Origin of the sequence: Pseudomonas sp. IzPS59 (assembly GCF_014863505.1) — a bacterium.
Taxonomy (GTDB): Bacteria; Pseudomonadota; Gammaproteobacteria; order Pseudomonadales; family Pseudomonadaceae; genus Aquipseudomonas; species Aquipseudomonas kribbensis.
Window position 1 is genome coordinate 1,271,250 of the sequence record NZ_CP062251.1, and the last position, 113,317, is coordinate 1,384,566.

General features: G+C 60.4%; 110 protein-coding genes (2 of these 110 only partly in view). 85 read left to right on the top strand and 25 right to left on the bottom strand.

What is annotated here, in order from left to right; all coding sequences use genetic code 11:
- The 11 genes from IF189_RS05535 to IF189_RS05585 all read left to right on the top strand — a co-directional run.
- On the top strand, positions 1-528 hold the 3' portion of the coding sequence (locus tag IF189_RS05535; RefSeq protein WP_192552955.1) for a chemotaxis protein CheW. Its footprint begins 156 nt before the window's first position; only the last 528 of its 684 coding nucleotides appear in the window; the start codon falls outside the window, past its left edge; it ends in the stop codon at positions 526-528.
- Complete coding sequence (locus IF189_RS05540; protein WP_192552956.1) at positions 525-2,819, top strand: hybrid sensor histidine kinase/response regulator; 2,295 nt, start codon at positions 525-527, stop codon at positions 2,817-2,819. The genes IF189_RS05535 and IF189_RS05540 overlap by 4 nt, the downstream gene beginning before the upstream one ends.
- Positions 2,816-3,826, top strand: coding sequence for a chemotaxis response regulator protein-glutamate methylesterase (locus IF189_RS05545; RefSeq protein WP_114881546.1), 1,011 nt, complete (start codon positions 2,816-2,818; stop codon positions 3,824-3,826). Before IF189_RS05540 ends, IF189_RS05545 begins: the two co-directional genes overlap by 4 nt.
- Before the next feature lie 48 nt (positions 3,827-3,874).
- Positions 3,875-4,876 carry a response regulator gene (locus IF189_RS05550; RefSeq protein WP_085712805.1) on the top strand — a complete coding sequence of 334 codons (1,002 nt, stop codon included), beginning with the start codon at positions 3,875-3,877 and terminating at the stop codon, positions 4,874-4,876.
- 106 nt (positions 4,877-4,982) lie between these two features.
- Positions 4,983-6,078, top strand: a protein-coding gene (gene prfB, locus IF189_RS05555; protein ID WP_114881547.1) for a peptide chain release factor 2 whose coding sequence is annotated in 2 segments (ribosomal slippage) — positions 4,983-5,054 and positions 5,056-6,078 — 1,095 coding nt in all. Because the reading frame shifts where the segments join, the coding sequence is not laid out codon by codon here.
- 69 nt (positions 6,079-6,147) lie between these two features.
- On the top strand, positions 6,148-7,650 hold the full coding sequence (lysS, locus tag IF189_RS05560; RefSeq protein ID WP_192552957.1) for a lysine--tRNA ligase: 1,503 nt from the start codon (positions 6,148-6,150) through the stop codon (positions 7,648-7,650).
- Between the two features lie 118 nt (positions 7,651-7,768).
- Positions 7,769-8,473 carry a TetR/AcrR family transcriptional regulator gene (locus tag IF189_RS05565; RefSeq protein WP_011332647.1) on the top strand — a complete coding sequence of 235 codons (705 nt, stop codon included), beginning with the start codon at positions 7,769-7,771 and terminating at the stop codon, positions 8,471-8,473.
- Positions 8,474-8,609: 136 nt separating this feature from the next.
- A complete protein-coding gene (locus tag IF189_RS05570) occupies positions 8,610-9,164 on the top strand; it encodes a hypothetical protein (protein ID WP_134825619.1) in 555 nt (184 codons plus the stop codon).
- 33 nt (positions 9,165-9,197) lie between these two features.
- Positions 9,198-10,475 (top strand): flavohemoglobin expression-modulating QEGLA motif protein, encoded by a 1,278-nt coding sequence (locus tag IF189_RS05575; RefSeq protein WP_085712808.1) that lies wholly within the window; start codon positions 9,198-9,200, stop codon positions 10,473-10,475.
- A gap of 58 nt (positions 10,476-10,533) precedes the next feature.
- The gene (locus tag IF189_RS05580; protein WP_134825620.1) at positions 10,534-11,439 is read left to right on the top strand and encodes an alpha/beta hydrolase; all 906 of its coding nucleotides are present in this window, start codon (positions 10,534-10,536) and stop codon (positions 11,437-11,439) included.
- Entirely contained in the window at positions 11,436-11,765 is a 330-nt protein-coding gene (locus IF189_RS05585) for a hypothetical protein (RefSeq protein ID WP_119427141.1), read from the top strand. Before IF189_RS05580 ends, IF189_RS05585 begins: the two co-directional genes overlap by 4 nt.
- 65 nt (positions 11,766-11,830) lie before the next feature.
- Here IF189_RS05585 and IF189_RS05590 read toward each other — a convergent pair whose 3' ends face one another.
- The 3 genes from IF189_RS05590 to IF189_RS05600 form a co-directional block, all read right to left on the bottom strand.
- Entirely contained in the window at positions 11,831-12,619 is a 789-nt protein-coding gene (locus IF189_RS05590; RefSeq protein ID WP_085712811.1) for an OmpA family protein, read from the bottom strand.
- Positions 12,620-12,674: 55 nt separating this feature from the next.
- Complete coding sequence (locus IF189_RS05595; RefSeq protein WP_085697302.1) at positions 12,675-13,079, bottom strand: DUF4398 domain-containing protein; 405 nt, start codon at positions 13,077-13,079, stop codon at positions 12,675-12,677.
- A gap of 365 nt (positions 13,080-13,444) precedes the next feature.
- The gene (locus tag IF189_RS05600; protein WP_085729780.1) at positions 13,445-13,789 is read right to left on the bottom strand and encodes a pilin assembly protein; all 345 of its coding nucleotides are present in this window, start codon (positions 13,787-13,789) and stop codon (positions 13,445-13,447) included.
- 214 nt (positions 13,790-14,003) lie between these two features.
- Here IF189_RS05600 and ppc point away from each other — a divergent pair, with 214 nt between their 5' ends.
- The 6 genes from ppc (at position 14,004) to IF189_RS05630 (ending at position 20,559) form a co-directional block, all read left to right on the top strand.
- Positions 14,004-16,634, top strand: coding sequence for a phosphoenolpyruvate carboxylase (ppc, locus tag IF189_RS05605; protein ID WP_192552958.1), 2,631 nt, complete (start codon positions 14,004-14,006; stop codon positions 16,632-16,634).
- A 300-nt stretch (positions 16,635-16,934) separates the two neighbouring features.
- Positions 16,935-17,582, top strand: a complete 648-nt coding sequence (gene adk / locus IF189_RS05610) for an adenylate kinase (RefSeq protein WP_085712812.1) — start codon at positions 16,935-16,937, stop codon at positions 17,580-17,582.
- A 93-nt stretch (positions 17,583-17,675) separates the two neighbouring features.
- The gene (tsaB, locus tag IF189_RS05615) at positions 17,676-18,350 is read left to right on the top strand and encodes a tRNA (adenosine(37)-N6)-threonylcarbamoyltransferase complex dimerization subunit type 1 TsaB (protein ID WP_192552959.1); all 675 of its coding nucleotides are present in this window, start codon (positions 17,676-17,678) and stop codon (positions 18,348-18,350) included.
- Positions 18,351-18,523: 173 nt separating this feature from the next.
- Positions 18,524-18,832: a hypothetical protein gene (locus IF189_RS05620; RefSeq protein ID WP_192552960.1), complete on the top strand. Its 309-nt coding sequence runs from the start codon at positions 18,524-18,526 to the stop codon at positions 18,830-18,832.
- A complete protein-coding gene (locus IF189_RS05625) occupies positions 18,832-19,692 on the top strand; it encodes a DUF72 domain-containing protein (RefSeq protein WP_192552961.1) in 861 nt (286 codons plus the stop codon). The genes IF189_RS05620 and IF189_RS05625 overlap by 1 nt, the downstream gene beginning before the upstream one ends.
- Before the next feature lie 30 nt (positions 19,693-19,722).
- Positions 19,723-20,559: an isocitrate lyase/PEP mutase family protein gene (locus IF189_RS05630; RefSeq protein WP_134825624.1), complete on the top strand. Its 837-nt coding sequence runs from the start codon at positions 19,723-19,725 to the stop codon at positions 20,557-20,559.
- Between the two features lie 12 nt (positions 20,560-20,571).
- Here IF189_RS05630 and IF189_RS05635 read toward each other — a convergent pair whose 3' ends face one another.
- The gene (locus IF189_RS05635; protein WP_134825625.1) at positions 20,572-21,186 is read right to left on the bottom strand and encodes an energy transducer TonB; all 615 of its coding nucleotides are present in this window, start codon (positions 21,184-21,186) and stop codon (positions 20,572-20,574) included.
- 93 nt (positions 21,187-21,279) lie between these two features.
- Here IF189_RS05635 and IF189_RS05640 point away from each other — a divergent pair, with 93 nt between their 5' ends.
- On the top strand, positions 21,280-22,062 hold the full coding sequence (locus IF189_RS05640) for a class I SAM-dependent methyltransferase (protein ID WP_413038519.1): 783 nt from the start codon (positions 21,280-21,282) through the stop codon (positions 22,060-22,062).
- Between the two features lie 45 nt (positions 22,063-22,107).
- On the opposite strand, the gene IF189_RS05645 is transcribed toward IF189_RS05640, so the two are convergent.
- Complete coding sequence (locus tag IF189_RS05645; protein WP_114881558.1) at positions 22,108-22,743, bottom strand: TetR/AcrR family transcriptional regulator; 636 nt, start codon at positions 22,741-22,743, stop codon at positions 22,108-22,110.
- 94 nt (positions 22,744-22,837) lie between these two features.
- Between IF189_RS05645 and IF189_RS05650 the strand changes: the two genes are divergently transcribed.
- The 4 genes from IF189_RS05650 to IF189_RS05665 all read left to right on the top strand — a co-directional run bounded on the left by IF189_RS05650 (position 22,838) and on the right by IF189_RS05665 (position 30,333).
- A complete protein-coding gene (locus IF189_RS05650) occupies positions 22,838-23,938 on the top strand; it encodes an efflux RND transporter periplasmic adaptor subunit (RefSeq protein ID WP_114881559.1) in 1,101 nt (366 codons plus the stop codon).
- 6 nt (positions 23,939-23,944) lie between these two features.
- Positions 23,945-27,013 carry an efflux RND transporter permease subunit gene (locus IF189_RS05655; RefSeq protein ID WP_134825626.1) on the top strand — a complete coding sequence of 1,023 codons (3,069 nt, stop codon included), beginning with the start codon at positions 23,945-23,947 and terminating at the stop codon, positions 27,011-27,013.
- A gap of 215 nt (positions 27,014-27,228) precedes the next feature.
- Entirely contained in the window at positions 27,229-28,530 is a 1,302-nt protein-coding gene (locus tag IF189_RS05660) for an IS4 family transposase (RefSeq protein ID WP_134828704.1), read from the top strand.
- Between the two features lie 411 nt (positions 28,531-28,941).
- On the top strand, positions 28,942-30,333 hold the full coding sequence (locus tag IF189_RS05665) for a Fic family protein (protein ID WP_192552962.1): 1,392 nt from the start codon (positions 28,942-28,944) through the stop codon (positions 30,331-30,333).
- On the opposite strand, the gene IF189_RS05670 is transcribed toward IF189_RS05665, so the two are convergent.
- The 4 genes from IF189_RS05670 to plsB all read right to left on the bottom strand — a co-directional run bounded on the left by IF189_RS05670 (position 30,330) and on the right by plsB (position 34,763).
- On the bottom strand, positions 30,330-31,019 hold the full coding sequence (locus IF189_RS05670) for a DUF4197 domain-containing protein (RefSeq protein ID WP_085712823.1): 690 nt from the start codon (positions 31,017-31,019) through the stop codon (positions 30,330-30,332). The two genes, IF189_RS05665 and IF189_RS05670, sit on opposite strands and share 4 nt — an antisense overlap.
- Before the next feature lie 22 nt (positions 31,020-31,041).
- Positions 31,042-31,440, bottom strand: coding sequence for a YbaY family lipoprotein (locus tag IF189_RS05675; protein ID WP_085697316.1), 399 nt, complete (start codon positions 31,438-31,440; stop codon positions 31,042-31,044).
- A gap of 96 nt (positions 31,441-31,536) precedes the next feature.
- Entirely contained in the window at positions 31,537-32,172 is a 636-nt protein-coding gene (locus IF189_RS05680) for a hypothetical protein (protein WP_134825629.1), read from the bottom strand.
- Between the two features lie 92 nt (positions 32,173-32,264).
- A complete protein-coding gene (gene plsB / locus IF189_RS05685) occupies positions 32,265-34,763 on the bottom strand; it encodes a glycerol-3-phosphate 1-O-acyltransferase PlsB (protein WP_134825630.1) in 2,499 nt (832 codons plus the stop codon).
- 237 nt (positions 34,764-35,000) lie between these two features.
- Here plsB and IF189_RS05690 point away from each other — a divergent pair, with 237 nt between their 5' ends.
- The gene (locus tag IF189_RS05690; RefSeq protein WP_007954750.1) at positions 35,001-35,210 is read left to right on the top strand and encodes a cold shock domain-containing protein; all 210 of its coding nucleotides are present in this window, start codon (positions 35,001-35,003) and stop codon (positions 35,208-35,210) included.
- A 153-nt stretch (positions 35,211-35,363) separates the two neighbouring features.
- Here IF189_RS05690 and IF189_RS05695 read toward each other — a convergent pair whose 3' ends face one another.
- The 4 genes from IF189_RS05695 to IF189_RS05710 all read right to left on the bottom strand — a co-directional run bounded on the left by IF189_RS05695 (position 35,364) and on the right by IF189_RS05710 (position 40,582).
- Positions 35,364-35,741 carry a hypothetical protein gene (locus IF189_RS05695; protein WP_085729795.1) on the bottom strand — a complete coding sequence of 126 codons (378 nt, stop codon included), beginning with the start codon at positions 35,739-35,741 and terminating at the stop codon, positions 35,364-35,366.
- A gap of 76 nt (positions 35,742-35,817) precedes the next feature.
- Positions 35,818-36,627 carry a putative RNA methyltransferase gene (locus IF189_RS05700; protein ID WP_134825631.1) on the bottom strand — a complete coding sequence of 270 codons (810 nt, stop codon included), beginning with the start codon at positions 36,625-36,627 and terminating at the stop codon, positions 35,818-35,820.
- Positions 36,627-37,778, bottom strand: coding sequence for a succinyl-diaminopimelate desuccinylase (gene dapE / locus IF189_RS05705; protein ID WP_134825632.1), 1,152 nt, complete (start codon positions 37,776-37,778; stop codon positions 36,627-36,629). The genes IF189_RS05700 and dapE overlap by 1 nt, the downstream gene beginning before the upstream one ends.
- A 212-nt stretch (positions 37,779-37,990) precedes the next feature.
- Positions 37,991-40,582, bottom strand: a complete 2,592-nt coding sequence (locus tag IF189_RS05710; protein ID WP_134825633.1) for a glycosyltransferase — start codon at positions 40,580-40,582, stop codon at positions 37,991-37,993.
- Between the two features lie 273 nt (positions 40,583-40,855).
- Here IF189_RS05710 and tcdA point away from each other — a divergent pair, with 273 nt between their 5' ends.
- Positions 40,856-41,674: a tRNA cyclic N6-threonylcarbamoyladenosine(37) synthase TcdA gene (gene tcdA / locus IF189_RS05715; RefSeq protein ID WP_192552963.1), complete on the top strand. Its 819-nt coding sequence runs from the start codon at positions 40,856-40,858 to the stop codon at positions 41,672-41,674.
- Positions 41,675-41,698: 24 nt separating this feature from the next.
- Here tcdA and IF189_RS05720 read toward each other — a convergent pair whose 3' ends face one another.
- The 4 genes from IF189_RS05720 to IF189_RS05735 form a co-directional block, all read right to left on the bottom strand.
- Complete coding sequence (locus tag IF189_RS05720) at positions 41,699-42,103, bottom strand: SufE family protein (RefSeq protein WP_192552964.1); 405 nt, start codon at positions 42,101-42,103, stop codon at positions 41,699-41,701.
- A complete protein-coding gene (locus IF189_RS05725; RefSeq protein WP_192552965.1) occupies positions 42,100-43,305 on the bottom strand; it encodes an aminotransferase class V-fold PLP-dependent enzyme in 1,206 nt (401 codons plus the stop codon). The genes IF189_RS05720 and IF189_RS05725 overlap by 4 nt, the downstream gene beginning before the upstream one ends.
- 125 nt (positions 43,306-43,430) lie before the next feature.
- Positions 43,431-44,465: a 2,3,4,5-tetrahydropyridine-2,6-dicarboxylate N-succinyltransferase gene (gene dapD / locus IF189_RS05730; protein WP_119427163.1), complete on the bottom strand. Its 1,035-nt coding sequence runs from the start codon at positions 44,463-44,465 to the stop codon at positions 43,431-43,433.
- 31 nt (positions 44,466-44,496) lie between these two features.
- Positions 44,497-44,805 (bottom strand): arsenate reductase, encoded by a 309-nt coding sequence (locus IF189_RS05735; RefSeq protein WP_042607053.1) that lies wholly within the window; start codon positions 44,803-44,805, stop codon positions 44,497-44,499.
- 260 nt (positions 44,806-45,065) lie between these two features.
- Between IF189_RS05735 and IF189_RS05740 the strand changes: the two genes are divergently transcribed.
- On the top strand, positions 45,066-46,697 hold the full coding sequence (locus IF189_RS05740; protein ID WP_192552966.1) for a Na+/H+ antiporter: 1,632 nt from the start codon (positions 45,066-45,068) through the stop codon (positions 46,695-46,697).
- Between the two features lie 8 nt (positions 46,698-46,705).
- On the opposite strand, the gene IF189_RS05745 is transcribed toward IF189_RS05740, so the two are convergent.
- The 4 genes from IF189_RS05745 to map form a co-directional block, all read right to left on the bottom strand.
- Positions 46,706-47,434, bottom strand: a complete 729-nt coding sequence (locus tag IF189_RS05745; RefSeq protein WP_192552967.1) for a M12 family metallopeptidase — start codon at positions 47,432-47,434, stop codon at positions 46,706-46,708.
- A 167-nt stretch (positions 47,435-47,601) separates the two neighbouring features.
- The gene (gene dapC / locus IF189_RS05750) at positions 47,602-48,801 is read right to left on the bottom strand and encodes a succinyldiaminopimelate transaminase (RefSeq protein ID WP_192552968.1); all 1,200 of its coding nucleotides are present in this window, start codon (positions 48,799-48,801) and stop codon (positions 47,602-47,604) included.
- Between the two features lie 43 nt (positions 48,802-48,844).
- Positions 48,845-51,547, bottom strand: coding sequence for a [protein-PII] uridylyltransferase (locus IF189_RS05755; RefSeq protein WP_085712837.1), 2,703 nt, complete (start codon positions 51,545-51,547; stop codon positions 48,845-48,847).
- A 39-nt stretch (positions 51,548-51,586) separates the two neighbouring features.
- Entirely contained in the window at positions 51,587-52,369 is a 783-nt protein-coding gene (gene map, locus IF189_RS05760) for a type I methionyl aminopeptidase (RefSeq protein WP_085729805.1), read from the bottom strand.
- Between the two features lie 373 nt (positions 52,370-52,742).
- Between map and rpsB the strand changes: the two genes are divergently transcribed.
- The 23 genes from rpsB to ispD all read left to right on the top strand — a co-directional run bounded on the left by rpsB (position 52,743) and on the right by ispD (position 78,901).
- Positions 52,743-53,480, top strand: coding sequence for a 30S ribosomal protein S2 (gene rpsB / locus IF189_RS05765; RefSeq protein ID WP_003222119.1), 738 nt, complete (start codon positions 52,743-52,745; stop codon positions 53,478-53,480).
- A gap of 203 nt (positions 53,481-53,683) precedes the next feature.
- Positions 53,684-54,547: a translation elongation factor Ts gene (gene tsf, locus IF189_RS05770; protein ID WP_134825640.1), complete on the top strand. Its 864-nt coding sequence runs from the start codon at positions 53,684-53,686 to the stop codon at positions 54,545-54,547.
- A gap of 209 nt (positions 54,548-54,756) precedes the next feature.
- The gene (pyrH, locus tag IF189_RS05775; protein WP_011332683.1) at positions 54,757-55,500 is read left to right on the top strand and encodes a UMP kinase; all 744 of its coding nucleotides are present in this window, start codon (positions 54,757-54,759) and stop codon (positions 55,498-55,500) included.
- Positions 55,497-56,054, top strand: a complete 558-nt coding sequence (gene frr, locus IF189_RS05780) for a ribosome recycling factor (protein WP_085688727.1) — start codon at positions 55,497-55,499, stop codon at positions 56,052-56,054. Before pyrH ends, frr begins: the two co-directional genes overlap by 4 nt.
- 14 nt (positions 56,055-56,068) lie before the next feature.
- Positions 56,069-56,824 (top strand): polyprenyl diphosphate synthase, encoded by a 756-nt coding sequence (gene uppS / locus IF189_RS05785; RefSeq protein WP_085712839.1) that lies wholly within the window; start codon positions 56,069-56,071, stop codon positions 56,822-56,824.
- Positions 56,824-57,630, top strand: a complete 807-nt coding sequence (locus IF189_RS05790; protein ID WP_085712840.1) for a phosphatidate cytidylyltransferase — start codon at positions 56,824-56,826, stop codon at positions 57,628-57,630. The genes uppS and IF189_RS05790 overlap by 1 nt, the downstream gene beginning before the upstream one ends.
- A complete protein-coding gene (gene ispC / locus IF189_RS05795; protein ID WP_134825641.1) occupies positions 57,627-58,817 on the top strand; it encodes a 1-deoxy-D-xylulose-5-phosphate reductoisomerase in 1,191 nt (396 codons plus the stop codon). Before IF189_RS05790 ends, ispC begins: the two co-directional genes overlap by 4 nt.
- Before the next feature lie 53 nt (positions 58,818-58,870).
- Positions 58,871-60,223 carry a sigma E protease regulator RseP gene (gene rseP, locus IF189_RS05800; protein WP_085729810.1) on the top strand — a complete coding sequence of 451 codons (1,353 nt, stop codon included), beginning with the start codon at positions 58,871-58,873 and terminating at the stop codon, positions 60,221-60,223.
- A gap of 74 nt (positions 60,224-60,297) precedes the next feature.
- Positions 60,298-62,685, top strand: coding sequence for an outer membrane protein assembly factor BamA (gene bamA, locus IF189_RS05805; RefSeq protein WP_114881640.1), 2,388 nt, complete (start codon positions 60,298-60,300; stop codon positions 62,683-62,685).
- A gap of 45 nt (positions 62,686-62,730) precedes the next feature.
- Entirely contained in the window at positions 62,731-63,234 is a 504-nt protein-coding gene (locus IF189_RS05810) for an OmpH family outer membrane protein (RefSeq protein ID WP_003222140.1), read from the top strand.
- Between the two features lie 3 nt (positions 63,235-63,237).
- Positions 63,238-64,293, top strand: a complete 1,056-nt coding sequence (lpxD, locus tag IF189_RS05815) for a UDP-3-O-(3-hydroxymyristoyl)glucosamine N-acyltransferase (protein WP_192552969.1) — start codon at positions 63,238-63,240, stop codon at positions 64,291-64,293.
- A 106-nt stretch (positions 64,294-64,399) separates the two neighbouring features.
- Complete coding sequence (gene fabZ / locus IF189_RS05820; RefSeq protein ID WP_003222142.1) at positions 64,400-64,840, top strand: 3-hydroxyacyl-ACP dehydratase FabZ; 441 nt, start codon at positions 64,400-64,402, stop codon at positions 64,838-64,840.
- On the top strand, positions 64,837-65,613 hold the full coding sequence (lpxA, locus tag IF189_RS05825) for an acyl-ACP--UDP-N-acetylglucosamine O-acyltransferase (protein WP_134825643.1): 777 nt from the start codon (positions 64,837-64,839) through the stop codon (positions 65,611-65,613). Before fabZ ends, lpxA begins: the two co-directional genes overlap by 4 nt.
- 2 nt (positions 65,614-65,615) lie before the next feature.
- Complete coding sequence (lpxB, locus tag IF189_RS05830; RefSeq protein ID WP_134825644.1) at positions 65,616-66,746, top strand: lipid-A-disaccharide synthase; 1,131 nt, start codon at positions 65,616-65,618, stop codon at positions 66,744-66,746.
- Between the two features lie 11 nt (positions 66,747-66,757).
- Positions 66,758-67,384, top strand: a complete 627-nt coding sequence (rnhB, locus tag IF189_RS05835; protein WP_085712847.1) for a ribonuclease HII — start codon at positions 66,758-66,760, stop codon at positions 67,382-67,384.
- A 76-nt stretch (positions 67,385-67,460) separates the two neighbouring features.
- Positions 67,461-70,982 carry a DNA polymerase III subunit alpha gene (gene dnaE, locus IF189_RS05840; RefSeq protein WP_134825645.1) on the top strand — a complete coding sequence of 1,174 codons (3,522 nt, stop codon included), beginning with the start codon at positions 67,461-67,463 and terminating at the stop codon, positions 70,980-70,982.
- Positions 70,983-71,122: 140 nt separating this feature from the next.
- Positions 71,123-72,070, top strand: coding sequence for an acetyl-CoA carboxylase carboxyltransferase subunit alpha (locus tag IF189_RS05845; protein ID WP_085712849.1), 948 nt, complete (start codon positions 71,123-71,125; stop codon positions 72,068-72,070).
- 146 nt (positions 72,071-72,216) lie between these two features.
- Positions 72,217-73,545 (top strand): tRNA lysidine(34) synthetase TilS, encoded by a 1,329-nt coding sequence (tilS, locus tag IF189_RS05850; protein ID WP_192552970.1) that lies wholly within the window; start codon positions 72,217-72,219, stop codon positions 73,543-73,545.
- Between the two features lie 274 nt (positions 73,546-73,819).
- Positions 73,820-75,451: a CTP synthase gene (locus IF189_RS05855; protein ID WP_011332696.1), complete on the top strand. Its 1,632-nt coding sequence runs from the start codon at positions 73,820-73,822 to the stop codon at positions 75,449-75,451.
- A gap of 4 nt (positions 75,452-75,455) precedes the next feature.
- Positions 75,456-76,301, top strand: a complete 846-nt coding sequence (gene kdsA, locus IF189_RS05860; RefSeq protein ID WP_007954807.1) for a 3-deoxy-8-phosphooctulonate synthase — start codon at positions 75,456-75,458, stop codon at positions 76,299-76,301.
- A 156-nt stretch (positions 76,302-76,457) separates the two neighbouring features.
- Complete coding sequence (eno, locus tag IF189_RS05865; RefSeq protein ID WP_007954808.1) at positions 76,458-77,747, top strand: phosphopyruvate hydratase; 1,290 nt, start codon at positions 76,458-76,460, stop codon at positions 77,745-77,747.
- A gap of 171 nt (positions 77,748-77,918) precedes the next feature.
- Positions 77,919-78,197: a cell division protein FtsB gene (ftsB, locus tag IF189_RS05870; protein WP_003222158.1), complete on the top strand. Its 279-nt coding sequence runs from the start codon at positions 77,919-77,921 to the stop codon at positions 78,195-78,197.
- A complete protein-coding gene (ispD, locus tag IF189_RS05875; RefSeq protein ID WP_134825647.1) occupies positions 78,194-78,901 on the top strand; it encodes a 2-C-methyl-D-erythritol 4-phosphate cytidylyltransferase in 708 nt (235 codons plus the stop codon). Before ftsB ends, ispD begins: the two co-directional genes overlap by 4 nt.
- On the opposite strand, the gene IF189_RS05880 is transcribed toward ispD, so the two are convergent.
- Positions 78,898-79,794: a LysR substrate-binding domain-containing protein gene (locus IF189_RS05880; RefSeq protein ID WP_085712852.1), complete on the bottom strand. Its 897-nt coding sequence runs from the start codon at positions 79,792-79,794 to the stop codon at positions 78,898-78,900. The two genes, ispD and IF189_RS05880, sit on opposite strands and share 4 nt — an antisense overlap.
- A gap of 116 nt (positions 79,795-79,910) precedes the next feature.
- On the opposite strand from IF189_RS05880, the gene IF189_RS05885 reads away from it, so the two are divergent.
- From IF189_RS05885 to rpoS, 8 genes are all read left to right on the top strand, one after another.
- A complete protein-coding gene (locus IF189_RS05885) occupies positions 79,911-81,023 on the top strand; it encodes an S-(hydroxymethyl)glutathione dehydrogenase/class III alcohol dehydrogenase (RefSeq protein ID WP_007954819.1) in 1,113 nt (370 codons plus the stop codon).
- Between the two features lie 55 nt (positions 81,024-81,078).
- On the top strand, positions 81,079-81,924 hold the full coding sequence (gene fghA, locus IF189_RS05890; RefSeq protein WP_192552971.1) for an S-formylglutathione hydrolase: 846 nt from the start codon (positions 81,079-81,081) through the stop codon (positions 81,922-81,924).
- A 43-nt stretch (positions 81,925-81,967) separates the two neighbouring features.
- Positions 81,968-82,441, top strand: coding sequence for a 2-C-methyl-D-erythritol 2,4-cyclodiphosphate synthase (gene ispF, locus IF189_RS05895; RefSeq protein WP_007954821.1), 474 nt, complete (start codon positions 81,968-81,970; stop codon positions 82,439-82,441).
- Positions 82,438-83,496 (top strand): tRNA pseudouridine(13) synthase TruD, encoded by a 1,059-nt coding sequence (gene truD / locus IF189_RS05900; RefSeq protein WP_134825650.1) that lies wholly within the window; start codon positions 82,438-82,440, stop codon positions 83,494-83,496. The genes ispF and truD overlap by 4 nt, the downstream gene beginning before the upstream one ends.
- The gene (gene surE, locus IF189_RS05905; protein WP_134825651.1) at positions 83,484-84,233 is read left to right on the top strand and encodes a 5'/3'-nucleotidase SurE; all 750 of its coding nucleotides are present in this window, start codon (positions 83,484-83,486) and stop codon (positions 84,231-84,233) included. The genes truD and surE overlap by 13 nt, the downstream gene beginning before the upstream one ends.
- Positions 84,234-84,274: 41 nt before the next feature.
- On the top strand, positions 84,275-84,910 hold the full coding sequence (locus tag IF189_RS05910; RefSeq protein ID WP_169432601.1) for a protein-L-isoaspartate(D-aspartate) O-methyltransferase: 636 nt from the start codon (positions 84,275-84,277) through the stop codon (positions 84,908-84,910).
- A gap of 211 nt (positions 84,911-85,121) precedes the next feature.
- On the top strand, positions 85,122-86,003 hold the full coding sequence (locus IF189_RS05915) for a peptidoglycan DD-metalloendopeptidase family protein (protein ID WP_134825652.1): 882 nt from the start codon (positions 85,122-85,124) through the stop codon (positions 86,001-86,003).
- A gap of 106 nt (positions 86,004-86,109) precedes the next feature.
- Positions 86,110-87,117: an RNA polymerase sigma factor RpoS gene (gene rpoS, locus IF189_RS05920; protein WP_007954831.1), complete on the top strand. Its 1,008-nt coding sequence runs from the start codon at positions 86,110-86,112 to the stop codon at positions 87,115-87,117.
- Between the two features lie 512 nt (positions 87,118-87,629).
- Here the strand turns inward: rpoS and fdxA are convergent.
- Together fdxA and mutS are read right to left on the bottom strand one after the other, a co-directional pair.
- Complete coding sequence (gene fdxA, locus IF189_RS05925) at positions 87,630-87,953, bottom strand: ferredoxin FdxA (RefSeq protein WP_007908827.1); 324 nt, start codon at positions 87,951-87,953, stop codon at positions 87,630-87,632.
- A gap of 163 nt (positions 87,954-88,116) precedes the next feature.
- Positions 88,117-90,699, bottom strand: a complete 2,583-nt coding sequence (gene mutS, locus IF189_RS05930) for a DNA mismatch repair protein MutS (protein WP_134825653.1) — start codon at positions 90,697-90,699, stop codon at positions 88,117-88,119.
- A gap of 210 nt (positions 90,700-90,909) precedes the next feature.
- Between mutS and IF189_RS05935 the strand changes: the two genes are divergently transcribed.
- The 4 genes from IF189_RS05935 to IF189_RS05950 all read left to right on the top strand — a co-directional run bounded on the left by IF189_RS05935 (position 90,910) and on the right by IF189_RS05950 (position 93,132).
- Entirely contained in the window at positions 90,910-91,644 is a 735-nt protein-coding gene (locus IF189_RS05935; RefSeq protein ID WP_085712860.1) for a helix-turn-helix transcriptional regulator, read from the top strand.
- A 149-nt stretch (positions 91,645-91,793) separates the two neighbouring features.
- Complete coding sequence (locus IF189_RS05940; protein WP_134825654.1) at positions 91,794-91,982, top strand: hypothetical protein; 189 nt, start codon at positions 91,794-91,796, stop codon at positions 91,980-91,982.
- 178 nt (positions 91,983-92,160) lie between these two features.
- Complete coding sequence (locus IF189_RS05945; RefSeq protein ID WP_134825655.1) at positions 92,161-92,577, top strand: tail fiber assembly protein; 417 nt, start codon at positions 92,161-92,163, stop codon at positions 92,575-92,577.
- A 126-nt stretch (positions 92,578-92,703) separates the two neighbouring features.
- Positions 92,704-93,132, top strand: a complete 429-nt coding sequence (locus IF189_RS05950) for a tail fiber assembly protein (RefSeq protein WP_167748726.1) — start codon at positions 92,704-92,706, stop codon at positions 93,130-93,132.
- Between the two features lie 46 nt (positions 93,133-93,178).
- Here the strand turns inward: IF189_RS05950 and IF189_RS28820 are convergent, their stop codons facing one another.
- Positions 93,179-93,382 (bottom strand): hypothetical protein, encoded by a 204-nt coding sequence (locus tag IF189_RS28820; protein WP_225739987.1) that lies wholly within the window; start codon positions 93,380-93,382, stop codon positions 93,179-93,181.
- On the opposite strand from IF189_RS28820, the gene IF189_RS05955 reads away from it, so the two are divergent.
- The 25 genes from IF189_RS05955 to IF189_RS06075 form a co-directional block, all read left to right on the top strand.
- On the top strand, positions 93,326-93,469 hold the full coding sequence (locus IF189_RS05955; protein WP_240789119.1) for a Com family DNA-binding transcriptional regulator: 144 nt from the start codon (positions 93,326-93,328) through the stop codon (positions 93,467-93,469). The genes IF189_RS28820 and IF189_RS05955 overlap by 57 nt on opposite strands.
- Before the next feature lie 4 nt (positions 93,470-93,473).
- Complete coding sequence (locus IF189_RS05960) at positions 93,474-94,052, top strand: DUF642 domain-containing protein (protein ID WP_192552972.1); 579 nt, start codon at positions 93,474-93,476, stop codon at positions 94,050-94,052.
- Between the two features lie 108 nt (positions 94,053-94,160).
- Positions 94,161-94,502 (top strand): phage holin family protein, encoded by a 342-nt coding sequence (locus IF189_RS05965; protein ID WP_134825658.1) that lies wholly within the window; start codon positions 94,161-94,163, stop codon positions 94,500-94,502.
- A 72-nt stretch (positions 94,503-94,574) separates the two neighbouring features.
- A complete protein-coding gene (locus IF189_RS05970) occupies positions 94,575-95,096 on the top strand; it encodes a hypothetical protein (protein ID WP_192552973.1) in 522 nt (173 codons plus the stop codon).
- A 3-nt stretch (positions 95,097-95,099) separates the two neighbouring features.
- Positions 95,100-95,708 carry a phage baseplate assembly protein V gene (locus IF189_RS05975; protein WP_192552974.1) on the top strand — a complete coding sequence of 203 codons (609 nt, stop codon included), beginning with the start codon at positions 95,100-95,102 and terminating at the stop codon, positions 95,706-95,708.
- A gap of 14 nt (positions 95,709-95,722) precedes the next feature.
- Positions 95,723-96,055 (top strand): phage baseplate protein, encoded by a 333-nt coding sequence (locus IF189_RS05980; RefSeq protein ID WP_085712866.1) that lies wholly within the window; start codon positions 95,723-95,725, stop codon positions 96,053-96,055.
- Positions 96,052-97,047: a baseplate J/gp47 family protein gene (locus tag IF189_RS05985; RefSeq protein ID WP_192552975.1), complete on the top strand. Its 996-nt coding sequence runs from the start codon at positions 96,052-96,054 to the stop codon at positions 97,045-97,047. The genes IF189_RS05980 and IF189_RS05985 overlap by 4 nt, the downstream gene beginning before the upstream one ends.
- Positions 97,044-97,679, top strand: coding sequence for a phage tail protein I (locus IF189_RS05990; protein ID WP_134825662.1), 636 nt, complete (start codon positions 97,044-97,046; stop codon positions 97,677-97,679). Before IF189_RS05985 ends, IF189_RS05990 begins: the two co-directional genes overlap by 4 nt.
- A complete protein-coding gene (locus tag IF189_RS28825; RefSeq protein ID WP_225739948.1) occupies positions 97,680-101,066 on the top strand; it encodes a phage tail protein in 3,387 nt (1,128 codons plus the stop codon).
- A gap of 9 nt (positions 101,067-101,075) precedes the next feature.
- A complete protein-coding gene (locus tag IF189_RS06000) occupies positions 101,076-101,591 on the top strand; it encodes a DUF4376 domain-containing protein (protein ID WP_134825663.1) in 516 nt (171 codons plus the stop codon).
- Positions 101,592-101,690: 99 nt separating this feature from the next.
- Positions 101,691-101,876, top strand: coding sequence for a hypothetical protein (locus IF189_RS06005; protein ID WP_039771239.1), 186 nt, complete (start codon positions 101,691-101,693; stop codon positions 101,874-101,876).
- 2 nt (positions 101,877-101,878) lie between these two features.
- Positions 101,879-103,045 (top strand): phage tail protein, encoded by a 1,167-nt coding sequence (locus IF189_RS06010; RefSeq protein WP_134825664.1) that lies wholly within the window; start codon positions 101,879-101,881, stop codon positions 103,043-103,045.
- Entirely contained in the window at positions 103,045-103,551 is a 507-nt protein-coding gene (locus IF189_RS06015) for a phage major tail tube protein (protein ID WP_192552976.1), read from the top strand. The genes IF189_RS06010 and IF189_RS06015 overlap by 1 nt, the downstream gene beginning before the upstream one ends.
- 99 nt (positions 103,552-103,650) lie before the next feature.
- The gene (locus IF189_RS06020; protein WP_192552977.1) at positions 103,651-104,232 is read left to right on the top strand and encodes a phage tail assembly protein; all 582 of its coding nucleotides are present in this window, start codon (positions 103,651-103,653) and stop codon (positions 104,230-104,232) included.
- Positions 104,233-104,360: 128 nt separating this feature from the next.
- Positions 104,361-106,652 (top strand): phage tail tape measure protein, encoded by a 2,292-nt coding sequence (locus IF189_RS06025; RefSeq protein WP_192552978.1) that lies wholly within the window; start codon positions 104,361-104,363, stop codon positions 106,650-106,652.
- Positions 106,652-107,035, top strand: a complete 384-nt coding sequence (locus IF189_RS06030) for a phage tail protein (protein WP_134825668.1) — start codon at positions 106,652-106,654, stop codon at positions 107,033-107,035. The genes IF189_RS06025 and IF189_RS06030 overlap by 1 nt, the downstream gene beginning before the upstream one ends.
- Complete coding sequence (locus tag IF189_RS06035; RefSeq protein WP_134825669.1) at positions 107,028-107,240, top strand: tail protein X; 213 nt, start codon at positions 107,028-107,030, stop codon at positions 107,238-107,240. Before IF189_RS06030 ends, IF189_RS06035 begins: the two co-directional genes overlap by 8 nt.
- 9 nt (positions 107,241-107,249) lie before the next feature.
- Positions 107,250-108,278, top strand: a complete 1,029-nt coding sequence (locus tag IF189_RS06040) for a phage late control D family protein (RefSeq protein ID WP_192552979.1) — start codon at positions 107,250-107,252, stop codon at positions 108,276-108,278.
- Between the two features lie 56 nt (positions 108,279-108,334).
- Positions 108,335-108,919 (top strand): hypothetical protein, encoded by a 585-nt coding sequence (locus IF189_RS06045; protein ID WP_102621403.1) that lies wholly within the window; start codon positions 108,335-108,337, stop codon positions 108,917-108,919.
- A complete protein-coding gene (locus tag IF189_RS06050) occupies positions 108,916-109,095 on the top strand; it encodes a DUF2635 domain-containing protein (protein ID WP_085729845.1) in 180 nt (59 codons plus the stop codon). The genes IF189_RS06045 and IF189_RS06050 overlap by 4 nt, the downstream gene beginning before the upstream one ends.
- Positions 109,095-110,591 (top strand): phage tail sheath subtilisin-like domain-containing protein, encoded by a 1,497-nt coding sequence (locus tag IF189_RS06055; protein ID WP_192552980.1) that lies wholly within the window; start codon positions 109,095-109,097, stop codon positions 110,589-110,591. Before IF189_RS06050 ends, IF189_RS06055 begins: the two co-directional genes overlap by 1 nt.
- 67 nt (positions 110,592-110,658) lie before the next feature.
- Positions 110,659-111,006 (top strand): phage tail tube protein, encoded by a 348-nt coding sequence (locus tag IF189_RS06060; RefSeq protein ID WP_007908779.1) that lies wholly within the window; start codon positions 110,659-110,661, stop codon positions 111,004-111,006.
- The gene (locus tag IF189_RS06065) at positions 111,003-111,299 is read left to right on the top strand and encodes a phage tail assembly protein (RefSeq protein WP_134825672.1); all 297 of its coding nucleotides are present in this window, start codon (positions 111,003-111,005) and stop codon (positions 111,297-111,299) included. Before IF189_RS06060 ends, IF189_RS06065 begins: the two co-directional genes overlap by 4 nt.
- 130 nt (positions 111,300-111,429) lie before the next feature.
- On the top strand, positions 111,430-113,001 hold the full coding sequence (locus IF189_RS06070; RefSeq protein ID WP_192552981.1) for a phage tail protein: 1,572 nt from the start codon (positions 111,430-111,432) through the stop codon (positions 112,999-113,001).
- Positions 112,988-113,317 carry the 5' portion of a DNA circularization protein gene (locus tag IF189_RS06075; protein ID WP_134825674.1) on the top strand. It continues 906 nt past the right edge of the window, so the window shows 330 of its 1,236 coding nt (coding positions 1-330); the start codon lies at positions 112,988-112,990; its stop codon lies off the right edge, out of view. Before IF189_RS06070 ends, IF189_RS06075 begins: the two co-directional genes overlap by 14 nt.

A 113,317-nucleotide genomic window follows, 5' to 3' on the forward strand; every position in this document is an offset into this window, starting at 1 on the left:
CGCCTGCTCGACCGTTATGCGTTGCAGCAGGACGAGCGCGACCCGGTGGCGACCCAGGCCGAAGCCGAGCTGAAAACCCGTTCGCTGCTGATGTTCCGTCTTGGCGAAGAATGGCTCGGACTGGCCACCCGCAGTCTGGTGGAGGTCGCACCGCTGCAGGCGATTCACTCCCTGCCGCACCAGCGCTCCCGGGCCTTGCTCGGTGTAGCGAACGTGCGCGGAGCGCTGGTGGCGTGCCTGTCGCTGGTCGAACTGCTCGATCTCGACGGTAACGCCGCCCCGGCGACCGGCGCACGGATCATGCCGCGCATGCTGATCATCGCGGCCAAGGGCGGGCCGGTGGTGGTGCCGGTGGACGAAGTCGACGGGATTCACGCCATCGACGAACGAATCCTCGATGCCGCGTCGCGTTCCGGGGCGCAGGCCAGTGCCAAATACACCCGAGGCGTGTTGCCTTTCAAAGGTCGCAGCCTGCGTTGGCTGGATGAAGAACAGCTGTTGTCCGCCGTCTCCCGGAGCCTCACATGACCCCCGAGCAAATGCGCGACGCCTCCCTGCTGGAGCTGTTCAGCCTTGAAGCCGAAGCCCAGACCCAGGTCCTGAGTGCCGGGCTGCTGGCGCTGGAACGCAACCCGACCCAGGCCGATCAGCTCGAATCGTGCATGCGTGCGGCGCACTCGCTGAAAGGCGCGGCGCGGATTGTCGGCATCGACAGCGGCGTCAGCGTTGCTCACGTAATGGAAGATTGTCTGGTCAGTGCGCAGGAAGGGCGGCTGTTCCTGCGCCCCGAGCATATCGACGCGTTGTTGCAGGGCACCGATTTGCTGATGCGCATCGCCACCCCGGCCAATGGCCCGCAACCCGCGGACATCGAGGCTTACGTGGCGTTGATGGGTGGTTTGCTCGACCCGGCGGCTCCGCCCGTGGTGCCCGCTGCGCCGAGCGCGCCACCGATGGCCGAGTTGCAGCTTCAGCCACCGTCAGTGGTTGAACCGGCGCCCGTTGAGATCTCCGTCGAGGTGGCCGAGCCAGAGCCTGCGCCACGCAAGAGCAAACGCACCACCGAAGGTGGCGAGCGGGTGCTGCGGGTCACTGCCGAACGCCTGAACAGCCTGCTCGATCTGTCCAGCAAATCCCTGGTGGAAACCCAGCGCCTCAAACCGCACCTGGCCACCATGCAGCGCCTCAAACGAATGCAGAACAACGGCCTGCGGGCGCTGGAAAGTCTCAACGTGCATCTCAAGGAGCATGCCCTGAGCCTCGAAGCTCAAGAGGCGCTGGAGGATGCGCGGCGACTGCTCGCTGAATCCCAACAATTGCTGGCGGAGAAAAACGCCGAACTCGACGAGTTTGCCTGGCAAGCGAGTCAGCGCGCGCAGGTGCTCTATGACACCGCGCTGGCCTGCCGCATGCGGCCGTTCGCCGATGTGCTGTCCGGCCAGGTGCGGATGGTGCGCGATCTGGGCCGCAGCCTCGGCAAGCAGGTGCGACTGGAGATCGAGGGCGAGAAAACCCAGGTTGACCGCGATGTGTTGGAAAAACTCGAAGCACCGCTGACGCACCTGCTGCGTAACGCGGTCGATCATGGTATCGAAACACCGGAAGAACGCCTGCTCAAAGGTAAGCCCGAGGAAGGGCTGATCCGACTGCGTGCCTCGCACCAGGCCGGGCTGCTGGTGCTGGAGTTGAGCGATGACGGCAACGGTGTGGACCTGGAAAAGGTCCGCCGCAGCATCGTCGAGCGTCAGTTGTCGCCGGCGGAAACTGCCGCTCAGCTGAGCGAAGAAGAACTGCTGACTTTCCTGTTCCTGCCGGGCTTCAGTCTGCGGGACAAAGTTACCGAGGTGTCTGGTCGGGGCGTCGGCCTCGATGCCGTTCAGCACATGGTCCGCCAGTTGCGCGGTGCGGTAGTGCTGGAGCAGACGGCAGGCGAGGGCAGCCGCTTCCATCTCGAAGTGCCGCTGACCCTGTCGGTGGTGCGCAGTCTGGTGGTGGAAGTCGGCGACGAGGCCTACGCGTTCCCGCTGGCGCACATCGAGCGCATGTGCGATCTGGCGCCGGACGACATCGTGCAGGTCGAGGGCCGCCAGCACTTCTGGCACGAGGGCCGGCATGTGGGGCTGGTCGCGGCCAGTCAGTTATTGCAGCGTCCAGCCAGTCAGAACAGCGGCGACACGCTCAAGGTCGTGGTGATCCGCGAGCGCGATGCGATCTATGGCGTAGCGGTCGAACGTTTCATTGGCGAGCGCACGCTGGTGGTGCTGCCGCTGGACGAGCGGCTGGGCAAGGTGCAGGACATTTCCGCCGGGGCTTTGCTCGACGACGGCTCGGTGGTGTTGATCGTCGACGTCGAAGACATGCTGCGCTCGGTGGACAAGTTGCTGAACACCGGGCGTCTGGAGCGTATCGCTCGCCATGGCAATCAGGCCGCAGAAGCCGCGCGCAAACGGATTCTGGTGGTCGACGACTCGCTCACCGTGCGCGAGCTGCAACGCAAGTTGCTGCTCAATCGCGGCTACGACGTGGCCGTCGCGGTGGACGGCATGGACGGCTGGAATGCGTTGCGCTCCGAGGATTTCGATCTGCTGATCACCGACATCGACATGCCACGCATGGACGGCATTGAACTGGTGACGCTTCTGCGCCGCGACAATCGCCTGCAATCGCTGCCGGTGATGGTGGTGTCCTACAAGGATCGCGAAGAAGACCGGCGCCGTGGACTGGATGCCGGGGCGGACTATTATCTGGCCAAGGCCAGTTTTCATGACGATGCCCTGCTGGACGCAGTGGTTGAGCTCATCGGAGGAGCGCGGGCATGAAGATCGCAATCGTCAACGACATGCCCCTGGCAGTGGAGGCCCTGCGCCGGGCGCTGGCCTTCGAGCCGGCGCATCAGGTGGTGTGGGTCGCCAACAACGGCGCCGAAGCGGTGCGCCTGTGCGCGGAGAACACACCGGACCTGATCCTGATGGACCTGATCATGCCGGTGATGGATGGCGTCGAGGCCACCCGCCGCATCATGGCCGAAAGCCCCTGCGCCATCGTCATTGTCACGGTCGACCGCCAGCAGAACGTGCACCGGGTGTTCGAAGCCATGGGCCACGGTGCGCTGGACGTGGTCGACACCCCGGCCCTTGGCGCCGGGAATGCCCAGCAGGCGGCCGCGCCACTGTTGCGCAAGATTCTGAATATCGGCTGGCTGATCGGCGAGAAAACCGCTCGCGCGCGCCCGGCCCAGACAACGCCGCGCAGTTCGGCGTCGTGCCAGCGGCTGGTGGCGATCGGCTCGTCAGCGGGTGGGCCGGCGGCGCTGGAGGTTTTGCTCAAAGGCCTGCCACGCAACTTTTCTGCGGCCATCGTGCTGGTGCAGCATGTCGATCAGGTGTTCGCCGCCGGCATGGCCGAATGGCTGGCCAGCGCCAGTGGCCTCGATGTGCGGCTGGCCCGGGAGGGTGAGCCGCCGCAGGCCGGCGCGGTGTTGCTGGCCGGCACCAATCATCACATCCGGCTACTCAAGAACGGCACGCTGGCCTACACCGCCGAGCCGGTCAACGAGATCTACCGCCCCTCGATCGACGTGTTTTTCGAAAGCGTCGCCAATTACTGGAACGGTGACGCAGTAGGGGTTTTATTGACCGGGATGGGACGCGACGGGGCTCAAGGGCTTAAGCTCATGCGCCAACAGGGTTACCTGACCATCGCGCAGGATCAGCAAAGCAGTGCGGTGTACGGCATGCCCAAGGCCGCCGCGGCCATCGATGCAGCCGTAGAAATCCGTCCACTGGAAAAGATAGCGCCACGATTGCTGGAGATTTTCCCCAAATGAACGCATTACTCCGCAATCCAGGCCCCCGCAGCACTCAGGTGACCGCCCATGAATGACTTACAGATCGATGACATCAAAACCGACGAGAACGCCGCCATGGTGTTGTTGGTGGACGATCAGGCGATGATCGGCGAAGCCGTGCGCCGCGGGCTGTCGAATGAAGAGAACATCGACTTTCACTTCTGCTCCGACCCGCATCAGGCCGTGGCCCACGCCGTGCGGATCAAACCGACCGTAATCCTGCAGGATCTGGTGATGCCGGGCCTCGACGGCCTGAGCCTGGTGCGCGAATACCGCAATCACCCGGCGACCAAGGACATTCCGATCATCGTCCTGTCGACCAAGGAAGATCCGCTGATCAAGAGCGCGGCGTTCTCCGCCGGAGCCAACGATTACCTGGTGAAACTGCCGGACAACATCGAACTGGTGGCGCGCATCCGTTATCACTCGCGCTCCTACATGACCCTGCTGCAACGGGACGCGGCCTATCGCGCGTTGCGGGTCAGCCAGCAGCAATTGCTCGACACCAACCTCGTCCTGCAGCGGCTGATGAACTCCGATGGCTTGACCGGGCTGTCCAACCGCCGGCATTTCGACGAGTACCTGGAGCTGGAATGGCGCCGCTCGCTGCGTGACCAGAGCCAGTTGTCGTTGCTGATGATCGACGTCGATTACTTCAAGTCCTACAACGACACCTTCGGCCACGTCGAAGGTGACGAGGCCCTGCGCAAGGTCGCTACGGCGATCCGCGAGGCCAGCGCCCGGCCGTCCGACCTGCCGGCGCGTTATGGCGGCGAAGAGTTTGCGCTGGTGCTGCCCAACACCTCGCCGGGCGGGGCGCGGCTGGTGGCGGAGAAGCTGCGCCAGACCGTGGCGGCGCTGAAGATTCCGCACAATGCGCCGGCCGAAGGGGCGAGCCTGACCATCAGCATCGGCCTGGCGACCATGGTGCCGGAGGCGGGCAGCGACTGCCGGTTGCTGATCTCGGCGGCGGACCGTGGCCTGTATCTGGCGAAGAACAACGGGCGCAACCAGGTGGGGATCGAGTGAACCATCGGGTTCATTCGCCTCAAGAGCCGCCAGACGGGCTGCCGTGACAGCTTGATTACGTTATACTCGCCGGCTTTCAAAAGTTCGCCAACGAGTGCTGCCCGTCATGGAAATCAACCCGATCCTGAACACCATCAAGGACCTGTCCGAGCGCTCCGAATCTATTCGGGGGTATCTTTGACTACGATCAAAAGCATGAGCGTCTGATCGAAGTCAATCGCGAGCTTGAAGATCCTGCAGTCTGGAACAAACCTGAATACGCCCAGGAACTGGGCCGCGAGCGCTCGGCGCTGGCGCAGATCGTCGACACTCTGGACGAGCTGGCCACCGGCCTGGCCGATTCCCGCGAGCTGCTCGACATGGCCGTCGAAGAGAACGACGAAGGCGCCGTGAACGACGTCGTCGAAGTCCTTCAAGGTCTCGAAGAGTCCCTGGCCAAGCTGGAATTCCGTCGCATGTTCAGCGGCGAGATGGACCCGAACAACGCCTACCTGGACATCCAGGCCGGTTCCGGCGGCACCGAAGCCCAGGACTGGGCCAACATCCTGCTGCGCATGTACCTGCGCTGGGCCGACAAACGCGGTTTCGATGCGACCATCATGGAGCTGTCGGCCGGTGAAGTCGCCGGGATCAAGGGTGCCACCGTGCACATCAAGGGCGAATACGCCTTCGGCTGGCTGCGCACCGAGATCGGCGTGCACCGTCTGGTGCGCAAGAGCCCGTTCGACTCCGGCAACCGTCGCCACACCTCGTTCTCTGCCGTTTTCGTCTCGCCAGAGATCGACGACAAGGTGGAAATCGAAATCAACCCGGCAGACCTGCGGATCGACACCTATCGTTCCTCTGGTGCCGGTGGTCAGCACGTAAACACCACCGACTCGGCCGTACGTATCACCCACGTACCGACCAACACTGTGGTCAGCTGCCAGAACGAACGTTCCCAGCACGCCAACAAAGACACCGCCATGAAAATGCTGCGGGCCAAGTTGTACGAGCAGGAAATGCAGAAGCGCAACGCGGCGTCCCAGGCGCTGGAAGACACCAAGTCGGACATCGGCTGGGGTCACCAGATCCGTTCGTACGTGCTCGATGCCTCGCGGATCAAGGATCTGCGTACCAACATCGAACGCAGCGACTGCGACAAGGTGCTCGACGGCGACATCGACGAATACCTGGAAGCCAGCCTGAAATCGGGGCTGTAAGCTTTCACCCGACCTCAAGTCCCCCGTCATCGGCGGGGGCAACGAACCTGTGATGGAATATTTAAAGACATGAGCGACCAACAACTCGACCCGCAAGCCCTGCAACAGGAAGAAAACTCCCTGATCGCCCTGCGCAAGGAAAAGCTTGCTGCCGAGCGCGCCAAGGGCAATGCCTTCCCGAACGACTTCCGCCGCGACAACTACTGCGAAGCACTGCAGAAACAGTACGCGGACAAGACCAAGGAAGAGCTGGCAGAGGCTGCGATCCCGGTCAAGGTTGCAGGTCGCATCATGCTCAACCGTGGCTCGTTCATGGTGATCCAGGACATGACCGGTCGCATCCAGGTCTACGTCAACCGCAAGACCCTGTCCGAAGAAACCCTGGCTGCGGTGAAAACCTGGGACATGGGCGACATCATCGCCGCCGAAGGCACCCTGGCCCGTTCCGGCAAGGGTGACCTGTACGTCGAGATGACCAGCGTGCGCCTGCTGACCAAATCCCTGCGCCCGCTGCCGGACAAGCACCACGGCCTGACCGACACCGAACAGCGCTACCGTCAGCGTTACGTTGACCTGATCGTCAACGAAGACGTGCGCCAGACCTTCCGCGTGCGTTCGCAAGTGATCGCTCACATCCGCAGCTTCCTGATGAAGCGCGACTTCCTCGAAGTCGAAACGCCGATGCTGCAGACCATTCCTGGCGGTGCCGCGGCCAAGCCGTTCGAAACCCACCACAACGCGCTGGACATGGAAATGTTCCTGCGTATCGCGCCAGAGCTGTACCTGAAGCGTCTGGTGGTTGGCGGCTTCGAAAAAGTGTTCGAGATCAACCGCAACTTCCGTAACGAAGGCGTTTCGACTCGTCACAACCCTGAATTCACCATGTTGGAGTTCTACCAGGCTTACGCCGACTACGAAGACAACATGGACCTGACCGAAGAACTGTTCCGTGAACTGGCGCAGCTGGTTCTGGGCAGCACCGACGTGCCGTACGGCGACAAGGTGTTCCACTTCGGCGAGCCGTTCGTGCGCTTGTCGGTGTTCGACTCGATCCTCAAGTACAACCCTGAGCTGACTGCCGATGACCTGAACGACATCGACAAGGCGCGCGCCATCGCCAAGAAGGCCGGCGCCAAGGTGCTGGGCTTCGAAGGTCTGGGCAAGCTGCAGGTGATGATTTTCGAAGAGCTGGTCGAGCACAAGCTGGAACAGCCGCACTTCATTACCCAGTACCCGTTCGAAGTGTCGCCGCTGGCCCGTCGCAACGACGACAACCCGAACGTCACCGACCGCTTCGAGCTGTTCATCGGCGGCCGTGAAATCGCCAACGCCTACTCCGAGCTGAACGACGCGGAAGACCAGGCCGAGCGCTTCATGGCGCAGGTGGCCGACAAGGACGCCGGCGACGACGAAGCCATGCACTACGACGCCGACTTCGTTCGCGCGCTGGAGTACGGCATGCCGCCGACGGCCGGTGAAGGTATCGGTATCGATCGTCTGGTGATGTTGCTGACCAACTCGCCGTCGATCCGCGACGTGATCCTGTTCCCGCACATGCGGCCGCAAGCGTAAGTGTTTCAATAAAAAAGCCGCCTGAAATGGGCGGCTTTTTATTGCCTGTCTGGTACAAACGTATCAAATGGTTACTTTTGAAAAAAACAACAGAGGAAGTCCTGTCGTGATCGGTGCAATGGCTCAAGAGGGTGCAGCGGGTATCGCCACTGCGGTCGCTGAAAGTGTTCAGTACCAGGGCCGCAAGGCCAGCCGACAGGGCAGCGAGCAGCGTCGGCAGGACATTCTCGATGCGGCGATGCGCATTGTCGTGCGCGATGGCGTGCGGGCTGTGCGTCACCGTGCGGTGGCGGCCGAGGCCGGTGTGCCGTTGTCGGCCACCACCTATTACTTCAAGGACATCGATGACCTGCTCACCGATACCTTCGCCCAGTATGTCGAACGCAGCGCGGCCTACATGGCCAAGCTGTGGATCAACAACGAAGGCCTGCTGCGGGAGATGGTTGTCAGCGGCGACGGCAGCCCTGAATCGCGCTCGCAACTGGCTGACGATATCGCCCGGTTGATGGCCGACTACGTGCACCGGCAACTGGTCAATCGCCGCGAGCATTTGATGGCCGAACAGGCCTTCCGTCAGGAAGCGCTGCTCAACCCGCGTCTGGCGGAACTGGTGCGTTCCCATCAGCAGATTCTGTTGCAGGGCACCTGCCAGTTGTTCCAGGTGCTGGGCTCCCGCGAGCCGCAGCAGGATGCCAAGGTGTTGACGGCGATTATCGGACGGATGGAATATCAGGGCCTGCTCAACGACGCCGAGCCTTTGGCCGAAGAGGACATGCTCGGCATTCTGACGCGCTATATGCATCTGGTGCTTGCGTCGGTGTAACGCAATCCCCTGTGGGAGCGAGCTTGCTCGCGATTACGATCTGTCATTCAAAATCTTCATTGGCTGACACTCCGCCATCGCGAGCAAGCTCGCTCCCACAGGTTCGCTGGTGAGTTCGGTTCATAGGGAGTGTTGAATGAAAGCCTGGCGTGGCGCGTTGATCGCGCTGTCGTTCCTGCTGCTCAGCGGTTGTCTGGTGACCTTCAAGGATCCGCTGCCTGCCCGTGAGCTGGCGCCCAAGGGCCTGCTCGGCGAATGGGCGAGCACCAATGCCTGGGGCGAGCCGATGAACCTGGAACTCACGCGCCTGGGTAATGACCGCTATCAGGCGGTCACCTGGTTCAAGGCCCGTCCCCATGAGCGGGAAGCTTATCCGTTCACTGTGTCGCGTCATGGCAACCGCTGGTACCTGTCGGCGAAGGTGCCGGCGCAGTATGGCGGGCAATTCACCATCGCCGGTTTCGAGATCACCGACAAACATGAACTGGTGATTTACAACCTCGATCTCGATCAGATCAACCAGGCCATCGCCCAGAAAACCCTCGACGGCCAGGGCTTCCCGACCGATGACGGTCAGGGTGTGCAGGTCGACAGTCCGCTGGATAAGGTCTTTGCTTACCTCGACGACCCAGCCAACTCAGACGTTTTCGTCGAAGCGGCGCGCTACCAGCATCAGGCCAAGGCCAAATAATTCAGTTCGTCACGTTTTCTACAGGAGTTTCGGGTGGACGATTACCAGCAGACGATACGCACGCTGTCCGATCGCATTGTGCTGGCGCAGACGCCGATTCGCGTGCTCGATGCGGTCAAGTGGGACGAGAACATCCGCAAGGGGTTCCTCAAGGCCAAGGGCAAGGAATTGCCGGCGGTGGATCGCGACTACTACCTCAACCGGCCGCTGTCCTTCGATTCGAGCAAGGTCAAGCTGGAATTCCAGAACATCGAACGGGACATCACCCGCCAGCTCGGCCAGTTCAACCCGGTCGGCCAGATCATGCGGCGCATGTGCAAGGAATACCGGATGGTGGTGCGCATGCTCGAAGCGCGCGGCACCGAGGATTTCGGCCTGATTTCTCAGGAACTGTACGGCGCCGCGTCCGACGCGTTTCACGCCGGTGACCCGACGCTGGCCGACCTCGGTTTGATGATGTCGGACTACCTGAACAACATCGACGGCCGTGGCGACCTGAAGGACGAACCGAAGATCCTCACCGCCAAGGATGCCGTTCACCTGCTGCAAACCCGCCTGAACAAAGTGTTTGGCGAGGCCGAGGAAACCATCCGCGTGTTCGAGTCCGACGGCATCGTCGCCGACGCGGCGGCAGGCGCCGACTACATCAAGATCCGCACCGACGCGATGTTCAACGACCGCGACGTGCGCGCGCTGGAAGTCCACGAAGGCCTGGTGCACGTCGGCACCACGCTCAACGGCTTGAACCAGCCAATCTGCACCTTCCTGTCCAAGGGCCCGCCCTCGTCGACGGTGACTCAGGAAGGTCTGGCGATCCTGATGGAAATCATCACCTTCGCCTCCTACCCGAGCCGCCTGCGCAAACTGACCAACCGCACCCGCGCCATTCATATGGTGGAGGAGGGCGCGGACTTTCTGCAGATTTTCGAGTTCTTCCGCGAGCAGGGCTTCGAGATGGCGGAAAGCTACGGCAACGCCAGTCGGGTTTTCCGTGGATCGACGCCGACCGGTCTGCCATTCACCAAAGACTTGTCCTACCTCAAGGGCTTCATCATGGTTTACAACTACATTCAGTTGGCCGTGCGCAAGGGCAAGCTCGAGCAGGTTCCGCTGTTGTTCTGCGGCAAGACCACGCTGGAGGACATGCGAACCCTGCGGCAACTGGTGGATGAAGGCCTGGTGGTGCCGCCGAAGTATCTGCCGGATCAGTTCCGCGACATGAACGCGTTGTCGGCGTGGATGTGCTTCTCCAACTTCCTCAATCACTTGAGCCTGGACCGGATCGAGGCCGATTACTCCAACATCCTGTAGGCCCATTGATCATTCCCGCGCTGAGCGCGGGAATCCGAACCTTGCGAGGTTTCACCGGATGAGAATCCTCGGCATCTTCTGCCTGCTCCTGACCCTCGGCGGTTGCAGCTCTTTGCTGTTCTACCCCGAGCCGGGCCAGATATTCACCCCGGAAAAGGCCAAACTTGAATACCGCACCGTCACCCTGACCACCGCCGACGGCCTCAGGCTGAACGCCTGGTGGCTGCCGGCCAAACCCGGCGTCGAGGTCAAGGGCACGGTGCTGCACCTGCACGGCAACGGCGGCAATCTGCCGATGCACCTGGGCGGCAGCTGGTGGTTGCCGAAAAACGGCTATCAGGTGCTGTTGGTGGACTATCGCGGTTACGGCCTGTCCGAAGGCAAGCCTAGCCTGCCGGCGATCTATCAGGACATCGACGCCGCATTTGCCTGGCTGGACAAAGCGCCGGAGGTCAAAGGCAAGCCGTTGATCCTGCTCGGCCAGAGCCTCGGCGGTTCGATGGCGGTGCATTGGCTGGTGCAGCATCCGGAACGACAAAAACAGCTCAAGGCCTTCGTGCTCGACGGGGTTCCGGCCAGTTACCGCAGCGTTGGCCAATATGCCCTGAGCACCTCGTGGATGACCTGGCCATTCCAGGTGCCGCTGTCGTGGCTGGTGCCGGACAGCGACAGTGCGATCAACTCGATGCCGCAGCTCAAAGGCGTGCCGAAATTGATCTTCCACAGCATCGACGATCCGCTGGTGCCACTTTCCAATGGCATCCGTCTGTATCAAGCTGCGCCGCCACCGCGCGTGCTGCAACTGACTCGCGGTGGCCATGTGCAGACCTTTGGCGATCCGGTGTGGCGCCAGGTCATGCTGCGTTACCTCGACGATCCCGAGCATTTCAACGGCCTGCGCCGCCTCGGCGAAGTCCCGAATTACCCGCAACCTCCGAATTCTGAAAACGAGAGTCCGCAATGAGTGAAGAACGCAACGCCATCCCGCTGATCATCACCGGTATCTGCAGCATCCTCGGCACCGTCGGCGCCCTGTGGTACTACGGCTACCTGCACTTCGCCAAACCCGAGGATGCGCTGCTGCTCAACGAATTCACCATGCTCAAGACCATTCCCGGCGAAGACTACAAGGTCTCCCTGGACCCGGCGCCGCAGGTGGCGCAGTGCATCGATGGCGTGCTGGTGCTGTTCGACACCGAACAGAAAGGTTTGACCGGGGTGCTGATCAACGCGCAGAAAAAGGCTGTGCGCTGCATGGGGCAGGAGACGCCGCAGAAGTTGGAAGAGTAAACCCGCGACAAACAAAAGCCCCGCCTGATCAAATCAGGCGGGGCTTTTTTGTTAACGCGTGACGCTTAGTTCGAGCTGACTGCCGAGCGCGGCATCACCGGCTGGTTGTCGTTGGAAATGGTCACTTCCACCCGACGGTTCATCGCACGGCCCGAGACGCTGCCGTTATCCGCGACCGGGTATTCCTTGCCGTAGCCCTGTACCACGATGCGCGACGGATCGACACCCATCTTGATCAGTGCAACCTGCACCGAGGTCGCACGACGCTCAGACAGCGACTGGTTGTACGAAGCGGCGCCGGTGCTGTCGGTGTAGCCCTCGACGATCACCTTGCGATCCGGGTTTTCCTGGAGGAATTGCGCCAGTTTGTTGATGTTCACCAGACCGCTGGATTTCAGGTCGGCCTTGTTGGTGGCGAACAGCACGTCACCGAAGGTCACCAGCGTACCGCGATCGGTCTGCTTGGCGTTGAGGCTGTCCTGCAGCTGTTTGATCTGTTGATCGCGGGCATCCAGACGGGCCTGGGCACGTTGGGCGGCGGCGTTCTTCAGGTTATTTTCAGCGGTGCGCAGGGCAATGGTCTGCTTGGCCACTTCCACGCGCTGGTTGGTCAGGTAGGCCAGTTGGTCGACCTTGGCTGCGTTTTCCTTGTCCAGATAGGCCTTGTCAGCCTTGTCCAGGTAATCGCTGGCGTCCTTGGTTTCCAATGCTGCAACCTTGCTCGCCTGCGGGTTGGCCTGCAGGCCGGCGTAGTTGGTGCGCGCCTGTTCCAGGTTCGGGTTCGGCGGCGTCGAGCAGGCAGCCAGGGCAACGCTTGCGGCCAGGAGAGCGGGGATCATCAGTTGTTTACGCATAATCGTTCGTCCTTTCTATCGATAAGAGATTCAGCCTTGCGGTCGGGATGCGCGCTTACTGCACGGTGCGCTGACTTTCCTGACGCAGTTCCTGAACACCTTTCTGGGAATCCTTCACAGCCTGTTCGGCTTTCATCGCCTGAGCCTTGCGTTCGGCAACGCGGGCATCCCACTCGGCTTGCTCGGCGAGCGTGCGAGCCTCGTCATATTTCTTGTCGTGCATGGCGATTTCGGCTTGTTTGAGCTTGTCCTGCGCCTGCTTCATTTCCACGGCGGCGAACTCGGTACCGCCGGCGCTGACCGCGCTGTTGACGGCCGATTGAGTCACCGCGTATTGCTCGGTCGGTGGATTGCCGGCACAACCGGCCAGCACGAAGCTGGTGCCGATGGCCAGGGCGGCCAGTTTCAGACCGCGCAGGTGGGAGAACGAGGTTTGGGTCTTCATGGTCTTCAACTCCATTGGTTAACTCCTTGGAAGCTTCGAAATCCATCCTGGTAGCGGAGCCGCAACCGTCATGTGCAAGTGCGTTTTGAAACGCTCGTTCCAGGCGTGGTTACCTGTTCCGACCGAAGGCTTTTTTTAAAAGTTCAGAAAAGATGGCTCATCGCCAAAAAATATTCTGACCAAGTGGACAAGGCTCTAAACCGGGAACTTTGGCGGGGGAGAGTGGTACGCGCGGGTGAAAAATGGTGCAAAAGCGGAGGGGGAACAAAGTCCCTGTGGGAGCTGGCTTGCCAGCGATGAGGTCATCAAATTCAACACATTTGCGGCTGAACTGACGCCATCGAGGGCAGCCATTTCCCACAGTTTTGAAGTGTCAGAGATCAGTGTTTTTGCTTGCCGGCAGCCGTCGACAGGTCCTGCAGATGCCGACGCGACAACGCGAGAAAACGCGGCGTCGGGCCAACGTCCTCATACAGCGGATCACCTTCTTCATCGGTGGCAACCACGGTCGAGCCTTTCACATACGGCAGGCTCGCCTCGAACTCTTCAAGCGCCGCGCCGATCAGTTCGCCAAGCAGTTCTTCGGCATGGCGTTTGGGGTACATCTCGGCAATCGCCGCCAGGCGCGCGGCGGCCTCCACATCCAGATGAATCGTGTAGCCGGTGTCGGTCAGGCGACCCTTGGCGGTTTCTTCCCAATGCTGGGCGAGTTCACGGATTTTCATGATGACCTCATGTCGTACCTGCTCGTGGCAGGTCTGGGTGAGTGTCCGCCGTCAGGCGGCGGCAAGCCGTTGTGGGGCTTACTGTTGAGACTAGCTTCAGGGCGCAAGGTTTAAAGTCCCTTCGTCGTTTGCTTGTAAGAAGCGTTGCAGAGCGGCACTCTCTGTTCATCCACTCACTTGCGATCCGTCACCGATTACTGCTGGAGAGATGCTGATGACCGATATTGATGCACGCTTGCGCGAAGACGTTCACCTGCTCGGTGAGCTGTTGGGCAACACCATCCGTGACCAGTACGGCGAGGCGTTTCTCGACAAGATCGAGCAGATTCGCAAGGGCGCCAAGGCCGACCGACGCGGCTCGATGGATGCCGAACTCAGCGCCAGCCTCAATCAGTTGAGCGAAGACGAATTGCTCCCGGTGGCGCGGGCGTTCAACCAGTTTCTCAACCTGGCGAACATCGCCGAGCAGTACCAGCTCATCCATCGCCGCGAAGAGTCGCAAGCCGCACCTTTCGAGTCCCGGGTGCTGCCGGAATTGCTCGCCCGTTTGCGCGAGGAAGGGCACAGCGCCGACTCCCTCACCCGGCAGTTATCGCGACTGGAAATCGAACTGGTACTGACCGCGCATCCGACCGAAGTGGCCCGGCGCACGCTGATCCAGAAGTACGACGCGATCGCCGCGCAACTGGCGGCCCAGGATCACCGAGACCTGACCACGGCCGAGCGCGAGCAGATCCACAACACCCTGCAACGCTTGATCGCCGAAGCCTGGCACACCGAAGAAATCCGTCGCACCCGCCCGACCCCGGTGGACGAAGCCAAGTGGGGTTTTGCGGTGATCGAGCACTCGCTGTGGCAGGCGATTCCCAACCATATGCGCAAGGCCGATCAGGCACTGTTTGCGGCCACGGGCCTGCGATTGCCGCTGGAAGCCGCACCGATCCGCTTCGCATCGTGGATGGGCGGCGACCGCGACGGCAACCCGAACGTCACCGCTGCGGTGACCCGCGAAGTACTGCTGCTGGCGCGCTGGATGGCGGCGGATCTGTACCTGCGGGATGTCGATCACCTGGCCGCCGAACTGTCGATGCAGCAGGCCAGCGACGCGCTCAAGGCCAAGGCCGGTGACAGCGCCGAACCCTATCGCGCGGTGCTCAAGCAGTTGCGCGAGCGCCTGCGCGCCACGCGCAACTGGGCTCATGCATCGCTGACCGCAACCACCCCGGCACCGGCCGATGTGCTGCACAACAATCGCGATCTGCTTGATCCGCTGGAGCTGTGTTACCACTCGCTGCACGAATGCGGCATAGGCGTGATCGCCGACGGGCCGTTGCTCGATTGCCTGCGCCGGGCCGTGACCTTCGGCCTGTTCCTGGTGCGCCTCGATGTGCGTCAGGACTCGTCGCGACACACCGCCGCCATGACCGAAATCACCGATTACCTCGGCCTCGGTCGCTATGAAGACTGGGACGAAGAACAGCGCATCAGCTTCCTGACCCGCGAACTGCAAAACCGCCGGCCGTTGCTGCCGGCGCATTTCAAACCTTCGGCGGACACCGCCGAAGTGCTCGCCACCTGCAAGGAAATCGCCGCCGCACCGGGGGCTTCGCTGGGTTCCTATGTGATCTCCATGGCCGGTGCCGCCTCCGATGTCCTCGCGGTGCAACTGCTGTTGAAGGACTCTGGTGTGCTGCGGCCGATGCGCGTAGTGCCGCTGTTCGAAACCCTGGCCGACCTCGACAACGCCGGGCCGGTGATCGAGCGCCTGTTGCTGCTGCCGGGTTACCGCGCACGGCTGCAAAGCCCGCAGGAAGTGATGATCGGTTATTCCGACTCGGCCAAGGACGCCGGCACCACCGCAGCGGCCTGGGCGCAGTACCGGGCGCAGGAGCGGCTGGTGGAAATCTGCCGCGAGCAGCAAGTCGAACTGCTGCTGTTCCACGGTCGCGGTGGCACCGTGGGCCGTGGCGGCGGCCCGGCTCACGCGGCGATTCTGTCGCAGCCGCCGGGTTCGGTGGCCGGGCGTTTCCGCACCACCGAGCAGGGGGAAATGATTCGATTCAAATTCGGTCTGCCGGACATCGCCGAACAGAACCTCAATCTGTATCTGGCCGCCGTGCTCGAAGCGACCTTGCTGCCACCGCCGCCACCGACGCCCGAATGGCGGCATTTGATGGATGAACTGGCTGCTGACGGTGTGGCGGCCTACCGCGCCGTGGTGCGGGTAAATCCGCAGTTCGTCGAGTATTTCCGCCAGTCGACACCCGAGCAGGAGCTGGGGCGTTTGCCGTTGGGCAGCCGTCCGGCCAAGCGTCGCGCCGGTGGCATCGAAAGCCTGCGGGCGATTCCGTGGATCTTTGGCTGGACCCAGACGCGTTTGATGCTGCCAGCGTGGCTCGGCTGGGAAAACGCGCTGAGCAAGGCGCTGGAGCGCGGCGAAGGCGAGCTGCTGGGGCAGATGCGCGAGCAGTGGCCGTTCTTCCGCACCCGCATCGACATGCTGGAAATGGTCCTGGCCAAGGCCGACGCCGACATTGCGCTGTCCTACGACGAGCGACTGGTTGAGTCGGACTTGTTACCTTTGGGTGTGCACTTACGCGACCTATTGTCGCAGGCATGTTCCGTGGTGCTCGGCCTGACCGGTCAGTCGCAACTGCTGGCACATAGCCCGGACACCCTGGAATTCATCCGCCTGCGCAACACCTATCTCGACCCGCTGCATCTATTGCAGGCCGAACTGCTGGCGCGTTCGCGACAGCCGAACGTCGAGCAGGACAGCCCGGTAGAACAGGCGTTGCTGGTGTCTGTGGCGGGGATTGCCGCCGGTTTGCGAAATACCGGCTAAGGTTTTCTGCGTGGGGCGGGGCACCCGGGGCAAACGTCGGGTGCCGTTTACCGAGCGTGGGAAAAATGCGGGCAAGCGACAGTTAATGATGGGGTTGCGACTTGGGGAACCGCGTCGCAAGGTCGCGGCAGGCGCCGGTTTCTCCGACTTTTGGCGTCTTGTGTGGGCGCAGCCTGCTGTGTATCTTGGTCAGCCTCTGGCCGTTTGGGCGGTCACGACCCTATTTCCAGGATTTCGCCCCATGAGGCGAATCCGTTGTTTTGCAAAAGCTTTTTATAAAAAAATTGAGGAGCACATCTAATGCGCGTCATTCTGCTGGGAGCTCCCGGGGCCGGTAAAGGTACTCAGGCTAAGTTCATCACCGAGAAATTCGGCATTCCGCAAATCTCCACCGGCGACATGCTGCGTGCTGCGGTCAAGGCCGGCACCGAACTGGGCATCAAGGCCAAGAGCATCATGGATGCCGGCGGCCTGGTGTCGGATGACCTCATCATCGCACTGGTAAAAGACCGCATCGCTCAGGCTGACTGCGCCAACGGTTTCCTGTTCGACGGTTTCCCGCGCACCATTCCTCAGGCTGAAGCGCTGGTGACTGCCGGTGTCGAGCTGGATGCCGTGGTTGAAATCGCCGTTGAAGACGAAGAAATCGTTCAGCGTATCGCCGGCCGTCGCGTTCACGAGGCCAGCGGCCGCGTGTACCACATCGTCTACAACCCGCCGAAGATTGCCGGTAAAGACGACATCACCGGTGAAGAGCTGGTGCAGCGCAAGGACGACACCGAAGAAACCGTGCGTCATCGCCTGTCGGTCTACCACTCGCAGACCAAGCCGCTGGTGGATTTCTACCAGAAGCTGTCGGCCGCCAACGGCAAGCCGAAGTACAGCCACATCCCGGGTGTCGGTTCGGTTGAAGCGATCACCGCCAAGGTTCTTGAAGCGCTGAGCTGAAAAACCTGATCCGCTGCATCATCCACGGCCCGCTTGCGGGCCGTAGTTGTTTATACTGGCGCACTTTTCCCCACCTGATTTACGGACACATCGATGAGCACCTTGCTGGCCCTGGACACCGCGACTGAAGCTTGCTCCGTTGCCTTGCTGCATGACGGCAAGGTCACGAGCCATTACGAGGTGATCCCGCGCCTGCACGCGCAGAAACTGCTGCCGATGATCCAGCAATTGCTGGCCGACGCCGGCACCACGCTGCAAGCGGTGGACGCGATTGCCTTCGGTCGCGGCCCGGGCGCATTCACCGGTGTGCGCATCGCCATCGGCGTGGTGCAAGGCCTGGCGTTCGCGCTGGATCGTCCGGTGTTGCCGGTGTCGAACCTGGCGGTACTGGCGCAACGTGCTTATCGCGAACACGGCGTCAGCCAGGTCGCGGCAGCCATCGATGCGCGGATGGATGAGGTGTATTGGGGCTGCTACCGCGAGACGGCCGGGGAGATGCGTCTGGTCGGCACCGAAGCGGTGCTGCCGCCGGAAGTCGCCGCGCTGCCGGACGATGCGGCTGGCGACTGGTTCGGTGCCGGCACCGGTTGGGGCTATGGCGAGCGCATCGCTGTCAACCTGAGCGGTTCCGACGCGGGCATGTTGCCCCATGCCGAAGATCTGCTGACGCTGGCGCGATTCGCCTGGGAGCGTGGCGAGTCGATTCCGGCCGACGATGCCCAGCCAGTTTACCTGCGCGATAAAGTCGCCACGCCGAAAGCCCGCTGATGATTTCGACCCTGTGGCATTCGCCGCAGGGTCATGCCAATGCCTGCCAATCGTCCGTTTCCAACCCCGCGCTTTAAACCTTTTGTCTTTTATGTGTTCTAGTTATCACTCGGCGATTTGCTAAGTCGGTCAGGTGCCGCTAAATTGCCATCATCGATACCGAGCATGACTTTATGCGTATAGACGGCGTTTCCTCTCATTCCTATCCCATCAAGCGCAAGCCTCGCAAAGGCAATCCGGCGCTGGATGAATCCGTCGAGGATATTGAAGGCGAGCTGGAATTCCCCACCGAAGCGCAACTGGCTGCCCGCGCCGCCAAGGCCTCTGCGCAACGCCTGAGCAATCTGCCCGCCCGCCAACAAGACATGATTTATCACCGTGCGATGAAGAAAAGCGTGGCCATGGCCCTGGCCAGCTACCTGAGCACCGCCGGTTTTGTCGATTGGGACGCAGACGTGCTGGGCCTCGACCTGTACATCTGATGGATCTGCCTTACTACCTCGGCTGCCCGTCCTGGAGTGAAAACGCCTGGCGCGAGTATCTGTATCCGGTAGACGCCAAGACCTCCGATTTCCTCGGTCTCTATTCTCAAGTGTTCAACGCCGTGGAAGGCAACACCACCTTCTACGCCAGCCCGTCGCCGGCCACCGTGCAGCGTTGGGCCGAGGTCATGCCCGAACACTTTCGCTTCACCGCCAAATTCCCCGGTGACATCAGCCACGGCGGTGACATGCGTGATCAACTGACCGCCGCCGAAACCTTCATCCAGTTGCTCAGCCCGCTCGGCGAACGCGTATCGCCACTGTGGCTGCAACTGTCGAAAAGCTTCACTCCGCAACGCTTGCCGGAGCTCGCAGCCTTCATCGACGCGTTTGATCGACCGCTGGCGGTGGAAGTGCGCCATGAGCAGTTCTTCGCCAAGGGGGAGAGTGAACGCCTGCTCAATCGCCTGCTGCTGGATCGCGGCGTGGAGCGCATCTGCCTCGATCCGCGTGCGTTGTTCAGTTGCCTGTCCACCGAGTCTTCGGTGATCCACGCCCAATCGAAAAAGCCTCGCGTGCCGACCCGTCCGGCAGCGTTTACCCAGTTCCCGCAGGTGCGCTTCATCGGCCATCCCGAGCTTGAGGCCAACGATCCGTTTCTGGTGCCCTGGGTGGCGAAGATTGCCGAGTGGATCGAAGAGGGCCGCACGCCGTACATCTTCCTGCACACCGCCGATAACATCCTGGCGGCCAAACTCGCGCAGCGTTTTCACGCACAGCTGATGCAACGTTTGCCTGGCCTGCCATCGCTGCCTGAGCTATACAGAGAACCCGCCGCCGAGCAACTTGGCCTGCTCTGAGGCGGTTTTTTTCTGCCCAGGAGCCTGCCGATGGACGCCCAAACCCGCAAAGAACAAGTCCGTAAAGCCGAAGCCTTCAAAGCCCTGCATGAGCGTCCCGGGATTTTCGTGATTCCCAATCCGTGGGATGCCGGTTCCGCGAAGATGCTTGCCAGCCTGGGTTATCAGGCGCTGGCGACCACCAGTGCCGGTTATGCGTTTTCCCAGGGCAAGCCCGATGGCGCGCTTGGTCTCGAAGAAACCCTGAACAATGTTCGGGCAATTGCTGCAGCCACGGACTTGCCGGTGGCGGTGGATCTGGAAAACGGTTTTGCCGACGCTCCGGCCGAGTCGGCGCAAAGCCTGCTGCGCGCCGCGGAAGCGGGCGCCGTGGGTGGCTCGATCGAAGATGCCACTGGCCGTCCGGATGCGCCGATCTACTGTTTCGAACACGCCGTGGCGCGGATCGAAGCTGCGGTTGCCGCTGTTCGAACCTTACCGTTTCCCTTCACCCTGACGGCCCGCGCGGAAAACTACCTGCACGGCAATCCGGATATCAACGACACCATTCGCCGCCTGCAGGCGTTCGCCGAAGCGGGCGCGGATGTGCTCTATGCTCCGGGTCTGAGGACGGCTGAAGAAGTGTTGGCGGTGGTGCGAGCGGTGGCGCCGAAACCGGTCAACGTGTTGATGTCCGGTGGCCTGAAACTGACCGTGCAGCAACTGGAAGAAATGGGTGTGAAGCGCATCAGTACCGGCTCGGCGCTGGCGCTGGCGGCGTTTGGCGAGTTCTTCCGGGCTGCCGAGGAAATCCAGCAATCGGGCACGTTCGACTTCACTTCGCGTTCAATGCCGTACGCGAAGGCCAATCAGTTTTTCAAGGGCTGAAGCAGGGCGGAATCAGGCGGCGATGCGCAGGTTCTGCTGAACGATCGGGCGTACCCAGCCGTTATCGAAGTCCAGGGCTTTCTGCTGTTCGACGATCTCTTCCGGCGGGAACGGCGGGTAAGGTTGCAGCAGATCCAGATCGAACTCGGCAATCGGCAAGTACAGCGGTTTTTTCTGCGGGGCAGGGCCCGGTTCCGGAATCGGCTGGCCATTGTTGATCACGACCGGACGAACCCAGCTGCTGTCGAAATCCTGCTGCTTTTGCTGAGTCTTGATGTCTTCCGGCGGGAACGGAGGGTACGGCTCGGCCAGTGTCATATCGATTTCGGCAATCGGCAGGAACAGCGGCTCGGGTGGGCGTACCTGGGTTTCCACTACATCGCATTCGCGCTGGTCGATGATGTGGGCGTGCAGTTCGCTGCCGATAGTCGGCTCTTCAGGGCTTTCCAGATCGACCGGTGGGAAAGTGCCACAGGCCGGCACCACATCACTCGATTGTTCGGCCAGTGCCTGGGCAAAGAAATCCTGCCACAGGTGGCTGACGCCGCCCAATGCTTGAGTGTTATGACGGCTGAAATCGCCTGTGGGCGAAAGGTAGCCAATCGATGTGGGAAGAATGCCTGACATTTTTTTCGGTCGACGCTCAGCTCTGGCAAAATGCGCGTTGATTGGGTTATCGGCGGTTTTTGCCGATCCTTAACTTTTTTGAGCGTGTTTTCCATGATTGAGCAACCTGCGGCCTGCCGCATCCATGTCGAAGCCCTCGGCCCGACGTTCGAAGCGCAGGCCGAGCAGTGGGCGCAGCGCCTGAATCTGCCGTTGCAGGTGGCCGACGGCGAGTTTGCCTTGCAGGTCGGCGAGCAGGGCTTGCAGCTGCAACAGCTGGGGCCGGATGCGCCGGGGCCGGTGCGGGTCGACTTCGTCGAGGGCGGTGCGGCCCATCGTCGGTTGTACGGTGGTGGCAGCGGACAGATGATCGCCAAGGCTGTCGGTATTGCCCAGGGCGTGCGCCCACGGGTGCTGGATGCCACGGCGGGGCTCGGGAAAGATGCGTTCGTGCTGGCGAGCCTGGGCTGCGAGATGAGCCTGATCGAGCGTCAGCCATTGATTGGCGCGTTGCTGGAGGATGGTCTGGCCCGCGCGGCGGAAGATTTCGACGTGGCGCCGATCGTGGCGCGGATGGCCCTGCTCAAGGGCAACTCCATCGACGTGATGCGCAACTGGGAAGGCGAGCCGCCGCAGGTGATCTACCTCGACCCGATGTTCCCGCACCGTGAGAAAACCGCGCTGGTGAAGAAGGAAATGCGCCTGTTCCGTCCGCTGGTGGGCGATGATCCGGATGCGCCGGCCTTGCTGGAAGCGGCGCTGGCGCTGGCCACTCACCGGGTGGTGGTCAAGCGCCCGCGCAAGGCGCCTTGCATCGAAGGGCCGAAGCCGAGCCATGCGCTGGATGGAAAATCCAGCCGCTACGACATCTACCCGAAGAAAGCGCTCAAGGCCTGAACCGTCCCAAAAGAAAATCCCACGCATGGCGTGGGATTTTTGTTTTCAGGGGCGATAGGCGCGCATGAACAACTCGACCACTTCCTGCACATGGCTTTCCGCCGCCTCGCCGGTCAGTGGTTCACCGCAGCCATACAACAACCGGAAATTCCCCGCGCCCTTGATCAGGCAGAAGAAATGCTCGGCGGCGTTGTGCGGGTTGTCGATGCGCAGCGCGCCAGTCTCATCGATCCGCCGCAGAAGGCGCTCCATGCCTTGCACCATGCGCTGCGGGCCGGCCTCGAAGAAGATCAGCGACAGCTTCGGATCCTGACTGCCCAGCGCCATGATCAGGCGATGCAGGTTCACCGATTCATCACTGTTGATCAGGTGATGAAAGCCTCTGGCAATGTTCAGCAACACATTTTCCACCGCGATGCCGTCCGGCAATTCGAAGAACAGCGGCGGCAATTGCTCCTCGCATTTGGCGACGACAGCGGCGGAGAACAGCGTTTCCTTGTCATTGAAATGGCTGTAGACCGTCAGCTTCGACACGCCAGCCTCGGCGGCCACTGCGTCCATGCTGGTGTTGGCATAGCCGTGACTCAGGAACAGGATTTTTGCCGCTTCGAGAATCGCCTGGCGCTTGGCCGGATCCTTCGGGCGGCCGGGGCCGTTTGGAGCTGAAAGATTGTTCGACATTCTTCGCTTTTAATACTGGACTGGTGAGTTTGCTATTAATAACATACCGGCCAGTATAAATATTCCAAGCCTCCTTAGCGAAAGGTCCTTCACCATGTTCCGCCATGCGTTGTCCTTTGCGGTGCCAGTCACTCTGGCGTTTTTATTGTCGGCATGTGGCAAGGAAGAGGTGACGCCAGTCAGCGTGCGACCGGCCATGGTGGTGCAGCCAGAGCCTTCGGCGCAGGCGATGGAAAGTTATCCGGGCGAGGTTCGCGCCCGCTACGAACCGGATCTGGCGTTCCGCATCGGCGGCAAAGTCAGCCGACGACTGGTCGAGGAAGGCCAGCGCGTGAAGGCCGATCAACCCCTGGCAGAACTCGATCCGCAGGACGTACGCCTGCAACTGGAAGCCACCCGCGCCCAGGTCACCGCCGCCGAAGCCAATCTGAATCTGGTGCGCGCCGAGCGCGACCGCTACAAGACCCTGATGGAACGGCAGATGGTCAGCCGCTCGGCCTACGACAATGCCGAAAACCTCTACCGCTCCGGTGAGGCGCGCCTCAAGCAGATCAAAGCCGAATTCAACGTCTCGACCAACCAGGCCAGTTACGCTGTGTTGCGCGCGCCTCAGGACGGTGTAGTGGCCAAGCGCTCGGTGGAAGTCGGGCAAGTGGTCGCCGCCGGGCAGACCGTATTCACCCTCGCCACCGATGGCGAACGCGAAGTGTCGATCAGCCTGCCGGAGCAGAGTTTCGGCCGGTTCAAGGTCGGCCAGCCTGTTTCCGTGGAGCTGTGGACGCAACCGAACCAGCGCTTCGCCGGCAAAATCCGTGAACTGTCGCCAGCGGCCGATCCGAAATCCCGGACCTTCGCCGCCCGCATCGCCTTCACCGCCGGCAACGTGCCGGTCGAACTCGGCCAGAGCGCACGAGTCTTCGTGCAGACCGCCGACGTGATCCCGCTGTCGGTGCCGCTCTCGGCCCTGACCGCCGAAAACGGCGCGACCTACGTCTGGGTCGTCAGCGCCAACAACACCTTGAAGAAAACCCCTGTGCGCGTCGGCCCGTTCGGCGAGAAAACCGTGCCGGTGCTCGAAGGCCTCAACGCCAGTGACTGGGTCGTGGCCGCCGGCGTGCATGTGTTGCTGGAAGGGCAGCAGGTGCGTCCCGTGGATCGCTCCAACCGTGTGGTCAATCTGGCGGACAAGGAGTAAGTCCCGATGCGCTTCAACCTTTCCGAATGGGCGCTGCGTAATCGCCAGATCGTACTGTTCCTGATGCTTTTGCTGGCCATCGTCGGCGCCTTGTCCTACACCAAGCTCGGGCAAAGTGAAGACCCGCCGTTCACCTTCAAGGCCATGGTCATCCAGACCCGCTGGCCCGGCGCCACGGCGCAGGAAGTATCGCGTCAGGTCACCGAGCGCATCGAAAAGAAGCTGATGGAAACCGGTGAGTACGAACGCATCGTTTCGTTCTCCCGTCCCGGTGAATCACAGGTCACCTTCATCGCCCGCGACTCGATGCATTCGGTGGAGATCCCGGACCTCTGGTATCAGGTGCGCAAGAAGGTCGGCGATATCCGCCAGACCCTGCCGCCGGGCATTCAGGGCCCATTCTTCAACGATGAATTCGGCACCACGTTCGGCAATATCTACGCCCTGACTGGCGACGGTTTCGACTACGCCGTGCTCAAGGATTACGCCGACCGCATCCAGATCCAGCTGCAACGGGTCAAGGACGTGGGCAAGGTCGACTTGCTCGGGCTGCAGGACGAGAAGATCTGGGTCGAGCTGTCCAACGTCAAACTCGCCACCCTCGGCTTGCCGCTGGCGGCAGTCCAGCAGGCGCTGGAAGAGCAGAACGCGGTGTCCACCGCCGGCTTCTTCGAAACCGGCAGTGAGCGATTGCAGCTACGGGTCTCGGGGAATTTTCAGACAGTCGACGAGATCAGAAACTTCCCGATCCGGGTCGGTGATCGTACGTTCCGCATCTCCGATGTCGCCGATGTGCGACGCGGTTTCAACGATCCGCCGGCGCCGCGCATGCGCTTCATGGGCGAAGACGCGATCGGACTTGCGGTGGCGATGAAGGACGGCGGCGACATTCTGGTGCTGGGCAAGGCCCTGGAAGTCGAATTCTCTCGCCTCCAGAAAAACCTGCCGGCCGGCATGCAACTGCGCAAGGTCTCCGATCAGCCGGCGGCGGTGAAAAGCGGTGTCGGCGAGTTCGTCCAGGTGTTGGTCGAAGCGCTGGCCATCGTGTTGCTGGTGAGCTTCTTCTCCCTTGGCGTGCGCACCGGCATGGTGGTGGCGCTGACCATTCCACTGGTGCTGGCGATGACCTTCGCCTGCATGTATTACCTCGGTATCGGCCTGCACAAGATTTCCCTCGGCGCGCTGGTGCTGGCGCTGGGCTTGCTGGTGGATGACGCGATCATCGCCGTGGAAATGATGGCGATCAAAATGGAGCAGGGCTTCGACCGGATCAAGGCGGCCAGTTACGCCTGGACCAGCACTGCGTTCCCGATGCTCACCGGTACGCTGATCACCGCTGCGGGTTTCCTGCCGATTGCCACCGCGCAGTCCGGCACCGGTGAATACACCCGCTCGATTTTCCAGGTCGTCACCATCGCGTTGCTCGCTTCGTGGGTGGCGGCGGTGATGTTTGTGCCGTACCTCGGGGAAAAACTCCTGCCGGATCTGGCGAAAATTCACGCGGCCAAACACGGCAGTGGTGACGGCCAGCCGGACCCTTATGCCACACCGTTTTACCAGCGGGTTCGACGTCTGGTGGAGTGGTGCGTGCGTCGGCGTAAAACGGTGATCGTGCTGACGGTGGGGCTGTTTGTCGCATCGGTGATGTTGTTCAAGTTCGTCCCGCAGCAGTTCTTCCCGGCCTCCAACCGGCTGGAACTGATGGTTGACCTGAAACTGGCGGAAGGCGCGTCGCTGGCCAACACCACCGCCGAGGTCAAACGACTGGAGGCGATGCTCAAGGATCACGCCGGCATCGACAATTACGTGGCCTACGTCGGCACCGGCTCGCCGCGTTTCTATCTGCCGCTGGATCAACAACTGCCGGCGGCGAGCTTTGCCCAGTTCGTGGTATTGGCGAAAACCATCGAGGAACGGGAAGCCCTGCGCACCTGGCTGATCGATACCCTCAACGAACAATTCCCGGCCCTGCGCTCGCGGGTCACGCGACTGGAGAACGGCCCGCCGGTCGGCTATCCGGTGCAGTTCCGCGTCACCGGTGAACACATCGAAGAAGTCCGCGCATTGGCACGCAAAGTCGCGGCCAAGGTGCGCGAGAATCCGCATGTGGTGAACGTGCATCTGGACTGGGAAGAACCGAGCAAGGTCGTGTACCTGAACATCGATCAGGACCGTGCCCGGGCGCTGGGGGTGAGCACGGCGAACCTGGCGAAATTCCTCCAGAGTTCGCTGACCGGTTCCAGTGTCAGCCAGTATCGCGAAGACAACGAACTGATCGAAATCCTCCTGCGCGGTACCGTGCATGAGCGTACCGAACTGTCGCTGCTGCCGAGTCTGGCGGTGCCGACCGATAACGGTCGCAGCGTCGCGCTGTCGCAGATCGCTACGCTGGAATATGGCTTCGAGGAAGGCATCATCTGGCATCGCAACCGACTGCCGACCGTGACGGTGCGGGCCGATATCTATGGCAAGGAGCAACCGGCGACGCTGGTGAAGCAGATTCAGCCGACCCTCGATCCGATCCGTGCCGAATTGCCTGACGGTTATCTGCTGGACGTCGGCGGTACTGTTGAGGATTCGGAGCGCGGGCAGAAGTCGGTGAATGCCGGTGTGCCGATGTTCATTGTCGTGGTGTTGACCTTGCTGATGGTGCAGCTGCGCAGTTTCTCGCGTACGGCGATGGTGTTTCTGACGGCGCCGCTGGGGTTGATCGGGGTGACGCTGTTTCTGCTGGTGTTCCGTCAGCCGTTCGGGTTTGTGGCGATGCTGGGGACGATTGCGCTGTCGGGGATGATCATGCGCAACTCGGTGATTCTGGTGGATCAGATCGAGCAGGATATCGCGGCGGGGCTCAAGCCCTGGCAAGCGATCATCGAGGCCACGGTGCGCCGGTTCCGGCCGATTGTATTGACGGCGCTGGCGGCGGTGCTGGCGATGATTCCGCTTTCACGCAGTGTGTTTTTCGGGCCGATGGCGGTGGCGATCATGGGCGGGTTGATTGTGGCGACGGCGCTGACGCTTTTGTTTTTGCCGGCATTGTATGCGGCCTGGTTCCGGGTTCGTCGGGACGGTTGATTTGCTTTGTTGAGCGTGACGGCCTTTGGGCCGGCCAGGCTCTGGGTGTTCTTTGTGAATATCCGTTGCTTCGGGTGTTGCCGCTGGCGGTTCCGCTCTTACAGCCATCCCTTTCAAGGTCTTTGGTTAAAATGCCCCAAAAATTCAGTCAGGACGACGAAGCGATGTGGGCAGAGGTTTTAGCGAGGTTCGAGAAAAAAGCACCTGCCAGCGTTATGGCCAAATTGGCACTGGAGCACGCTATTGCCCCTGAGTGGGTTGATCAGGTCTTCGAAGAACATCGGCAACGGCAGTATTCTCGTGAGCTGTTGTTCTCGACCATTATCAAGCTGATGTCCCTTGTTTCATTGGGCTTGAAGCCTTCCCTGCACGCCGCCGCGCGGCAACTGGAAGATCTTCCTGTCAGTCTGGCGGCGCTCTACGACAAGATCAGTCGTACCGAGCCAGCTCTGTTGCGCGCACTGGTCACGGGCTGTGCGCAGCGCCTGGCTCCAACCATCAAGGAGTTGGGTTGCACGCAGATGCTGCCGGAGTGGCAGGTCCGGGTGGTAGACGGTAATCACTTGGCATCCACCGAGAAACGACTGGGGGCTTTACGCCACGAGCGTGGTGCCGCTCGACCCGGTTTCTCGGTGGTTGTCTACGACCCCGACCTGGACCAGGTCATCGACCTGCAGGCGTGCGAGGATGCCTACGCAAGCGAGCGTGTTTGCGTGTTGCCTCTCTTGGCCGATGCCGAGCCGGGCCAGGTGTGGCTGGCCGATCGACTCTATTGCACGCTCCCGGTCATGGAGGCTTGCGAGCAGGTCAAAACCTCCTTTGTCATTCGTCAACAAGCCAAGCATCCACGCCTGATTCAAGAGGGGCATTGGCAAGAACCAGTGCCTGTAAACACGGGCACTGTGCGTGAGCAGATTATTCAGGTCAGAGGCGGTTACCAGTGTCGGCGTGTTGAACTGACGCTTCACTCGCCAACGGACTCGGGTGACAGCAGCTTGATGTTCTGGAGCAACCTGCCTGAAAGCATCAGCGCACAGCAGATCGCGGAACTCTATCGCCGTCGCTGGAGCATAGAAGGCATGTTCCAGCGACTGGAAGCAATCCTGGAAAGCGAAATCGAAACCCTTGGTAGTCCAAAGGCTGCATTGCTCGGGTTCGCTACCGCGGTATTGGCCTACAACGTCCTGGCCGTACTCAAGCGAAGCGTCGAGCAAGCCCATCAGGATACTCAGCCTGACGGCTGGGAAGCCTCAACCTATCACTTGGCGGTTCAGGTCCGGAGTGGTTATGAAGGCCTGCAAATCGCGCTGCCCCTGGAATATTTTCCCGTCATACCTCTGGAAAAACTGGCCCAGCGCTTGTTGGAACTGGCCAGAAACATCCAACCCAAACAAGTTGCGAAAAGTCCACGGGGCCCCAAGGTGCCTAAACCCAAAACATGGGTGCAAGGCACTGCGGTGCATGCACATGTTTCAACGGACCGGGTAATCAAGGCCGCTAAAACGAAAAGACCTTGAAAGGGATGGCTCTTACAGCGGCTCACTTTTCCAAACGCCGGAATGCCGGCCCAGCGAAAAGTAAGCAAAAGGCTTGGCCCCGGCGTACGGCACCTCGCTTTGGCTCGGTGTTCCTTCGTTACGGGATTCATCCGGGGGCATCGCCTCCGGTTTGCTTCGCTGCACCTCCTCTCGATGTGTTCGACTTCGTCGAACGGCGCTTCGCGCCTACCCCCGGATAAATCCCTCCACTCAGCCTGCCGATGGGGCCGGCACGTCAAAAGCTTTACTCGAGCTAACGCTCATCGTGTTTGAGTGGCTATGGGCTGCGGTGTCTCTTACAGCTTTTTCAGAATTTTCTGATATTGAGGCCGTCTGGTCTGGGGTGTTGTACTCGGTTCTCTGTTGTTATGAGTGGTCGAGAGGTTTTTCATGAAGAAGCCGCCAGTGTTGAAAGGACGGTCCGATCCGGTGTTCGACTTGTTGGCGCGGGCGCCGCACAAGCAGTATCTGGTGGATTATCTGGCGCTGCTCAAGCCTCTCGATGATCGGGGGCGTTATTTGCCTTTCGAGGATTTGCGCTATCGCTGGGCGCCGGGGCTGGACGCTCGTTTGTGTTGGGCGCTGGTGAAGAGGGCGAGGGCTGCGCAGTACATCAATCTCCTGCCATTGGGTGAGCCGCCGCAGTGGGGCAAGTATTTGCTGACACCCTCGGCACGGAAAACCCTTTCGGCCGTCGATCTGCAGACGACTTCCGCTTCGCTGGAATGCATGACCGGGCAGATTGGCGAACGGTCGCATTTCAGTTATTTGCTCAATGATCTGATCGAATACGAAGTGATCGCCAGCAGCCAGTTGGAAGGTGCGGCAACGACCACGCGAGTTGCCAAGGACATGCTCAAGTATCAACGGCAGCCGCGCACGCCGGATGAGCGTATGGTCATGGGCAATTACAGGATGATGAATTTCGCCTGGGAAAACCGTTACCAACCCTTGAGCGTCGACTTGATCGCGGCAATGCATCGGGTGGGCGTCGAGGGGATCGATGACGCGCAATACAGTCCCGGTTTTTTCAGGACGAACGATGAAGTGGTGGTACAGGATGGCGAGGGCAACACGGTGCATACACCGCCGCCCGCTGTCGGGCTGGTGATGCGTTTGCAGAGGCTCGTACGCTGGATCAATCAGCCACTTGGTTCACCTCAAGAAAAGGACTACCTGCACCCGTTGATCAAGGCGATCACACTGCATTTTTCTCTGGGCTACGAACATCCGTTTCGCGATGGCAATGGACGGGTTGCGAGGGCGTTGTTCTACTGGTTCATGTTCAAGCACGAGTTTTCGGCATTTCGCTACATTGCGATCAGTCCTTTGCTGCGCAATGCGCCGGTGAAGTACGGGCGGTCGTATTTGCATAGCGAGGCCGATGAGCTGGATCTGACGTATTTCATCGAGTTCCAGTGTTCGGTGATTCAGCGTGCGGTCAGTCGCTTCACGGATGTCTACCGCAAAAGCCTGACGTACGCGGAAGACTTTGAGCGCTGGCTGATGGCGTCGGGTTTTTTCGAGCGGCTGACGCCAAGGCAGCTGGCGCTGTATCAGGTGGCCAAGAGCGGAGTGGCGAAGGAGTTTACGGCGAGCAACGTGAGGGAACACTTGGGTTGTTCTTGCAGCACCGCGATGTCAGCCCTGAATGGACTGGTCGAGTTGCAGGTCTTCGAGAAAAGGAAAATGGGCAGCGAGTGGGTGTTCTTTTTACGCAGTCCAGCCAGTGTATTGAAGGACGGGAGCGAATTGTCTCGCTCCCGTGCAGCGTCGGCCTAGAGGCTGCCAAACACCTTCTTCGCCAGACTCGTCGCCGCAGCGGCCGGGTTCTTGCGGATGGTTTCTTCCTGTTTGCCGATCATCTCGAACAGGCCGTTCAGCGCTTGTTCGGTGACGTAGCTTTCGATGTTCGCGCTCTTCGCGTCGACCACGCCCAGCGTAGCAGCCTGGCCGGCGAACGAGTTGTACTTCTGTGCTACGCCTACCTTGTCGGTCGCCTGTTTGACGATCGGCAGGAACTTGGCGCGGATCTGTTCGCGGCTGGATTTGTCCAGGTATTGGGTGGCGGAGTCGTTGCCGCCGCTGAGGATGCCTTTGGCGTCGGCCACGCTCATTTTCTTCACGGCGTCGACCAGGATCGGCTGGGCCTGGGTCACGGCGGTTTCCGCGGCCTTGTTCATGGCGGTTTCCAGCTCATCGACCTGGGCGCCCATGCCGAACGCTTTCATCTTGCCGGCGACTTTGCCGAGTTTGCCCGGCAATTCGATTTTTACGTCCGGGTTATTGCTGAAACCACCCGGCGTGCCGAGTTGTTTGACGGCCAGTTGCGCACCCTGGGTCAGGGCATCCTTGAGGCCACCGGTGGCATCGCCTTGCGACAGGTCGCTGAGGGACAGGGCCATGGCGCTGGCGGAGATCATCAAGCCCGCGCACAGGCCGGCGAAGCGAAGGGTAGGGCGGAGCATGAAAGCTTCCTTGTTCAAAGAATTAGCGGGCGGCGTCGACGCGGATCTTCAGCGGCTGGGGATCCTTGCCATCAAGCTGCACGGCATGGTTTTCGGTGGTGATGAACATCAGTTCGCCGTTGACCTCGATGCGTGCGCTGACCGAGTAGCGGTGGCCGGGTTTGACCTGGGCCGGATCGTAGCTCAAATGGAACGGCAGCGGCACTTGTCCCTTGATCGGGCCTTTCTGTTCATCGAGCACGACGGCCGGCGCATCGGCCAGCGAAACGTCCTGCAGGCTCACACTCAAGGTCGCGCTTGGTGGCAGGGCGATGCGTTGCAGGTAAAACACTTCGCCGTCCAGGCTCGCTTTACCGCTCGGAGTGGTGGACTGGCAAGCGCTCAACAAGGTGGCGGCGGCGAGAAGAGAAAGTTTTTTCATGGGGACCTCAAAAGACTTGGGCGCCAGAGGGGCGCCCAAGGAAATCTAGCGGATTTTGGTAAGTGAGTCAGTGAACAAACGTAACGGTTCATTCAGCTACTGATCGATTACCTGCAACGGTCTCGACCGGGCCGGACGTGTCGCTGGTACAAGTTCGATAGCTTCAGGGAATACAGAAAGCCGTTGGTGGTATCTGTTTTCTATGCCGGTAAGTGCATAGCGTTTGCCCGGCACCACATGCTCCGGATCATATTCAAGATAAAACGAAGTGGCCGTTTCCTCATCGTGAGAAACGCGCGCCAGTTCGATATCGGGACTTTCGTTTTCATGCAGGCTGATGGTAATTGCCTGTTCGGGGGGAATCATTTCGGGTTCCTGCACTTCAACGTACAAGTAACCGATCGTACTCAGATGCAGCGTCTGGCGATGGGGCGCCTGATGAACAATGACGAAATGTTCCTGCTCCAGCAGCAAGGGTTGTCCATTGTGAAACAACTGGATGGTGACGCGGTATTTGACGCTGACTTCACTGTGTCGGTGCGGGAACCGGAAGTTCCACTGGCCGTCGACGATGGAGGGATATCGCCAGTGTTTGACGCTTGTCGTTTGCAGGGTACTGATCAGTTGAACATCGACGACGGTTTCATTGTTTCCGTCGAGAGGGGCGTTGAAGTCAGGTGGAAGGCTGAAGGTTACATTGATGGTCTGGGGTGATTCATTCAACAGGCTCATATCGAATTCCTTATCGATTAAAAAGAGCCCATTAATTCATAAAACAACTAACCGGAAAACGATCCGGTCTGCCGGTTAGTTGTCCTCAAGTTTCAGGAAGCCGGCGAGGTTGCAGTTTCCGCTGCATCCTCACTGCGATGTAGCGCCACCTGACGAATCGACAAACGAATCTCCGCCGGCAACACCCGTTTGGCTGCGCCTTCGGCCAGTTCTCCAAGCAGTTCGTGATAACTCAACTTGCCTGCTTCGTCGCGACGCAGCACGTCGAGATCGAGCATTGTCTGGATGAAGTGGCGGAACAGGCTCTTGTCGAAGAACTCCGGTGCGTTCAGGCCATGCAGGATCGACAGGCGCTGGGCCATGACCGTGCACAGGTCTTCCAGTTCTTCGGCGCTGATGGTGTTCTGGCCGGCGTTGAGCAACAACGACACGGTCATGTAGAAGCGTTGCAGGGTCTGGGCGATGCTCTTCGACAGCAGGGTCAGCAGCACGAAATGCCGCGAGCTCGGTGCCGGGCGCAGGTACACGTCTTTCTCGAAACGCAGCAGGCCTTGTTCGACGAACGCCTCCAGCCACTGGTCGATAACCGCATCCAGTTCGTCCAGGCTCCAGCGGATGAACAGCTCCGCCTGCAGATACGGATACAGCGCACGGGTGTAGCGCAGGATCTGCTCGCGGCTCATGCGCGAAGTGCTCTGGAAGAAACTCGCGAGCAACGCCGGCAGGGCGAAGATGTGCAGCACGTTGTTGCGGTAATAGGTCATCAGGACGGCGTTCTGTTCGTCCAGATAGAGAATCTTGCCTAGCGCATCGTTCTGCTCGGACAGCAGATCCATGTCTTTGACGTGTTCGATCAACGCCCGGCCATCACCCTCCGGCAACGTGGTGTGCGGCGAGTACGGAACCTTGCGCAACAGCGCCAGATACAGATCCAGCACCCGCGCCATGGCCCGATCGTCCAGTGCCAGACGAGTGGTCGACAGCAGCGCCAGCGCCACCAGGTTGACCGGGTTGATCGCCGCCGCTTCGTTCAGGTGCTGCGCGACTTTTTCGCCGAGGCGATTGGTGGTTTCGTTGAGCCACGCCGGTTTGAACTGCGGGCCCAGCTCCTGCTGGCGCCAGCCCGGCTGCTCACTGTCGAGGAACTCCGCGAGTTTGATCGGTTCGCCGAAGTTCACCGCCACCTGGCCGAAACGCTGCTTGAGCGCGCCGATGACTTTGAAGATGTCGAAAATCGATTCTTTCTTCTTGCTCGCGCCGCGCAGTTCGCCGAGGTAAGTCCGCCCTTCAAGCACGCGCTCGTAGCCGATGTACACCGGCACGAACACGATCGGCATCCGCGAGGACCGCAGGAAGCTGCGCATGGTGATCGCCAGCATCCCGGTTTTCGGTTGCAGCATGCGCCCGGTACGCGAGCGGCCGCCCTCGACGAAGTACTCGACCGGGAAGCCCTTGGTGAACAGGGTGTGCAGGTATTCGTTGAACACCGAGGTGTACAGCGGATTGCCCTTGAACGTGCGGCGCATGAAGAACGCACCGCCACGACGCAGCAGACTGCCGATCACCGGCATGTTGAGGTTGATCCCGGCGGCAATGTGCGGCGGGGTCAGGCCGTTACGAAACAGCAAGTACGACAGCAAGAGATAGTCGATGTGACTGCGGTGGCACGGCACGTAGATCACTTCGTGACCTTGGGCAACCTTCTGCACGCCTTCGATGTGGTTGACCTTGATCCCGTCGTAGATCTTGTTCCAGAACCAGCTCAGCACCACTTCCAGAAAGCGGATCGCGGTGTAGGTGTAGTCCGAGGCGATCTCGTTGCCGTAGCGCAGGGCCTGGGCCTTGGCTTTTTCCGGGGAGATGTTTTCGCGCTCGGCTTCATCGAGGATCGCTTGCCTGACCAGCGGCTGGTTGAGCAGACCTTTGACGAGGTTACGGCGGTGGGAAATGTCCGGGCCGATCACCGCAGCCTTGAGATTGCGGAAGTGCACCCGCAGGATTCGCTGAGCCATGCGCACGGTGCGCTCGTGGCCCTTGTTGTGTTCGATCAGTTCGCGCAGGTGGATCGGCGCGGAGAATTGCACGCGGGTCTTGCGCCCCAGAATCATGATGCTCAGCAGCCGACGCAGGCGCCCGGTGACGGCCCAGCTGTCGGCGAACAGCAGTTTCCACGGGCTGTTTTCGCTATCCGGCGACTGGCCCCAGAACACGCTGACCGGAATGATCTGCGCATCTTCGGCGGCATTCTGACTGAGGGCGCTGACCAGTCGGGTCAGGGTCGGCGGTGCGCCGCGCTTGTCCTGGCGGCCGAGCCAGTCCGGGTCCGGCGTCAGGTAGAAGAACGCCGCCGGTTCGATCAGCGAACCCACGGACACCGGCAACACCGGGCGCGGCAGACCGGCCTTGGTGCACTCGGTGTCGACCACCGCCAGATCGGTGAGCGATGGGTTTTGCAGGACGTAGAACACCGGACGACTGCGGTCGAGGTTGAGGGTGAACGACGACTGGTTGATCGTCTCGGAGCGAACCCAGAGATACAACAGTCGGCGCAAGGTGCCAAACACAAGACGGCGGAACGGGGAACGGGTCATACGGCTTCTGCGTGAGTGGATAAACCGAGCGTTTGCTCGGGAGGGCGACAGTTTGCCGGATTACTCGAAAATCGGCAAAAAAGCGGCGAAGTAATCTCCTGTTGAGAGTTTTGCCGCCTGTCATATACTCGGCGGTCTGTCGCCGGGGCCCTTTTATGGACGTCGGACGCAGGCTGACGTTCCGCAAAGGCTTTCCTGCGAAAAGCCTGTTCAATAATAAAAAAGGAGTATGAACAGATGGCAACACGTGAAACCGGCAACGTGAAGTGGTTCAACGACGCCAAGGGCTACGGCTTCATTCAGCGCGAAGACGGGGTGGACGTGTTCGTGCACTACCGCGCGATCCGCGGTGAAGGCCACCGTTCGCTGACCGAAGGTCAGCAGGTTGAATACGCGGTGGTGGAAGGGCAGAAGGGGTTGCAGGCTGAAGACGTGGTCGGGTTGTAAACCGCACTCTTCGGATCCCCGGAAAACACTGTGGGAGCGGGCTTGCCCGCGAAAGCGGTTTGTCAGCCACCTCCATTTTTGGATGTGCCGCCGCCTTCGCGGGCAAGTCGAAGCGTCGAACCGCCGCTCCCACAGGTTCTGTGTACAGCTCCGTTATGCCGTTTTCCAGGTGATTTCTTCTTCACCGTCTTCGCTGATCCGGATCCAGCGGTCCGCCGTTTCCTCACCTTCTTCCTCGACCCAGGTCCCCGGCGCGCAGCGCACTTCGACGTTCAGCGCGGCAAAGGCTGCGCGGGCGCAGGCGATGTCGTCGTCCCATGGGGTCTGGTCGCTTTCCAGGTACAGGCTGTTCCACTTGCCCACGGCTTTCGGCAGCCAGGTCACCGGGATGTTGCCGGCCTTGCATTTGTAGGTCTGACCTTTCTGTACCCAGTCGCTGCAAGGGCCGAGGGCTGCGCCCAGCCAGGCGGAAATGGCCTTGTGGTCGACGTCGGCGTCTTTCAGGTAAATCTCGATGTCCGGTTGGCGCATGGATATCCTCACTGCGGGTCTGAAAAATCCATTCGCGGATTTAGCCGGCCCCGGGCTGCTTGCCCGAGTCCAAAAGTTATTGAAGAACGAAATAATCGTAGCGCATCGACACGGTGGTCACGAACGGCTCGGCCTGCTCGATCACCGCCGCACGGCGCTCGGCACTGGCGCGCCAGCCGTGAGGCGTCATCGCCAGCAGGTTGGCGCGATCCTCGGGCTTGTCCAGCGTCAGCTTGAATTCCAGGGTTTCACTGTGCGCCAGCGCCATGCCTTCCGGCACCAATGCCAGATGCTTGTCGTCGGTGTACTCACGCACTTCGTCGTACAGGCGTTCGCGCAGTTCCATCAGATGGCCACTGGTCGGGCCGACTTTCATCAGGCCGCCGCCAACGCTGAGCAGGCGCTTGGCCTCTTCCCAGTCCAGCGGGCTGAAGACACTGGCCAGAAACTGGCAGCTGCCGGAAGCCAATGGCACACGGGCCATGCTCGCAATCAACCACGTCAGCGAAGGATTGCGTTTGCAGGCGCGCTTGACCGCTTCCTTCGAGATATCCAGCGCGTAACCGTCAGCATCCGGCAAGGCCTCGGCGATCTGCGCGGTGTAGTAGCCCTCGCCACAACCGATATCGACCCAGCGGGCCGGCGCATAACTGGCCGCAAGTTCCGCCAGACGCTTGGCCACCGGCGCGTAATGCCCGGCGTTCAGAAAGTCGCGGCGGGCCTCGACCATCGCCTGATTGTCGCCGGGATCGCGGCTGTTCTTGTGCTGCACCGGCAGCAGGTTCAGGTAACCCTGACGCGCACGGTCGAAGCGGTGGCCGGCGGGGCAGACCACGCCGTTGTCCACCGCGTTCAGCGGTTCACTGCAGATCGGACACGCAAGCATCAGGCGAGCAACTTGATCAGGGTCTGGTAGTAGATCTCGGTCAGCACGTCGAGATCGGCCGCCAGTACGCGCTCGTTGACCTGGTGGATGGTCGCGTTGACCGGGCCCAGTTCAACAACCTGGGTACCCATGGTTGCGATGAAACGGCCATCGGAGGTGCCACCGCTGGTGGACGCCTTGGTCTCGCGACCGGTGATCTGCTTGATGCTCGACGACACCGCGTCGAGCAGCGCGCCCGGCTCGGTGAGGAACGGCAGACCGGACAGCGCCCAGTCGATGTGCCAGTCCAGACCGTGCTTGTCGAGGATGTCGGCGACGCGCTTCTGCAGGCCTTCGACGGTCGATTCGGTGGAGAAACGGAAGTTGAACAACGCCACCAGATCGCCCGGAATCACGTTGGTGGCGCCGGTGCCGGAATTGACGTTGGAAATCTGGAAACTGGTCGGCGGGAAGAAGTCGTTGCCGTGATCCCAGTGCTCGGCGGCCAGTTCGGCCAGGGCCGGAGCAGCGAGGTGGATCGGGTTCTTCGCCAGGTGCGGATAGGCCACGTGGCCCTGCACGCCGCGCACGGTCAGTTTGGCGCCGAGGGAGCCACGACGACCGTTTTTCACCACATCGCCCACCAGCGAGGTGCTCGACGGTTCGCCGACGATGCACCAGTCCAGACGCTCGTTACGCGCTGCCAGACGCTCGACCACAGCCTTGGTGCCGTGATGCGCCGGGCCTTCTTCGTCGCTGGTGATCAGGAACGCGACCTTGCCCTTGTGATCCGGGTAGTCGGCGACGAAGCGCTCGGCGGCAACGGTCATCGATGCCAGGCTGCCTTTCATGTCCGCCGCGCCACGGCCGCAAAGCATGCCGTGTTCGTCGATCACCGCGTTGAACGGGTCGATCTGCCAGGCGGTCACCGGACCGGTCGGCACCACGTCGGTGTGGCCGGCGAAGCACAGCACCGGGCCGTCGTTCTTGCCGTGAGTCGCCCAGAAGTTATCCACATCTTCGATGCGCATCGGCTCGAGGGTGAAGCCGGCATCGCCCAGGCGCTGCATCATCTGCTTCTGGCAATCGGCGTCGACCGGCGTCACGGACGGACGGCGGATCAGGTCGATGGCGAGTTGGAGGGTCGGCGAAAGGTCGGCGTGGGCCGTCATGGAAAACTCCGGATGCTGTAAATGTGGGAGCGAGCTTGCTCGCGATGACGATGTCCTGTTCAACATAAGTGTTGAATGTGACGGACTCATCGCGAGCAAGCTCGCTCCCACAGGTCTAGTGGCAGGCCATCGGGGCCTTGGCCCTGCAAAATGGCGGTTATCTTAAAGCAAAACGGCGACCATTGGCCGCCGTTTAGTGCTTCGTCGAGGAATTAGACGACAGGTGCCGGTTCAGGCGCCGCCGAAGGTTTCGGCAGCGACGACAGGAACGCCATGATCAGCGCTGCCACGTACGGCAGCGACTGCACCAGCAGCATTGCCACCCAGAAGCGCATGTCGTTGCTCGGAATGCCCTGCACAAGGAAGATCCCCAGCGCCGCGCCCCACAACAGCAACATGATGAACAGCTCTTCCCGGGCCTCGGAAATCGCCACCCAGAAGCCATGGTTGTCGGCGTTTTTCGGGGTGCGGAAGAACGGAATGCTGCTGGTGAAGAAGCCGTATAGCACCGCCTTGGCGATAGTGTGCGACAACGCCAGGCCGGCCAGTGCCGCGCAGAACGCATCCTTCAGGTTCACGCCCACGGCGCGACGGTACAGGAAGATGATCTTGCCGACCTTGAACACGAACAGCGCCAGCGGCGGGATTGCGAAAATCAGCAACGGCGGGTCGACCCGTTGCGGCACGATGATCATCGCCGCCGACCACAGCAACGCGCCGACAGTGAAGAAGATGTTCATGCCGTCCGCCACCCACGGCAGCCAGCCCGCGAGGAAGTGGTAACGCTGGCCGCGAGTCAGCTCGGTGTCCTTGCCGCGCAGCAGGCTGCGGGTGTGACGCTTGATGATCTGGATCGCACCGTAGGCCCAGCGGAAACGCTGCTTCTTGAAGTCGATGAAGGTGTCCGGCATCAGACCCTTGCCATAACTGTCGTGGTAATACGCCGCCGACAGGCCTTTCTCGAACACCCGCAGACCAAGCTCGGCGTCTTCACAGATGCACCAGTCAGCCCAGCCCAGTTCTTCCAGAACCGAGCGACGGGTCATGGTCATGGTGCCGTGCTGGATGATCGCGTCGCGGTCGTTGCGGGTCACCATACCAATGTGGAAGAAGCCTTTGTATTCGGCGTAGCAGAGCTTCTTGAATGTGCTTTCGTTCTGGTCGCGGTAGTCCTGCGGCGACTGCACCACGGCGATTTTCGGGTCGGCGAAGTGCGGCACCATGTGCTTGAGCCAGTTCGGGTGCACGCAGTAGTCGGAGTCGATGACTGCGATGACTTCGGCGTCCTTGGCGGTGTGCGGGATCAGGTAATTCAGCGCGCCGCCCTTGAAGCCGGCCAGGGGCGAAACGTGGAAGAACTTGAAGCGCGGGCCGAGGGTTTCGCAGTAGTCGCGAACCGGTTCCCAGACCGCCGGGTCCTTGGTGTTGTTGTCGATGATCAGGACTTCGAAGTCCGGATAGTCGAGGTTGGCCAGGGCGTTGAGGGTCTGTTTGACCATCTCCGGCGGCTCGTTGTAGCAAGGCACGTGGATCGAGACTTTCGGGCGGTAGTCCGAATCGCCGACCACCGGCAGGAATTCACGGCGACGCTTGTGAATCCACACCGCCTCCGCCAGTTCGTGGGCTTCGGTCAACAGCACGATGAACACCCCGAGCGCACCGAGCGCCAGCAGGAAGCCCACTGTCAGGCTGAACCACGTGCTGTATTGCTGGCTGTAGTCGTAGCCGATCCACACCAGTACCGAACCGCACAGGAACGCGATAAAGGTCAGGAAGGTACGGCCGCGCTGGCGCAGGGCCGAACCGTCGATCATCAGCAGGGTCAGCGACAACAGCGCCAGCACCACCGAACCGATGGCCAGCACGCGCCATTGCGGGATCGCCACCACCGGGCCTTCGAAGTTGAATTTCTGCTGGCGCGCGGCGTTGAACACGCCCCAGTAAGCGCCGACCGAACCTTCGTCGCTGGCCTTCCACGGCTGGTCAAATGCTTCGATCACGAAGTAGTTGAAGCCCTGGCGGTTGAGTTTGTTGACCAGCGTGCGCAGGTAGATTGCCTGATCCGCCGGCGACGCATCGGCGCCACCGCGCATGCGGCCGTTGCTCGGCCAGCCCACTTCAGACAGCAGCAGCGGCTTTTTCGGGAACATCTTTTTCAGGTCGCGGGCGCGGTCGAAAACGAACTGCCCGGCCTTGTCCACCGGAATGAATTCCCAGTAAGGCAGAACGTGCGCGGCGATCAGGTCGACGTGCTTGGCCAGTTCCGGGTGTTCTTCCCAGACGTGCCACTGTTCGGAGGTGGTCACCGGCACTTTCACGGCCGCGCGCACGCGGTCGAGCAGTACGCTGAGTTCCTGGGCGGTGATTTCCTTGCGGAAGATCGCTTCGTTGCCGACCACCACGCGAACCACGCTGCGTGAGGTGTTCGCCAGTTCGATGGCGCGGGTGATTTCCCGTTCGTTGCGTTCCTGGTCGGGGCTGATCCAGATCCCCAGGGTCACGCGCAGGCCGAACTCTTCAGCCAGTTTCGGGATGTCTTGCAGGGAACCGTCGACCGAGTAGATGCGGATGTTGTCCGTCAGCTTGCTCATGATCTCCAGGTCGCGGCGCATTTCGTCGTCAGTCGGATACTGATCCTTCTGCGGGAACTGTCCTTGCTGGAACGGTGAATAGGAGAAACCGGAGATCTGCTCCGGCCAGTTCGGCGCGGAGACGGGGCGGTTGATCAGTGCCCAGAAACCGGTGAACAGGGCGGCGATTGCCAGAACCACCACCAGGTTGAGTCCAAATTTACGCGATGACATAGCTGTGTCGGGTTCCAAGGTCTGTGGAACGAAGGGTCGGCTGGTTGACGCCTGAGGGCGCGCATCCTACACCGGCAGTTCGCCGAGTCCTACAACAGACAGGGAAATGCCGGACATTGGGCAATCCAACCCGACTTAAGTTCTTTCGTTTCAGCATGTAAGGCAAATCTTTGTTACGTGCAGCTTTAATTAAAGCAGGCAGGTTCGCCGTTCATAGCGCAAAGGTGCTCTTGGCCGCCGACGGCCCTATAATGCGCGCCGGTTTTTGGGGTAATGGTCATGAGTACAGAAGATCCGCGGTTTGCAGGCATCGCCCGTTTGTATGGCATTGACGGGATGGAGCGTCTGCGCGCCGCCCACGTGGCGATTGTCGGCGTTGGCGGCGTCGGTTCCTGGGCGGCGGAAGCCATGGCCCGTTGCGGGGTGGGCGAGATTTCCCTGTTCGACCTCGACGATGTCTGCGTCAGCAACGCCAACCGGCAGCTGCATGCGCTGGACAGCACGGTCGGCAAACCCAAGGTCGAGGTGATGGCCGAGCGTCTGCGCGGGATCAACCCGGACTGCAAGGTGCACGCCGTGGCGGACTTCGTTACCCGCGACACCATGGCCGAATACATCACGCCGAACATCGACTGCGTGATTGACTGCATCGACGCCGTTAACGCCAAGGCCGCGCTGATTGCTTGGTGCAAACGCCGCAAGATCCAGATCATCACCACCGGCGGTGCCGGCGGGCAGATCGATCCGACGCTGATTCAGGTCTGCGATCTCAACCGCACGTTCAACGATCCACTGGCTTCGAAAGTGCGCTCCACGTTGCGTCGCGACTACGGCTTCTCGCGCACCGTGACCCGTCACTACAGCGTGCCGTGCGTGTTCTCCACCGAACAGCTGCGCTATCCGAAACCGGACGGCAGCATCTGCCTGCAGAAGAGTTTTGTCGGGGACGGCGTGAAACTGGACTGCGCCGGCGGGTTTGGCGCGGTGATGATGGTGACGGCGACGTTCGGCATGGTCGCGGCGACCAAGGCGGTGGACAAGATTGTCGCGGGCGTCCGGCGGCCGGCGGATCGGGTCAAGCCTCAGGCTTGAAGCAGAGGGCTGCTGCGCAGCCCTTTACTGCGCCAGCTCGTTCATCCGTTGCAACACGGTATTCAGGCCATTGCTGCGCGACGGCGACAACTGCCGCGACAGCCCCAACTGATTGAACCAGTCCGGCAGATCGACCTGCTGCAATTCTTCGGCATTCAAGCCGTTGACCCGCAACAGCAACAACGCCACCAATCCGCGAATCATCCGCGCATCGCTGCTCGCTGCGAATTGCCAGTGGCCGTCGCGCAGCTCGCCGACCAGCCACACCTGACTTTCGCAGCCATGCACCCGATTTGCATCGCACTTGTCCGCATCGCTCAACGGCGGCAGGCGATCACCAAACTGCATCAAAAGCCGCGCCCGCTGTTCCCAACCGGCCGCATTCTGAAACGTTTGCAGCGCTTCGGCGGCCTCTACCGGCAGGCTCATCGCAACAACTCCAGCGCCTGATCCAGCGCTTCAAAGAAGCGCTCCAGATCTTCGGAATCGTTGTACAGGGCCAGGGATACACGGATCGCCCCGGCCAGTTCAAAGCGCTTGAGCAGCGGCATCGCGCAGTGGTGCCCGGCACGCACGGCGATGCCTTGTTCGGTCAGCAAGTGCGCCAGATCAGCGTTGTGCACACCTTCGACGACAAAACTGGCCAGCGCCAGTTGTGGCTTGCCCAGCAGGCGAATGCCATTGCGAGCGGCGAGGCCACGCAACAGGTAATCGTGCAGCGCGGCTTCGTGGGTGGACACGGCGTCCAGATCCAGACCGGCGAGGTAGTCGAGGGTTGCGCCAAGGCCGATCACGCTGGCAATCGGCGGCGTTCCGGCTTCGAAACCCAGCGGAGCAGGGCGGAAACGGGATTCGTGATAATTGGCTTCCAGCACCATTTCGCCGCCGAACTGCCACGGCCGCAGTTGCTCGAGCGCTTCGTTGCGCCCGAACAGCACGCCGAGGCCATCGGGGCCGTACAGCTTGTGGCTGGAAAACACATAAAAATCGCACCCCAGGTCCTGCACGTCATGGCGGCCGTGGACCACGCCTTGAGCGCCATCAACCACCGTCAGCGCGTTTTGCGCCCTGGCCATCGCCAGCAGGGCCGGCAACGGTTGCCAGGCGCCGAGCACATTGGACAACTGGCTGACCGCCAGCAGACGGGTGCGCGGACCGATCAGGTGAACGGCGGCGGCGAGGTCGATCACACCGTCATCGTCCAGCGGCAGGATCACCAGTTTGAGGTCGCGACGTTGTGCCAGTTGCTGCCACGGCAGCAGGTTGGCGTGATGCTCCAGGGCGCTGATGACAATTTCATCGCCCGGATGGAAAAGATGTTCCAGGCCATAAGCCAGGAGATTCAGCGCGCTGGTGGCGCCGTGGGTGAAGATGATCTGCCCGCTGTCACCGGCATTCAGCCACTGGGCGACCTTCAGGCGACTGTCCTCGAACGCCTGCGTGGCGTGGGCGCCGGGCAAGTGCTGGGCACGGTGCACATTGGCCGCGCCATTGGCGTAGTAGTGCGCCAGCGCGTCGAGCAGAGCCTGGGGTTTTTGCGTGGTGGCGGCGTTGTCCAGATAGGTCTGGTCTTGCCGTTGCAGGGCGGCGATGGCCGGGAAGTCGGCGCGCCAGGGGGAGGGAATCATCATGCTTTCGAGCCCTGGTGAACTTGGGCGGGTTAACGCCGAACCCTGAGGGAGCGGGCTTGCCCGCGAAGGCGATCTTTCGAACGCCATCGCAAGCAGGTCGGCTCCCTCAGGTGAGCTTCTGGCGCTTAGTTGTGAGCGTGCAGCGCTTCGTTCAGTTCGATTGCCGATTTGTGGGTCTTGCATTCCACGGCACCGGTTTCCGAATTGCGGCGGAACAGCAGGTCGGTCTGTCCGGCCAGTTCACGGGCCTTGACCACTTTGACCAGGTTGTTGTTTTCGTCCAGCAGCGCCACCTTGGTGCCAGCGGTCACGTACAGACCCGACTCGACGGTGTTGCGATCGCCCAACGGAATACCGATACCGGCGTTGGCGCCGATCAGGCAGCCTTCGCCGACCTTGATCACGATGTTGCCGCCGCCCGACAGGGTGCCCATGGTCGAGCAGCCGCCGCCCAGGTCCGAACCCTTGCCGACGAATACGCCAGCGGAGACGCGGCCTTCGATCATGCCCGGGCCTTCGGTGCCGGCGTTGAAGTTGATGAAGCCTTCGTGCATTACGGTGGTGCCTTCACCCACGTAGGCGCCGAGACGCAGACGTGCAGCGTCAGCGATACGCACGCCGGCCGGTACCACGTAGTCGGTCATTTTAGGGAACTTGTCCACCGAGAACACTTCCAGCAGCTCGCCGCGCAGACGGGCTTCGAGTTGCAGCTCGGCCAGTTCGCTCAGGTCGATGGCGCCCTGGCTGGTCCAGGCCACGTTCGGCAGCAGCGGGAAGATCCCGGCCAGGCTCACGCCGTGCGGCTTGACCAGACGATGGGACAGCAGGTGCAGCTTCAGGTACGCCTCTGGCGTGGAGGTCAGTTGAGCGTCTTCAGCCAGCAGGGTAGCGACCAGCGGCTTGTGGCTTTCAGCCAGACGGGTCAGCAGCTTGCCCTGGACGGCGTCGATGCCTTTCACGGCTTCAGCCAGTTGTGCGGCCTGTGCGGTGGTGAAACTGATTGCCTGGTTGCCTTCGGTGTAGCCGAGGATCGGTGCCACGGCAGCGACCAGTTCGGCCGAAGGGTTGAGCAGCGGCTGGGCGTAGAACACTTCCAGCCACGCGCCTTGACGGTTCTGGGTGCCGACGCCGAAAGCGATACTGAACAGAGAGTTGGACATGTGAATACCTCTACAAAAAGTGACGGGCTGCTTACTTGAGCGCGGCCGCGTAGATATCTGGCTTGAAGCCAATCAGGGTTCGGTCACCGAGATCGAGCACCGGGCGCTTGATCATCGAGGGTTGAGCGAGCATCAGTTCGATGGCTTTCGACTGGTCGAGATCGGCTTTGCGTTCGTCGTCGAGCTTGCGAAAGGTCGTGCCTGCGCGGTTCAACACCGTTTGCCAGCCGTGTTCGTCACACCATTGGGTCAGGTGTTCACGGTCGATGCCGGCGGTTTTGTAGTCGTGGAAGTCGTAGCTGACAGCGTGTTCATCTAGCCAGGTGCGCGCCTTCTTCATGGTGTCGCAGGCTTTGATGCCGAAAAGGTGCAACGTTTTGCTTGAAACGGTCAAGGAATCGCCCCCTTTACAGGTTGCCGGAAAGAAAAGGTGACGGATTATGCCACGACCGGACGGTTTCGGCGTCGCCGCTGGCCGGGGTTTGTCCCATTGTCACTGGCTGCCGTCCACCGATGTGCGACATAGGTGCAACGGTCAGCCACAGCCTAAGCGGCTAATATGGCAGTTCAACGCTGTCGATTGTCCGGGATTTCCGCTTTATGCAAACCGCTTATACCGTCCTGATCCTGCTGATGCTGGTCAGCGTTTCGCGTCTGGTCGGACGGGTCATCCCGTTGCCGCTGCCTTTGGTGCAAATTGCCGCCGGGGCCTTGCTGGCCTGGCCAACACTTGGCCTGCATGTGGCGCTCGATCCCGAGCTGTTCCTGTTTCTGTTCCTGCCGCCGCTGTTGTTCTCCGATGGCTGGCGCATGCCCAAACGCGAATTGTGGCGCCTGCGCGGGCCGGTGCTGACGCTGGCGGTCGGGTTGGTGCTGTTTACCGTGGTCGGTGCCGGCTACTTCATTCACTGGCTGCTGCCGACGATTCCGTTGCCGGTGGCCTTCGCGCTGGCGGCGGTGCTGTCGCCCACCGACGCCGTGGCGGTGTCGGCGATTTCGCAGAACCGCTTGCCGACGCCGCTGATGCACATGCTGCAAGGCGAAGCGTTGATGAATGATGCTTCGGGCCTGGTGACCTTCAAGTTCGCCCTGGTGGCGGCGGTCACCGGTGCGTTTTCATTGGCCAACGCCAGTCTGACGTTCGTGCTGGTGGCGGTCGGCGGGCTGGCTGTGGGTGTCGCGTTAAGCTGGCTGGTGGGCCGCTTGCGCGCATGGATGATCGCCCGGGGCTGGGACGATCCGGCGACCCATGTGGTGTTCATGTTGCTCCTGCCGTTTGCCGCTTACGTGCTGGCCGAACGTCTTGGCGCATCGGGCATTCTCTCGGCGGTGGCGGCGGGGATGATGCAGAGCTGGCTCGACCTGCTGCCGCGCCAGACCAGCACCCGCTTGCTCAATCGCAGTGTCTGGTCGTTGCTGGAGTTCGCCTTCAACGGTTTGATCTTTCTGCTGCTCGGCCTGCAATTGCCGGACATCATCAAGGCTGTCGTCAGTCACGAAACCTCATTGTGGCCGACCCTGTTCTACCGCTGTCTCGACGTGGTGGCGATTTTCCTGGCACTGGTGCTGCTGCGTTTCATCTGGGTGCAAAGCATCTGGCGTCTGTCGGTCCTGCTGCGTCGCTTGCGCGGCAAGGGCGACCTCACGCAAGTGCCAACGGCCCGATCCTGCTGGCTGCTGACGGTCGGCGGGGTGCGCGGAGCGGTGACGCTGGCGGGCGTGATGTCGGTGCCGATGCTGATGGGCAGCGAGGCCTTTCCCGAACGTGATCTGCTGATCTTCATCGCCGCCGGGGTGATCCTGATGTCGCTGGTCGCAGCCTGCATCGCCCTGCCGTTGCTGCTGCGCGGGATCCAGAAAAGCCCCGACGACAAGCGTCGCCAGGAAGTCCGCGATGCCTGGCGCAAGACCGCCGAAGCGGCAATCCACGCGCTGGAGATCGAAGAGGTCAACCCGCAGGATGCTGCGCAAGCGGCACTTTCGGCAGAGCTCAAGGCGCGGATCATGTCCGAGTATCGTCATCAACTGGAGGTGTTCAACGATTCGGCGGAAGCCCAGGCGCTGGCATTCCAGATGGACCTGCTTGAGCGCCGCCTGCGTCTCAAGGCGCTGCGCGCGCAACGCCTTGAGTTGTACAGCCTGAGCCGTCAGCACCAGATTGGTGATGACGTGTTGCGGGAGGTGTTGGGCGAGCTGGATTTGAGTGAGGCGAATCTGGGGCAGGTCAAATAGGAAAAGCGTTACTTGGGATAGAGCAATCTCATCAGACGTTTGTCTTTTCTACTGATCCGGCGGTTGATCGGCACCTCCCAGTCGCCCACCGTCAATGTGTTTGCCACCGGGTGGTGCATGATCGATTTCCGGTCGTAGGAGGTGTAGATCGCGTCCAGTGTGTCGAAGGACGCGAACAGGTTTCTGTCGACCTGCTCCTCGGTGAGCGGGTTCATTTCCCGATTTTTGTAGAACTCGTACACCTTAGGCTTATCCCACGGAATATTGGCCTTGGGGTGCTGATGTTCGTGCATTGCACCCAATGCGTGGCCGAATTCGTGGATCACGATCACCTCGAAGTCTTCATGTTCCGGTTTGACCCCCAGATTCATGGTGGGATGGTCGGGGTGGATCAACAGCGCATCGGTGCCCAGCATCGAGCTGTTGTCATTGTTTTTTGTTGCAATCCGGATGTCGCCTTTCAAATCGTCGACAAATTCAAACTTCAGGTTGATGTAAGGCAGCCATTGCCTGGCCGCAGCGATAATCCTGTTCTTGTGATCGGTATCGGGTGAGTCCATGAAAGCAACTTTCAGGGTGCGGCCGTTGGCCCAGAGTTTTGAATAGTGAACGATGGAGCGTTTACGTCGAGTGCCGGAACTTGTACCGGCATTGGCGGGGTTTTCATTGATGGCTGCCGTATAAGCGGCTTGATCATCGGGCCATTGAATGAGTTGGCAATCCAGCAGATCGTCCATTTGCACTTCTTCCTTGAAGTTAAAGTTTTGAGTTTGTTTGTGCGCAGAGACAGGCGCGGCTCAAGACTAACGTCTGGCCGGAGGGCAAGTGAGATAAATAGTTGGAGGATCTGTAACTCGATATATGAGGCGCCCGTGCCGGATTGCCCGGCACGGGCGTTCAGGCGTTACTTGTGGCGCAGGACGAAATCGCGGATGCGTTCGGCCGCTTCGACGCATTCAGCCAGCGGCGCAACCAGTGCCATGCGCACGCGGCCGGCACCCGGGTTGACCCCGTCGACATCCCGGGACAGATACGAACCCGGCACCACGGTTACGTGCTCTTCGGCAAACAGATCACGGCAGAACGCGGCGTCGTGACCTTGCACGTTTGGCCACAGGTAGAAGCTGCCATCCGGACGCTGCACGTCCATCACCGGGCTGAGGATCGCCAGCACGGCATCGAACTTCTCGCGATACAGCGCACGGTTGGCGCGCACATGCACTTCATCATTCCACGCGGCAACGCTGGCCAGTTGGGTCTGAACCGGCATCGCGCAGCCGTGGTAGGTGCGGTACAGCAAGAAACCCTTGAGGATGTCGGCATCACCGGCAACGAAACCGGAACGCAGGCCCGGCAGGTTCGAGCGCTTGGACAGGCTGTGGAACACCACGCAACGCTTGAAGTCTTTGCGACCCAGTTCGGCACAGGCGCTGAGCAGACCTGGTGGTGGCGTCTGTTCGTCGAAGTACAGTTCGCTGTAGCACTCGTCGGCAGCGATCACGAAGTCGTACTCGTCGGCCAGGTCGATCAGCTTTTTCAGCACGTCGACCGGGATCAGCGCGCCGGTCGGGTTGCCCGGCGAGCACAGGAACAGGATCTGGCAGCGTTTCCAGATGTCCGGCGATACCGCGTCGAAGTCCGGGTTGAAGCCGTTCTCGTCCAGGCATGGCAGGTAGTGCGGCTTGGCCCCGGCGAGGAACGCCGCGCCTTCGTAGATCTGATAGAACGGGTTCGGGCTGACCACCAGCGCGTCGTCGCCACGGTTGACCACTGTCTGGGTAAACGCGAACAGCGCTTCACGGGTGCCGTTGACCGGCAGCACGTTGCGCGCCGGATCGATCCAGCCGCTCGGCACATTGAAACGACGCTCGCACCAGGCGGCGATGGCTTCGCGCAAGGCCGGAATGCCGAGAGTGGTCGGGTACACTGCCATCTGATCCAGGTTGTTGGCCAGGGCTTCGGCGACAAAGCTTGGCGAACGGTGTTTCGGCTCGCCGATGGACAGCGCGATCGGGCGCTTGTCCGGGTTTGGCGTGACGCTGCCGAGCAGGGCGCGGAGCTTTTCGAACGGGTAGGGCTGCAACTGGGTCAGAGCGTTGTTCATCGGTGCGGGGTCTCGTGCAAAGCGGTTGAATCCGGGGGCGCAATCAAATGCTGATGCGCGACAGTTTGATATCGGGTTCCTGATTGACGCTGAGCTGCTCGACGATGGCATCCTGCAAACGGCTGCACAGCAGCGGGTCGGACAGCGGCTGATTGTGGGCGTCGGTGATGAAGAACACGTCTTCCACCCGCTCGCCCAGGGTAGCGATCTTGGCGTTCTGCAGCGACAGATCGAACTCCAGGAAAATCCCGCCGATCCGTGCCAGCAGGCCGGGCCGGTCGGGTGCAGTGAGCTCCAGAACCGTTACCGGACGCTGGGCGTCGTTGTGGATCGTCACTTGTGGTGCGAACGCAAAGTGCTTGAGCTGGCGCGGCACCCGACGCTGGATAATGGTCGGGTAATCGTCAGGATTGCGCAGGGCTTCGGTCAGACCGTCACGGATCTGCTTGATCCGCAGCGGATTGTCGCCGATCGAATCGCCATCGGTGTCGAGCACGATATAGGTGTCGAGGGTGAACTGGCTGCTGGACGTGATGACCCGGGCGTCGTGAATGTTCAGATTGAGCTGGTCCATCGCGGCCACGGTCACGGCAAAGAAATCGTGCTGGTCCGGGGCGTAGATGAAGATCTGTGTACCGCCCTCGAATTCGCGCTGGGTGGTTTCCTTGATCAGCACCAGCGGGCCGCCGTCGGCCGGCTGCTGGAGAATCGCATCACTGTGCCAGGCCACGTCGCCAGCGGTGTGGCGCAGGAAATAATCGTCGCCCAGTTGCGCCCACAATTGCTCGACGTCGTCCGGATCGGTGCCGCCGCGCACCAGAATGTCCAGCGCTGCGCTCTGGGTCTGGCGGATCTGTTCTTCGCGGTCCACCGGGTTTTCCAGGCCGCGACGCAGGGCGCGCTTGGTCTCGGTGTAGAGCTGGCGCAGCAGGCTGGCGCGCCAGGAGTTCCACAGGGTCGGGTTGGTTGCGTTGATGTCGGCCACGGTCAGCACGTACAGGTAGTCGAGGCGGGTTTCGTCGCCGACGATCTGGGCGAAGTCATGGATCACCTGCGGGTCGGACAAGTCCTTGCGCTGGGCGGTGGTCGACATCACCAGATGGTTCTGCACCAGCCAGACGATCAGGCGGCTGTCCCACACCGGCAGTTGATGGCGCTGGCAGAACGCCTCGGCATCCACTGCGCCGATGTCCGAGTGGTCGCCGTGCCGGCCCTTGCCGATGTCGTGATACAGGCCCGCCATGTAGATCAGTTCAGGCTTCGGCAGCTTGGCCATGAGCTTGGCGGCCAGCGGGAATTTTTCCGACACCTGCGAGTACTGCAATTTGCGCAGGTGTTTGATCAGGTTCAGCGTGTGGGCATCGACGGTATAGATGTGGAACAGGTCGTGCTGCATCTGTCCGACGATGAAACCGAATTCCGGCAGGTAACGTCCGAGAATGCCGTAGCGGTTCATCCGCCGCAGGTTGCGGTGAATGCCGATCTTGCACTTGAACAGTTCGATGAACAGGCTGGTGTTGCGGATGTCGTTGCGGAAATTGTCGTCGATCAGGTGACGGTTTTCCCGCAGCAGGCGAATGGTGTCGGCGCGCACGCCCTTGATTTCCGGCTGCTGGGCCATCAGCACGAAGATCTCGAGCATGGCGAACGGCGTGCGGCGGAACACGTTGTCGTTACGTGCCTCGATGTAGCCGTCGTGCAGCTGGAAGCGCGAGTTGATCGGCTGCGGCGGCGCTTCGTCTTCCGGGGCGAGGATGACTTCCTCGAAGTGCTGGATGATCAGGTCGCTGAGCTGGGCGATGCTCATCACCACGCGGAAGTACTGCTGCATGAAGTTTTCGACGGCCTGCTTGGCGTCGTCACCTTCAAACCCCAGCAGCCCTGCGATTGTGCGTTGATGGTCGAACAGCAGGCGGTCTTCGGAACGGCCGGCCAGCATGTGCAGCGCGTAGCGCACTTTCCAGAGGAATTCCTGGGACGACGCCAGCAGGGCGTTTTCACTCTCGACCAGGAAGCCTTCGCCGGCCAGGGCGCGCAGGTTCAGGGTGCCGTACTGGCGACGGGCGACCCACAGAATCGTCTGAATATCCCGTAGTCCGCCGGGCGAGCCTTTGACGTTGGGTTCCAGGTTGTATTCGGTGTCGTTGTATTTGTGGTGGCGGGCCTTCTGCTCGGAGCGTTTGGCCAGGAAGAACTCCTTGCTCGGCCACATGTGGGCGGTGCTGGTGACATCGAGCATGCGCTGGCGCAAACGCTCGGGGCCGCAAATGGTGCGGCTTTCCATGAGGTTGGTGACCACCGTCAGGTCGGCGCGGGCCTCTTCGGCGCATTCATCCACCGAGCGAACGCTCTGACCGACTTCCAGGCCGATGTCCCACAACAGCGTCAGAAAGCGCTCGATGGAATCACGGAAGATTTCGTGGTCGGCGCTGTCCAGCAGAATCAGCAGGTCGATGTCGGAATAGGGGTGCAACTCACCGCGACCGTAGCCGCCGACCGCGACCAACGCGATGTCGGCGTCTTCGCTCCAGTTGAACTGGTCCCAGGCCTTTTGCAGGATGTTGTCGACGAACCAGGCGCGATCCTCGATCAGCCGCCGGATGTCGCGGCCGCTGCGAAAACGTGCATCGAGCACTTCGCGGGCCTGGCGGATTGCCTTCTTGAACGCGGCGATAGGGCTCGCTTTCAGGGCCAGTTCAGCCTGGAACTGGCCGCGGTCGAAGAGTTCGGGATCCACCTGCGGCATCGATTGGCTTTCCTTCTATAGGCTGGGAGCAGTTCCGGATCAGGCCGATACGCGCGGGATCGTGTCGTCGCTGCGCAGGGTGAAGATTTCGTAACCGGTGTCAGTGACAAGCAAAGTGTGTTCCCACTGCGCCGACAGCTTGCGGTCCTTGGTGATCGCGGTCCAGCCGTCGCCCAGCACCTTGGTGTCGGCCTTGCCCTGGTTGATCATCGGCTCGATGGTGAAGGTCATGCCGGCCTTCAGTTCCATGCCGGTGCCGGCGCGGCCGTAGTGCAGGATCTGCGGCTCTTCGTGGAACACCTTGCCGATGCCGTGACCGCAGAATTCGCGCACCACGGAGAAGCCGTTCTTTTCAGCGTGCTTCTGGATGATCTCGCCGATGTCGCCGAGGCGGCAGCCGGGTTTGACGATTTCGATCGCCTTGTACATGCATTCCTGGGTGACCTGGGACAGGCGCTCGGCCCAGACCGGCACGGTGCCGACGTGGAACATGCGGCTGGTGTCGCCGTGGTAGCCGTCCTTGATCACCGTGACATCGATGTTCAGGGTGTCGCCGTTTTTCAGCGGCTTGTCGTTCGGGATGCCGTGGCAGACCACGTGGTTGATCGAGGTGCAGATCGACTTCGGGTAGCCCTTGTAGTTGAGCGGGGCAGGGATGGCTTTCTGCACGTCGACGATATAGTCGTGGCAGATCTGGTTCAGCTCATCGGTGGTCACGCCCGGCTTGACGTGTTCGGCAATCATTTCCAGCACATCGGCGGCCAGTTTGCCGGCGACACGCATGCCAGCGATGTCCTCGGGAGTTTTGAGGGTGACGGTCATACAGGCTCTCTCTGCGCTCGACGGCGCTTGCTGATACGGACAGGGCGGCGGTATTCGCCTGGCCGCCCTGAAAAACGCGATTCTAACAGACCAAAGGCGCAAATCCGCGCCTGCGTGCATCGCTTCTCTCTATACAATAGTGCGCGCAAGGCCGATTCCAAGGGGCCGGCATCCATGTCCCTGACGGGATTAAAGATTCCGGGTTCCGTTTGCGGCCTTGCTGTGGTATAAAATGCGCCGCTTTCCGGGGATAGCTCCGGGAGCATTAACCCACACACGTGTCGACACGATGGCCTGGGTGCCTTTGATCCTCGGATCAGGGGTTGGTCATTGGGATACGTGGAGGCCCAACCCGACTTATCAAGGAACTATCATGTCCCAAGTCAATATGCGCGATATGCTGAAGGCCGGTGTGCACTTCGGTCACCAAACCCGTTACTGGAATCCGAAAATGGGCAAGTACATTTTCGGCGCGCGTAACAAGATTCACATCATCAACCTTGAAAAAACCCTGCCAATGTTCAACGAAGCTCTGACTTTCGTAGAGCGTCTGGCCCAGGGCAAAAACAAGATTCTGTTCGTCGGCACCAAGCGTTCCGCTGGCAAGATCGTTGCTGAAGAAGCAGCACGTTGCGGTTCGCCGTACGTCGATCACCGCTGGTTGGGCGGCATGCTGACCAACTTCAAGACCATCCGTGCTTCCATCAAGCGTCTGCGTGACCTTGAAGTACAAGCCGAAGACGGTACTTTCGCCAAGCTGACCAAGAAAGAAGCGCTGATGCGCTCCCGTGATCTTGAGAAGCTGGATCGCTCCCTGGGCGGCATCAAGGACATGGGCGGTCTGCCAGACGCACTGTTCGTGATCGACGTTGACCACGAGCGCATCGCGATCACCGAAGCCAACAAGCTGGGCATCCCGGTTATCGGCGTTGTCGATACCAACAGCAGCCCGGAAGGCGTTGACTACATCATCCCAGGCAACGATGACGCAATCCGCGCTATCCAGCTGTACATGGGTTCGATGGCTGACGCAGTTATCCGTGGTCGCAACAATGTTGCTGGCGGTACTGTTGAATTCGCAGCTGAAGAAACTCAGGCTGCAGCTGAGTAATTGACGCCCTGGCGTTGACTCAGTAAGCAAAAAGGGGGCTTGGCCCCCTTTTTGCCACCTCGAAAACCATCTGTTGGCGCCCGCTTGTGGCAGCGCTCGCCCTGTATCTGTAACGTGCAGCGGCTACAAGGTGGTTCGGGAAGAATTGAACGCCCGTTCGATCGGGTGGAATGGTTGAAAACCTATCCAAGAGGAATTTGAAAATGGCAGCAATTACTGCAGCGTTGGTCAAAGAACTGCGCGAGCGTACCGGCGAAGGCATGATGGATTGCAAGAAAGCCCTGGAAAAGGCTGGCGGCGACATCGAAAAAGCCATTGATGACATGCGTGCTTCGGGCGCGATCAAGGCTGCCAAGAAAGCCGGCAACGTTGCCGCTGAAGGCGCTATCGCTGTCAAGGCTGACGGCAAGTCCGCCGTTCTGCTGGAAGTGAACTCGCAGACCGACTTCCTGGCCCTGCAGGACGACTTCAAGAACTTCGTCGCTGAAAGCCTCGAAGAAGCCTTCGCTCAGAAGCTGACCGACGCGGCTCCGCTGATCGCTTCGCGTGAAGCTGCTCGTGAAGCCCTGGTTGCCAAGTGCGGCGAAAACGTCAACATCCGTCGTCTGGCGCGTGTTGAGGGTGACGTTGTAGGCGCTTACCTGCACGGCAACAAGATTGGTGCAGTGGTTGTTCTGAAAGGCGGCGACGTCGACCTGGCCAAGAACATTGCCATGCACGTTGCAGCTTCGAACCCGGAGTTCCTGGACGCGTCGGAAATCTCCGCCGAGGCCATCGAGCGCGAGAAGAACGTATTCCTGCAGCTGAATGCCGACAAGATCGCCGGCAAGCCGGAAAACATCGTTGAGAACATGATCAACGGTCGTATCACCAAGTTCAAAGCCGAAGCCTCGCTGAAAGAGCAAGCCTTCGTCATGAATCCTGAAGTCAAGGTTGGCGAGCTGGCCAAGAAAGCCGGTGCCGAAATCGTTTCCTTCACCTACTTCAAAGTAGGCGAAGGCATCGAGAAGCCAGTTGACGACTTCGCTGCCGAAGTTGCCGCTCAAGTGGCTGCCGCCAAGCAGTAAGACGGTTTTTCAACTGTCGCCCGAAAGAGGCTGCCCGCTCACGCGCGCAGCCTCTTTTCAGATAGGGTTACCAATTTTTAATTGGTTTCCCCTTGGAACTGACTTACAAAGCCATGTTCCGATGGCGCTGAAGCAGCGCCACGCTAGAGTGAACGCAGCTGCAAACAGCTCGCAAAGAATTTTTAAATACGCCGCAGGAGAGATTCGCAATGGCTCAGCAGGGCAGTGGTTATCAGGCTCGCTATAAACGCATTCTACTCAAGCTTAGCGGCGAGGCCCTGATGGGCTCGGAAGAGTTCGGGATCGATCCGAAAGTGCTGGATCGCATGGCGCTGGAAGTCGGCCAGCTGGTCGGCATCGGTGTTCAGGTCGGTCTGGTTATCGGCGGCGGCAACCTGTTCCGCGGTGAAGCGCTGAGCAAGGCCGGCATGGATCGGGTCACCGGCGACCACATGGGCATGCTGGCCACTGTGATGAACGCCCTTGCCATGCGCGATGCGCTGGAACGTGCCAATATCTCGGCCATCGTGATGTCGGCCATTTCCATGGTCGGTGTGACCGATCACTATGATCGTCGCAAGGCCATGCGTCACCTGAACTCCAAGGACGTGGTGATTTTCGCGGCCGGTACCGGCAATCCGTTCTTTACCACGGATTCGGCAGCCTGCCTGCGTGCCATCGAGATCGACGCGGACGTCGTACTCAAGGCAACCAAGGTCGATGGCGTCTACACCGCCGACCCGTTCAAAGACCCGCATGCCGAGAAGTTCGATCATCTGACTTACGATGAAGTACTGGATCGCAAGCTGGGCGTAATGGATCTGACGGCCATCTGCCTGTGCCGCGACCACAAGATGCCATTGCGCGTATTCAACATGAACAAGCCCGGCGCCCTGCTGAACATTGTGCACGGCGGCGCTGAAGGAACCCTGATCGAGGAAGTTCAACAATGATCAACGAAATCAAGAAAGACGCCCAAGAGCGCATGAAGAAGTCGATCGAGTCGCTGAGTCATGCATTCGGCCAGATTCGTACCGGCAAGGCTCACCCGAGCATTCTGGGTAGCGTGATGGTGCCTTACTACGGTGCCGATACCCCTTTGAGCGGTGTCGCGAACGTAACGGTGAAAGACTCCCGGACCCTGCAGGTCGTGCCGTTCGAGCGCAACATGCTCACGGCGGTCGACAAGGCGATCATGAACGCCGGTCTGAACCTCAATCCGACCAACCTTGGCGAGCTGCTGCTGGTTTCCATGCCGGCGCTGACCGAAGAAACCCGTAAGGGCTTCACCAAGCAGGCGCGCGCAGCGGCTGAAGATGCTCGCGTTGCCGTGCGCAACATTCGCCGCGATGCACTGGGCGACTTGAAAAAGCTGGTCAAGGACAAGGAAATCAGCGAAGACGAAGAGCGCCGTGCGGCGGCTGATATCCAGAAGCTGACCGACAAGGCTGAAGCTGATATCGACGCGGCTACCAAGGAAAAAGAAGCGGATCTGATGGCCGTATAAGGGTCGAGCTTTAAATGGAAAAGACCAAGCAGACTGCGCCGTCCGCGGTGCCGCGCCATGTCGCGATCATCATGGATGGCAACAATCGCTGGGCGAAAAAACGCTTTATGCCGGGTGTCGCCGGGCATAAAGCGGGTGTAGATGCTGTGCGGGCGGTGATCGAGGTGTGTGCCGAGGCCGGTGTCGAGGTGCTGACGCTTTTCGCCTTTTCCAGTGAGAACTGGCAGCGCCCGGCCGATGAGGTCAGTGCCCTGATGGATCTGTTCTTCAAGGCGCTGCGTCGTGAGGCCAAGCGCCTCAATGACAACAACATCAGCCTGCGCATCATTGGTGACCGTTCGCGTTTCCATCCTGAGCTTCAGGCAGCCATGCGTGAAGCTGAAGCGATGACTGCGGGCGCCAATCGCTTCATCCTGCAAATTGCCGCCAACTACGGCGGTCAGTGGGATATCGCCCAAGCTGCACAGCGCCTGGCTCGGGAAGTTCAGGCCGGTCACCTGCGGCCGGAAGACATCACCCCGGATCTGCTGCAAACCTGTCTGGCGACCGGCGACCTGCCATTGCCGGACTTGTGCATCCGTACGGGCGGCGAGCACCGCATCAGCAACTTCCTGCTGTGGCAGCTGGCCTATGCCGAGTTGTACTTCTCCGACCTGTTCTGGCCGGACTTCAAACACGATGCCATGCGTAATGCACTGGCCGATTTCGCTTCGCGTCAGCGTCGCTTCGGTAAAACGAGCGAGCAGATCGAAGCTGGAGCCCGGGTTTAATGCTTAAACAACGAATCATCACTGCGCTGATCCTGCTGCCGATCGCATTGGGTGGATTTTTCCTGCTCGAGGGTTCCGGTTTTGCGCTGTTCATCGGCCTGGTGGTCAGTCTGGGTGCCTGGGAATGGGCGCGCCTGGCCGGTTTCACTGCGCAATCGTTTCGCGTTGGTTATGCGGCAGTCGTCGCGCTGATGCTGTTCGTCATGTACATCCTGCCGGGGCTGGCGCCCTGGGTGCTCGGTGCTTCGGTGATCTGGTGGGCGGTAGCGACCTGGCTGGTGCTGACCTATCCGCGCTCCAGCGAGCGCTGGGCCAGTGCCGCCAGCAAACTGGTGATCGGTCTGCTGATTCTCCTGCCGGCCTGGCAAGGGCTGGTTCAGATCAAGCAATACCCGCTGGGTAACTGGCTGATCATGGCGGTGATGGTGCTGGTCTGGGGCGCGGATATCGGTGCCTACTTTTCCGGTCGTGCATTCGGCAAGCGCAAGCTGGCCCCGCAAGTCAGTCCGGGCAAAAGCTGGGAAGGCGTGTATGGCGGTCTGGCACTGAGCCTCGTTATCACCACGCTGGTCGCTCTGTTTCGTGACTGGACAGTGGCGCAATTGTTCAAAGGCTTGATTGGCGCTGCGCTGATCGTGTTCATCTCGGTGGTGGGCGACCTGACTGAAAGCATGTTCAAGCGTCAGTCCGGGATCAAGGACAGCAGCAATCTGCTGCCGGGCCATGGCGGCATACTGGACCGCATTGACAGCCTGACGGCTGCGATCCCGGTATTCGCCGTGCTGTTGTGGATGGCTGCACCGTGAGCCGCCCACAACAGGTCACTGTTCTGGGGGCAACCGGCTCGATCGGTCTGAGTACTCTGGATGTCATTGCTCGTCACCCTGACCGTTATCAGGTATTTGCACTCAGTGGCTTTACGCGTCTGAGCGAGCTGTTTGCCTTATGCGTACGCCATGTGCCGCAGTTCGCTGTGGTGCCGGAAGTCGCGGCAGCCCGTGGTTTGCAAGACGATTTGCGTGCTGCCGGCCTGTCGACCCGGGTGCTGGTAGGTGAGGAAGGTCTGTGTCAGGTTGCGGCAGCCCCGGAGGTAGATGCCGTGATGGCGGCCATCGTCGGCGCCGCGGGTCTGCGCCCGACCCTCGCCGCTGTCGAGGCGGGCAAGAAAATTCTCCTGGCGAACAAGGAGGCGCTGGTCATGTCCGGCGCCTTGTTCATGGAGGCAGTGCGCAAGAGCGGTTCGGTCCTGCTTCCCATCGACAGTGAGCACAACGCGATTTTCCAGTGCATGCCTCAGGATTTCGCTCGTGGATTGAGCAATGTCGGTGTGCGTCGGATTTTGCTGACGGCCTCGGGTGGTCCTTTCCGGCAGACGCCGATGGCCGAACTGGCGCATGTTTCTCCCGACCAGGCCTGTGCCCATCCTAACTGGTCCATGGGTCGCAAGATTTCCGTGGATTCGGCCAGCATGATGAACAAGGGGCTCGAACTGATCGAAGCCTGCTGGCTGTTCGATGCCCGGCCGTCGCAAGTCGAAGTGGTGATCCATCCACAGAGCGTGATTCACTCTCTGGTCGACTACGTAGATGGCTCGGTACTGGCGCAGCTGGGTAATCCCGACATGCGTACGCCGATCGCCAATGCGCTGGCCTGGCCTGAGCGCATTGATTCTGGCGTGGCGCCATTGGACCTGTTTGCCATCGCGCGCCTGGACTTCGAAGCACCCGATGAAGAGCGCTTCCCGTGCCTGCGGCTTGCCCGTCAGGCAGCCGAGGCCGGCAACAGTGCACCTGCCATGCTCAATGCCGCGAATGAAGTTGCGGTGGCGGCGTTTCTCGACGGGCGGGTTCGCTACCTCGAAATCGCGAGTATCATCGAGGAAGTGTTGAATCTCGAGCCGGTGGTTGCTCTGAATGATCTCGATGCGGTGTTCACGGCGGACGCGGCAGCACGTACGCTCGCCGGGCAATGGCTGACTCGTCACGGTCGATAGACCCTGCGGTACATGGCTTCACGCGGCATAGAACAGGATTGCGGAGAAAGTAGATGAGCGCGCTCTATATGATTGCCGGCACCCTGATCGCCCTGGGTGTGCTGGTCACCTTTCACGAATTCGGCCACTTCTGGGTCGCGCGTCGCTGTGGCGTAAAGGTTCTGCGCTTTTCCGTGGGCTTCGGCATGCCGTTGCTGCGCTGGCATGACAAGCAGGGGACCGAGTTTGTCGTCGCTGCCATTCCGCTGGGCGGCTACGTCAAGATGCTCGATGAGCGTGAAGGTGAAGTGCCCGCTGATCAGCTTCATTTGTCTTTCAATCGCAAGTCAGTTCGCCAGCGTATTGCTATCGTGGCTGCTGGTCCGGTCGCCAACTTCCTGCTGGCCATGGTGTTCTTCTGGGTGCTGGCCATGCTCGGCAGCGAACAGGTACGTCCGGTCATCGGTGCCGTCGAGTCCGGTAGTATCGCTGCGAAAGCCGGTTTGAATGCAGGTCAGGAAATCGTCGCCATCGACGGTGAGCCGACTTCGGGCTGGGCGGCGGTCAACCTGCAACTGGTACGTCGCCTGGGGGAAAGCGGTTCCCTGCAGGTGCTGGTGCGTGAGCAGGGCTCTACGGCCGATTCTCCGCGTGAGCTTGCACTGGATCACTGGCTCAAAGGTGCTGACGAGCCGGATCCGATTCGTTCTCTGGGTATCCGTCCATGGCGTCCTGCATTGCCGCCGATTCTCGCTGAGCTCGATCCGAAAGGCCCGGCCCAGGCTGCCGGGTTGAAGACCGGTGACCGTCTGCTGGCGCTGGACGGCAAGGCGCTGGATGACTGGCAGCAAGTGGTCGACACGGTTCGTACGCGTCCTGATACCAAAATCATGCTGCACGTCGAGCGCGACGGTGCTCAAATCGACGTCCCTGTGACGCTGGCGGCGCGTGGTGAAAGCAAGTCGCCAAGCGGTTATCTGGGGGCGGGAGTGAAAGCTGTCGACTGGCCACCGGAGATGATTCGTGAGGTCAGCTACGGTCCTCTGGCCGCGATTGGCGAGGGCGCCCGTCGTACCTGGACCATGAGCGTCCTGACGCTGGATTCACTGAAGAAAATGCTGTTCGGCGAGCTCTCGGTAAAAAACTTGAGTGGACCGATAACCATTGCTAAAGTGGCGGGCGCTTCTGCCCAGTCGGGCGTTGCTGATTTCCTGAATTTCCTTGCTTATCTGAGTATTAGCCTGGGGGTTCTGAATTTGCTGCCTATTCCTGTACTGGATGGGGGGCATTTGTTGTTTTATCTGATCGAGTGGGCGCGTGGTCGTCCCTTGTCGGATCGGGTGCAAGGTTGGGGGATACAGATCGGTATCAGTTTGGTGGTCGGGGTGATGTTGCTTGCTCTGGTCAACGATCTGGGTCGACTGTAACGCTTCGCTGAATTGCGAATCTGCCGCATTTTGCGGCAGTTTGTTTATTGCCAGTTGGAATAAGAAAGGACTTCATGAAACGTCTGCTGCTAACTGCGGTTCTCACCGTATTGATGATCGCCGAAGTTCACGCCGAGTCCTTCACTATCTCTGATATTCGCGTCAATGGCCTCCAGCGGGTCTCCGCGGGTAGCGTCTTTGGTGCCTTGCCGTTGAACGTCGGCGAGCAGGCGGATGATCGTCGCCTGGTGGAATCCACTCGTGCGTTGTTCAAAACCGGTTTCTTTCAAGATATCCAGCTGGGCCGCGAAGGCAACGTTCTGGTGATCACGGTCGTTGAACGTCCATCGGTCGCGAGCATCGAGATCGAAGGCAACAAGGCCATCTCCACCGAAGACCTGATGAAGGGCCTCAAGCAATCCGGTCTGGCCGAAGGCGAGATCTTCCAGCGTGCGACCCTCGAAGGCGTGCGTAACGAACTGCAACGCCAGTACGTTGCGCAAGGTCGCTACTCGGCTACCGTCGATACCGAAGTGGTATCGCAGCCGCGCAACCGTGTCGGCCTGAAAGTGAAGATCAACGAAGGCACCGTCGCTGCCATTCAGCACATCAACGTGGTGGGCAACACGGTTTTCCCTGAGGAAGACCTGACCGACCTGTTCGAACTGAAGACCACCAACTGGCTGTCGTTCTTCAAGAACGATGACAAGTACGCCCGTGAAAAACTTTCCGGTGACCTGGAGCGTCTGCGTTCCTACTATCTGGACCGCGGCTATATCAACATGGATATCGCTTCGACCCAGGTTTCCATTACCCCGGACAAGAAGCACGTCTATATCACTGTCAACGTCAACGAAGGCGAGAAGTACACCGTTCGTGACGTCAAGCTCAGCGGTGACCTGAAAGTCCCTGAAGACCAGGTCAAGTCGCTGCTGCTGGTGCAAAAGGGCCAGGTGTTCTCGCGCAAGCTGATGACCACCACCTCGGAACTGATCACCCGTCGTCTGGGTAACGAGGGCTACACCTTCGCCAACGTCAATGGCGTTCCGCAGCCGCACGATGACGACCATACCGTGGACATCCTGTTCGCTGTCGATCCGGGCAAGCGTGCCTATGTCAACCGCATCAACTTCCGTGGCAACACCAAGTCCGAAGACGAAGTGCTGCGCCGCGAAATGCGTCAGATGGAAGGTGGCTGGGCTTCGACTTACCTGATCGACCAGTCCAAGACCCGTCTGGAGCGTCTGGGCTTCTTCAAGGAAGTGAACGTCGAGACTCCGGCTGTTCCGGGCGTCGACGACCAGGTTGACGTGAACTATGCGGTTGAAGAGCAGGCTTCCGGTTCGATCACTGCCAGCGTCGGTTTTGCCCAGAGTGCCGGTCTGATCCTTGGTGGCTCGATCACCCAGAACAACTTCCTCGGTACCGGTAACCGCGTCAGCGTCGGCCTGACCCGTAGCCAGTACCAGAGCCGTTACAACTTCGGCTACGTTGACCCCTACTGGACCGCCGATGGCGTGAGCCTGGGCTACAACGCGTTCTATCGCACCACCGACTACAAAGACCTCGACGTCGACGTAGCAAGCTATGCGGTAGACAGCCTGGGTGCCGGCGTGAACGTCGGTTACCCGATCAGCGAGACTTCGCGTCTGACCTTCGGCCTGTCCGCTCAACAGGACAAGATCAAGACCGGTACCTACACCGTTGACGAGATTTTCGACTTCGTTAAGCGTGAAGGCGATCAGTACCTGAACTTCAAGGCGTCGGCCGGCTGGTCCGAGTCCACTTTGAACAAGGGCGTGTTGCCAACCCGCGGCCGTTCGCAGAGTCTGACCCTGGAAACGACGATTCCTGGCAGTGACCTGTCGTTCTACAAACTGGATTACCGTGGCCAGCTGTTCCAGCCACTGACCGAAAACTACACCCTGCGTCTGCACACCGAGCTGGGTTATGGCGACGGTTACGGTTCAACGGACGGCTTGCCGTTCTATGAAAACTACTATGCTGGTGGTTTCAACTCGGTACGTGGTTTCAAAGACAGTACCCTGGGTCCGCGCAGTACGCCGAGCCGTGGTCAGGCGGTTACCGGTAACGCCGGTACGCTTGCCGACCCGGACCAGGATCCGCTGCCATTCGGTGGTAACGTGTTGATCCAGGGTGGTGTCGAGGTGCTGTTCCCGCTGCCGTTCGTGAAGGATCAGCGTTCGTTGCGTACATCGGTATTCTGGGACGTCGGTAACGTGTTCGACTCGACTTGCAAGTCGACCACAAACGCTGATGGTTCCAAGGCCAATACACAGTGCAACGACATCAGCCTGAGCAACATGGCCAGTTCCGTCGGTGTCGGCGTGACCTGGGTTACCGCACTGGGTCCTTTGAGCTTCGCGTTGGCCACACCGATCAAGAAACCGGATAACGCTGAAACTCAAGTGTTCCAATTCTCCCTCGGCCAGACGTTCTAAGCGTCTGACCCAAGATAACGACAATGGATTTTGTAGGAGTGCATCGTGCGTAAGTTGACTCAATTGGTTCTCCTGGCCTCCGTACTGGTGGCAGGCCCGGCATTTGCCGACATGAAAATTGCTGTTCTGAACTATCAGATGGCTCTGCTGGAGTCCGATGCGGCCAAGAAGTACGCCGTGGATGCCGAGAAGAAGTTCGGTCCTCAACTGACCAAACTGAAGACGCTGGAAAGCAGCGCCAAGGGTATCCAGGATCGTCTGATGGCTGGCGGCGACAAGATGCAGCAGGGCGAGCGTGAGCGTCTGGAGCTGGAATTCAAGCAAAAGGCCCGCGACTTCCAGTTCCAGTCCAAGGAACTGAACGAAGCCAAGGCTGTTGCTGACCGTGAAATGCTCAAGCAGCTCAAGCCGAAACTGGATAGCGCAGTGGAAGAAGTCATCAAGAAAGGTGGTTTTGACCTGGTGTTCGAGCGTGGCGCAGTGATCGATGTCAAACCTCAGTACGACATCACGCGCCAGGTTATCGAGCGCATGAATCAGCTGAAGTAACCCATGACCGTGACTATCAGACTCGGCCAGTTGGCCGAGTTCCTCGGTGCCACCCTGAGTGGCGATCCCGAGAAGCAAATTACTGGGCTAGCCACCTTGCAGGAGGCTGGCCCAGCTCAGTTGAGCTTTCTGGCAAACCCTCAATACCGCAAATACCTGGCTGGCTCGCAAGCGGCAGCATTGCTGCTCAAGGCGGCTGATGCCGAAGGTTATACCGGTAATGCGTTGGTGGTGCCGGATCCTTATCTGGCTTACGCACGCATTTCTCACCTGTTCGATCCGAAGCCGAAAGCTGCAGCCGGTATCCATCCGTCGGCAGTGATCGCTCCGGATGCCGTGGTCGATCCGACTGCCAGCATCGGTCCCTTTGTAGTGATCGAAGCGCAAGCACGGATCGGTGCGGGCGTGACGCTCGGCGCGCATTGCGTCGTCGGTGCCCGCAGCGAAATCGGCGAGGGTGGCTGGCTGGCTCCGCGTGTCACGCTGTATCACGATGTGCGGATCGGCAAGCGGGTGGTGATTCAGTCAGGTGCAGTGCTTGGCGGTGAGGGCTTCGGCTTTGCCAACGAGAAAGGCATCTGGCAGAAAATCGCCCAGATCGGTGGCGTGACCATCGGTGACGATGTGGAGATCGGCGTGAATACTGCGATCGATCGGGGTGCGTTGGCCGATACCGTGATCGGTAACGGCGTCAAGCTCGACAACCAGATTCAGATCGCCCACAACGTTCAGGTCGGTGATCACACCGCCATGGCTGCGTGCGTGGGGATTTCCGGCAGCACCAAAATCGGCAAGCACTGCATGCTCGCCGGTGGTGTCGGCCTGGTAGGGCACATCGATATTTGCGACAACGTATTCCTGACCGGGATGACCATGGTGACCCACTCGATTACCGAGCCGGGCGCCTATTCTTCCGGTACGGCCATGCAGCCGGCTGCCGAGTGGCGCAAAAGCGCGGCACGCATCCGTCAGCTCGATGACATCGCGCGACGCTTGCGACAGCTGGAAAAGCAGGCAGGGGAAGTGACCCCTGGCGGTAACGCTTCATCTGAAGGCTGATACCATTTCCATATCAAGTGTGCACAGCCTCTGGACTGCCTCCTTGATTTGCTAGAGGAGTGCGCGTCAGTCGCGCTCCCAATCTTTACATAGGCTTCCCCCCGAAATGATGGACATCAACGAGATTCGCGAATACCTGCCTCACCGTTACCCGTTCCTGCTGGTGGACCGGGTGGTGGAACTGGATACGGAAGGCAAGCGCATTCGCGCCTACAAGAATGTCAGCATCAACGAACCGTTCTTCAATGGCCACTTCCCTGCGCACCCGATCATGCCGGGCGTGCTGATCATCGAAGCGATGGCTCAGGCTGCCGGGATCCTCGGTTTCAAGATGCTCGATGTGAAACCGGCCGATGGCACCCTCTACTATTTCGTCGGTTCCGACAAACTGCGTTTCCGTCAGCCGGTGCTGCCGGGTGATCAGTTGATCCTCGAAGCCAAGTTCATCAGCTGCAAGCGTCAGATCTGGAAGTTCGAATGCCAGGCTTCGGTCGATGGCAAGCCGGTCTGCTCCGCTGAAATCATCTGTGCGGAACGCAAGCTATGAGTTTGATTGACCCTCGCGCAATCATCGATCCTTCGGCCGTACTGGCCGAAGGTGTCGAGGTCGGCCCGTGGTCGATCATCGGCGCAGGTGTGGAAATCGGCGAGGGAACAGTGATCGGGCCACACGTGATCCTCAAAGGTCCGACCCGAATCGGCAAGCACAATCGCATCTACCAGTTTTCCTCGGTAGGCGAAGACACGCCTGATCTCAAGTACAAGGGCGAAGAAACCCGTCTGGTGATCGGTGACCATAACGTTATCCGTGAAGGCGTGACGATTCACCGTGGCACGGTTCAGGATCGTTCCGAAACCACGCTGGGCGATCACAACCTGATCATGGCTTACGCCCACATCGGTCACGACAGTGTCATCGGCAACCACTGCATTCTGGTCAACAACACCGCGTTGGCTGGACATGTGCACGTCGAGGACTGGGCGATCCTGTCCGGCTTCACGCTGGTGCATCAGTATTGCCACATCGGCGCCCACAGCTTTTCCGGCATGGGAACGGCCATTGGCAAGGACGTTCCGGCGTTCGTTACGGTGTTCGGCAACCCGGCCGAAGCGCGCAGCATGAATTTTGAAGGCATGCGTCGTCGTGGTTTCAGCGAGGATGCGATTCACGCCCTGCGTCGCGCTTACAAAACCGTTTATCGTCAGGGGCTGACTGTCGAGCAAGCGCTGGCCGAACTGGCCGAGCCTGCCCTCCAGTTCCCGGAAGTCGCGGTGTTCCGTGACTCCATCCAGTCGTCGTCTCGCGGCATCACTCGCTGATCATGGCCAATCTGCGTATTGCGCTGGTGGCGGGTGAGGCTTCCGGCGATATTCTGGGTGCCGGTCTGATGCGCGCCCTCAAGGCACAGCATCCGGCGGTCGAGTTTATCGGCGTCGGCGGCCCCCTGATGCAGGCCGAGGGCCTGAATTCCTACTTCCCCATGGAGCGGTTGTCGGTCATGGGGCTGGTGGAAGTCCTCGGTCGGCTGCGTGAGCTGCTCAAGCGCCGCAAGGACCTGATCGCCACCCTGATCGCCCAGAAACCGGATGTGTTTATCGGCATCGATGCGCCGGATTTCAACCTCAATATCGAACTCAAGCTGCGTCAGGCCGGGATCAAGACCGTGCACTACGTCAGCCCTTCGGTGTGGGCGTGGCGGCAGAAGCGGGTGCTGAAGATTCGCGAAGGCTGCGACCTGATGCTCACGCTGCTGCCGTTCGAAGCCAGGTTTTATGAAGAGAAGGGCGTACCGGTCAGGTTCGTCGGCCATACGCTGGCCGATACCATTCCACTGGAGGCAGATCGCGTCGCCGCACGTGCCGAACTGGGCCTGCCTGACGGTCCGCTGGTGGCTTTGATGCCGGGCAGCCGGGGCGGCGAAGTCAGTCGTCTGGGCGCGCTGTTCCTCGATACTGCCGAACGCCTGCGCGCCATGCGTCCGGGTTTGCGCTTCGTCATTCCATGTGCCAACCCAGAGCGTCGTGCCCAGCTTGAAGAGCTGCTGGCCGGCCGTGATCTGCCGGTGACCCTGCTCGACGGCAAGTCCCATCTGGCGCTGGCAGCGTGCAACGCGGTCCTGATCGCGTCGGGCACGGCGACCCTTGAGGCGTTGCTCTACAAGCGTCCGATGGTGGTGGCCTATCGTCTTGCACCGCTGACGTTCTGGATTCTCAAACGCATGGTAAAGAGTCCGTACGTCTCCCTGCCGAACCTGCTGGCCCAACGGTTGCTGGTGCCGGAATTGTTGCAGGATGATGCGACGGTCGAGGCGCTGGCCCAGACCCTGTCGCCGCTGATCGACGGCGGTGAAGAACAGACTCGCGGCTTCGATGAAATCCACCGCACCCTGCGCCTGGACGCCTCCAATCAGGCGGCTGACGCCGTTCTGAACCTGATCGGTCAAACACGATGAGCAAGACGAACATGCAGATGGGCCTGGATTTCACGCTGGTCGCCGAAGTCGAAGAATTGGTGGCCGGTGTTGATGAAGTCGGTCGCGGCCCTTTGTGCGGTGCGGTCGTCACGGCAGCAGTGATCCTCGATCCCAACCGGCCGATTCTGGGGCTCAACGACTCGAAGAAACTCACCGAAGCCAAGCGTGAAAAGCTCTACGACGAAATCTGCGAGAAGGCACTGAGCTGGTGCATTGCCCGTGCCGAAGTCGAAGAAATCGACGAGCTGAATATCCTTCACGCCACCATGCTGGCCATGCAGCGCGCCGTCGCGGGTCTGCATATCCAGCCGAAACTGGCGATGATCGACGGCAACCGCTGCCCGAAACTGCCGATGCGTTCCGAAGCAGTGGTCAAGGGCGATAGCAAGGTCCCGGCCATCGCAGCGGCCTCGATTCTGGCCAAGGTCAGCCGCGACCGCGAGATGGCGGCGTTCGAGTTGATCTACCCGGGTTACGGCATCGGCGGTCATAAAGGCTATCCGACGCCCGTTCATCTGGAAGCGCTGGTACGCCTCGGGCCGACGCCGATTCACCGGCGTTCGTTTGCCCCGGTGCGGCAGGCTTACGAGGCGCTGGAAGGTCTCACGCAGGTTTAGCGGCGAGGCTGATGTTTTATTCGGGGCCCGGTACAATCCGGGCCTTGTTGTCTCTATGTAACTGGACAGGATCACTATGCCGGCTTCATTCGTTCATCTACGCCTGCACACTGAATACTCCCTGGTCGACGGGCTGGTGCGGATCAAGCCGCTGGTCAAGGCCCTGACCGGCATGGGCATGCCGGCCGTTGCGGTTACCGACCAGAACAACATGTGTTCGCTGGTCAAGTTCTATAAAAACACCATGGGCGCGGGGATCAAGCCGATCTGCGGCGCCGACCTGTGGCTGTCGAACAAGGACCCGGATGGCCCGCTGAGCCGGATCAGCCTGCTGGTCATGAACGCCCTGGGCTATCGCAATCTGACCGAGCTGATTTCCCGTGGCTTCATCGACGGTCAGCGCAACGGCATGATCATCATCGAGCGCGAGTGGGTGGCCGAGGCCAATGAAGGCCTGATCATGCTGTCCGCCGCGAAAGAGGGCGAGATCGGCATGGCCATGATCGGCGGCAATCCCGCCGAGGCCGAGGTGCTGACCCGTGAGTGGATGACGGTGTTCCCGGATCGCTTCTATCTGGAAATCCAGCGCACCAATCGTCCGAATGACGAAGAACAATTGCACGGCGCCGTGGCCCTGGCCGAGAAACTCGGCGCGCCGCTGGTCGCCACCAACGATGTGCGCTTCATCAAGCAGGAAGACTTCGCCGCCCACGAAACCCGCGTCTGCATCGGTGAGGGCCGGGCCCTCGACGATCCGCGTCGTTCGAAGAATTACAGCGATCAGCAGTACCTGAAAAGCGCCGAGGAAATGGCCGAGCTGTTCAGCGACCTGCCCGACGCGGTGGAAAACACCGTCGAGATCGCCAAACGCTGCAACATCGACGTGAAGCTGGGCAAGCACTTCCTGCCGGACTATCCGATTCCCGATGGCATGACCATCGACGAGTATTTCCGCAAGGTGTCGTTCGATGGTCTGGACGAGCGCCTCAGCGTACTGCTGCCCAAGGACACCACCGAAGATTACGAGGCCAAGCGCCAGGTTTATGTCGACCGGCTGAATTTCGAGCTGGATATCATCATCCAGATGGGATTCCCCGGTTACTTCCTGATCGTGATGGACTTTATCCAGTGGGCCAAGAACAACGGCGTGCCGGTGGGCCCGGGCCGGGGGTCGGGTGCCGGATCGCTGGTGGCCTATGTGCAGAAGATCACCGACCTCGACCCGCTGGAATATGACCTGCTGTTCGAACGTTTCCTTAACCCGGAACGGGTATCCATGCCCGACTTCGACGTCGACTTCTGCATGGACGGCCGCGACCGGGTAATTGATTACGTGGCCGAAAAGTACGGCCGCAACGCCGTGAGTCAGATCATCACCTTCGGTTCCATGGCGGCCAAGGCGGTGGTGCGGGACGTGGCGCGGGCCCAGGGCAAGTCATTCGGCCTGGCGGATCGTCTGTCGAAGATGATTCCGTTCGAAGTCGGCATGACCCTGGAAAAAGCCTACGAGCAGGAAGAAATCCTGCGCGACTTCATCAAGGTCGATGAAGAAGCGGCAGAAATCTGGGAGATGGCGCGCAAGCTCGAAGGCGTGGTGCGTAACGTCGGTAAGCACGCCGGTGGTGTGGTGATCGCGCCGACCAAACTGACCGACTTCTCGCCGATCTATTGCGACGAGGCCGGCGACGGTCTGGTGACCCAGTTCGACAAGGATGACGTGGAAGCGGCCGGTCTGGTGAAGTTCGACTTCCTCGGCCTGCGGACCCTGACGATCATCGACTGGGCGCTGAAGACCATCAACCGCGACCGCGCCAAGGTCAACGAGCCGCCGCTGGACATCGCATTCATCCCGCTGGATGACAAACCGACTTATCAACTGCTGCAAAAAGCTGAAACCACCGCGGTGTTCCAGCTTGAATCCCGCGGCATGAAAGAGCTGATCAAAAAGCTCAAGCCCGACTGCCTCGAAGACCTTATCGCACTGGTGGCCCTGTTCCGTCCGGGCCCGTTGCAGTCCGGCATGGTGGATGACTTCATCAACCGCAAGCACGGTCGCGCGGAACTGGCGTATCCGCACCCGGATTACCAGTACGAAGGCTTGCAGCCGGTACTGGCACCGACCTACGGTATCATCCTGTATCAGGAACAGGTGATGCAGATCGCCCAGGTCATGGCCGGTTACACCCTCGGTGGTGCGGACATGCTGCGTCGGGCGATGGGTAAGAAGAAACCCGAGGAAATGGCCAAGCAGCGTGGCGGTTTCATTGAGGGTTGTGCGTCGAACAATATCGACGCGGATCTTGCCGGTAACATTTTCGACCTGGTGGAAAAATTCGCCGGTTACGGCTTCAACAAATCCCACTCCGCCGCCTACGGCCTGGTGTCGTACCAGACCGCCTGGCTGAAGGCTCACTACCCGGCGCCGTTCATGGCCGCGGTACTGTCGGCGGATATGCACAACACCGACAAGGTCGTGACCTTGATCGAGGAAGTGCGCACGATGAAGCTGCGCCTCGACGCGCCGGACGTGAACACGTCGGAGTTCAAGTTCACGGTGAACGACGAAGGCCGCATCGTGTACGGTCTGGGCGCGATCAAAGGTGTCGGCGAAGGCCCGGTGGAAGCTATTACCGAAGCGCGTCAGGCCGGTCCGTTCAAGGATCTGTTCGACTTCTGCGCCCGGGTCGACCTCAAGCGCATCAACAAGCGCACGCTGGACGGCCTGATCCGCAGTGGCGCGCTGGATCGCCTCGGCCCGTACTTCCATGACGAGCAAAAGGCTTATCAGGCCAACATCGACCGCAACCGCGCGGTGCTGCTGGCGGCGATGGAAGAGGCGATCAAGTCGGCCGAACAGACCGCGCGCACCCGCGACAGTGGTCACGCCGACCTGTTCGGCGGGTTGTTCGTCGAGGAAGACGCAGACGTTTACGCGCTGCACCGCAAGGCCAAGGAGCTGACGCTCAAGGAGCGCCTGAAGGGTGAAAAAGACACCCTCGGCCTGTACCTGACCGGCCACCCGATCGACGAATACGAAGGCGAAATTCGCCGTTTCGCCCGCCAGCGCATCATCGACCTGAAACCGGCCCGGGACACCCAGACCGTGGCGGGGATGATCATTGCCCTGCGGGTGATGAAGAACAAAAAGGGCGACAAGATGGGTTTCATCACCCTCGACGACCGCTCCGGGCGGATCGAGGCGTCGCTGTTCGCCGATGCGTTCCACTCTGCGCAATCGCTGCTGCAGACCGATGCGATGGTGGTGGTCGAAGGCGAGGTCAGCAACGATGACTTCTCCGGCGGCCTGCGCCTGCGGGTCAAGCGGGTGATGAGCATGGAAGATGCGCGCACCAACCTGGCCGAGAGCCTGCGCCTGAAACTGCAGACCCAGGATCTGAAAGGCGATCAGCTACGCTGGTTGGGGGATTTGCTCAAGCGTCATCGCGGGGCGTGCCCGATCACCATGGAATACACCAGCCCGGATGCGAAGACTTTGCTGCAGTTTGGCGAAACCTGGCGGATCGACCCGGCGGATGCCTTGATTCAAGCCCTGCGTGACCAGTTCGGGCGAGACAACGTCTTCCTCCAATACCGTTGACCGGCAGGTGAGACCGAACCGCCTGCCCACAACCTGAATTTTTAATCTCGACCTCAGCGCGCCTCTCCCTTAAGGTAGGGCGCGAATAGACAACCGGCCGGCCCCAAGCTCACTTGGGACACGACCCAAGACGGACGCCTATGAACCCGAATTTCCTGGATTTCGAACAGCCGATCGCCGACCTGCAAGCCAAGATCGAAGAGTTGCGCTTGGTCGGTAATGACAATTCGCTGAATATCGGCGATGAGATCTCCCGCCTGCAGGACAAGAGCAAGACGCTCACCGAAGATATCTTCGGCAAGCTGACCAGCTGGCAGATCGCACGTCTGGCACGTCACCCGAAACGTCCATACACCCTGGACTACATCGAACACATCTTCACCGAGTTCGACGAACTGCACGGTGACCGTCACTTCTCCGACGACGCGGCCATTGTGGGCGGCGTGGCACGTCTGGAAGACCAGCCAGTGATGGTGATCGGTCATCAGAAGGGCCGTGAAGTGCGTGAAAAGGTACGCCGCAACTTCGGCATGCCGCGCCCGGAAGGCTACCGCAAGGCTTGCCGCCTGATGGAAATGGCCGAGCGCTTCAAGATGCCGATCCTGACCTTCATCGACACTCCGGGTGCCTACCCTGGCATCGACGCCGAAGAGCGCAACCAGAGCGAAGCGATCGCCTGGAACCTGCGCGTCATGGCTCGTCTGAAAACCCCGATCATCGCCACCGTGATTGGTGAAGGTGGTTCCGGCGGTGCACTGGCGATCGGTGTTTGCGATCAGTTGAACATGCTGCAGTACTCGACTTACGCGGTGATTTCGCCGGAAGGTTGCGCTTCGATTCTGTGGAAAACCGCAGAAAAGGCGCCGGATGCCGCTGAAGCGATGGGCATCACCGCCGAGCGTCTGAAAGGCCTGGGCATCGTCGACAAAGTGATCGGCGAGCCTCTGGGCGGCGCCCACCGCGATCCGGCGGCGGCTGCTGCCTCGATCCGCGCCGAGCTGAGCTCGCAACTGGCGATGCTGAAGAAGCTCGACAACGAAGCGCTGCTCAAGCGTCGTTACGATCGTCTGATGAGCTACGGTCTCTAAGTCGAGCCGTTTCGGCCATCGATGCAAAACACTGTGGGAGCGGGCTTGCCCGCGAATGCGATGTAACATTCAACAACTGTGTTGGCTGTTTCACCGCTTTCGCGAGCAAGCCCGCTCCCACATTTGGTTTGTGAAAAGGTAGAAGAATGGGTCAGCCCTCGATTGATTTGCCTTCCAGGCTTTTGCGTAATCTCAAGCCCTGGCTCGATGCGGCCCATTGGCGTATCGCTTTCTCGGGCGGCCTCGACTCCACCGTCCTGCTGCACCTTCTGGCAACGCGCGCCAAATCCGAATCCCTTCCGCCGCTAAACGCCATCCATGTCCATCACGGCCTTCAGGCTGCGGCCGATGCGTGGCCGGTGCATTGCCAGGCTGTCTGTGACGCCTTGGGCATCCCATTGCAGATTGTTCACGTGACCGTGCAACAGGGCGCCAGCCTTGAGCGTGCGGCGCGGGATGCGCGCTACGCGGCATTCACTTCGGTGACTCGGATCAATGATGTGTTGATGACGGGCCAGCACCGCGACGATCAGGCAGAAACCCTGTTGTTCCGGTTGCTGCGTGGCGCCGGGGTGCGCGGCCTGTCCGGCATGCCGGCGCAGCGTGCGCTGGGGCAGGGCAGTCTGGTTCGGCCCTTGCTCGACATCACGCGGGCCGAGCTGGAAGTCTATGCACAGGACCATGCTCTACGCTGGGTAGAGGATCCGTCGAATCAGGATCGACAGTTCTCACGCAACTACTTGCGCCATCAGGTCATGCCGCTGCTGACCGGTCGCTGGCCGCAGGCATGCGCCAGCATGGCCCGCAGTGCGGCGCATCTGCGCGAGGCGCAAGGTTTGCTCGATGAGCTGGCGCAGATCGATCTGGCTCAAGCGAGCTTGCCCGGTGAGTTCGAATGGTCGGGATTGCCATCACTGGAGTTCGCGGCCATCGCCGGGTTATCCGAGGCGCGCCAGCGCAATGTACTCAGTCACTGGCTTGAACCGCTCACCCGACTGCCGGATACCGACCATTGGTCGGGTTGGATCGATCTGCGCGATGCCGGTAACGATGCCGCTCCGGTCTGGCGTCTGGCGGATGGCGAGTTGCACCGCAGCGCCGGTCGCCTGTGGTGGCTCAGCGGCTATTGGTTGCGCACGCCGGTGGTCAGCGGCGACTGGCACGAGACGTCGCTGGCGCTACGCTTGCCCGATAACGGGCGTGTCATGTTCAGCGGTCAGACTCCCGCAGGGCCGCTGCAGATCCGCTATCGGCAGGGCGGCGAGGTGATGCATCTGGCGGATCGCGGACATCGCGATCTCAAGCGTCTGCTCAACGAACGCGCGGTGCCGGCCTTTGTGCGTGGCAGATTGCCGCTGCTGTTTCGCGGTGAAGAATTGCTCGCCGTGGCGAACCTGCCGGGGCTCGATGGCAATGCAGTGGAGGGCTGGCGATTGCATTGGCAGCCTTCTGACGAAGATCAAGGTTTGAGATGAAGGGGGCATTCCGGTAGACTACGCTCCCTTCTTGATACAACTTCTGTGGATTCGCCTGAATTGCAGGAGTTGCCGATTACCAAGCAGTCTTTGCTGGGCGATTCCAAAAAATGTGTAGCGAGCAACGTACCGGTGTTTTCACTTCCGGTCTGTCCCAACGCGGCGGTTTTTTTGAAAGGTGCACTGTGATTAATGCAGGTGATCGGGGGCTTCGGCCTTCCTTCGCTTTCCCCGGCGGCTCGGACCGCTTTAACGCAGACTTCTAGGGTTTTTCATGACGCGCTACATATTCGTCACGGGCGGTGTTGTTTCTTCTTTGGGGAAAGGCATTGCATCGGCTTCATTGGCGGCCATCCTGGAGGCGCGGGGGCTTAAGGTCACCATGCTGAAGCTGGATCCGTACATCAACGTCGACCCGGGCACCATGAGCCCGTTCCAGCACGGTGAAGTGTTCGTCACCCACGACGGCGCCGAGACCGACCTGGACCTGGGCCACTACGAGCGGTTCATCCGCACGACCATGACCCAGAACAACAACTTCACCACCGGCCGTGTCTACGAGCACGTGCTGCGCAAAGAGCGCCGTGGTGACTACCTGGGTGCAACCATCCAGGTGATTCCGCACATCACCGACGAAATCAAGCGTCGCATCATCAAGGGCGCCGGCGATGCCGACGTGGCCCTGGTGGAAATCGGCGGTACCGTTGGCGACATCGAATCGCAACCGTTCCTCGAAGCCATCCGCCAGCTGCGTGTGGAAGTCGGTTCCAAGCGCGCGATGCTGATGCACCTGACCCTGGTTCCGTACATCGCCACCGCTGGCGAGACCAAGACCAAGCCGACCCAGCACTCCGTAAAAGAGCTGCGTTCGATCGGCCTGCAGCCAGACGTGCTGATCTGCCGTTCCGACCATCCGGTGGATGTGTCGTCGCGTCGCAAGATCGCGCTGTTCACCAACGTTGAAGAGCGTGCGGTGATCTCCCTGGAAGACGTCGACACCATCTACAAGATCCCGGCCGTGCTGCACGCCCAGGGTCTGGACGATTTCGTCGTCGAGCGTTTCGGCCTGCAATGCAATGGCGCCGACCTGTCCGAGTGGGAAAAGGTCGTCGATGCCAAGCTGAACCCTGAGCACGAAGTCACCATCGCGATGGTCGGCAAGTACATGGAGCTGCTGGACGCCTACAAGTCGCTGATCGAAGCGATGAGTCACGCCGGCATCACCAACCGTACCAAGGTCAACCTGCGCTACATCGATTCCGAAGACATCGAGAACCAGGGCACCGCGCTGCTGGAAGGTGTCGACGCGATCCTCGTACCGGGCGGCTTCGGTCTGCGTGGCGTGGAAGGCAAGATCACTGCCGTTCAATACGCTCGCGAAAACAAGGTTCCGTACCTGGGCATCTGCCTGGGCATGCAAGTGGCGGTCATCGAGTTCGCCCGTAACGTGCTGGGCTGGAAAGACGCCAACTCCACCGAGTTCGATCGTGCCAGCGGCCATCCGGTTGTCGGTCTGATCACCGAGTGGGAAGACGCCACCGGCGCCGTTGAAGTACGTACCGAAGCGTCCGACCTGGGCGGCACCATGCGCCTCGGCGCTCAGGAATGCCTGCTCGAAGCCGGCTCCAAGGTGCACGATTGCTACGGCAAGGATGTGATTGTCGAGCGTCACCGTCACCGTTACGAAGTGAACAACAACCTGCTGCCGCAGATCATCGAAGCCGGCCTGAAGATTTCCGGTCGTTCTTCCGATGCAGCGCTGGTCGAAGTGGTCGAAGCTCCGGATCATCCATGGTTCGTCGCTTGCCAGTTCCACCCGGAATTCACCTCGACTCCGCGTGACGGTCACCCGCTGTTCAGCGGTTTCGTGAAAGCAGCGTTGGCTCAACACCAGAAGAAGGCGTAACCCGATGGCACAGAAGATCATCCGCGTCGGCGACATCGAGATTGCCAACGACAAACCCATGGTGCTGTTCGGCGGCATGAACGTGCTGGAAAGCCGTGACATGGCCATGCAGGTTTGCGAAGAGTACGTGAAGGTCACCGAAAAACTCGGTATCCCTTACGTGTTCAAGGCCAGTTTCGACAAGGCCAACCGTTCTTCTGTGACCTCCTATCGCGGTCCTGGCCTGGAAGAGGGCATGCGCATCTTCCAGGACATCAAACAAGCCTTCGGCGTACCGATCATCACCGACGTCCACGAGCCTGACCAGGCCGCGGTCGTCGCTGAGGTCTGCGACATCATCCAGTTGCCGGCCTTCCTGTCGCGCCAGACCGATCTGGTCGTCGCGATGGCCAAGACCAACGCTGTGATCAACATCAAGAAAGCCCAGTTCCTTGCGCCTCAGGAAATGAAACACATCCTGAACAAGTGCGTGGAAGCGGGCAACGATCAGTTGATCCTCTGCGAGCGCGGTTCGAGCTTCGGCTACAACAACCTCGTGGTCGACATGCTCGGCTTCGGCATCATGAAGCAGTTCGAGTACCCGGTATTCTTCGACGTGACCCATTCGCTGCAGATGCCAGGCGGTCGTTCCGACTCCGCCGGCGGTCGCCGCGCCCAGGTCACCGACCTGGCCAAGGCGGGCATGAGCCAGTCGCTGGCGGGCCTGTTCCTCGAAGCGCATCCGGATCCGGACAACGCCAAATGCGACGGCCCTTGTGCCTTGCGTCTGGACAAACTGGAGCCATTCCTGGCCCAGCTCAAAGCCCTGGACGAACTGGTGAAGAGTTTTCCGACGGTAGAAACCGCGTAAACCGCAATTCTCCGGTAAAGTACCGCACGATTTGTCGCTCATGCCCTCGGGTATGAGCGTTGTCGTCTGCAAGCTGCCCGCTGTACACCACTTGCCGACGGTCAAAAGATTTCCTCTAGCTGCGTCGTTTTCGTCAACTTTGGAGTGTTTACAACAATGGCAAAAATCGTCGACATCAAAGGTCGTGAAGTTCTCGACTCCCGTGGCAATCCCACCGTGGAAGCGGACGTGCTTCTCGACAACGGCATCATCGGCAGCGCTTGCGCGCCGTCCGGTGCATCCACTGGCTCGCGTGAAGCGCTCGAGCTGCGTGATGGCGACAAGAGCCGTTACCTGGGCAAGGGCGTGCTCAAGGCGGTAGCCAACATCAACGGTCCGATCCGCGATCTGCTGCTGGGCACCGACCCAAGCGACCAGAAAGCCCTGGATCACGCGATGATCAAGCTCGACGGTACCGAAAACAAGGCAACCCTGGGCGCCAACGCCATCCTCGCCGTTTCCCTGGCTGCGGCCAAGGCGGCTGCACAGGATCAGGACCTGCCGCTGTACGCACACATCGCCAACCTGAACGGCACTCCGGGTGTGTACTCGATGCCGGTTCCGATGATGAACATCATCAACGGTGGCGAACACGCCGACAACAACGTCGACATCCAGGAATTCATGGTTCAGCCGGTCGGCGCCAAGTCTTTCTCGGAAGGTCTGCGCATGGGCACCGAGATTTTCCATCACCTGAAAGCTGTTCTGAAGGCCCGTGGCCTGAGCACTGCTGTCGGTGACGAAGGCGGTTTCGCGCCGAACCTGGCTTCCAACGAAGACGCACTGAAAGTGATCTCCGAAGCTGTTGCCAACGCCGGTTACAAGCTGGGCACCGACGTGACCCTGGCTCTGGACTGCGCGGCCAGCGAATTCTTCGAAGACGGCAAGTACAACCTGTCCGGCGAAGGCCAGGTGTTCACCGCTGAAGGTTTCGCCGACTACCTGAAAGGCCTGACCGAGCGTTACCCGATCATCTCGATCGAAGACGGTCTGGACGAGTCCGACTGGGCCGGCTGGAAGATCCTCACCGACAAGATCGGCGAGAAGACCCAACTGGTAGGCGACGACCTGTTCGTGACCAACACCAAGATCCTGAAAGAAGGCATCGATAAAAAGATCGCCAACTCGATCCTGATCAAGTTCAACCAGATCGGCACCCTGACCGAAACCCTGGAAGCCATCCAGATGGCCAAGGCTGCCGGTTACACCGCCGTGATCTCGCACCGTTCGGGCGAAACCGAAGATTCGACCATTGCCGATCTGGCCGTGGGCACTTCGGCTGGCCAGATCAAGACCGGCTCTCTGTGCCGTTCCGATCGCGTTTCCAAGTACAACCAACTGCTGCGTATCGAAGAGCAGTTGAATGGCAAAGCCAAGTACAACGGTCGCTCCGAGTTCCGCGGCTGATCGCTACATGTTAAAAAGACACCGGATTGTGTCGGAAAAGTCGTGACAGCGATGGATTTGCCACTAATCTGATGCCTTATATGCACAAGCCTGGATATTCCAGGCTTCGTGCTATCAGATGCTTCAAAGTTTTTGCGTGGCTGTCTTTTTTCACTGGATACCTGATATTCGATGCGCAGTCCTTACTGGTTGTTTCTCGTCTTGCTCTTGCTGCTGGCCGGTCTGCAGTACCGCCTGTGGGTGGGCAATGGCAGTCTGGCGCAGGTCGCCGAACTGAATCAGCAGATTGCTGATCAACACGCCGAGAACGAAGCCTTGCTGGAGCGCAACCGGGTGATGGACGCTGAAGTCAGCGAGTTGAAAAAAGGCATGGAGACCGTTGAAGAGCGGGCTCGTCACGAACTGGGCATGGTCAAGGACGGCGAAACCCTTTACCAGTTGGCCCAATGATCGATTCCCTGCCGGCCTTCTGGGCCGTGATTCCTGCTGCGGGCGTCGGTGCCCGTATGGCCGCGGACCGTCCCAAGCAATACCTGCAACTGGGCGGGCGCACAATTCTCGAACACAGCCTCGGCTGTTTCCTCGATCACCCGAGCCTCAAGGGGCTGGTGGTCAGTCTTGCTGTCGATGATCCTTATTGGCCGACCCTGGCCAGCGCCAGCGATCCGCGAATTCAACGGGTCGATGGCGGCGCCGAGCGTTCCGGTTCGGTGCTCAACGCCTTGCTGCATTTGCATGCGCAAGGTGCCGACGATGAGGATTGGGTGCTGGTGCACGATGCGGCACGGCCCAATCTGAGCCGTGACGATCTTGATAAATTACTTTCAGAACTTGCCGACGACTCAGTGGGCGGCCTGCTGGCCGTGCCGGCACGCGACACCCTCAAGCGGGTCGACAAGCACGGTCGTGTGGTCGAAACCGTGGATCGCAGCGTGATCTGGCAGGCCTACACACCACAGATGTTTCGCCTCGGTGCACTGCACCGCGCGCTGGCGGACAGTCTGGTGGCCGACGCGCTGATCACCGATGAAGCCTCGGCGATGGAGTGGGCCGGCATGGCGCCGCGCCTGATCGAGGGCCGTGCGGATAACCTGAAAGTCACCCGCCCGGAAGACCTCGAATGGTTGCGCCAGCGCTGGGCCAACCGTCGTTAAATCCGGTATTCCGGCCGTTCGGCCAAGCCTTCCTTGAGAAAATCCACCAGTTTGCGCACTTTCGGCGAAAGGTGCCTTTGCTGTGGATACAGCGCCCACACCGCCGTATTCGGCGGTTGATGCGCCTCCAGCAATGAGATCAATGCACCGCTGTGCAGGTGCTCCAGCACGTAATAGTCCGGCAACTGACACAAACCCACGCCCTGCAGCGCTGCATCCAGCACCGCTTGCCCACTGTTGCAGCGCCAGTTTCCCTGCACCCGCTGGGAAAATTCCCGCCCATTTTGCTCAAGCTGCCAGATGTCCGAGCTGCCGATCAGGCAATTGTGCCGGCTCAGTTCCGACAAACTGTGTGGCCGACCGTACCGTTCGAGGTAGGACGGCGATGCGCAGAGGTACATGCGCCGTGGGGCCAGACGAGTCGCCACCAGCCGGGAATCCTGAAGACGCCCGAGACGGATCGCCAGATCCAGACCTTCATGCACCAGATCGAGTTGCCGGTTGGTCAGTTCGATATCGATGCGCAACTGTGGATAGTGCCCCATGAACCGGGTCACCAGCGGCACGATGAAGCGTTCGCCATAAGCTACGGCGCAGGTCATGCGTAGCATGCCTTTGGGCTCGCTGGTCAGATCGCCGACTGCACGCAACGCTTCTTCGCGGCCGTCCTGCAGGCGCTGGCAATGTTGCAGAAACGTCTGGCCGGCTTCTGTCAGCGTGACGCGCCGGGTACTGCGGTAGAGCAGTCGTGTCTGCAAACGCTCTTCCAGCCGTACGATTTGTCGACTGATGTGTGAGGAGGAAACGCCCAAGCGTTCGGCAGCCGCGGTGAACTGGCTGCATTCGGCAACGGCAACGAACTCGTCGATGCCTTCCCAGCGGTTTTCCGACATGGGGATTATCCCTGTATGGCAATAATGTTTTGCTTTTGTCCTGATTATTCATCAATCGGCGCTGGACTACACTGCCAGTCTGTTTTTTTATTCAATGGATTCACTGGAGAGTCAGCATGATCAAGTCGCGCGCCGCCGTTGCCTTCGAGGCCAAGAAGCCGCTGGAAATCGTAGAAGTCGATGTCGCCATGCCCAAGGCCGGTGAAGTGTTGCTGCGCGTGGTGGCTTCCGGGGTTTGCCACACTGACGCCTACACCCTGTCCGGCGCTGACCCGGAAGGCATCTTCCCGTCGATCCTCGGTCACGAAGGCGGCGCGATCGTTGAAGCGATCGGCGAAGGCGTGACCTCGGTGGCCGTCGGCGATCACGTGATCCCGCTGTACACCCCGGAATGCGGCCAGTGCAAATTCTGCAAGTCGGGCAAGACCAACCTGTGCCAGGCGATTCGCGCCACTCAGGGCAAGGGCCTGATGCCGGACGGTACTTCGCGTTTTTCCTACAAAGGCCAAACGATTTTCCACTACATGGGTACCTCGACCTTCTCCGAGTACACCGTGCTGCCGGAAATCTCCGTGGCCAAGATCTCCAAGGACGCGCCGCTGGAAAAGGTCTGCCTGCTCGGTTGCGGCGTGACCACCGGGATCGGTGCGGTGATCAACACCGCCAAGGTCAAACCGGGTGACACCGTGGCCATCTTCGGTCTTGGCGGCATCGGTCTGTCGGCGGTGATTGGCGCGGTGAAGGCCAAGGCCTCGCGCATCATCGCTATCGACATCAACCCGGCCAAGTTCGAAATCGCCAAGCAATTGGGCGCTACCGACTGCGTGAACCCGAAAGATTTCGATCGTCCGATCCAGGAAGTGATCGTCGACATGACCGACGGCGGCGTCGACTTCTCCTTCGAATGCATCGGCAACGTGCAACTGATGCGCGCAGCCCTCGAGTGCTGCCATAAAGGCTGGGGCGAGTCGGTCATCATCGGCGTTGCCGGTGCCGGCCAGGAAATCGCTACCCGTCCGTTTCAGTTGGTGACCGGTCGCGTCTGGCGCGGTTCGGCGTTCGGTGGCGTGCGTGGTCGTACCGAGTTGCCAAGCTATGTCGACATGGCTCAGAGCGGAGAAATCCCGCTGGACACCTTCATCACCCACACCATGGGCCTGGAAGACATCAACAAGGCCTTCGATTTGATGCACGAAGGCAAGAGCATCCGTACCGTCATTCATTTCTGATCAATCGCGATGCCACGGCTGCCAATGTGCAGTCGTGGCTGCGTAGGAGTCCTACATGAGTCTGGAAAACATCTCCTGTCAGAAGAGTTTCGGCGGCTGGCACAAGCGCTATCGCCATCGCTCCGAAGTGCTGGGCTGCGACATGGTGTTCGCCGTGTATCTGCCGCCGCAGGCAGAACAGGGCGGCAAGCTGCCGGTGCTGTACTGGCTGTCGGGCCTGACCTGCACGGACGAGAACTTCATGCAGAAGGCCGGCGCCATGCGTATGGCGGCGGAACTGGGGTTGATCATCGTGGCGCCGGACACCAGTCCCCGTGGCGCCGATGTACCGGGTGACCCTGATGGCGCGTGGGATTTCGGCCTCGGTGCCGGGTTTTATCTGAATGCCACGCAGGAGCCATGGTCGCGGCACTATCGGATGCATGACTACGTCGTGCAGGAATTGCCTTCACTGGTTGAAGCGCATTTCCCGGCGTCGGACAAGCGCAGCATCAGCGGCCACTCCATGGGCGGTCACGGTGCTCTGGTCTGTGCGTTGCGCAATCCGGGGCGTTACCAGTCGGTGTCGGCGTTTTCGCCGATCAACAATCCGGTGGATTGCCCGTGGGGGCAGAAGGCGTTCTCCCGTTATCTGGGCGAAGACCGTTCGAAATGGCGCGAGTGGGACGCCTGTGCGCTGATCGCCGAGGCCGACGAGAAACTGCCATTGCTGGTCGATCAGGGTGACCGCGACGATTTCCTTGCCACCCAGCTCAAACCCGAAGCCCTGCAACAAGCGGCAAAACAGGCGGGTCATCCGCTGACGTTGCGGCTGCAACCGGGCTACGACCACAGCTATTTCTTCATCGCCAGCTTCATTGACGACCACTTGCAGCATCACGCACGCGCTCTAAAGGGCTAATGCAGGTAGAATCACGCCCTGACAAAATTCGGGGCGTTTTTTTATGCGTATTGGCCACGGCTATGATGTGCACCGTTTCGCTGAAGGCGATTTCATTACTCTGGGCGGCGTGCGAATCGCACACGGCTTCGGGCTGCTCGCTCACTCCGACGGTGACGTCCTGCTGCATGCCTTGAGCGATGCCTTGCTCGGCGCGGCGGCGCTGGGTGATATCGGCAAGCATTTCCCGGACACCGACCCGCAATTCAAGGGCGCCGACAGCCGTGTGCTGTTGCGTCATGTGGTCAGCCTGATTCACGCCAAAGGCTGGAAAGTCGGCAACGTCGACAACACCATCGTTGCCCAGGCTCCGAAAATGGCCCCCCATATCGAATCGATGCGCGCGCTGATTGCCGCGGATCTGCAAGTAGAACTGGATCAAGTGAACGTGAAAGCCACCACCACCGAGAAGCTCGGCTTCGTCGGTCGCGAAGAAGGCATCGCCGTGCATTCCGTTGCCTTGTTGCTGCGCGCATGAACGAACTGCAACTGCTCGGCCCGCGGGCCTATGGCGACGCGCTCGGCACCGCGGTACTGAAAGCCATCGCCGAAGACTTCCAGGTCGATGAAGTCCTCGACATTCCATTCAGCGGTGACGGTGAGCACCTGTGGATCTGGGTGGAAAAGCGCGGTCTGAACACCGAAGAAGCGGCGCGCCGCATCGCCAAGGCGGCCGGTGTGCCATTGCGCACGGTCAGCTATGCCGGCCTGAAAGACCGTCAGGCGCTGACGCGCCAGTGGTTCAGTGTGCAGCTGCCGGGCAAGGCCGATCCGGATCTGTCGGCAGCGGAAAACGATACGCTGAAAATCCTCAAGACCACCCGCCACAAGCGCAAGCTGCAACGCGGCGCGCATTCGGCCAACGGTTTCACCTTGCGCCTGACCCAGTTCAATGGCGACAAAGCCGCCATCGACGAGCGCCTGCAACAGATTGCCAAACAAGGCATCCCGAACTACTTCGGCGCCCAGCGTTTCGGTCATGACGGTGGCAACGTCGTCGATGCCCGTTCATGGGCGGCGCGCAAGGCTCTGCCGGAGCAGCGCAATGTACGTTCACGCCTGCTGTCGACCGCACGCAGTTTTCTGTTCAACCAGGTGCTGGCGGCACGTGTTGCCGATGGCACCTGGCAACGCGCCCAGGTCGGCGATCTGCTGGCGTTCACCGACAGCCGCAGCTTTTTCCCGGCAGGTGTTGCCGAGTGCAGCGACCCGCGCCTGGCGATTCTCGATCTGCATCCGACCGGGCCGCAGTGGGGTGAAGGTGACTCACCGGCCGCCGGCGCTGTCCATGATCTGGAGCAGGCAATCGCCGCACGCGAGGCGGATCTGCGCGATTGGTTGATTAATGCCGGTATGAGCCACGAACGTCGTATCCTGCGGCTGCCCATTGGCGGGTTGACGTGGCATTATCCCGAGCCTGACATTCTGCAACTGGAATTCGTCCTCCCGGCCGGATGCTTCGCCACCGTATTGGTGCGCGAACTCGTTGATCTGGTGCCGGTGGGGCAGACGGACAGCCCATGCGTATTCTGATTTCTAACGACGATGGGGTTACTGCGCCCGGTCTTGCCGCGCTTTATGCTGCGCTGGCGGATTACACCGAATGCGTGGTTATCGCCCCGGAACAGGACAAGAGCGGTGCCAGCAGTTCGCTGACACTGGATCGTCCGCTGCACCCGCAATACCTGGCCAACGGTTTCATCAGTCTCAATGGCACGCCGACCGACTGCGTGCACCTGGGGCTCAACGGTTTGCTGGAGCGCGAACCGGACATGGTGGTTTCGGGCATCAACCTCGGCGCCAACCTGGGCGACGACGTGTTGTATTCCGGGACAGTGGCGGCGGCCCTTGAAGGCCGCTTTCTCGAACGCCCATCGTTTGCCTTCTCGCTGGCTTCCCGGCAGGTGGACAATCTGCCCACCGCCGCCTACTTTGCGCGCAAACTGGTCGAAGCCCACGCCGGGCTCGATCTGCCACCGCGTACGGTACTGAATGTGAACATTCCCAATTTGCCGCTTGATCACATTCGCGGCATTCAGCTGACGCGCCTGGGGCATCGCGCCCGTGCGGCAGCGCCGATGAAAGTGGTCGATCCCCGTGGCAAGGCCGGTTACTGGATCGCCGCTGCCGGCGATGCAGAGGACGGCGGGCCGGGCACCGATTTCCATGCGGTGATGCAGGGCTACGTTTCCATCACTCCGTTGCAGCTCGATCGCACCTTCAATGATGCCTTCAGAAATCTCGACGGCTGGCTGGAGGGGCTCAACTGATGGCTCGTGAACAAGACGACCGGTTGCGCAGCGGCATCGGGATGACCTCCCAGCGCACCCGTGAACGCCTGATTCAGCGTCTGTATGAAGAAGGGCTGTCCAACGCGAACGTGCTGGAAGTGATCCGCCGCACGCCGCGTCATCTCTTCGTCGACGAAGCGCTGGCGCACCGGGCCTATGAAGACACCGCGCTGCCGATCGGCCACAACCAGACCATCTCCCAGCCTTATATGGTCGCGCGCATGAGCGAGTTGTTGCTCGAGGCGGGGCCGCTGGACAAGGTGCTGGAGATCGGCACCGGTTCCGGTTATCAGACCGCAGTGTTGTCGCAACTGGTCGAGCGGGTGTTTTCCGTCGAGCGGATCAAGGTGCTGCAGGACCGGGCCAAGGAACGCCTGGTCGAGCTCAACCTGCGCAACGTGGTGTTCCGCTGGGGTGATGGCTGGGAAGGCTGGCCGGCGCTGGCGCCTTACAACGGCATCATCGTCACGGCCGTGGCGACCGATGTTCCCCAGGCGCTGCTCGATCAGCTGGCACCGGGCGGGCGGATGGTCATCCCGGTCGGCTCAGGCGAAGTTCAGCAATTGATGTTGATCGTGCGCGAAGAAAACGGCTTCTCCCGACACGTTCTCGGGGCGGTGCGTTTCGTGCCATTGCTCAACGGGCCGCTGGCCTGAGCATTTGTTTTTCGGCGCTGAATTCCTTGCGAGTGCACCTGTCTTACAGCGGCACCGATTGTTTAAACGGAATTCATCGTTCATGAGCAAACGTGTGCGCCGAGCGATAACGCTTCATTAAAGGTAAAGCCGGATTCGCCCGTTATACTTGCGAAGCTACACGCCGAAATCGGCATTCCACATTTTTCAGCCACCACAAAGGGAGCGGCGGGTGAGTCTCACAGTCATTGCGCAGCGTATGGGTAACACGAGCTTTCAGCGCCTGGTGACTGGCCTTGTCTTGAGCACCTTGCTGGTCGGTTGCTCCAGCACCAAATCGAACAACGTTCGGGTCGTCGATCGCAACAATGCGGTCGCCCAACGTCCTACAGTGACGACCGGACAGTATGTAGTCCGTCCGGGTGACACGATGTTTTCCATCGCGTTTCGCTACGGCTGGGACTACAAAGCCCTCGCTGCCCGGAACAATATTCCTACGCCGTACACGATCCACCCGGGTCAGACGATTCGCTTCGATGGACGCCCGGGTTCAACGTCGACAGCGGTGGTGAGCAACAGCAGTTCTGCGCCGTCCTCGTCGAGTAAAACCACGATAATCCGGCGCCAGGCGAATGGCACGACGACCACCACAACCACCGGTTCCGGGGCCGCTTCGACGACGGTTGTACCGTCCGTCGCCAACAAGCCGGCACCGGCTCCATTGCCTCCACCGGGCCCGGCCCCGACCGGCTGGGGATGGCCATCTAATGGCATTCTGATTGGTAAATTCTCTTCAAACGGTAGTTTGAATAAAGGAATTGATATCGCCGGAGATTTGGGACAGCCTGTTTTAGCTGCGTCTGATGGGACGGTGGTTTACGCCGGGAGTGGCTTAAGGGGCTACGGCGAATTGGTCATCATCAAACACAGCGAAACCTACGTCAGTGCTTACGGACACAACCGTCGGCTGTTGGTACGGGAGGGGCAGCAGGTCAAAGTCGGACAGACAATTGCCGAAATGGGGTCAACGGGTACAGACCGGGTGAAACTGCATTTTGAGATTCGCCGACAAGGTAAACCTGTAGATCCGCTGCAGTTCCTGCCAAGACGTTGATTTGCAGACCAGCCTGTTCCGTCGCGTAGAGGGGACAGGCTCCAGCGTTGCCAAGGATAAAGGCGTCGCTTGAGCTTGGGGTCGAACTCACCAAAGGACTATAACAATGGCTCTCAGTAAAGAAGTGCCGGAGTTTGACATCGACGATGAGGTTCTCCTGATGGAGACCGGCATCGATTCGGATTCGATGTCGAATGATGAAGGGGCTGCTCCACCTTCCGTTCGTGCCAAATCCAAACACTCCGCTTCACTTAAGCAACACAAGTACATCGACTACACTCGGGCACTCGATGCCACGCAGCTGTACCTCAACGAAATCGGCTTTTCCCCATTGCTCTCCCCGGAGGAAGAAGTTCATTTTGCGCGTCTGTCGCAAAGTGGCGACCCCGCCGGGCGCAAGCGCATGATTGAAAGTAACCTGCGGCTGGTGGTCAAAATCGCCCGGCGTTACGTCAATCGGGGGCTGTCGCTGCTGGATCTGATCGAAGAGGGCAACCTCGGGCTGATCCGCGCGGTGGAAAAGTTCGATCCCGAGCGCGGCTTCCGCTTCTCGACCTACGCGACCTGGTGGATCCGTCAGACCATCGAGCGCGCGATCATGAATCAGACCCGGACCATCCGGCTGCCGATCCATGTGGTCAAGGAGCTCAACGTGTACCTGCGGGCTGCACGGGAGCTGACGCAAAAACTCGATCACGAACCTTCACCCGAAGAAATCGCCAACCTGCTGGAAAAACCGGTGGGCGAGGTCAAGCGCATGCTGGGCCTGAACGAGCGGGTTTCTTCGGTCGACGTCTCGCTGGGTCCGGATTCGGATAAAACCCTGCTGGATACCCTCACGGATGACCGTCCGACCGATCCATGCGAACTGCTGCAGGACGACGATCTGTCGCAGAGCATCGATCAATGGCTCTCGGAGCTGACCGACAAGCAACGCGAAGTGGTGGTCCGCCGCTTCGGCCTGCGCGGTCACGAGAGCAGCACGCTGGAAGATGTAGGCCTGGAGATCGGCCTGACCCGGGAACGGGTGAGACAGATCCAGGTGGAAGGCCTCAAGCGCCTGCGTGAGATTCTCGAGAAAAACGGCCTGTCGAGCGAGTCGCTGTTTCAGTAAGCGTCCTGCATGATCGCCCGCAAAAAGCCCCGACTGGTTCGGGGCTTTTTGTTGTCCGGCTCTGGCGGGCTGCATGGAACCTGACGACCGGTCGTCATTTCCCGGGTTTGTAGTCTCGCGGTGTAAGCCCTGGCTTACTCTTTCGTAAGTGTTCGTTATTTTTACACTGCGGAAGACATCCATTGGGTTATGAGGTCATTGATAAGCTTTTGATTTATATGAATATTTATAAATATTAAATGCTTATGACACGAGGTTTTACCGGAACGGACCGGTTGCCCGGACCGGGGAACTCTTTAGTATCTGGGTTGTGTCGACGGATAGACACGCCCTTCAAGGAGGAAGGGAATGGACATCGCAGGACGCGATTCATCAGGACGATGAAAAGGAACACAGGGAATAGGGAAAAAATGTGGGCGGGTCAAACCGCCCCTTTTTTTTGCTCGCAGAAATGCAAAAACCGGAAAAACAAAAAGGCCCGCAAGGGGCCTTTTCTTCAAACGCGGGACAGATCAGCGTTCGAGGTCTTTGATCTTGCCCTTGACGCCATCCCACTCTTCGGCGTCCGGCAGCGATTCTTTCTTCTCGGTGATGTTCGGCCAGATTTCGGCCAGCTCAACGTTCAGTTGAATGAACTCCTGCATTTCTTCCGGAACTTCGTCCTCGGAGAAAATGGCGACGGCCGGGCATTCCGGTTCGCACAGGGCGCAGTCGATGCACTCATCCGGGTGAATCACCAGGAAGTTCGGGCCTTCGTAAAAGCAGTCCACCGGACAGACTTCTACGCAGTCGGTGTACTTGCACTTGATGCAGTTGTCGGTGACGACGAAGGTCATTTCTAATTTTCTCCTCAGGCGGCGGCAGCGTTGCCCCTTCACGGTTGGGGTCGCCAGGTTCGGGAGCGATGTCTGCCAGCCAGGCTAATAGCCAGCAGCATCCCGAACCGCGCGAGATTCTAACAGCTTGAAGCCGTTTGCGTTATATCCGGTTCTTCGGTGCTTAGATCCGGTTCTTAAGTGCATATAACATTTCGAGTGCCCGACGCGGCGTCACGTCATCGAGATCCAGCTTGGCCAGTTCATCCAGTACCGGGTGCGGCAGGCTGGCGAACATGTCGCTTTGCTGCGGCGTGGCCGGTTTGCCTTTGACGGCAGGCTTCGGCGCCTCATGGGGCAGTGCGGTGTCTTCCAGTCGGCTCAGATGCTCGCGTGCGCGCACGATGACATCGCTCGGTACACCGGCCAGTTGCGCCACCGCCAGGCCATAGCTCTGGCTGGCCGGCCCCGGCAACACATGGTGCAGGAACACGATGCGTTCGTTGTGCTCGGTGGCGTTGAGGTGCACGTTGGCCACCAGAGGCTCGGCTTCCGGCAACACGGTCAGTTCGAAATAGTGCGTTGCAAATAGAGTATAGGCACGCAAATGTGCAAGTCGCTCAGCCGCTGCCCATGCCAGCGACAGACCGTCGAAAGTGCTGGTGCCACGACCGACTTCGTCCATCAACACCAGGCTGCGCTCGGTGGCGTTGTGCAGGATGTTGGCGGTTTCGCTCATTTCCACCATGAAGGTCGAGCGCCCGCCGGCCAGGTCATCGCTGGAGCCGATCCGGGTGAAAATCCGGTCCACCAGCGACAGTTCGCAGCTGGCCGCCGGCACGAAGCTACCGATGTGAGCCAGCAGCACGATCAATGCAGTCTGGCGCATATAGGTGGATTTACCGCCCATGTTCGGACCGGTAATCACCAGCATCCGAGTGTTGTCGTCCAGGCTCAGATCGTTGGCCACGAACGGCGTGGTCAGCACTTGCTCGACCACCGGGTGACGACCCTGGGTAATGCGCATGCACGGTTCGCTGACGAAGGTCGGGCAATTCAGATCGAGATTCAGAGCACGCTCGGCGAGGTTGCTCAGCACGTCCAGCTCGGCCAGGGCGCCAGCAGTGTCCTGCAGTGGCGGCAACTGGCTGATCAGGTCTTCCAGCAGCGCTTCGTAAAGCATCTTCTCGCGAGCCAGGGCACGGCTCTTGGCCGACAGTGCCTTGTCTTCGAATTCTTTCAGTTCAGGCGTGATGAAGCGCTCGGCACCCTTGAGGGTCTGCCGACGGATGTAGTCTGCCGGTGCCGATTCGGCCTGCTTGCTCGGCAATTCGATGAAGTAGCCGTGGATACGGTTGTAGCCGACTTTCAGGTTGGCCAGGCCGGTACGGGCCTTTTCCCGGGCTTCCAGGTCGATCAGGAACTGACCGGCGTTTTCGCTCAGCGATTGCAGCTCGTCGAGCTCGCTGTCGTAGCCGGTTTTCAGTACGCCACCGTCACGGATCACTGCCGGCGGGTTGTCGATAATGGCTTTTTCCAGCAGCGCCGCCAGTTCCGGATAAGTGCTGGTGGTGGTCGCCAGACGTTGCAGATGCGGCGCTTCCAGGTCGGTCATCGCCACTTGCAGTGCAGGCAGGGCGCCGAGTGCGTCACGCAGGCGGGCGAGGTCCCGAGGACGGGCATTGCGCAGACCGATTCGCGCCAGAATCCGCTCGATGTCGCCGATTTCCTTGAGCTGCGGTTGCAGGCTTTCAAAGCGATAGCGATCGAGCAGGCAAGTGATCGAACTCTGGCGAGCCAGCAGCACAGTCAGATCGCGCAGCGGGCGGTTCAGCCAGCGGGTCAGCAAGCGGCTGCCCATGGCGGTCTGGCAACGGTCGACCACCGATTGCAGGGTGTTGTCGCGGCCGCCGGCCAGGTTGGTGTCGAGTTCCAGGTTGCGGCGGCTGGCGCCGTCCAGCACCACGGTATCGTCCAGCCGCTCGTGACGCAGGCTGCGCAGATGGGGCAGGGCCGTGCGCTGGGTTTCCTTGGCGTACGCCAGCAGACAACCGGCAGCGCCGATGGCCAGGGTCAGGGTTTCGCAGCCGAAGCCTTTGAGGTCCTGAGTGGAAAACTGCTGGCAAAGACTTTTCAGTGCCGAGTCACGCTCGAAATCCCACGGCGCACGGCGACGAACGCCACGGCGTTTTTCCGCCGGCAGGTCCTTTGGCCAGTCATCCGGGATCAGCAGCTCGACCGGGTTGACCCGCTCCAGCTCCGCCAACAGGTTTTCCCAGCCCTTGATCTCCAGCACGGTGAAGTTGCCGCTGGTGATATCCAGCACCGCCAGACCGAACAGACGCTCATCACCCAGTACCGCCGCAATCAGGTTGTCGCGACGCTCATCCAGCAATGCCTCATCGCTGACTGTGCCCGGGGTGATGATCCGCACCACCTGACGCTCCACCGGGCCCTTGCTGGTGGCCGGATCGCCGACCTGTTCGCAGATCACGACCGACTCGCCGAGCTTGACCAGTTTCGCCAGATAGCCTTCCGCCGCGTGATACGGAATCCCGCACATCGGAATCGCCTGCCCCGCCGACTGCCCGCGAGCGGTCAGGGTGATGTCCAGCAACTTGGCTGCCTTCTTCGCGTCTTCGTAGAAGATCTCGTAGAAGTCGCCCATGCGGTAGAACATCAGCTGGTCCGGGTGCTGATTCTTCAGGCGCCAGTACTGCTGCATCATCGGGGTGTGGGAGGACAGGTCGGAGACGGCTTTATTCATCGGATTGTCAGGTAACTCGTTGGAAGATGTGGGGCAAAAGCGGGGCAGTCGCCGGGCTTTTCCGCGATGGGCGCAAGGTTACCATGGGCAGTCTGTCGGACGCAGGCATCGCGGCCCGGTGACATCTATATGGCGCAAAAAGGTCGACTATGCACGATTTATGCAAATCAGCATTTGTCTTCCCGAAAAACTTCAAGCACTATGCGCGTTATGCAAAAACGCAACGTATCCTCCGTCTTAAGAGCACTGCTCGATCAGCACGGGATCTCCCCCACGGAGCTCCACCGTCGCACCGGCGTGCCTCAATCCACTCTCTCGCGGATTCTCAGCGGGAAGATCGTCGATCCTTCGGATAAACACATCTCGAAGATCGCCGAGTACTTCGCCGTGAGTACCGATCAGTTGCGCGGGCGCGCGGATGTTGCGCCGGTCGCGGGCGGCGGGCGCGAGGAGTTGCATTCCGAACTCAAGGACATAAGCCTGTGGGACGATGACACGCCCGTCGATGACGACGAGGTGTCGGTGCCCTTCCTTCGCGAGGTTGAATTGGCTGCTGGATCAGGAAGATTCGTCATCGAAGAGAGCGAACGCTCTAGCCTGCGCTTCGGCAAGCGCAGCCTGCGCCATAACGGCGTGCAGTTCGACCAGGCCAAATGCGTGACCGTACGGGGCAACAGCATGTTGCCAGTGCTGCGTGACGGCGCCACCGTCGGTGTGAACGCGGGCAAGTGCGGGATCGGCGACATCATCGATGGCGACCTTTACGCGATCAACCACAACGGTCAGTTGCGGGTGAAACAGCTCTATCGCCTGCCCACCGGTATCCGCCTGCGCAGCTTCAATCGCGACGAGCATCCGGACGAGGACTACAGCTTCCAGGACATGCAGGAAGAGCAGATCGTCATCCTCGGTCACGTCTTCTGGTGGGGCATGTACGCCCGGTAACGATCCCTCTCTCAGATAAAACCCGCCCACGGCGGGTTTTTTTTTCGCCTGTAGAAAACCGGACAACCCTTGATTGGCGGGGCTTTCATGCATCCGCGCATTTTTCGTGCATAAATAAATGCATTTACGCATTGACTGGATATGCATACATGCATATTCTTGCCACCAAGCCGCTCGACAAAGCGGCTGGCAACAACAGCTCTTTAGTTCCACAAGAACAGGCAGCGATGAACCGGCCTCAACGGTTCAGAGGGTTGGCAACTGACCCGGGTGTGCAGCGTAAAGCACCAGAAGCAGTTATCCGGCGGGCAGGGACCGCGGTCGGAAAAACAATTTGAACGGACTCGTACCGCGCCAGTAGCGCCGAAAAGTCAGCTTCCTTCACGTACACAGGGATGGAAGGAAGGCAAAGGAGTGCATTACTGAAAAGCCCGGCGTTTTGCCGGGCTTTTTGGAATGCCTGTCTGGGCAGAAAGAGAAAGGCCGGAATGCCGGCAATCAAAAAGGATGATGACCATGAAGAAGTACGTACGTGTTGTGGATGGCAAGGTCGACAACATTTTCGAAACCAACAATCCGATCACTGACGATTTCCCGGCGACTCAGGTCTGGGTGGATGTCACTGCATTGCCCAAGATCGATTATTCCTGGAACGCAGTGAAAACCAACGGCGTCTGGACCTTCACCGACAGCGACATGTGGGGCCAGCCATCGCAGTTGTCCAATCAACTGCGCGCCGAGCGATCGCGCCGGTTTGATCGAGTCAACGCCACTCTGCTGGCTACCGCGCTGGAACAAAAGGTTGAACTGGGTCTGGCGACTCCAGCCGACATCGCGGGGTTGCAGGCCTACAAGCAGTTTTTCATCGATATGAGCAACGTCAACAAACAGCCAGGCTACCCGCTGACAATCACTTGGCCTGAAGTTCCATAAACACCGTTTCATGCCGCTGCACGCAGACCGCATGACTCAATGGCCCGGCGCACTGCCGGGCTTTCTGATTGCCGGTCTGGCGGGAACAGAAATGCCGGGAACCGGCAATCAAAAAGGATGATAAGCATGAATCGATACGTCTTCATCACGATGCCCAATTTCAAGGTTTATCGGGTGCTTGATACCGACGAAGGAAAGCCGGTCAGTCTTCCTGACGGATTGTGGGGGGAATGGGTGGATGCCACTGGAAACGCGGAAGTTGCGGTGGGGTGGAATGCCAGATTGGTCAACAATCAATGGGAGTTGCATGCACCCACCTATGAAGAGGTGGCCAGTGAAGTCAAGTTCCTCGCGACTGAGAAGCTATCAACTGCCAAAGGCTGGCTGACGTTCAATCCGCTGGATTACAAGAAGGATCTGGGGATCGCAACGCCAGAGGAAGAAGCGGCATTACTGGCATTCAAGCAATACGTAGTCGCCGTGTGCGAATACAGGAGTCAGCCGGGTTACCCGTTCACCATGATCTGGCCGACAGAGCCTTTTTCGCTGGTTTGATTCGACGATCCGATTGTTCTGGTTTGTATTACTGAAAAGCCCGGCCTCAGTGCCGGGCTTTTTGGAATGCCTGCCGGATGCGCGCCGCTTCAACGAAGCGCCACGGCATAAACACAGTCAGGCGGAGAATCAAAAGGATTTGCAGATGTTGAAAGACTGCCGCTGCGGCCATTGCAAAAGACTGCTCGCCCGAGTGGGTGAGTACACCGAACTCCAGATCAAATGTTCCCGCTGCGGAACATTGAATCATGTGAAGGCCACGAGCCCCGAGCGATCGCCTGTGAGCGACATGCGTGCTGCGTTGTCAGCACAACCTGATCAATCTCCTCATAGGTAAAGACATGAACATTCTGAAGAAATACGTTGCTCCGTTTCTCGCGGTAGCGCTGCTGGGCAATGGCGGCAGCGCAATTGCCGCCAACCTTCTGGTAAACGGCAGTTTTGAACAATCGACATGCGGTGGTGGCTGCATTCTGGACACCCCGGCAAAAACCAATGCCATTACGGGCTGGACGACGTTCCTGTCCGGTGCCGAATACTTCAACATGCCCAATGCCATCGGCGGCTCTGTGGCAGCAGATGGCGTAATGATCGTTGATCTCGCCAACTATGTTTACGGCAACGGTGGCGGGATTCAGCAGAATTTCGCCACTACCCCGGGCGCCCGATACCGATTGACCTTCAGCGCGGGTAACTCGCGTTACGCCAGCCGCTCGGGAGACGGTGTCATTCAGGTGAAAGTGGCCGGGCAAACCGCTACGTTCAACACACCGACAGCCAAAGGCGTCGCGGTCGAGTGGAGCACCGTCACTTACGAGTTCACCGCGATAACCACGCAGACAACTCTGGCGTTTTCCAACGAGCAGAACCCATACGCCAACTATGCCTTTATCGACAACGTCATTGTTGAGCGCCTGTAACGCCCTGCGCAGAGTAGCTGCGGTTACTACCCGTGTGAAAGACAGCACCGCTTCGGTGCTGTCTTTCACACGCCCCTTTATTTCATCAACGCTTTCAGGAGGCGTGACATGACAACCGAGCAACAAGCGTTGGCGGACATGCCGATCTGGCTGGTCATCCTGCTCGCCGTGGCGGGCGGGGTCTCCGGCGAAATGTGGCGCGCCGACAAGGACGGCGCCCGCGGCTGGCCGCTGCTTCGACGGCTGGCCCTGCGCTCCGGCGCCTGCATGATCTGCGGAGTGTCGGCAATCATGCTGCTGTACGCCGCCGGCATGTCGATCTGGGCTGCCGGGGCATTCGGTTGCCTGACCGCCATGGCCGGCGCCGACGTGGCCATCGGTCTGTATGAACGCTGGGCCGCCAAGCGCATTGGCGTCTGCGAAGTTCCGCCACCGCGCGATCCACAGTAACCCATCCCTTTCTAGCCTCGCTGCACGCTGTGCGGCGGGATTTTGCGTGGACAATCGAAAAGGAGGTCATGCATGCCCGCAACGATCCGGCAGCCTTCGCAGCTGTTCACGGCGATGGCGACAGCCTTGCGCAACAACGCCGACCTGAACGTGCAGGTCGGCAATCACGATGACTTCACGGCACCCGGCGACAAGGCCTGGGTGTTGATCGACATCGAACGCAATGCACCAGGAGCGCGCGCTGCCAACGGGCGAATTGCCCATGTGCTGACGCTGTCGCTGCAGGTCATTCCGGCGCTTTCCTCCACGGCGTTTGCCGCGTGTGACTTGATCGCCGCCCTGAAAAACCTGATCACCGACAACCGCTGGGGCCTGCCCGGCGATCAGTGCGATCTGCCGATGAACCTCGATGGCTTGCCGTCGCTGGCGATTCGCGCCGATCAGCCCAACAAGGCGTGGACCCTGACATTCAACCAGACCCTCTACCTCGGTCCGACCTTGCTCGACGACCCGCTCGGCACACCGAAATTCGCCCGTACCTCGGAAGTCAGCGACATCGACGACCCAGATCAATACACCTCGCTGGAGGCCTGACCGATGTTCGACGCGTTACTGCGTATGCAACTGGGCCCGATCATTGAGCGCCTGGCCGAGATGGAAGCAGAGATCGAAGACCTGCACCGACGCGCCGAAAGCTTTTGCCGCATCGGCATTTGTCAGGAAGTCGATGCGGCGAGCAATACCTGCAAGGTCAGTCACGGAGGATTGCTCACCCCGGCCATCAAGTTCTTCAACCCGAGCGCCGGCGCGCAGAGCGAGTCGCGGATTCCCAGCGTGGGTGAACAGTGTCTGCTGCTCAACTACGGCAGCGGAGAGAGTGGCGCACAAAGCGTGGCGTTGTTTGGCTTGAACAGTGACCGCTTTCCACCCGTTGCAACCATTCCCACGCTGACGCGACGGGTGCATGTCGATGGCAGCGAAAGCGGCTACGACGACGCCACGCACACCCTGCACTGGCAAAACGGCCCGGCCGCATTCAGCGGCTCTCGCGAAGCGCTTGAACTGAGCATCGGCCCGGCGCGGCTGGCGATGACGCCGCAAGCGATCAACCTGCAACTGGGCGCCACCGGCCTGACCATCGACGCCTCGGGCGTGCACTTCAGCGGCCCGTTGGTGGATCACCAGGGTCGCGTCATCAGCCCCTGAATCAAGAGCCTCCCATGATCGGAATCGATAGAGACACCGGGGCCACGGTCGACGACTGGCTGCAATTCGTGCAGCGCGCGACACGAGCCCTGACCACGCCGCTGGGCACCCGGCAAAAAAGGCCCCTGTATGGTTCGTTGATCCCCACGCTGCTGGGGCAAAACCTCGGCGATGACGTTCTGCTTCTGGCCCAGAGCCACGCCGCGCAGGCGTTCTACAACCCGCAGAACGGCATCGGCGATTTCCAGCCCGGCGTGATCGTCGCCACCCGACAGGGCGCCGGCCTGCTGCTGCGTTTCGCCGGCACCTGGAAAAACCGCCAACAGACTTTCGAGGTCGTGACATGAGCATGTTGATCCCTGGTCAGAACCAACTGGCCGAACCTTCACTGATCAAGGTCGAGGCCTTCGAGGATCTGCTCGCCGAGTTCAAGACTTTCGTCCTGGAATACGTCGGATCCCGCTCGCCGCAGAGTGCTGCAAAACTCAAGACCAGCCTGGAAAACGAGAGTGAACTGCTGACCATGGCCCTTGAGGCTTTCTGCGTTCGTCTGCAAACCCACGAACGCAAATACAACGCCCGCATCAAGCAGATGCTGGCGTGGTGGGCGACCGGCAGCAACCTTGATGCGCGGCTGGCTGACATGGGCCTGGAGCGACAGCTGCTCGACCCGGGCGACCCGGCGGCATTCCCGCCGGTGCCGGCGATTTACGAAAGCGACGATGACGCCCGGTTGCGCTACTACCTGGCGCCCCATGCCCCGGCGGCGGGTTCGCGAATGCAGTATCGCCGCGAAGTCTTCACCCTCGGTGAACGGCCGGCGGTGAAAGTCGAATCCACCGATGCCGGCGTCGTCGACGTCACCTACACCTTCGCCCCGGATGGTCTCGCCGCACAGGTCAAGGATGGCAATGGCCGCCGCACCGCACCCGGTGAAGTGCAGGTGACTGTGCTGTCCCGCGACGCCGACGGCACACCGTCCGCCGCACTGCTCGACGGCGTGCGCCAACACTTCGCCCGGCCCGATGTCTGCCCGGAAACCGACAAGGTCACGGTCAAGGGCGCCGAGATTCAGCGCTACAAGATCCGCGTGGTGGCGAAGATCAATTCCGGCCCGGATTCGGGCCTGACCAAAGTCGCCGCCGAGCAGCATCTGCAAGCCTACGCCGACAGTTGCCATCGTCTGGAAGGCCGGGTCGACCCGAGCTGGATCGACTACACGCTGCACAGCGCCGGCGCCGTTCAGTTGCAGATTCTTGAACCGCTGACACCCATCGTGTGCACCGCGTTTCAAGCGCCGTACTGCACGGCGGTCGAGGTCGAGGTGCAGACGCTATGACGGACCAGACAGCGCGTCCGACCCTGCTGCCGGCCAACAGCTCGGCACTGGAACGGGCGCTCGATATCGGCTTCGGCACCTTGCTTGACCGCATCGTGCCGCCGTTTCCCGAATTGATGAACCCGAGCGAAACACCGGTCGCGTTCCTGCCGTATCTCGCAGCGGATCGCGGCGTGGCCGAATGGAGCACCGACGCACCGGAGGCGGAAAAGCGCCTGACTGTCGAACTGGCCTGGCCCACTGCGCGCCAGGCCGGCACCCGCAAGGCACTGGAAAACGCCGCCAAGGGGTTGCAACTGAGGCCGGAAATCCGCGCCTGGTACGAACAGACACCGCCGGGCGTGCCATACAACTTTTCCGTGCGGGCCTTCACCGAACAACCCTACAGCGAAGAAATCGACGCCCGTCTCGACCGACGCCTGGCCGATGCCAAGAGCGAACGGGACGTGCTGTCGGTGTCGGTCGGCCTCAGCGCCTTTGGCTCTCATGTGATCGGAGCCGCGACTTTCTGCGGGGAATTGACCACGGTTTATCCGGTGTTCCTCGAAGGCCTTGAAACCTCCGGTGAAGCCTTCATGGCGGCCGGTCTCTACACCGTCGAAACATCCACTATTTATCCTCAGGGGGCCTGAATGGCTGACTATTACACCCTGCTCACCAACGCAGGGATTGCCTACGAAACCGCCTGCAAGGCAGCGGGCGTGCCGATCAAGCTGACGCAGATTTCTGTCGGCGATGGCGGTGGCGCGGTCTACAACCCGGCCGCAACAGCCACCGCGCTGAAACGCGAAGTCTGGCGCGGACCGCTCAATGCGCTGTTCCAGGACGAGAAAAATCCGAGCTGGCTGCTCGCCGAAGTGACCATTCCGCCGGACGTCGGCGGCTGGTACGTGCGGGAAGCCGGGCTGTGGACCGACACCGGCATTCTCTACGCTATCGTCAAATACCCGGAGTCGTTCAAGCCGGTTCTGGCTACGTCCGGCTCGGGCAAAGAGTTCTACATCCGCTCGATTTTCGAGACCAGCAATGCCTCGCTGGTGACGCTGCTGATCGATGACACTGTGGTCAAGGCCACCCGCGCCTGGGTCATGAGTTACCTCGCCGAAGAACTTGGCAAACTCGATGGCAAACAATCGGTGCGCGTCGCCGCCACCGCCAACGTGGTGCTGAACGGTGCGCAGCAGATCGACGGTGTGGCGGTGATTGCCGGCGACCGCGTGTTGCTGCCGAATCAGACTCTGGCCAAGGACAACGGTCTGTGGATCGTCGCCAACGGTGACTGGACTCGGGCCAACGATGCCAACGTCAGCGCCAAGGTCACACCGGGCCTGACGGTGATGGTGGAAGAGGGCACGCTCAACGGCGATTCGTTGTGGCACCTGACCACCAACGCACCGATCACGCTCGGCACCACTGCGCTGACATTCAAGATGCTGGCCGGGCGCACCGGGATTGCTGCCGGCACCTACAAAAGTCTGAGCGTCGACGAATACGGCCGCGCGACGGCCGGCTCGAATCCCGACACGCTGGCCGGTTTCGGCATCAAGGACTCCTACACCAAGGCTGAAGTCGAAGCGCTGATTGCCAAGGCCTCGGCGTTGCCGGTGGGATCGATTGTGGCGTTCCCTGTCGATACACCGCCGCCGGGTTTTCTGGAGCTGGACAACAGCGTCAGGAGCAGCGCGACTTACCCGGACTTGAGCGCCTATCTGGGCGGCAAGTTCAACAAGGGGGATGAGGGCGTTGGTAACTTCCGTTTGCCGGAAGCGCGTGGGGAGTTTTTGCGCGGTTGGGATCATGGGCGGGGGGTGGATGCCGGGCGTGCATCTGGCAGTTTTCAGTCAGACAGCCTCAAGGCTCACTACCATTTCCTTCCGACTGGCTCGGGAGGCGGGCAGGTCGCTGATCCGAATGGAGAGACGCCAACCGTTGTATTGAAAGATACGGCCGCTGATTGGGTTTTGCGCACGGAAGGTGACAATCCTGACCTGAGTATCGGTCGTGTAAGAACCTATAATTTCGGCGCCGCTACAGAAACCCGTCCCCGCAACATCGCCGTCATGTGGTGCATCAAAGCCTGGAACGCCCCGGTCAATCAGGGAAACATCGACGTAGCGGCACTGGTCAAGGAAGTTTCCCGGTTGGGATCTGCCGTTCCGGTGGGCGCTGTCATGGCATTCCCGACAGGGATCGTGCCGCCCGGTTTTCTTGAGCTGGATGGCAGCGTGCAGAGCACTGCGACTTATCCGGATCTGGCGACTTACCTGGGAACAACATTCAACAAGGGCGATGAAGGAGTTGGTAACTTTCGGTTGCCGGAATCGCGTGGTGAGTTCCTGCGTGGCTGGGATCATGGTCGTGGTGTGGATAGCGGGCGAAATTTTGGCACGTATCAGGCTGACGATTTCAAGGCGCACAATCATCCGCCGGCAAATAATCGTCCGGGCTTCATGACTAATGAGTTTCCAACGGTTCAGGCATATCACGCAGCCGCTTCGGGGGGACCTCAATCCTACTCGGGTGAAGGGCAACAGATTGCTACGACGGGTAACCGGGGAGGCACGGAAACCCGCCCCCGCAACCTCGCCGTCATGTGGTGCATCAAGGCCTGGAACGCGCCGATCAATCAGGGAAGCATCGATGTAGCTGCACTGGCGAAGGAAGTCTCGCAACTGAAATCGTCTGTTCCGGTAGGTGCTGTTCTGTCGTTTCCAACGGGTATCGTTCCTGCCGGTTATCTGGAACTGGATGGCAGTGTGCAGAGCATTGCGGTCTATCCGGATCTGGCGGCTTATCTCGGTACAACGTTCAACAAGGGTGATGAAGGTGCCGGGAATTTCCGCTTGCCGGAATCACGCGGCGAATTCTTGCGAGGTTGGGATCATGGTCGCGGTGTTGACGCTGGCCGGACAATCGGTAGCTGGCAAAAAGCGACGTTGGTTGCACACGATGCGGTGACCTCGACAGCGCAGGCTATCCAGGCCGCCGCCTCATCGTGGAAACTCAATCCAGACAGTAGCGGGAAGTCTCACCCGGTACTCGGAGGCGACGTTGCCTTTGCAGCCGACTATCCTGCCGCATTTTTATCTTCTGGCGAACTCACTTCCCCTGTTTCGCTGAATCAGGCGGCGCTGTTTACCGAAGGCCATTTGGTTGGCACCCGCCCGCGCAACCTGGCGGTGATGTGGTGCATCAAAGCCTGGAACGCGCCTGTCAATCAGGGAAGCATCGATATCGCTGCACTTGCAGCGGCTGTTCAAACAACCTCCAGCAATGGTCCGATTGTAGGAAGTCTGCGGGGTGACAAGATGCAGATCACGGTCGCGTCGTCCTCCGGAGCGATCAAGGTAGCCGGGGTGGTTGTCGGCAATTCCAACGGCAAGACTCGTACGCTGCGAAACTTCAGCCAGTTGATCGATCTGGCTTCGGCAACCAAAGGCCTTGGTGCCATGGATGTCGGATCTGCACCAGTCAATGGCTACGTGGCGCTTTATGCGTTCTATAACCCTGACACGGAGGCTCAGGGCGTGATGGCGTGGAACTGCACGTCGGCTGTGGCGCCTGTTATGTACGGTGGATCGGCTCCACCAGCGGGTTACACCTACTCGGCGCTGATCGGGGTGTGGCCAACGAACGCCAGCGGCCAATTTCCGAATGGTTATCAGGAAAACCGAATGTTCTTCGGTAATAGCAAGGAAGCGTTGTCGACACAGGGCGGCAGGTCCAGCTATACGCCGTTCTCGGTGGCTTCCGCTGTTCCGATGAATGCAAAGCAGTGTCAAGGCTTCATTGGGCTTTCCAACGCCTCGGCTGGTGTCAATACCTATGCAGCCTTGGGCGGCGAAAATGGTGTGGGCAACGTACAGTTCGCTTGCAATCCCTCTGGCGCTGCAAACGGTGGCCCTCAAAGTCCTTTTCCGCTTCTGCCGCTGACGAGTCCTCAGACGCTGTATCACACCCTGTCGGCGTCTGCGGGTATCGCAACCTTTAGCATCAACATCACGGCATACAAATTTTAAGGGTAACCCATGAGCATCTATGTCCAATTTACGGACGAGCACCAGCTTGCCGTGACGGCGGTTTTTGCAGAGCCGCAAGATGAGGTGTATTGGCCAAACCAGGGCGTCGTTACGGATGACGATGAGCGCTATCTGGCCTACATCGCTTCAAAAACCGGAAATACCCCGGTCTCAAAAGAAGACGTCATCGCTGCCGAGCGATTCCGCCGGGAAGCCTCTGGCGTGTCGGTCGGCGAACTGCTGATCGAGACAACCCGCGACAGCCAGGCGCTGATCGCAAGCACCGGGCTTTCAGCCATTCTCGATCCCGAATACCGCTGCAATTTCAAAACGGCGAAGGGGTTCGTCGAGATTGGCGCTGCGCAAATCATCGAAATTGCGAAAGCCGTGCGGGCGCACGTACAGGCTTGCTTTGACCGCGAACTGACGTTGTTACGCGCAATCGAGACCGGCGAATACCGCGACGAAATGCTTGCCGAAGGCTGGCCGGATTCATTGTCGCCCGATACCGCAAATCTCAAATAAACGCCCCGCATCCCGGGGCGTTTTCTTTCCCCCAAAAAACACTCAACACCCGCCAAGCCCTCCCCACGAGGGGCTTTCCCGTTTATGGAGAAACGAAAAATGGCAACCCGCCAAACCTACACCGTGCTCGTTCCATTCCCCACCGGCGGTGGGCACTGGTCGAGCGTCGGCCAGGAACTCGATCTGCTCGATGTCGAGGCCAGTGCCCTGCACAGCGCCGGTCGACTGGAGCTGAAAACACCTACCACCAAGGCCGTGAAGGCCGCTGCCAAGAAGGCTGACTGAATATGGCTGAGGTTCTGAACTTCGAGCACAACGGCATTACCGTCAATGCCACCGAATCCCCCGAGGCCATGGGTGGCCTGGGTGACAACGTCATCGGTCTGGTCGGTACTGCGCCGAAAGCCGATCCGCTGATTCCGCGCAACGCACCGTTTCGCATCAACAGCTTCACCACCCACGCACTGCTCGATCCGACCGGTGCGGAAGAGGGCACCCTGTACCACGCCGTTTACCAGATCCTCAAAGTGGTCAAGGTGCCGGTGTACGTGGTGATTGTCGAAGCGGGCGCGACCCCGGCCGACACCGTCAACGCAGTGATCGGCGGCATTGAGCCAGCCACCGGCCGCAAGCTCGGTCTGGCCGCACTGGGCAGCGTCCCGGAAGACCTGACCATCATCGGCGCGCCGGGCTTCACCGGCACCAAGGCGGTGGCCAGCGAGTTCGCCTCGTTCGGCAAGCGCATCAAGGCCCGCGTGGTGCTGGACGGCAAGGACGCCTCGGTCGCCGACCAGGTGACCTACAGCCAGGAACTGGGCGGCGCCGACCTCGGTTTCGACCGTTGCCTGGTGGTGCACAACATGCCCGCCGTGTACTCGAAAGCGGCGAAGAAAAACGTCTTCCTCGCGCCATCCAGTCTGGCAATCGCCGCGCTGGCCAAGGTCAAGCAATGGGAAAGCCCGGGCAACCAGGTGACCTACGCCGAAGACGTGTCCCGGGTCGTTGAGTACAACATCCTCGACACCTCCACCGAAGGCGATCTGCTCAACCGCTACGGCGTCAGCTACTACGCCCGCACCGTGCTGGGCGGCTTCTCGCTGCTGGGTAACCGCTCGATCACCGGCAAGTTCATCAGCTACGTCGGTCTGGAGGACGCCATCAGCCGCAAGCTGGTGAAGGCCGGCCAGAAAGCCATGGCCAAGAACCTGACCAAGTCGTTCATGGATCAGGAAGTCAAACGCATCAACGACTGGCTGCAGACCCTGGTCGCCGACGAAACCATTCCCGGTGGCAGCGTTTATCTGCACCCGGAACTCAACAGCGTCGAGAAGTACAAGAACGGCACCTGGTACGTGGTCATCGACTACGGCCGCTACGCGCCGAACGAACACATGGTTTATCAACTCAACGCCCGCGATGAAATCATCGAGCAGTTCCTGGAGGACGTTCTCTAATGTTTACCAACCGCGTAAGACAGGCCATCGCGGCCACCCTGCAAGGCCTGCCGCTGTCGGCGACCGTGGAGGAATTCACTCCGCCGAAAATCGATTTCGATATGGAAAGCATGACGGGCGGGCGCTTCATCGTCGAAGAAATGGCCAAGAGCGCCAAGCCGCTGAACGCCACGCTCAAGCTGCAAGGCACCGGCGCTGAAGTGCTGCTGGCGATGGGCGTGAAACTGGGCGACGACATTCTGCTGAACGTGCGTGAGGCCGGTCAGGATCAGGACGGCAACACCTGGTTCACCTATCACACCATTGGCGGCAAGCTCAAAACCCTGAGTGAAGAAGCAATCAAGATGGGTAGCAAAGCCCTGACGACGCTTGAGTTCTCCTGCCGCACCTACAACCGCCTGGAAAACGGCATTCCGGTGATCGACATCGACGTGCGTACCCAGAAGTTCGTGCTCAGCGGCGTCGACATCCTCGGTGATGCCCGTCGTGCGGTGCTGATGCCGTAAGCCTCGGCTAAAGGCAATCACAAAACCCTGTGGGAGCGGCGGTGCGCCGCTTCCACAAGGGACTGCAACACCCCTCAAGAATCACCAAGGAATTCATTCATGTCGTGGATGCCACCCAAGCATGACCTGCTCTCGCCGATCACCGGCGACGACGGCTCGCAGATCGAATCGATCCAGCTCAAGACCCTGTTCTACGCCGCCCAGAAAGAAGCGCTGGAGCGCGCCGGCGACGACGAAGACGATCAGTTCTTCGAACTGGCGCTGCTGGCCACCGGCTTGTCGGTCAAGGAACTCGACCAGCTCAAGCGCCCGGACTACGTGACCATCGCGCAGTACGTACACGAGATGTCGACCCGTCCGGCGTCGTACTTTCTCGACGAGGTCGAAGACGCGGAAAAGTCCGACGATCCCGACCAGGTGCAGCTGCTGCAACCACTCGCCGTCACCGGCCGCACCGTGACCTCGCTGAACCTGGAAATGCCGGCGCTGCGGGCCACCAAAGTGATGAAGAAACTGAAAACGGCCAAGGAACGCGCCGAGTTCATCACCGCCCATTGCACCGGCCTGATGATCCCCGATCTGGCCCTGATGAGCGTCCCGGACTGGACGCAATTGCAGGTGCGCATCGACGATTTTTTAAACCAGCCGGCGGCCTTCTTTCAGAACGCGACATCGAAGTAATCCTCGATATCGTGCCGCTCATTTACCCGGTAAGTGAGGCGGAAATTCTGGAGTGGGACGCCGAAAAGGCGTTGCGCCGCTACGACATAGCGATCACTCGCCTTGGCGTGAAAAAGGAGTAGAGCGGCATGGCAGACGGTAGCTATTCGCTGACATTCACCGAGGTCGACCAACAAGCCCAGGCGTTGAATACGGCCAGTAAAATGGCCAGCCTGATGTCTCCCGCATCGAGCATGCAGGGCGCCGATTCAGCATCGGCCAATATTGTGTCGGACTTGAGTCTTTCAGGTGCCTTCGCAGGCCTGGGTCTGGCACTGGCGGATTCCACCGCCGAGCTTCGCCGATTGACGAGCGAACAGGTTCAACTCAGAGATGTGTTGAGCACGATCCACGGTGTGCTGGTATCGCAACGCTCATTGCAACAAGCCATGAATGATCGACAGGCGCAGCCCGGCCCTGTTGCCGGTACAGGGGCTGGAGTGCCTTCAGCGAAACCTGACAAGGATCCGCTGAAGGATCTTCGGCCCGCCATCAACTTTGATACCGCGATGGCAAAACTGGAAACGGTCGTCGGGTTCAAAGGCGATGAACGTCGAACATTTGGCATTGCGCTGGAGCAAATGGCCACCGAGTCGAAGGTGGCTGCCGGTGGCAGCACCATGCTTGATCTTGCAGGTGTCGGTTACACCGCTGTCAAAGCCGGGGTCGGCAATGATCATGTAAATGACAAAGGCGAACTGGATAACGGCGCCAGACAAAAAGATGTGCTGGAGTTCACCCGAGACACGGGTGTCACAGCGACAGCGTTTGGAATGAAGGCTGCAGATACGGCGGATCTATTGATCGGCTGGCGCACTTCGATGAGTCTCAATCGCGCGCAAACCCTCGATCTCGCTGATGCAACCAGCCTGCTCGGAAGCCGGTTGAGTGCCTCGGAGGCTGACATCGGCTCGATTCTCAGCAACTACGGTGCTTCTGCAAAAGGTGCCGGGATGACTCCCGAGCAGGCAGCGGCGTTTTCTGCGGCGTTGCTCAATGCGGGTGTCAACCGGGCGGATGCCGGTGTGGCCTTCGAGAAAATCTCCACGACGCTGGCGCTGGGAGACAAAGCTTCGCCCAGTCAACGAGCTGCAATCGTTGACCTGAAGCTGAACCCTCAAGCGCTTGCCGGGCAGATGAAAGTGGATGCCCCGGGCGCCATTCTCAAAGTGCTGGAGGCGTTGAAGAAACAATCGCCTGATCGGCAGTCCGAGTTGGCCATGACGCTATTTTCGGTCGACCAGCCCGTGATCAAAATGCTGCAGAACACCGGGGATGTGAAACGCTCCTTCGATCTGGTGGCTGATAAAAAACAGTACGCCAGTTCCGAGCTTGGCGAAGGCGCCAGTGCGGTCAATGAGACTGCCCGTATTCAATCGCAGACATCGCAAGCGCACATCAACGGCTTCAATGCGCAAAAGGATCGCCTCTATACCTCCGCAGGCGATACGGTGTTGCCATCCTTCAATGCTGTTGCCGACACCGCAGCCAAGGCAGCCGGTGGTTTGAGCGGGCTGGCGGAACAGTATCCAACACTCACGGCGGCGCTGGTCCTGAGTATTGCCGGGATCAGGTCCATTGCACCGCTGGGCAAGATGTACGCAGGCGCTGCGGGTTGGGTGAAGGATACCGTTGGCACGCTACAGGGGGCGTACGGCAAAGCGGTCAGCGTAGCCGGCAGCATCCGAACGGGAGCCGGCACCCTGGCCGGCAGTATTCGAACGGGAGTCGGCACCCTGGCCACCAGGACCGAGCCGCTGAGAGCAGCGGCTGCCAACCGGATCGGTTACATGAGATCCGCTGCCGGCCGCAGCATGATCAGTCGAGGTGCCCGATTCGGTCGGATCGCAGGTCCCCTGGCCATGCCGCTGACGATGCTCGAGGCCGGTATGAAAGTCGTCGAAGGCGTGGCCGAGAACGATACAAAAAAAGTCGCCGGAGGCGTAGGCATGGCGGCGGGAGGCCTGGCTGGCGGATATGCCGGCGCAAGCATCGGCGCCACGATCGGTACCTTCATCCTTCCCGGCGTCGGTACGTTGATTGGCGGTGCCCTGGGCGGTGCCATCGGGAGTTTTTACGGCAGTCAGGAAGGGGAGGCTCTGGGTGAAAAGCTTGCGACACCGGCCCCTGACAAGTTGGCACCACCTGCGGAAGTCAGCGCAGGCCTGAGCACTGTGCAAGCACAAAATCAATCCAGCGCGAATGTCACCTACGCCCCGGCGTTCCACTTCAGCGGCGGCGATCTGGCCAGCGTTGAAAAGGTGAGTGCCATGGTCGCGCAGGTCATGCAGACGCACTTCACCTCTGACTTCACGCCGTTGATGAGTGCCAATCCCCTCGGCACACGCCGTGATGCAGCCCTGACTGATGGAGTCGCCTGATGAAACAACAAATGGCACTGGGCAGTTTCATCTTTGGCCTGTCCCGCGGTTTTGCCTACAACAGTTTTCTGCGCAAGTCCGACGGCGGCTGGACGGAACTGCAGATTCTCACCAGTAAACCCAAGTCCCACCAGACGGGGCAAAAGCCCGAAACCCTGACCATCACCGGCAAATCAATGTACGCGGTGGCCATGGATCGGCTGGATGAGCTGCGGGCGCTGCAAGCCCTTCGCGTACCGCTGCCGCTGATTGATGGTATCGGCCGAAACTGGGGCCTGTGGCGAATCACCACGGTTCAGGAAACCCAGACCTGCATCATTGATGATGGTACGGCGATGGTGGTCGACTGGACCCTTGAGTTGGCGGAGTTCAACAATGCGTAAGGTACGAAGCGTGGCCGGCGATTCGGTGAATCTGTTGCTGTACCGCGAAACCGGTCGCAGCGATGACTCCGCCGAAGACGCCCTGTGGCAGCTCAACCCGACGCTGGCCGAACACGGCCCCGTCTTGCCTGCGGGCATCTGGGTGGTGCTGCCGGAACTCGACTCGAAGCCGGCGGCGATCAAGCCGGTTTCAGCCTGGGATTAAGGAGGTTGTATGGCACAGGGTTTCACGCCTGTGGTGGAAATCTACGGGACCAACGCGGCGCTGCTCAACCAGCGCCTGATCAGTTGGGAGCACGTCGATGCTGCCGGTACCGAGTCTGATCAACTGACGCTGACGGTCGATCTGGAAGGGCTTGAAGGACTGCCTAATCTCGGTGGCAGAATCGGTCTTCGGGTCGGCTATCGCGAATCGAAAATTGTCGACAAGGGCCTGTTCAAAGTGACGCGCCTGACACCGACCCTGTTCCCGTTTCGCCTGACGCTGGTTGCCACGGCCGCGCCGTTCAGCGCCGCCGACGAGACCGGCTTCAAACAGCGGCGTACGGCCAGTCATGGCCCGACCACCCTGGGCGCGCTGTTTGGTGAACTGGTTTCGCCTCATGGATTTTCTCCACGGGTGGCGTCCGATCTGGCGCTGATCAGGATCGATCACATCGACCAGTCCAACGAAACCGACATGGGTTTCCTGACGCGCCTGGCGAAGAAGTACAAGGTGATCGCCAAACCGGTGGGCGAGCTGTATGTGCTGGCGCGCCCCGGTCAGACCAAATCGCTGTCGGGCAAGGCTTTGGCGGACGTGCGTCTGTCGGTGACCGAGAACAACCGCCCCGGCGATCACGCTTTCATCAGCGCCACCCTCGAAGAAACCGCCCGGGCACAGGCCAAAGGCTGCAGGACCCGGTTCCTGGATAAGGCCATCGGTGTGATGCGTGAGGTGCTGACCGGCGAGGCGCCCTACAAGACCGTGCGTCAGATCTGCCAGAGCGAGGAGGAGGCCAAGGCTATCGGTGAAGGCGAAGTGCGCAAGATGCTGCGGGAAAAGTACAAGGTGAAGATCACCTGCCCGGGCAATCCGCTGCTGTCTGCCGAGGGCCTGCTGTTGCTTGATGAGACCTGGCCGGACTTCCTGCGTGGTCGCTGGTCGATCGAAAAAGTCACCGCCAGCGGCAAGCGCGAAGAAAGTTATCGCTGCGTCATCGAGGCTACCAGCCTCGATCCGAAAGCAGACGCCAAAGACTGATTCACCCCGCCATACGCTCCACTCCTGCGTCACTCTCTAACACTGGAACGCTCCCAATGAAGATCTCCCCGATCCTCACGCAGCTGCGTGCGCAATGCCCAAGCCTTGCCGGCCATATCGCGACAGGTGTCGACCTGGCGCTGCTGCAAGGCAACCCGAATCTGCCGACCCCGTCGGCCCATGTTTTACCCCTGGCCGATCTGGCCAGCGCCAGCACCGCACAGAACTCCGCCAGCCAGCCGATCCGCGACCGCTTCGAAATCATCCTGGTGCTCGACGCCACGGATGCCACAAAAGCGCTGGATCTGTTGCACGACCTGCGCGCCGAAGTGTGGCGTGCGCTGGTGGGGTTCAAGCCCGGTTCGGACTACAGCGCCATCGTTTATGACGGTGGCGAAACGGTCTCGATCAACAGCAGCCGCGCGTTCTACCGGCTGCGCTTTTTTGCCGAGTTCCAGCTGGGCCGCAATCTGCCAAGTCAGCCTGCGGAGAGTTGGCACGAACGCGAACTGGACGGTTTGTCGTCCTTTACCGGGGTCACCGTGCGGGTCGATGCGATCGACCCGGCCGACCCCAACCTGAAACACCCCGGCCCTGACGGGCGCGTGGAAATGACTTTCTCTGGAGACGTAACCCCATGAGCAACCGCATCACCGTAGTGCCGGCCACCGGCCGTGCCGTGCCGGACCCGGAAGCAGGCGACCTGCTGCCACTGGAAGGCCGTGAAGTGCTGGACAGCGCCTGGTGGCGCCGGCGTCTGGCCGACGGCGATATCACCCTCAAAACCGCAACAGCTAAACAAAAGGGAGCCAAATAATGGCGATCGGATTCAGCAACATTCCTGCGGACATTCGTGTACCGCTGTTCTATGCCGAAATGGACAACTCGGCCGCCAATAGCGCGTCCTCGTCCATGCGCCGGCTGATCGTGGCGCAGGTCAACGACAACATCACCCCGAGCGAAGTCGGCAAACTGGTGCTGGTTTCCAGCGTGGCACTGGCCAAGAGCATTGGTGGCCAGGGCTCGATGCTGGCGTCCATGTACGAGACCTTCCGCAAGGCCGACCCGATCGGTGAGATCTGGTGCCTGCCGCTGCACAACGCCACCGGCGCCATCGCCAAAGGTGTGCTGACCCTGACCGGCACCGCGACTCAGGCTGGCGTTCTCAACCTGTACGTCGGCGGCGTCCGCGTCAAGGCCTCCGTGGTCAACGGCGCCACCGCTGCACAGGCGGCCACCGCCCTGGCACAGAAAATCAACGCCACCGCCGATCTGCCGGTGAGCGCTGCGGCTGCCGAAGGCGTCGTCACCCTGAACGCCAAATGGACCGGCGAGAGCGGCAACGACATCAGCCTGCAATTCAATCGCCTGGGCAAGAGCAACGGCGAAGAAACCCCGGCCGGCCTGACCACCGCTGTCACCGCCATGAACGGCGGCGTCGGTGTGCCGGATCAAGTGGCTGCCGTTGCAGCACTGGGTGACGAGCCGTTCGAATTCATCGCGCTGCCATGGTCCGACCTGGCCACCCTCAACACCTGGCAAGCGGTGATGGACGACAGCACCGGTCGCTGGTCCTGGGCCAAGCAACTGTTTGGTCACGTCTACAGCGCCAAGCGCGGCACCGTCGGCACTCTGGTCGCAGCCGGTCAGGCACGCAACGACCAGCACATGACCATTCAGGCGCTGGAGCCGGGCGTTCCGCAACCGGTGTGGGTACAAGCCGCGGCACTGGCTGCACGTACTTCGGTGTTCATCTCGGCCGACGCCAGCCGTCCGACCCAGAGCGGCAGCCTGCCAGGCGTCGATCCGGCTCCGGCCAGCGAGCGCTTCACCCTGACCGAGCGTCAGTCGCTGCTCAACTACGGCATCGCCACCGCGTACTACGAAGGCGGCTACGTGCGCATCCAGCGCTCGATCACCACCTATCAGAAGAACGCTTACGGTCAGGCTGACAACTCGTACCTGGACAGCGAAACCATGCACCAGTCGGCGTTCATCGTGCGTCGTCTGCAAAGCGTGATCACCAGCAAGTACGGTCGCCACAAACTGGCTTCCGACGGCACCCGCTTCGGCGCCGGCCAGCCGATCGTCACCCCGGCGACCATTCGCGGTGAGCTGATCGCCCAGTACGCCAAGCTCGAACTGGAAGGCCACGTGGAAAACGCCGAGCTGTTCGCCGAGCACCTGATCGTCGAGCGCGACGTGCAGGACCCGAGCCGCGTGAATGTGCTGTTCCCGCCTGATTACATCAACGGTCTGCGCGTGTTCGCACTGCTCAACCAGTTCCGTCTGCAGTACGACGACGTCGCCTGATCGGCCCGTTTGAGACTGTGATTTCAGCCCACCTCGCGTGGGCTTTTTATTTGAAGGGAGTAACACCATGGGTCAACTGATTGCAGGCACCTGCTACGTCAAGGTCGACGGCGCACAACTGACCATCAATGGCGGCTGCGAAGCCCCGCTGATGGCCGTCAAACGCGAAACCGTCGTACCTGGCTTCTACAAGGAAACCGACATCGCGCCGTCGTTCAAGGTTACTGCGCTGCACACCGCCGACTTCCCGCTGAAGAAGCTGATCGAAGGCACCGACATCACCGTCACCTGCGAATTCAGCAACGGCAAAGTCTACGTGCTGGCCGGTGCCTACCTGGTCGAAGAGCCAGTCTCCAAAGGCGATGACGCCACCATCGAACTGAAATTCGAAGGCATCAAGGGGACCTGGCAATGAGCGGCGCCGTGAAGCTTCAAGTTGCGATCGAAGCTCACGGCGAGCCCCTGACCGAGCTCTTCCTGCGCCGTCCGACGGTGCAGGAAGTGCGAGCGATCAAGGCGCTGCCGTACAAGATCGACAAGAGCGAAGAGGTCAGCCTCGACATGGACGTGGCGGCCAAATACATCGCCGTGTGCGCCGGCATTCCGCCGTCGTCGGTCAACCAGCTGGACCTGGCTGACCTCAACGCGTTGAGCTGGGCCGTTGCAGGTTTTTTCATGAGTGCGGCGTCGGAGCCATCACCGACCTGATTTCGGTCGCCTATGACCTGGCCTGGTTCTGGAAGGTTGACCCCGAACAGATGATGGCCAGGCCACTGGATGTGCTTCGCGAATCGCTGGAGCACGCGCAACGGATCAATGCGATGCAGCAGGTGCAGTGATGGCCAATACACAGATAAACACGATCCAGCAAAACATTCAGACCACGGCCAACATGCTCGAGGTGACGCAAGGTCTGCAGAAAACGGCGACCGAGATGAAGGGTGTTCGCGCCAAGGTCGCGGGCTTCAAGAAAAGCCTGGAAAGCAGTGGACTCAAGCCGCTGGATCTGTCCGGTTTTGTTTCCGGGGGCGGCTTGCTCAAGCCGTTTCAGGACGGCTTGAAGAAGGCGATCAAGGCCGAAGACGAACTGGCGAACAAGAGCAAGAAACTCAAGGCCCCGGCGCTGGCAAAGGATGCCGTTATACCCAAGCCGTTGCCCAGGCCCGCGACCGCGCAACTTCCCGCACCGGTAAAGGGTGAAACCTCTACCAATCTCGCGAAGTTCAACGTTTCGCTCGACAACATCTCGCTGAAGATCGGCCAGGCGCTGTTACCGGCAGTCAAGGGGCTGGTGACGGCGCTGGTGCCGGTCATGACTACGGTCGGCAAGTTTGTCGCCGAGCATCCTCAAGTGGTTGAAGGGCTGGCAGCGGCAGCAGTGGCGTTCACCGTGGTGACCACGGCCGCTGCCGGACTCAGTGCGGTGCTGACACTGCTGGCCTCGCCGATCGGCTTGTTTGCCGCCGGAGTCGCGCTGGCGGCCGGTCTGATTGTCGCCAACTGGAAACCGCTTTCGGCTTTCTTTGCCAGGCTGTGGCAACAGATCACCCCGGTGGTACTGCCGATGGCGAACTTTTTCAGAACCCTGTTCGACTTCACCCCGCTGGGCATGGTGATCAACAACTGGGGACCGGTCAGCACGTTCTTCGCAGCTCTTTGGAACGTACTCAAGGCAGTGGCTGCGCCGGTAATCGATTTCTATACAACGCTGTTTGCCTACTCACCGCAGGCGCTGATTCTGAAAAACTGGCAACCATTGGTTGGCCTGTTTGCTTCGATCTGGGATTTGCTGCGAGCGGTGTCGGTGCCGATCTCAGCGTTTATTCAAGACGTGGTGGACTCCATCAGTCTGTCGGTGGTGGAACTGTATGCGGTGATTAGCGAGCAGTTGGGCTGGTCGCCGCTGGAAACGATCATCGAGGCCTGGGGATCGGTGACGGTGTGGATTCAGAAGTGGAGTGACAAGTTCTACGACGCGCTGGCGCCGGTCCGGGAGTTTTTCAATGGCGGTCTTGGCACACTCGCTGCCGAGGCGTCGGCCAAGGTCGATGTCCTCACCCGTGCTCAGCTGAAAACCAATGCCGAAGGCAAGGGCGAGTGGGCTCCGGGTTTTTTTGGCTCTGATGCCGACTCCACGCCCGGCGTTTCGGTGCCGGAAGGCGCATTGACGCAGAACTCCAGTTCGTTGACGCAGAATTCCAGCTCGCTGACGCAAACCTCCAACAGCCTGATCCAGCAAAGCGCCGCCAACAACCGCACACAACTCGAAGGCGGCCTGACGGTCCGCTTCGAAAATGCGCCGGCGGGGCTGCGCACCGATCAACCGCAAACCAATCAACCGGGGCTGGCGCTCAGTTCGCGCATCGGCTATCGCTCGCTATCGGCAGGAGGTTCCAATGAACTGGCGTGACCGTTTGTTGCCGGCATCCTTTCGCGGTGTCGGCTTCTGGATCGACCAGGCGAAAACCCCGGTCGGTCGCAAGGGGCAGTTGCACGAATACCCGCAACGCGACCTGCCGTTTTTCGAGGATCTCGGCCAGCAGGCCAAGACCCACGATCTGACGGCGTTCATCATCGGTGCCGATTGCCTGGAGCAGCGCGACAAGCTGCTCCAGGCCCTGGAGCAGGGCAGCGGCGAACTGGTGCATCCGTGGCTGGGACGTTTGCAGGTCAAGGTCGGCGAGTGCGACATGACGCACACCCGTCAGGACGGCGGGATGGTGACA

Excerpts from the sequence above, each read along its gene's own strand:
- IF189_RS05540 (WP_192552956.1), top strand. The coding sequence starts at position 525 with ATGACCCCCGAGCAAATGCGCGACGCCTCCCTGCTGGAGCTGTTCAGC.
- IF189_RS05545 (WP_114881546.1), top strand. The coding sequence starts at position 2,816 with ATGAAGATCGCAATCGTCAACGACATGCCCCTGGCAGTGGAGGCCCTG.
- IF189_RS05550 (WP_085712805.1), top strand. The coding sequence starts at position 3,875 with ATGAATGACTTACAGATCGATGACATCAAAACCGACGAGAACGCCGCC.
- lysS (WP_192552957.1), top strand. The coding sequence starts at position 6,148 with ATGAGCGACCAACAACTCGACCCGCAAGCCCTGCAACAGGAAGAAAAC.
- IF189_RS05565 (WP_011332647.1), top strand. The coding sequence starts at position 7,769 with ATGGCTCAAGAGGGTGCAGCGGGTATCGCCACTGCGGTCGCTGAAAGT.
- IF189_RS05570 (WP_134825619.1), top strand. The coding sequence starts at position 8,610 with ATGAAAGCCTGGCGTGGCGCGTTGATCGCGCTGTCGTTCCTGCTGCTC.
- IF189_RS05580 (WP_134825620.1), top strand. The coding sequence starts at position 10,534 with ATGAGAATCCTCGGCATCTTCTGCCTGCTCCTGACCCTCGGCGGTTGC.
- IF189_RS05585 (WP_119427141.1), top strand. The coding sequence starts at position 11,436 with ATGAGTGAAGAACGCAACGCCATCCCGCTGATCATCACCGGTATCTGC.
- IF189_RS05590 (WP_085712811.1), bottom strand. The coding sequence starts at position 12,619 with ATGCGTAAACAACTGATGATCCCCGCTCTCCTGGCCGCAAGCGTTGCC.
- IF189_RS05595 (WP_085697302.1), bottom strand. The coding sequence starts at position 13,079 with ATGGAGTTGAAGACCATGAAGACCCAAACCTCGTTCTCCCACCTGCGC.
- IF189_RS05600 (WP_085729780.1), bottom strand. The coding sequence starts at position 13,789 with ATGAAAATCCGTGAACTCGCCCAGCATTGGGAAGAAACCGCCAAGGGT.
- ppc (WP_192552958.1), top strand. The coding sequence starts at position 14,004 with ATGACCGATATTGATGCACGCTTGCGCGAAGACGTTCACCTGCTCGGT.
- adk (WP_085712812.1), top strand. The coding sequence starts at position 16,935 with ATGCGCGTCATTCTGCTGGGAGCTCCCGGGGCCGGTAAAGGTACTCAG.
- tsaB (WP_192552959.1), top strand. The coding sequence starts at position 17,676 with ATGAGCACCTTGCTGGCCCTGGACACCGCGACTGAAGCTTGCTCCGTT.
- IF189_RS05620 (WP_192552960.1), top strand. The coding sequence starts at position 18,524 with ATGCGTATAGACGGCGTTTCCTCTCATTCCTATCCCATCAAGCGCAAG.
- IF189_RS05625 (WP_192552961.1), top strand. The coding sequence starts at position 18,832 with ATGGATCTGCCTTACTACCTCGGCTGCCCGTCCTGGAGTGAAAACGCC.
- IF189_RS05630 (WP_134825624.1), top strand. The coding sequence starts at position 19,723 with ATGGACGCCCAAACCCGCAAAGAACAAGTCCGTAAAGCCGAAGCCTTC.
- IF189_RS05635 (WP_134825625.1), bottom strand. The coding sequence starts at position 21,186 with ATGTCAGGCATTCTTCCCACATCGATTGGCTACCTTTCGCCCACAGGC.
- IF189_RS05640 (WP_413038519.1), top strand. The coding sequence starts at position 21,280 with ATGATTGAGCAACCTGCGGCCTGCCGCATCCATGTCGAAGCCCTCGGC.
- IF189_RS05645 (WP_114881558.1), bottom strand. The coding sequence starts at position 22,743 with ATGTCGAACAATCTTTCAGCTCCAAACGGCCCCGGCCGCCCGAAGGAT.
- IF189_RS05650 (WP_114881559.1), top strand. The coding sequence starts at position 22,838 with ATGTTCCGCCATGCGTTGTCCTTTGCGGTGCCAGTCACTCTGGCGTTT.
- IF189_RS05655 (WP_134825626.1), top strand. The coding sequence starts at position 23,945 with ATGCGCTTCAACCTTTCCGAATGGGCGCTGCGTAATCGCCAGATCGTA.
- IF189_RS05660 (WP_134828704.1), top strand. The coding sequence starts at position 27,229 with ATGGCCAAATTGGCACTGGAGCACGCTATTGCCCCTGAGTGGGTTGAT.
- IF189_RS05665 (WP_192552962.1), top strand. The coding sequence starts at position 28,942 with ATGAAGAAGCCGCCAGTGTTGAAAGGACGGTCCGATCCGGTGTTCGAC.
- IF189_RS05670 (WP_085712823.1), bottom strand. The coding sequence starts at position 31,019 with ATGCTCCGCCCTACCCTTCGCTTCGCCGGCCTGTGCGCGGGCTTGATG.
- IF189_RS05675 (WP_085697316.1), bottom strand. The coding sequence starts at position 31,440 with ATGAAAAAACTTTCTCTTCTCGCCGCCGCCACCTTGTTGAGCGCTTGC.
- IF189_RS05680 (WP_134825629.1), bottom strand. The coding sequence starts at position 32,172 with ATGAGCCTGTTGAATGAATCACCCCAGACCATCAATGTAACCTTCAGC.
- plsB (WP_134825630.1), bottom strand. The coding sequence starts at position 34,763 with ATGACCCGTTCCCCGTTCCGCCGTCTTGTGTTTGGCACCTTGCGCCGA.
- IF189_RS05690 (WP_007954750.1), top strand. The coding sequence starts at position 35,001 with ATGGCAACACGTGAAACCGGCAACGTGAAGTGGTTCAACGACGCCAAG.
- IF189_RS05695 (WP_085729795.1), bottom strand. The coding sequence starts at position 35,741 with ATGCGCCAACCGGACATCGAGATTTACCTGAAAGACGCCGACGTCGAC.
- IF189_RS05700 (WP_134825631.1), bottom strand. The coding sequence starts at position 36,627 with ATGCTTGCGTGTCCGATCTGCAGTGAACCGCTGAACGCGGTGGACAAC.
- dapE (WP_134825632.1), bottom strand. The coding sequence starts at position 37,778 with ATGACGGCCCACGCCGACCTTTCGCCGACCCTCCAACTCGCCATCGAC.
- IF189_RS05710 (WP_134825633.1), bottom strand. The coding sequence starts at position 40,582 with ATGTCATCGCGTAAATTTGGACTCAACCTGGTGGTGGTTCTGGCAATC.
- tcdA (WP_192552963.1), top strand. The coding sequence starts at position 40,856 with ATGGTCATGAGTACAGAAGATCCGCGGTTTGCAGGCATCGCCCGTTTG.
- IF189_RS05720 (WP_192552964.1), bottom strand. The coding sequence starts at position 42,103 with ATGAGCCTGCCGGTAGAGGCCGCCGAAGCGCTGCAAACGTTTCAGAAT.
- IF189_RS05725 (WP_192552965.1), bottom strand. The coding sequence starts at position 43,305 with ATGATGATTCCCTCCCCCTGGCGCGCCGACTTCCCGGCCATCGCCGCC.
- dapD (WP_119427163.1), bottom strand. The coding sequence starts at position 44,465 with ATGTCCAACTCTCTGTTCAGTATCGCTTTCGGCGTCGGCACCCAGAAC.
- IF189_RS05735 (WP_042607053.1), bottom strand. The coding sequence starts at position 44,805 with ATGAAGAAGGCGCGCACCTGGCTAGATGAACACGCTGTCAGCTACGAC.
- IF189_RS05740 (WP_192552966.1), top strand. The coding sequence starts at position 45,066 with ATGCAAACCGCTTATACCGTCCTGATCCTGCTGATGCTGGTCAGCGTT.
- IF189_RS05745 (WP_192552967.1), bottom strand. The coding sequence starts at position 47,434 with ATGGACGATCTGCTGGATTGCCAACTCATTCAATGGCCCGATGATCAA.
- dapC (WP_192552968.1), bottom strand. The coding sequence starts at position 48,801 with ATGAACAACGCTCTGACCCAGTTGCAGCCCTACCCGTTCGAAAAGCTC.
- IF189_RS05755 (WP_085712837.1), bottom strand. The coding sequence starts at position 51,547 with ATGCCGCAGGTGGATCCCGAACTCTTCGACCGCGGCCAGTTCCAGGCT.
- map (WP_085729805.1), bottom strand. The coding sequence starts at position 52,369 with ATGACCGTCACCCTCAAAACTCCCGAGGACATCGCTGGCATGCGTGTC.
- rpsB (WP_003222119.1), top strand. The coding sequence starts at position 52,743 with ATGTCCCAAGTCAATATGCGCGATATGCTGAAGGCCGGTGTGCACTTC.
- tsf (WP_134825640.1), top strand. The coding sequence starts at position 53,684 with ATGGCAGCAATTACTGCAGCGTTGGTCAAAGAACTGCGCGAGCGTACC.
- pyrH (WP_011332683.1), top strand. The coding sequence starts at position 54,757 with ATGGCTCAGCAGGGCAGTGGTTATCAGGCTCGCTATAAACGCATTCTA.
- frr (WP_085688727.1), top strand. The coding sequence starts at position 55,497 with ATGATCAACGAAATCAAGAAAGACGCCCAAGAGCGCATGAAGAAGTCG.
- uppS (WP_085712839.1), top strand. The coding sequence starts at position 56,069 with ATGGAAAAGACCAAGCAGACTGCGCCGTCCGCGGTGCCGCGCCATGTC.
- IF189_RS05790 (WP_085712840.1), top strand. The coding sequence starts at position 56,824 with ATGCTTAAACAACGAATCATCACTGCGCTGATCCTGCTGCCGATCGCA.
- rseP (WP_085729810.1), top strand. The coding sequence starts at position 58,871 with ATGAGCGCGCTCTATATGATTGCCGGCACCCTGATCGCCCTGGGTGTG.
- bamA (WP_114881640.1), top strand. The coding sequence starts at position 60,298 with ATGAAACGTCTGCTGCTAACTGCGGTTCTCACCGTATTGATGATCGCC.
- lpxD (WP_192552969.1), top strand. The coding sequence starts at position 63,238 with ATGACCGTGACTATCAGACTCGGCCAGTTGGCCGAGTTCCTCGGTGCC.
- fabZ (WP_003222142.1), top strand. The coding sequence starts at position 64,400 with ATGATGGACATCAACGAGATTCGCGAATACCTGCCTCACCGTTACCCG.
- lpxA (WP_134825643.1), top strand. The coding sequence starts at position 64,837 with ATGAGTTTGATTGACCCTCGCGCAATCATCGATCCTTCGGCCGTACTG.
- lpxB (WP_134825644.1), top strand. The coding sequence starts at position 65,616 with ATGGCCAATCTGCGTATTGCGCTGGTGGCGGGTGAGGCTTCCGGCGAT.
- rnhB (WP_085712847.1), top strand. The coding sequence starts at position 66,758 with ATGCAGATGGGCCTGGATTTCACGCTGGTCGCCGAAGTCGAAGAATTG.
- dnaE (WP_134825645.1), top strand. The coding sequence starts at position 67,461 with ATGCCGGCTTCATTCGTTCATCTACGCCTGCACACTGAATACTCCCTG.
- IF189_RS05845 (WP_085712849.1), top strand. The coding sequence starts at position 71,123 with ATGAACCCGAATTTCCTGGATTTCGAACAGCCGATCGCCGACCTGCAA.
- tilS (WP_192552970.1), top strand. The coding sequence starts at position 72,217 with ATGGGTCAGCCCTCGATTGATTTGCCTTCCAGGCTTTTGCGTAATCTC.
- IF189_RS05855 (WP_011332696.1), top strand. The coding sequence starts at position 73,820 with ATGACGCGCTACATATTCGTCACGGGCGGTGTTGTTTCTTCTTTGGGG.
- kdsA (WP_007954807.1), top strand. The coding sequence starts at position 75,456 with ATGGCACAGAAGATCATCCGCGTCGGCGACATCGAGATTGCCAACGAC.
- eno (WP_007954808.1), top strand. The coding sequence starts at position 76,458 with ATGGCAAAAATCGTCGACATCAAAGGTCGTGAAGTTCTCGACTCCCGT.
- ftsB (WP_003222158.1), top strand. The coding sequence starts at position 77,919 with ATGCGCAGTCCTTACTGGTTGTTTCTCGTCTTGCTCTTGCTGCTGGCC.
- ispD (WP_134825647.1), top strand. The coding sequence starts at position 78,194 with ATGATCGATTCCCTGCCGGCCTTCTGGGCCGTGATTCCTGCTGCGGGC.
- IF189_RS05880 (WP_085712852.1), bottom strand. The coding sequence starts at position 79,794 with ATGTCGGAAAACCGCTGGGAAGGCATCGACGAGTTCGTTGCCGTTGCC.
- IF189_RS05885 (WP_007954819.1), top strand. The coding sequence starts at position 79,911 with ATGATCAAGTCGCGCGCCGCCGTTGCCTTCGAGGCCAAGAAGCCGCTG.
- fghA (WP_192552971.1), top strand. The coding sequence starts at position 81,079 with ATGAGTCTGGAAAACATCTCCTGTCAGAAGAGTTTCGGCGGCTGGCAC.
- ispF (WP_007954821.1), top strand. The coding sequence starts at position 81,968 with ATGCGTATTGGCCACGGCTATGATGTGCACCGTTTCGCTGAAGGCGAT.
- truD (WP_134825650.1), top strand. The coding sequence starts at position 82,438 with ATGAACGAACTGCAACTGCTCGGCCCGCGGGCCTATGGCGACGCGCTC.
- surE (WP_134825651.1), top strand. The coding sequence starts at position 83,484 with ATGCGTATTCTGATTTCTAACGACGATGGGGTTACTGCGCCCGGTCTT.
- IF189_RS05910 (WP_169432601.1), top strand. The coding sequence starts at position 84,275 with ATGACCTCCCAGCGCACCCGTGAACGCCTGATTCAGCGTCTGTATGAA.
- rpoS (WP_007954831.1), top strand. The coding sequence starts at position 86,110 with ATGGCTCTCAGTAAAGAAGTGCCGGAGTTTGACATCGACGATGAGGTT.
- fdxA (WP_007908827.1), bottom strand. The coding sequence starts at position 87,953 with ATGACCTTCGTCGTCACCGACAACTGCATCAAGTGCAAGTACACCGAC.
- mutS (WP_134825653.1), bottom strand. The coding sequence starts at position 90,699 with ATGAATAAAGCCGTCTCCGACCTGTCCTCCCACACCCCGATGATGCAG.
- IF189_RS05935 (WP_085712860.1), top strand. The coding sequence starts at position 90,910 with ATGCAAAAACGCAACGTATCCTCCGTCTTAAGAGCACTGCTCGATCAG.
- IF189_RS05940 (WP_134825654.1), top strand. The coding sequence starts at position 91,794 with ATGCATATTCTTGCCACCAAGCCGCTCGACAAAGCGGCTGGCAACAAC.
- IF189_RS05945 (WP_134825655.1), top strand. The coding sequence starts at position 92,161 with ATGAAGAAGTACGTACGTGTTGTGGATGGCAAGGTCGACAACATTTTC.
- IF189_RS05950 (WP_167748726.1), top strand. The coding sequence starts at position 92,704 with ATGAATCGATACGTCTTCATCACGATGCCCAATTTCAAGGTTTATCGG.
- IF189_RS28820 (WP_225739987.1), bottom strand. The coding sequence starts at position 93,382 with ATGATTCAATGTTCCGCAGCGGGAACATTTGATCTGGAGTTCGGTGTA.
- IF189_RS05960 (WP_192552972.1), top strand. The coding sequence starts at position 93,474 with ATGAACATTCTGAAGAAATACGTTGCTCCGTTTCTCGCGGTAGCGCTG.
- IF189_RS05965 (WP_134825658.1), top strand. The coding sequence starts at position 94,161 with ATGACAACCGAGCAACAAGCGTTGGCGGACATGCCGATCTGGCTGGTC.
- IF189_RS05970 (WP_192552973.1), top strand. The coding sequence starts at position 94,575 with ATGCCCGCAACGATCCGGCAGCCTTCGCAGCTGTTCACGGCGATGGCG.
- IF189_RS05975 (WP_192552974.1), top strand. The coding sequence starts at position 95,100 with ATGTTCGACGCGTTACTGCGTATGCAACTGGGCCCGATCATTGAGCGC.
- IF189_RS05980 (WP_085712866.1), top strand. The coding sequence starts at position 95,723 with ATGATCGGAATCGATAGAGACACCGGGGCCACGGTCGACGACTGGCTG.
- IF189_RS05985 (WP_192552975.1), top strand. The coding sequence starts at position 96,052 with ATGAGCATGTTGATCCCTGGTCAGAACCAACTGGCCGAACCTTCACTG.
- IF189_RS05990 (WP_134825662.1), top strand. The coding sequence starts at position 97,044 with ATGACGGACCAGACAGCGCGTCCGACCCTGCTGCCGGCCAACAGCTCG.
- IF189_RS28825 (WP_225739948.1), top strand. The coding sequence starts at position 97,680 with ATGGCTGACTATTACACCCTGCTCACCAACGCAGGGATTGCCTACGAA.
- IF189_RS06000 (WP_134825663.1), top strand. The coding sequence starts at position 101,076 with ATGAGCATCTATGTCCAATTTACGGACGAGCACCAGCTTGCCGTGACG.
- IF189_RS06005 (WP_039771239.1), top strand. The coding sequence starts at position 101,691 with ATGGCAACCCGCCAAACCTACACCGTGCTCGTTCCATTCCCCACCGGC.
- IF189_RS06010 (WP_134825664.1), top strand. The coding sequence starts at position 101,879 with ATGGCTGAGGTTCTGAACTTCGAGCACAACGGCATTACCGTCAATGCC.
- IF189_RS06015 (WP_192552976.1), top strand. The coding sequence starts at position 103,045 with ATGTTTACCAACCGCGTAAGACAGGCCATCGCGGCCACCCTGCAAGGC.
- IF189_RS06020 (WP_192552977.1), top strand. The coding sequence starts at position 103,651 with ATGTCGTGGATGCCACCCAAGCATGACCTGCTCTCGCCGATCACCGGC.
- IF189_RS06025 (WP_192552978.1), top strand. The coding sequence starts at position 104,361 with ATGGCAGACGGTAGCTATTCGCTGACATTCACCGAGGTCGACCAACAA.
- IF189_RS06030 (WP_134825668.1), top strand. The coding sequence starts at position 106,652 with ATGAAACAACAAATGGCACTGGGCAGTTTCATCTTTGGCCTGTCCCGC.
- IF189_RS06035 (WP_134825669.1), top strand. The coding sequence starts at position 107,028 with ATGCGTAAGGTACGAAGCGTGGCCGGCGATTCGGTGAATCTGTTGCTG.
- IF189_RS06040 (WP_192552979.1), top strand. The coding sequence starts at position 107,250 with ATGGCACAGGGTTTCACGCCTGTGGTGGAAATCTACGGGACCAACGCG.
- IF189_RS06045 (WP_102621403.1), top strand. The coding sequence starts at position 108,335 with ATGAAGATCTCCCCGATCCTCACGCAGCTGCGTGCGCAATGCCCAAGC.
- IF189_RS06050 (WP_085729845.1), top strand. The coding sequence starts at position 108,916 with ATGAGCAACCGCATCACCGTAGTGCCGGCCACCGGCCGTGCCGTGCCG.
- IF189_RS06055 (WP_192552980.1), top strand. The coding sequence starts at position 109,095 with ATGGCGATCGGATTCAGCAACATTCCTGCGGACATTCGTGTACCGCTG.
- IF189_RS06060 (WP_007908779.1), top strand. The coding sequence starts at position 110,659 with ATGGGTCAACTGATTGCAGGCACCTGCTACGTCAAGGTCGACGGCGCA.
- IF189_RS06065 (WP_134825672.1), top strand. The coding sequence starts at position 111,003 with ATGAGCGGCGCCGTGAAGCTTCAAGTTGCGATCGAAGCTCACGGCGAG.
- IF189_RS06070 (WP_192552981.1), top strand. The coding sequence starts at position 111,430 with ATGGCCAATACACAGATAAACACGATCCAGCAAAACATTCAGACCACG.